This window comes from Stenotrophomonas sp. 05L413 (assembly GCF_056397945.1).
Map to the genome: position 1 here is coordinate 60172 of NZ_JBFTOL010000004.1, position 113113 is coordinate 173284.

Annotated in this window: 108 protein-coding genes (2 of these 108 running past the window's edge); 81 read left to right on the plus strand and 27 right to left on the minus strand. The window is 67.9% G+C overall.

The genetic code is table 11. From position 1 onward, the window contains the following. Positions 1-611, plus strand: the 3' portion of a protein-coding gene (gene xth / locus AC1DIQ_RS09525) for an exodeoxyribonuclease III (RefSeq protein ID WP_282262233.1). Its footprint begins 157 nt before the window's first position; the window shows 611 of its 768 coding nt (coding positions 158-768); its start codon lies off the left edge, out of view; it ends in the stop codon at positions 609-611. 63 nt (positions 612-674) lie between these two features. On the opposite strand, the gene AC1DIQ_RS09530 is transcribed toward xth, so the two are convergent. Further along, positions 675-926, minus strand: coding sequence for a GlsB/YeaQ/YmgE family stress response membrane protein (locus AC1DIQ_RS09530; RefSeq protein WP_121040962.1), 252 nt, complete (start codon positions 924-926; stop codon positions 675-677). 90 nt (positions 927-1016) lie between these two features. Here AC1DIQ_RS09530 and AC1DIQ_RS09535 point away from each other — a divergent pair, with 90 nt between their 5' ends. The 13 genes from AC1DIQ_RS09535 to AC1DIQ_RS09595 all read left to right on the plus strand — a co-directional run bounded on the left by AC1DIQ_RS09535 (position 1017) and on the right by AC1DIQ_RS09595 (position 14664). Beyond that, positions 1017-1616, plus strand: coding sequence for a 4'-phosphopantetheinyl transferase family protein (locus tag AC1DIQ_RS09535; RefSeq protein ID WP_152152065.1), 600 nt, complete (start codon positions 1017-1019; stop codon positions 1614-1616). Between the two features lie 50 nt (positions 1617-1666). Continuing rightward, entirely contained in the window at positions 1667-2305 is a 639-nt protein-coding gene (gene rsmG, locus AC1DIQ_RS09540; RefSeq protein ID WP_121040958.1) for a 16S rRNA (guanine(527)-N(7))-methyltransferase RsmG, read from the plus strand. A 200-nt stretch (positions 2306-2505) separates the two neighbouring features. Then, the gene (locus AC1DIQ_RS09545; RefSeq protein WP_019185613.1) at positions 2506-3303 is read left to right on the plus strand and encodes a ParA family protein; all 798 of its coding nucleotides are present in this window, start codon (positions 2506-2508) and stop codon (positions 3301-3303) included. Continuing rightward, positions 3303-4226 (plus strand): ParB/RepB/Spo0J family partition protein, encoded by a 924-nt coding sequence (locus tag AC1DIQ_RS09550; protein ID WP_121040956.1) that lies wholly within the window; start codon positions 3303-3305, stop codon positions 4224-4226. The genes AC1DIQ_RS09545 and AC1DIQ_RS09550 overlap by 1 nt, the downstream gene beginning before the upstream one ends. Positions 4227-4261: 35 nt before the next feature. Next, entirely contained in the window at positions 4262-4570 is a 309-nt protein-coding gene (locus AC1DIQ_RS09555; RefSeq protein WP_019185615.1) for a helix-hairpin-helix domain-containing protein, read from the plus strand. An 86-nt stretch (positions 4571-4656) separates the two neighbouring features. Next, the gene (locus tag AC1DIQ_RS09560; RefSeq protein ID WP_282262225.1) at positions 4657-5622 is read left to right on the plus strand and encodes an SDR family NAD(P)-dependent oxidoreductase; all 966 of its coding nucleotides are present in this window, start codon (positions 4657-4659) and stop codon (positions 5620-5622) included. Positions 5623-5709: 87 nt separating this feature from the next. After that, the gene (locus AC1DIQ_RS09565; protein WP_152152068.1) at positions 5710-6432 is read left to right on the plus strand and encodes a glycosyltransferase family 2 protein; all 723 of its coding nucleotides are present in this window, start codon (positions 5710-5712) and stop codon (positions 6430-6432) included. Continuing rightward, positions 6432-6773 (plus strand): lipid-A-disaccharide synthase N-terminal domain-containing protein, encoded by a 342-nt coding sequence (locus AC1DIQ_RS09570; protein WP_121040949.1) that lies wholly within the window; start codon positions 6432-6434, stop codon positions 6771-6773. Before AC1DIQ_RS09565 ends, AC1DIQ_RS09570 begins: the two co-directional genes overlap by 1 nt. An 84-nt stretch (positions 6774-6857) precedes the next feature. Then, a complete protein-coding gene (locus AC1DIQ_RS09575; protein WP_282262220.1) occupies positions 6858-8645 on the plus strand; it encodes a DUF885 domain-containing protein in 1788 nt (595 codons plus the stop codon). A 99-nt stretch (positions 8646-8744) separates the two neighbouring features. Next, positions 8745-9125 (plus strand): DUF2946 family protein, encoded by a 381-nt coding sequence (locus AC1DIQ_RS09580; protein WP_282262218.1) that lies wholly within the window; start codon positions 8745-8747, stop codon positions 9123-9125. 54 nt (positions 9126-9179) lie between these two features. Then, on the plus strand, positions 9180-10460 hold the full coding sequence (locus tag AC1DIQ_RS09585; RefSeq protein WP_478049927.1) for a TolC family protein: 1281 nt from the start codon (positions 9180-9182) through the stop codon (positions 10458-10460). Continuing rightward, entirely contained in the window at positions 10457-11446 is a 990-nt protein-coding gene (locus tag AC1DIQ_RS09590) for an efflux RND transporter periplasmic adaptor subunit (protein ID WP_478049928.1), read from the plus strand. The genes AC1DIQ_RS09585 and AC1DIQ_RS09590 overlap by 4 nt, the downstream gene beginning before the upstream one ends. Before the next feature lie 35 nt (positions 11447-11481). After that, complete coding sequence (locus AC1DIQ_RS09595) at positions 11482-14664, plus strand: efflux RND transporter permease subunit (RefSeq protein WP_478049929.1); 3183 nt, start codon at positions 11482-11484, stop codon at positions 14662-14664. 84 nt (positions 14665-14748) lie between these two features. Here AC1DIQ_RS09595 and AC1DIQ_RS09600 read toward each other — a convergent pair whose 3' ends face one another. Further along, complete coding sequence (locus AC1DIQ_RS09600) at positions 14749-15963, minus strand: glycosyltransferase (RefSeq protein ID WP_478049930.1); 1215 nt, start codon at positions 15961-15963, stop codon at positions 14749-14751. 197 nt (positions 15964-16160) lie between these two features. Between AC1DIQ_RS09600 and AC1DIQ_RS09605 the strand changes: the two genes are divergently transcribed. The 11 genes from AC1DIQ_RS09605 to AC1DIQ_RS09655 all read left to right on the plus strand — a co-directional run bounded on the left by AC1DIQ_RS09605 (position 16161) and on the right by AC1DIQ_RS09655 (position 27300). Continuing rightward, positions 16161-16646, plus strand: a complete 486-nt coding sequence (locus AC1DIQ_RS09605; protein ID WP_121040937.1) for a hypothetical protein — start codon at positions 16161-16163, stop codon at positions 16644-16646. Further along, entirely contained in the window at positions 16643-18370 is a 1728-nt protein-coding gene (locus tag AC1DIQ_RS09610; RefSeq protein ID WP_478049931.1) for a hypothetical protein, read from the plus strand. Before AC1DIQ_RS09605 ends, AC1DIQ_RS09610 begins: the two co-directional genes overlap by 4 nt. Further along, the gene (locus AC1DIQ_RS09615) at positions 18367-18570 is read left to right on the plus strand and encodes a hypothetical protein (RefSeq protein WP_121040933.1); all 204 of its coding nucleotides are present in this window, start codon (positions 18367-18369) and stop codon (positions 18568-18570) included. The genes AC1DIQ_RS09610 and AC1DIQ_RS09615 overlap by 4 nt, the downstream gene beginning before the upstream one ends. Further along, entirely contained in the window at positions 18567-19115 is a 549-nt protein-coding gene (locus AC1DIQ_RS09620; protein ID WP_121040931.1) for a hypothetical protein, read from the plus strand. Before AC1DIQ_RS09615 ends, AC1DIQ_RS09620 begins: the two co-directional genes overlap by 4 nt. 4 nt (positions 19116-19119) lie before the next feature. After that, the gene (locus AC1DIQ_RS09625; RefSeq protein WP_121040929.1) at positions 19120-20676 is read left to right on the plus strand and encodes an AAA family ATPase; all 1557 of its coding nucleotides are present in this window, start codon (positions 19120-19122) and stop codon (positions 20674-20676) included. 227 nt (positions 20677-20903) lie between these two features. Next, positions 20904-21140 carry a 50S ribosomal protein L28 gene (gene rpmB / locus AC1DIQ_RS09630; RefSeq protein ID WP_019185625.1) on the plus strand — a complete coding sequence of 79 codons (237 nt, stop codon included), beginning with the start codon at positions 20904-20906 and terminating at the stop codon, positions 21138-21140. A gap of 10 nt (positions 21141-21150) precedes the next feature. Next, the gene (rpmG, locus tag AC1DIQ_RS09635) at positions 21151-21318 is read left to right on the plus strand and encodes a 50S ribosomal protein L33 (protein WP_172407465.1); all 168 of its coding nucleotides are present in this window, start codon (positions 21151-21153) and stop codon (positions 21316-21318) included. A gap of 161 nt (positions 21319-21479) precedes the next feature. Then, the gene (cls, locus tag AC1DIQ_RS09640; RefSeq protein ID WP_121040927.1) at positions 21480-22898 is read left to right on the plus strand and encodes a cardiolipin synthase; all 1419 of its coding nucleotides are present in this window, start codon (positions 21480-21482) and stop codon (positions 22896-22898) included. A 36-nt stretch (positions 22899-22934) separates the two neighbouring features. Continuing rightward, on the plus strand, positions 22935-24326 hold the full coding sequence (locus tag AC1DIQ_RS09645; RefSeq protein ID WP_121041341.1) for an FAD/NAD(P)-binding protein: 1392 nt from the start codon (positions 22935-22937) through the stop codon (positions 24324-24326). A gap of 63 nt (positions 24327-24389) precedes the next feature. Beyond that, positions 24390-26579 carry a DNA helicase II gene (gene uvrD / locus AC1DIQ_RS09650; RefSeq protein WP_152152082.1) on the plus strand — a complete coding sequence of 730 codons (2190 nt, stop codon included), beginning with the start codon at positions 24390-24392 and terminating at the stop codon, positions 26577-26579. A 166-nt stretch (positions 26580-26745) separates the two neighbouring features. Then, positions 26746-27300 (plus strand): hypothetical protein, encoded by a 555-nt coding sequence (locus AC1DIQ_RS09655; protein ID WP_478049932.1) that lies wholly within the window; start codon positions 26746-26748, stop codon positions 27298-27300. On the opposite strand, the gene AC1DIQ_RS09660 is transcribed toward AC1DIQ_RS09655, so the two are convergent. Continuing rightward, complete coding sequence (locus AC1DIQ_RS09660) at positions 27301-27432, minus strand: hypothetical protein (RefSeq protein WP_282264095.1); 132 nt, start codon at positions 27430-27432, stop codon at positions 27301-27303. A 198-nt stretch (positions 27433-27630) separates the two neighbouring features. Between AC1DIQ_RS09660 and AC1DIQ_RS09665 the strand changes: the two genes are divergently transcribed. The 3 genes from AC1DIQ_RS09665 (at position 27631) to AC1DIQ_RS09675 (ending at position 29028) form a co-directional block, all read left to right on the plus strand. Then, on the plus strand, positions 27631-27888 hold the full coding sequence (locus AC1DIQ_RS09665; RefSeq protein WP_259261949.1) for a hypothetical protein: 258 nt from the start codon (positions 27631-27633) through the stop codon (positions 27886-27888). A gap of 49 nt (positions 27889-27937) precedes the next feature. After that, complete coding sequence (locus AC1DIQ_RS09670; RefSeq protein ID WP_478049933.1) at positions 27938-28507, plus strand: sugar O-acetyltransferase; 570 nt, start codon at positions 27938-27940, stop codon at positions 28505-28507. 74 nt (positions 28508-28581) lie between these two features. Then, on the plus strand, positions 28582-29028 hold the full coding sequence (locus AC1DIQ_RS09675) for a universal stress protein (protein WP_152152090.1): 447 nt from the start codon (positions 28582-28584) through the stop codon (positions 29026-29028). Positions 29029-29068: 40 nt separating this feature from the next. On the opposite strand, the gene AC1DIQ_RS09680 is transcribed toward AC1DIQ_RS09675, so the two are convergent. After that, a complete protein-coding gene (locus tag AC1DIQ_RS09680) occupies positions 29069-29308 on the minus strand; it encodes a hypothetical protein (protein ID WP_121040913.1) in 240 nt (79 codons plus the stop codon). An 83-nt stretch (positions 29309-29391) separates the two neighbouring features. Then, positions 29392-29673 (minus strand): DUF2782 domain-containing protein, encoded by a 282-nt coding sequence (locus AC1DIQ_RS09685; protein WP_070470027.1) that lies wholly within the window; start codon positions 29671-29673, stop codon positions 29392-29394. A 97-nt stretch (positions 29674-29770) separates the two neighbouring features. On the opposite strand from AC1DIQ_RS09685, the gene polA reads away from it, so the two are divergent. Both polA and AC1DIQ_RS09695 read left to right on the plus strand, forming a co-directional pair. Continuing rightward, a complete protein-coding gene (gene polA, locus AC1DIQ_RS09690) occupies positions 29771-32542 on the plus strand; it encodes a DNA polymerase I (protein WP_478049934.1) in 2772 nt (923 codons plus the stop codon). A 358-nt stretch (positions 32543-32900) separates the two neighbouring features. Continuing rightward, entirely contained in the window at positions 32901-33374 is a 474-nt protein-coding gene (locus tag AC1DIQ_RS09695) for a DUF421 domain-containing protein (protein WP_176987812.1), read from the plus strand. Positions 33375-33422: 48 nt separating this feature from the next. Here AC1DIQ_RS09695 and hemF read toward each other — a convergent pair whose 3' ends face one another. The 5 genes from hemF to AC1DIQ_RS09720 are packed head-to-tail and all read right to left on the minus strand — an operon-like array spanning position 33423 to position 39505. Next, positions 33423-34319 (minus strand): oxygen-dependent coproporphyrinogen oxidase, encoded by an 897-nt coding sequence (hemF, locus tag AC1DIQ_RS09700; protein WP_121040905.1) that lies wholly within the window; start codon positions 34317-34319, stop codon positions 33423-33425. 52 nt (positions 34320-34371) lie between these two features. Continuing rightward, positions 34372-36009 (minus strand): hypothetical protein, encoded by a 1638-nt coding sequence (locus tag AC1DIQ_RS09705; RefSeq protein WP_478049935.1) that lies wholly within the window; start codon positions 36007-36009, stop codon positions 34372-34374. A gap of 51 nt (positions 36010-36060) precedes the next feature. Next, positions 36061-36660, minus strand: coding sequence for a hypothetical protein (locus AC1DIQ_RS09710; protein WP_478049936.1), 600 nt, complete (start codon positions 36658-36660; stop codon positions 36061-36063). A gap of 30 nt (positions 36661-36690) precedes the next feature. After that, positions 36691-37110: an NUDIX hydrolase gene (locus AC1DIQ_RS09715; protein WP_478050105.1), complete on the minus strand. Its 420-nt coding sequence runs from the start codon at positions 37108-37110 to the stop codon at positions 36691-36693. Between the two features lie 28 nt (positions 37111-37138). Beyond that, on the minus strand, positions 37139-39505 hold the full coding sequence (locus AC1DIQ_RS09720) for a S9 family peptidase (RefSeq protein WP_478049937.1): 2367 nt from the start codon (positions 39503-39505) through the stop codon (positions 37139-37141). 438 nt (positions 39506-39943) lie between these two features. Between AC1DIQ_RS09720 and AC1DIQ_RS09725 the strand changes: the two genes are divergently transcribed. Both AC1DIQ_RS09725 and cydB read left to right on the plus strand, forming a co-directional pair. Continuing rightward, positions 39944-41341, plus strand: coding sequence for a cytochrome ubiquinol oxidase subunit I (locus AC1DIQ_RS09725; protein WP_478049938.1), 1398 nt, complete (start codon positions 39944-39946; stop codon positions 41339-41341). A gap of 1 nt (position 41342) precedes the next feature. After that, the gene (gene cydB, locus AC1DIQ_RS09730) at positions 41343-42356 is read left to right on the plus strand and encodes a cytochrome d ubiquinol oxidase subunit II (RefSeq protein WP_176987818.1); all 1014 of its coding nucleotides are present in this window, start codon (positions 41343-41345) and stop codon (positions 42354-42356) included. 265 nt (positions 42357-42621) lie between these two features. Here cydB and AC1DIQ_RS09735 read toward each other — a convergent pair whose 3' ends face one another. Then, positions 42622-43635, minus strand: a complete 1014-nt coding sequence (locus AC1DIQ_RS09735; RefSeq protein WP_478050106.1) for a chorismate transformation FkbO/Hyg5 family protein — start codon at positions 43633-43635, stop codon at positions 42622-42624. Positions 43636-43770: 135 nt separating this feature from the next. Here AC1DIQ_RS09735 and AC1DIQ_RS09740 point away from each other — a divergent pair, with 135 nt between their 5' ends. From AC1DIQ_RS09740 to AC1DIQ_RS09840, 21 genes are all read left to right on the plus strand, one after another. Next, positions 43771-44505 carry a beta-ketoacyl synthase chain length factor gene (locus AC1DIQ_RS09740; RefSeq protein ID WP_478049939.1) on the plus strand — a complete coding sequence of 245 codons (735 nt, stop codon included), beginning with the start codon at positions 43771-43773 and terminating at the stop codon, positions 44503-44505. Then, positions 44498-45301, plus strand: coding sequence for a lysophospholipid acyltransferase family protein (locus tag AC1DIQ_RS09745; protein ID WP_461769687.1), 804 nt, complete (start codon positions 44498-44500; stop codon positions 45299-45301). Before AC1DIQ_RS09740 ends, AC1DIQ_RS09745 begins: the two co-directional genes overlap by 8 nt. Continuing rightward, positions 45288-45548, plus strand: a complete 261-nt coding sequence (locus AC1DIQ_RS09750; protein WP_478049940.1) for a phosphopantetheine-binding protein — start codon at positions 45288-45290, stop codon at positions 45546-45548. Before AC1DIQ_RS09745 ends, AC1DIQ_RS09750 begins: the two co-directional genes overlap by 14 nt. A 20-nt stretch (positions 45549-45568) precedes the next feature. Further along, positions 45569-45826 (plus strand): acyl carrier protein, encoded by a 258-nt coding sequence (locus AC1DIQ_RS09755; RefSeq protein ID WP_019185496.1) that lies wholly within the window; start codon positions 45569-45571, stop codon positions 45824-45826. A gap of 22 nt (positions 45827-45848) precedes the next feature. After that, complete coding sequence (locus AC1DIQ_RS09760) at positions 45849-46400, plus strand: COG4648 family protein (protein WP_152152108.1); 552 nt, start codon at positions 45849-45851, stop codon at positions 46398-46400. Then, a complete protein-coding gene (locus AC1DIQ_RS09765; RefSeq protein ID WP_478049941.1) occupies positions 46393-48078 on the plus strand; it encodes an ApeI family dehydratase in 1686 nt (561 codons plus the stop codon). Before AC1DIQ_RS09760 ends, AC1DIQ_RS09765 begins: the two co-directional genes overlap by 8 nt. After that, a complete protein-coding gene (locus AC1DIQ_RS09770; RefSeq protein ID WP_152152110.1) occupies positions 48071-48856 on the plus strand; it encodes a glycosyltransferase family 2 protein in 786 nt (261 codons plus the stop codon). Before AC1DIQ_RS09765 ends, AC1DIQ_RS09770 begins: the two co-directional genes overlap by 8 nt. Further along, on the plus strand, positions 48853-49800 hold the full coding sequence (locus tag AC1DIQ_RS09775) for an LpxL/LpxP family acyltransferase (RefSeq protein ID WP_121040883.1): 948 nt from the start codon (positions 48853-48855) through the stop codon (positions 49798-49800). The genes AC1DIQ_RS09770 and AC1DIQ_RS09775 overlap by 4 nt, the downstream gene beginning before the upstream one ends. Continuing rightward, positions 49790-51346, plus strand: a complete 1557-nt coding sequence (locus AC1DIQ_RS09780; protein WP_478049942.1) for an HAL/PAL/TAL family ammonia-lyase — start codon at positions 49790-49792, stop codon at positions 51344-51346. The genes AC1DIQ_RS09775 and AC1DIQ_RS09780 overlap by 11 nt, the downstream gene beginning before the upstream one ends. Beyond that, positions 51333-51755 carry an acyl-CoA thioesterase gene (locus tag AC1DIQ_RS09785; protein ID WP_282262260.1) on the plus strand — a complete coding sequence of 141 codons (423 nt, stop codon included), beginning with the start codon at positions 51333-51335 and terminating at the stop codon, positions 51753-51755. Before AC1DIQ_RS09780 ends, AC1DIQ_RS09785 begins: the two co-directional genes overlap by 14 nt. Continuing rightward, positions 51752-52372 carry a LolA family protein gene (locus tag AC1DIQ_RS09790; RefSeq protein ID WP_121040877.1) on the plus strand — a complete coding sequence of 207 codons (621 nt, stop codon included), beginning with the start codon at positions 51752-51754 and terminating at the stop codon, positions 52370-52372. Before AC1DIQ_RS09785 ends, AC1DIQ_RS09790 begins: the two co-directional genes overlap by 4 nt. Beyond that, positions 52365-54710, plus strand: coding sequence for an MMPL family transporter (locus tag AC1DIQ_RS09795; RefSeq protein WP_478049943.1), 2346 nt, complete (start codon positions 52365-52367; stop codon positions 54708-54710). Before AC1DIQ_RS09790 ends, AC1DIQ_RS09795 begins: the two co-directional genes overlap by 8 nt. 42 nt (positions 54711-54752) lie before the next feature. Then, on the plus strand, positions 54753-55994 hold the full coding sequence (locus AC1DIQ_RS09800; protein ID WP_478049944.1) for an NAD(P)/FAD-dependent oxidoreductase: 1242 nt from the start codon (positions 54753-54755) through the stop codon (positions 55992-55994). After that, entirely contained in the window at positions 55982-56533 is a 552-nt protein-coding gene (locus AC1DIQ_RS09805) for a DUF3261 domain-containing protein (RefSeq protein ID WP_121040871.1), read from the plus strand. Before AC1DIQ_RS09800 ends, AC1DIQ_RS09805 begins: the two co-directional genes overlap by 13 nt. Further along, positions 56530-57717, plus strand: coding sequence for a beta-ketoacyl-ACP synthase (locus AC1DIQ_RS09810; protein WP_478049945.1), 1188 nt, complete (start codon positions 56530-56532; stop codon positions 57715-57717). The genes AC1DIQ_RS09805 and AC1DIQ_RS09810 overlap by 4 nt, the downstream gene beginning before the upstream one ends. Before the next feature lie 2 nt (positions 57718-57719). Continuing rightward, complete coding sequence (locus tag AC1DIQ_RS09815) at positions 57720-58175, plus strand: hotdog family protein (RefSeq protein ID WP_226956608.1); 456 nt, start codon at positions 57720-57722, stop codon at positions 58173-58175. Continuing rightward, positions 58172-58903 (plus strand): 3-ketoacyl-ACP reductase FabG2, encoded by a 732-nt coding sequence (locus AC1DIQ_RS09820; protein WP_121040865.1) that lies wholly within the window; start codon positions 58172-58174, stop codon positions 58901-58903. Before AC1DIQ_RS09815 ends, AC1DIQ_RS09820 begins: the two co-directional genes overlap by 4 nt. Beyond that, positions 58903-60144, plus strand: a complete 1242-nt coding sequence (locus tag AC1DIQ_RS09825; RefSeq protein ID WP_121040863.1) for a beta-ketoacyl-ACP synthase — start codon at positions 58903-58905, stop codon at positions 60142-60144. Before AC1DIQ_RS09820 ends, AC1DIQ_RS09825 begins: the two co-directional genes overlap by 1 nt. 74 nt (positions 60145-60218) lie before the next feature. Beyond that, complete coding sequence (locus AC1DIQ_RS09830) at positions 60219-60656, plus strand: excinuclease ATPase subunit (protein WP_121040861.1); 438 nt, start codon at positions 60219-60221, stop codon at positions 60654-60656. A gap of 260 nt (positions 60657-60916) precedes the next feature. Continuing rightward, a complete protein-coding gene (locus AC1DIQ_RS09835) occupies positions 60917-61183 on the plus strand; it encodes a YcgL domain-containing protein (protein ID WP_121040858.1) in 267 nt (88 codons plus the stop codon). After that, complete coding sequence (locus AC1DIQ_RS09840; RefSeq protein ID WP_478049946.1) at positions 61176-64511, plus strand: ankyrin repeat domain-containing protein; 3336 nt, start codon at positions 61176-61178, stop codon at positions 64509-64511. Before AC1DIQ_RS09835 ends, AC1DIQ_RS09840 begins: the two co-directional genes overlap by 8 nt. A 72-nt stretch (positions 64512-64583) precedes the next feature. Here the strand turns inward: AC1DIQ_RS09840 and AC1DIQ_RS09845 are convergent, their stop codons facing one another. Beyond that, a complete protein-coding gene (locus AC1DIQ_RS09845) occupies positions 64584-66389 on the minus strand; it encodes a monovalent cation:proton antiporter-2 (CPA2) family protein (protein WP_121040854.1) in 1806 nt (601 codons plus the stop codon). 345 nt (positions 66390-66734) lie between these two features. On the opposite strand from AC1DIQ_RS09845, the gene mgtE reads away from it, so the two are divergent. The 3 genes from mgtE (at position 66735) to AC1DIQ_RS09860 (ending at position 71655) form a co-directional block, all read left to right on the plus strand. Next, entirely contained in the window at positions 66735-68105 is a 1371-nt protein-coding gene (gene mgtE, locus AC1DIQ_RS09850) for a magnesium transporter (protein ID WP_478049947.1), read from the plus strand. 74 nt (positions 68106-68179) lie between these two features. Continuing rightward, on the plus strand, positions 68180-70909 hold the full coding sequence (locus AC1DIQ_RS09855; RefSeq protein ID WP_461769679.1) for a bifunctional acetate--CoA ligase family protein/GNAT family N-acetyltransferase: 2730 nt from the start codon (positions 68180-68182) through the stop codon (positions 70907-70909). Between the two features lie 47 nt (positions 70910-70956). After that, complete coding sequence (locus AC1DIQ_RS09860; protein WP_478049948.1) at positions 70957-71655, plus strand: alpha/beta fold hydrolase; 699 nt, start codon at positions 70957-70959, stop codon at positions 71653-71655. A 60-nt stretch (positions 71656-71715) separates the two neighbouring features. Here AC1DIQ_RS09860 and dkgB read toward each other — a convergent pair whose 3' ends face one another. Further along, positions 71716-72519, minus strand: coding sequence for a 2,5-didehydrogluconate reductase DkgB (gene dkgB, locus AC1DIQ_RS09865; protein WP_478049949.1), 804 nt, complete (start codon positions 72517-72519; stop codon positions 71716-71718). A 150-nt stretch (positions 72520-72669) separates the two neighbouring features. Further along, positions 72670-73884 carry an MFS transporter gene (locus AC1DIQ_RS09870; RefSeq protein ID WP_478049950.1) on the minus strand — a complete coding sequence of 405 codons (1215 nt, stop codon included), beginning with the start codon at positions 73882-73884 and terminating at the stop codon, positions 72670-72672. Positions 73885-74010: 126 nt separating this feature from the next. On the opposite strand from AC1DIQ_RS09870, the gene AC1DIQ_RS09875 reads away from it, so the two are divergent. Then, positions 74011-74913, plus strand: a complete 903-nt coding sequence (locus AC1DIQ_RS09875) for a LysR family transcriptional regulator (RefSeq protein WP_121041334.1) — start codon at positions 74011-74013, stop codon at positions 74911-74913. A gap of 30 nt (positions 74914-74943) precedes the next feature. Here AC1DIQ_RS09875 and AC1DIQ_RS09880 read toward each other — a convergent pair whose 3' ends face one another. After that, a complete protein-coding gene (locus tag AC1DIQ_RS09880; RefSeq protein WP_478049951.1) occupies positions 74944-77076 on the minus strand; it encodes a methyl-accepting chemotaxis protein in 2133 nt (710 codons plus the stop codon). Between the two features lie 181 nt (positions 77077-77257). Between AC1DIQ_RS09880 and AC1DIQ_RS09885 the strand changes: the two genes are divergently transcribed. Together AC1DIQ_RS09885 and AC1DIQ_RS09890 are read left to right on the plus strand one after the other, a co-directional pair. After that, positions 77258-77710, plus strand: a complete 453-nt coding sequence (locus AC1DIQ_RS09885) for an Rrf2 family transcriptional regulator (RefSeq protein WP_282258044.1) — start codon at positions 77258-77260, stop codon at positions 77708-77710. After that, positions 77700-78608: an NAD(P)/FAD-dependent oxidoreductase gene (locus AC1DIQ_RS09890; protein ID WP_282258042.1), complete on the plus strand. Its 909-nt coding sequence runs from the start codon at positions 77700-77702 to the stop codon at positions 78606-78608. Before AC1DIQ_RS09885 ends, AC1DIQ_RS09890 begins: the two co-directional genes overlap by 11 nt. Before the next feature lie 95 nt (positions 78609-78703). Here AC1DIQ_RS09890 and AC1DIQ_RS09895 read toward each other — a convergent pair whose 3' ends face one another. Then, positions 78704-79663 carry an aldo/keto reductase gene (locus tag AC1DIQ_RS09895; RefSeq protein ID WP_282258041.1) on the minus strand — a complete coding sequence of 320 codons (960 nt, stop codon included), beginning with the start codon at positions 79661-79663 and terminating at the stop codon, positions 78704-78706. Between the two features lie 173 nt (positions 79664-79836). Between AC1DIQ_RS09895 and AC1DIQ_RS09900 the strand changes: the two genes are divergently transcribed. Both AC1DIQ_RS09900 and AC1DIQ_RS09905 read left to right on the plus strand, forming a co-directional pair. Beyond that, the gene (locus AC1DIQ_RS09900) at positions 79837-80697 is read left to right on the plus strand and encodes a class I SAM-dependent methyltransferase (RefSeq protein ID WP_478049952.1); all 861 of its coding nucleotides are present in this window, start codon (positions 79837-79839) and stop codon (positions 80695-80697) included. Between the two features lie 126 nt (positions 80698-80823). Further along, positions 80824-81366, plus strand: coding sequence for a pseudouridine synthase (locus AC1DIQ_RS09905; protein ID WP_121041332.1), 543 nt, complete (start codon positions 80824-80826; stop codon positions 81364-81366). A gap of 56 nt (positions 81367-81422) precedes the next feature. Here the strand turns inward: AC1DIQ_RS09905 and AC1DIQ_RS09910 are convergent, their stop codons facing one another. Together AC1DIQ_RS09910 and hrpB are read right to left on the minus strand one after the other, a co-directional pair. Next, positions 81423-81812 carry a hypothetical protein gene (locus AC1DIQ_RS09910; RefSeq protein ID WP_121040832.1) on the minus strand — a complete coding sequence of 130 codons (390 nt, stop codon included), beginning with the start codon at positions 81810-81812 and terminating at the stop codon, positions 81423-81425. A gap of 183 nt (positions 81813-81995) precedes the next feature. Continuing rightward, entirely contained in the window at positions 81996-84500 is a 2505-nt protein-coding gene (hrpB, locus tag AC1DIQ_RS09915) for an ATP-dependent helicase HrpB (RefSeq protein ID WP_478049953.1), read from the minus strand. Positions 84501-84592: 92 nt separating this feature from the next. On the opposite strand from hrpB, the gene AC1DIQ_RS09920 reads away from it, so the two are divergent. Continuing rightward, positions 84593-85633, plus strand: coding sequence for a hypothetical protein (locus AC1DIQ_RS09920; RefSeq protein ID WP_478049954.1), 1041 nt, complete (start codon positions 84593-84595; stop codon positions 85631-85633). Between the two features lie 51 nt (positions 85634-85684). Then, on the plus strand, positions 85685-86482 hold the full coding sequence (locus tag AC1DIQ_RS09925; protein ID WP_121040826.1) for a TatD family hydrolase: 798 nt from the start codon (positions 85685-85687) through the stop codon (positions 86480-86482). A 22-nt stretch (positions 86483-86504) separates the two neighbouring features. Here AC1DIQ_RS09925 and AC1DIQ_RS09930 read toward each other — a convergent pair whose 3' ends face one another. From AC1DIQ_RS09930 to AC1DIQ_RS09945, 4 genes are read right to left on the minus strand one after another with little or no spacing between them, the layout of a single operon-like run. Next, entirely contained in the window at positions 86505-87401 is an 897-nt protein-coding gene (locus tag AC1DIQ_RS09930; RefSeq protein ID WP_282258025.1) for a Rossmann-fold NAD(P)-binding domain-containing protein, read from the minus strand. 5 nt (positions 87402-87406) lie between these two features. Beyond that, positions 87407-88345: a 2-dehydropantoate 2-reductase gene (gene panE / locus AC1DIQ_RS09935; protein WP_282258023.1), complete on the minus strand. Its 939-nt coding sequence runs from the start codon at positions 88343-88345 to the stop codon at positions 87407-87409. After that, entirely contained in the window at positions 88345-89145 is an 801-nt protein-coding gene (locus AC1DIQ_RS09940) for an ABC transporter permease (protein WP_123729863.1), read from the minus strand. The genes panE and AC1DIQ_RS09940 overlap by 1 nt, the downstream gene beginning before the upstream one ends. Further along, positions 89142-90101 carry an ABC transporter ATP-binding protein gene (locus tag AC1DIQ_RS09945; RefSeq protein ID WP_121040818.1) on the minus strand — a complete coding sequence of 320 codons (960 nt, stop codon included), beginning with the start codon at positions 90099-90101 and terminating at the stop codon, positions 89142-89144. The genes AC1DIQ_RS09940 and AC1DIQ_RS09945 overlap by 4 nt, the downstream gene beginning before the upstream one ends. A gap of 104 nt (positions 90102-90205) precedes the next feature. On the opposite strand from AC1DIQ_RS09945, the gene AC1DIQ_RS09950 reads away from it, so the two are divergent. The 5 genes from AC1DIQ_RS09950 (at position 90206) to AC1DIQ_RS09970 (ending at position 95823) form a co-directional block, all read left to right on the plus strand. After that, a complete protein-coding gene (locus AC1DIQ_RS09950; protein ID WP_121040816.1) occupies positions 90206-90955 on the plus strand; it encodes a ferredoxin--NADP reductase in 750 nt (249 codons plus the stop codon). A 96-nt stretch (positions 90956-91051) separates the two neighbouring features. Next, positions 91052-92221, plus strand: a complete 1170-nt coding sequence (locus AC1DIQ_RS09955; protein WP_121040814.1) for a GGDEF domain-containing protein — start codon at positions 91052-91054, stop codon at positions 92219-92221. A 131-nt stretch (positions 92222-92352) separates the two neighbouring features. Further along, complete coding sequence (locus tag AC1DIQ_RS09960) at positions 92353-93861, plus strand: alpha/beta hydrolase (RefSeq protein ID WP_121040812.1); 1509 nt, start codon at positions 92353-92355, stop codon at positions 93859-93861. A 34-nt stretch (positions 93862-93895) separates the two neighbouring features. Continuing rightward, on the plus strand, positions 93896-94642 hold the full coding sequence (locus tag AC1DIQ_RS09965; RefSeq protein ID WP_121040810.1) for an ABC transporter ATP-binding protein: 747 nt from the start codon (positions 93896-93898) through the stop codon (positions 94640-94642). Continuing rightward, positions 94639-95823 carry an ABC transporter permease gene (locus tag AC1DIQ_RS09970; protein WP_121040808.1) on the plus strand — a complete coding sequence of 395 codons (1185 nt, stop codon included), beginning with the start codon at positions 94639-94641 and terminating at the stop codon, positions 95821-95823. The genes AC1DIQ_RS09965 and AC1DIQ_RS09970 overlap by 4 nt, the downstream gene beginning before the upstream one ends. 120 nt (positions 95824-95943) lie before the next feature. Here AC1DIQ_RS09970 and AC1DIQ_RS09975 read toward each other — a convergent pair whose 3' ends face one another. From AC1DIQ_RS09975 to AC1DIQ_RS09985, 3 genes are all read right to left on the minus strand, one after another. Further along, positions 95944-96639, minus strand: coding sequence for a transposase (locus tag AC1DIQ_RS09975; RefSeq protein WP_478049955.1), 696 nt, complete (start codon positions 96637-96639; stop codon positions 95944-95946). A gap of 190 nt (positions 96640-96829) precedes the next feature. Next, complete coding sequence (locus AC1DIQ_RS09980; protein WP_121040804.1) at positions 96830-97825, minus strand: energy transducer TonB; 996 nt, start codon at positions 97823-97825, stop codon at positions 96830-96832. Positions 97826-98012: 187 nt separating this feature from the next. Then, complete coding sequence (locus AC1DIQ_RS09985; protein WP_121040802.1) at positions 98013-98624, minus strand: TIGR00645 family protein; 612 nt, start codon at positions 98622-98624, stop codon at positions 98013-98015. A gap of 106 nt (positions 98625-98730) precedes the next feature. On the opposite strand from AC1DIQ_RS09985, the gene AC1DIQ_RS09990 reads away from it, so the two are divergent. The 6 genes from AC1DIQ_RS09990 to AC1DIQ_RS10015 all read left to right on the plus strand — a co-directional run bounded on the left by AC1DIQ_RS09990 (position 98731) and on the right by AC1DIQ_RS10015 (position 106381). Beyond that, positions 98731-99420 carry a glutathione binding-like protein gene (locus AC1DIQ_RS09990; RefSeq protein ID WP_121040800.1) on the plus strand — a complete coding sequence of 230 codons (690 nt, stop codon included), beginning with the start codon at positions 98731-98733 and terminating at the stop codon, positions 99418-99420. Between the two features lie 170 nt (positions 99421-99590). After that, on the plus strand, positions 99591-101819 hold the full coding sequence (locus AC1DIQ_RS09995; protein ID WP_478049956.1) for a S9 family peptidase: 2229 nt from the start codon (positions 99591-99593) through the stop codon (positions 101817-101819). 39 nt (positions 101820-101858) lie between these two features. After that, positions 101859-102359 carry a cytochrome c oxidase assembly factor Coa1 family protein gene (locus tag AC1DIQ_RS10000; protein ID WP_121040796.1) on the plus strand — a complete coding sequence of 167 codons (501 nt, stop codon included), beginning with the start codon at positions 101859-101861 and terminating at the stop codon, positions 102357-102359. 147 nt (positions 102360-102506) lie between these two features. Then, positions 102507-103781 carry a M12 family metallo-peptidase gene (locus tag AC1DIQ_RS10005; protein WP_152152152.1) on the plus strand — a complete coding sequence of 425 codons (1275 nt, stop codon included), beginning with the start codon at positions 102507-102509 and terminating at the stop codon, positions 103779-103781. A gap of 133 nt (positions 103782-103914) precedes the next feature. After that, positions 103915-104538, plus strand: coding sequence for a hypothetical protein (locus AC1DIQ_RS10010; protein ID WP_478049957.1), 624 nt, complete (start codon positions 103915-103917; stop codon positions 104536-104538). Positions 104539-104569: 31 nt separating this feature from the next. Beyond that, on the plus strand, positions 104570-106381 hold the full coding sequence (locus tag AC1DIQ_RS10015) for a DUF885 domain-containing protein (RefSeq protein ID WP_193222774.1): 1812 nt from the start codon (positions 104570-104572) through the stop codon (positions 106379-106381). 83 nt (positions 106382-106464) lie between these two features. On the opposite strand, the gene AC1DIQ_RS10020 is transcribed toward AC1DIQ_RS10015, so the two are convergent. After that, entirely contained in the window at positions 106465-106923 is a 459-nt protein-coding gene (locus AC1DIQ_RS10020; protein ID WP_019185443.1) for a hypothetical protein, read from the minus strand. 181 nt (positions 106924-107104) lie between these two features. On the opposite strand from AC1DIQ_RS10020, the gene AC1DIQ_RS10025 reads away from it, so the two are divergent. The 4 genes from AC1DIQ_RS10025 to AC1DIQ_RS10040 all read left to right on the plus strand — a co-directional run bounded on the left by AC1DIQ_RS10025 (position 107105) and on the right by AC1DIQ_RS10040 (position 109715). Beyond that, positions 107105-107353 carry a hypothetical protein gene (locus tag AC1DIQ_RS10025; RefSeq protein ID WP_019185442.1) on the plus strand — a complete coding sequence of 83 codons (249 nt, stop codon included), beginning with the start codon at positions 107105-107107 and terminating at the stop codon, positions 107351-107353. A 123-nt stretch (positions 107354-107476) separates the two neighbouring features. Continuing rightward, the gene (locus AC1DIQ_RS10030) at positions 107477-108394 is read left to right on the plus strand and encodes a bestrophin family protein (RefSeq protein ID WP_478049958.1); all 918 of its coding nucleotides are present in this window, start codon (positions 107477-107479) and stop codon (positions 108392-108394) included. A 27-nt stretch (positions 108395-108421) separates the two neighbouring features. Continuing rightward, positions 108422-109411, plus strand: a complete 990-nt coding sequence (gene hemB, locus AC1DIQ_RS10035; protein WP_478049959.1) for a porphobilinogen synthase — start codon at positions 108422-108424, stop codon at positions 109409-109411. Between the two features lie 31 nt (positions 109412-109442). After that, positions 109443-109715 carry an SHOCT domain-containing protein gene (locus AC1DIQ_RS10040; RefSeq protein WP_121040784.1) on the plus strand — a complete coding sequence of 91 codons (273 nt, stop codon included), beginning with the start codon at positions 109443-109445 and terminating at the stop codon, positions 109713-109715. 65 nt (positions 109716-109780) lie between these two features. Here the strand turns inward: AC1DIQ_RS10040 and AC1DIQ_RS10045 are convergent, their stop codons facing one another. After that, complete coding sequence (locus AC1DIQ_RS10045; RefSeq protein ID WP_478049960.1) at positions 109781-110653, minus strand: TolB family protein; 873 nt, start codon at positions 110651-110653, stop codon at positions 109781-109783. A gap of 52 nt (positions 110654-110705) precedes the next feature. Between AC1DIQ_RS10045 and aroE the strand changes: the two genes are divergently transcribed. The 3 genes from aroE to dinG all read left to right on the plus strand — a co-directional run. Beyond that, complete coding sequence (aroE, locus tag AC1DIQ_RS10050) at positions 110706-111551, plus strand: shikimate dehydrogenase (RefSeq protein WP_121040782.1); 846 nt, start codon at positions 110706-110708, stop codon at positions 111549-111551. Between the two features lie 10 nt (positions 111552-111561). Beyond that, positions 111562-111924, plus strand: coding sequence for a hypothetical protein (locus AC1DIQ_RS10055; RefSeq protein ID WP_121040780.1), 363 nt, complete (start codon positions 111562-111564; stop codon positions 111922-111924). 141 nt (positions 111925-112065) lie between these two features. Beyond that, positions 112066-113113, plus strand: the start of a protein-coding gene (gene dinG, locus AC1DIQ_RS10060) for an ATP-dependent DNA helicase DinG (protein WP_152152166.1). 1055 nt of this gene lie beyond the right edge of the window; the window shows 1048 of its 2103 coding nt (coding positions 1-1048); its start codon is at positions 112066-112068; its stop codon lies off the right edge, out of view.

The window sequence follows — 113113 nt, forward strand, 5'->3', positions numbered from 1 at the left end:
GCAGCGTGTTTGCCGGGCAGAAGACCTACAACGGCGTCGCGCTGCTCTCCCGCGAGCCGGCGCAGGACGTGCAGATCGGCATTCCCGGTTTCGAGGATGAGCAGAAGCGTGCCATCGCCGGCACCGTCAACGGCGTGCGCATCATCAACCTGTACGTGGTCAACGGCCAGGACGTGGGCACCGACAAGTACGCCTACAAGCTGCGCTGGCTTGAGGCCGTGCATGCCTGGGTCGAGGCCGAGTTGGCCAGGTACCCGGAGCTGGTGGTGATGGGTGACTTCAACATCGCGCCCGATGCCCGCGACGTGCACGACCCGCTGGTCTGGAACGAGAACCACATCCTGACCTCCACCGCCGAGCGCGGCGCCCTGAACAAGCTCCTCCAGCTGGGCCTGCACGATGCCTTCCGCCTGCACAGCGAGGAAGAGGGCGTGTTCAGCTGGTGGGACTACCGGGCGGCCGGCTTCCGTCGCAACCTCGGCCTGCGCATCGACCTGACCCTGGTCTCCGACGCGCTCAAGGCGCGCGCGCTGGGCTCGGGCATCGACCGTGAGCCGCGTACCTGGGAGCGCCCCAGCGACCACGCCCCGGCCTGGGTGCAGCTGGGCTGACGGCGGAAACAACAAGGCCCGGCAGTGCCGGGCCTTGTCGATCACACGTTGTACGTGCGTTCGTTACCGGACGCTTCGACGCGTAAACAGATTCACGATCGCGAGCAGGATCACGGCGCCGATCAACGAGTACAGGAAGGTGCGGATGGTGATCGCTTCATTGATGCCACCGCCGAAAAAGTAGCCGGCAATCAGCGCGCCGACGATGCCGACCACGATGTTCAGGATGATGCCCTGCTGTGCATCGCGCCGCATGATGATGCTCGCAAGCCAGCCCACGATACCGCCGACGATCAACCAGATGATGATGCCCATGACGTTGACTCCCAATAAGTGGATGGCACCGGGCCAGTTGACGGTACGTGCCGTGAAGTCACCGTGCAGTGCTCTTTTCGGGGTGTTCGCATGACCCTGCCGGCCACCCTGGACGGCCCGTGGCGCTTCGGCCCGGTCACGGTCTGGCGCCTGCCGCATGTGCCGGGCACCCGGGGCGAGCCTCAGGCCCGGGTGCTGCTGGCCGAGCAGCTGGGCGGGGCGCCGGAGGACCTGCCGCTGCAGCGCGACCCGCGCGGCCGGCCAGCGCTGCATGGCCCGTTGGCGCATGTCGGCACCGGCTGGAGCCACAGCCACGGGCAGCTGCTGGTCGCTCTCGGTGAAGGCGTCCGCCTCGGCGTTGACCTGGAACCCCTGCGCCCGCGCCCACGGATGCTGGACATCGTGCAGCGCTTCTTCCACCCGGCCGAGATCGCCTGGCTGGAATCGCTGGACGAGAACGCCCGCAACCATTGGTTCTTCCGCGTGTGGTGCGCCAAGGAAGCGCTGTTGAAGGCGCAGGGGCAGGGCATCTCCTTCGGTCTGCACCGGCTGCAGCTCGCGCCCGGCATCGACGGTGGCCTGCACCTGGCCTGGTGTGATCCGGAACTGGGCCCGGCCGAGCGCTGGCACCTGCACGAGTGGCAGGCGGCCGATGATTTCCGCGCCGCGCTGGCCTGGCATGCGATGTGAGATGGGCAGCCGACCAACGGTCGGCTCTACCGACCTGCGATAATGGTGCCATGACAGAACACACCCTCCCCGCTGGCGTGGCCGATGCGCTTGAGCGCGGCCTGGCCGCCATGCAGCTGGACGCCGCGCTGGCACCACCGCTGCTGACCTACCTGACCCTGCTCGACCGCTGGAACCGCACCTACAACCTGACCGCCATCCGCGATCCGCTGGAGATGGTGACCCGCCATCTGCTCGATTCGCTGGCGATGCAGCCGTACCTGGAGACCGGCACCTTGGCCGATCTGGGCACCGGCCCCGGGCTGCCGGGCATCCCGCTGGCGATCGCGCGCCCGCAGTTGCAGGTGACCCTGGTCGAGAGCAACGGCAAGAAAGCCCGCTTCATGCGCGAGGCCGTGCGCCAGCTGGGCCTGGGCAACGCCCGCGTGGCCGAGTCGCGTGCCGAGTCGCTGGCCGAACCGGCCGCCTACGACCACCTGACCGCCCGCGCGATGGATACCCTGGCCGGGATCATCCGGGTCGGTGGGCATCTGCTGCGCCCGGGCGGCCGCCTGCTGGCCATGAAAGGCGTGTACCCGCACGACGAGATCGCGCAGCTGCCGGCCGGCTGGTCGGTCGAGCAGGTGCTGCCCTTGAGCGTCCCTGGATTGACCGGCGAACGTCATCTGGTGGTGGTCATCGGCCCGTGAGCCGGTGACTTCGCTGCCCGCAGCGCCCGCCCCACGGTCGTCCCGCCCCTTCCCGCGATGGCCCCATGCGGCGTCGTCGGCGTGCCCGTGGGCGTCGCTGCGGCATTGCGGCGCGTGCCTGCCACGCATCTCACAGTGCATGACACGCCCCATATACGCATAATGACCAGTCCCACTCCCTGCCGATGAGGCTCACCCGCATGGCCCGCATCATCGCCATCGCCAACCAGAAAGGTGGCGTCGGCAAGACCACGACCGCCGTCAATCTGGCCGCCTCCCTGGCTGCTGCACCCAAGCGCGTGCTTCTTGTCGACCTCGATTCCCAAGGCAATGCGACCATGGGCAGCGGCGTGGACAAGCGCGAAGTCGCCGCCTCCACCTGTGACCTGCTGCTGGGCGAAAGCACCGCGGCCGAGGTCCGGGTCAAGACGCCGGAAGGTTTCGACCTGCTCCCGGGCAACATCGACCTGACCGCCGCCGAGATCCAGCTGATGGACCAGAGCGAGCGCGAGCAGCGCCTCAAGCGCGCGCTGGCCCCGATCCGTGACGAATACGACTACATCCTGATCGACTGCCCGCCGGCGCTGTCGCTGCTGACGCTCAACGCGCTGGCCGCCGCCGATTCGGTGATCGTGCCGATGCAGTGCGAGTACTACGCGCTGGAAGGCCTGAGCGCGCTGGTGGAAACCATCGAAGCGCTGCGTGCCAACCTCAATCCCGCGCTGGAGATCGAGGGGGTGCTGCGGACCATGTTCGATGTGCGCAACAACCTGGCCAACGCCGTGTCGGCCGAGCTGACCGAGCACTTCGGCGAGCAGGTGTTCCGCACCATCGTGCCGCGCAACGTGCGCCTGGCCGAGGCGCCCAGCCATGGCCAGAGCATCGTCGGGTACGACCGTGCCTCGCGCGGTGGCGTTGCCTATCTCGGCCTGGCCGGCGAGATCATCCGTCGCAACAACCAACGCAAGAAGGCCGACAAGGCCATGGAGACCGCCTGATGAGCACCAAGCCTGCCCTCGGCAAGAAACGCGGCCTCGGCCGTGGCCTCGACGCGCTGTTGGGGCCCAAGGGGGCGGTGACACAGGTGCAGGCGGCGGCCGTGGTCGAACCGCTGCCGGGTGAACGCCTGCGCAAGCTGCCGGTCGGTCATCTGCAGCCGGGCAAATACCAGCCGCGCCGCGACATGGACGAGACCAAGCTTGCCGAGCTGGCCGAGTCGATCAAGGCGCAGGGCGTGATCCAGCCGATCCTGGTCCGCCAGCTGGGCGCGGACAGCTTCGAGATCGTGGCCGGCGAACGCCGCTGGCGCGCGTCGCAGCTGGCCGGTCTGGATGAAGTACCGGTGGTGGTGCGCGAGCTGGAAGACCGCACCGTCATCGCGATGGCGCTGATCGAGAACATCCAGCGCGAAGACCTCAATCCGCTCGAAGAAGCCGAAGCGCTGCAGCGGCTGATCAGCGAGTTCGCCCTCACCCATGCCGAAGCCGCCCAGGCCGTCGGCCGCTCGCGCGCGGCGGTGTCCAACCTGCTGCGCCTGCTGGAGCTGCCGATCGCGATCCGCCTGCTGCTGGAAACCCGCCGGCTGGAAATGGGCCATGCCCGCGCGCTGCTCACCTTGGCACCGGAACTGGCCAGCAAGCTGGCCCAGGAAGCGGCCGACCAGGGCTGGTCGGTGCGCGAAGTGGAACACCGCGCGCAGCAGTTCGCTGCTGGCAAAGTGCCCGGCGCGCTGCGCAAGAAGCCCACCGCCGCCGCGCCGCAGGCCGATATCGCTTCGCTGGAAACCGAGTTGTCCGAGTCGCTGGGCGCCCGCGTGGCGATCGCCCATGGCCGTGGCGGCAAGGGCAAGCTGATCATCCATTACACCGACCTGGACACGCTGGATGGCGTGCTCGACCGACTTCGCGCACAGAAGGGCTGAGTCCCCCGCAGGCGTCAGAGGATTTCCCCCAACCAATGAACCCCACCAAGGTCGACCGCAACCATCTGTTGCGTCTGACCGACCTGCCGAATGTCGGGCCGGCCTGTGAGAAAGATCTCCGTCTGATCGGCATCCGCGTGCCAGCGCATCTGCGCGGTCGCGATGCCTACGACATGTACGCGCAGCTGTGTCTGCGCACCGGGGTGATGCACGACCCCTGTGTGATCGATGTATTTCTGTCGGTGCTGCGTTTCATGCAGGGCGAGGCGCCGCGGCCGTGGTGGGATTTCAGCAAGGAACGCAAGGCCACCCTGGCCAAGGAAGCGCCGCTCAGCCTCTGGTGAGGCGGGCCACCGGGATGCGCGGATCGCCACGCGTGCGTCCCGGCAAAACACTGTATTGATACGTGGCTGCATGACGGACAGACCCCATGACGATTCTCGTGACCGGCGCCGCCGGTTTCATCGGCGCCAACACCTGCAAGGCCCTGCTTGAGCGCGGTGAGCGCGTCGTCGGCCTGGACAACTACAACGATTACTACGATCCGCAGATCAAGCGCGATCGCGTGGCTGCGCTGTGCCCGGAGGCGGACATCCGCGTGCTCGACCTGACCGACCGCGACGGCCTGGCCGCGCTGTTCGACGAGGTCCAGCCGACCCGCGTCATCCACCTGGCCGCACAGGCCGGCGTGCGCTATTCGCTGGAAAACCCGCATGCCTACGTCGACAGCAACCTGACCGGCTTCGTCAACATGCTGGAACTGTGCCGCCATCGCGGCGTGACCCATCTGGTGTACGCCTCGAGCAGCTCGGTGTACGGCGATTCGGCGACCCCGCCGTTTTCCGAAGACCAGCGCATCGACAAGCCGCGCTCGCTGTACGCCGCGACCAAGGCCGCCAACGAGCTGATGGCCTACACCTATGCCCAGCTGTATGGCCTGCACGCCACCGGCCTGCGCTTCTTCACCGTGTACGGCCCGTGGGGCCGCCCGGACATGGCACCGCTGCTGTTCTCGCGCGCGGTCCTGGCCGGGCGGCCGATCGACGTGTTCAACGACGGAAAAATGCAGCGCGACTTCACACATGTCTCCGACATCGTGGATGGCATCCTCGGCGCGCTGGCGCATCCGTCCAGCGAAACGGTGCCGCACCGGGTGTTCAACCTCGGCAACCACACGCCGATCGAGCTGGAGCACTTCATCGGCGTCATCGAGGCGGCGGCCGGACGCCCGGCGCAGAAGGTCTACAAGCCGATGCAGCCCGGCGACATGGTCCGCACCATGGCCGATACCACGCGTGCGCATGACGCTTTCGGCTATGAACCGGCGATGCCGATCGAGCGCGGTCTGCCGCCGGTGGTGGCCTGGTGCCGCGAGTATTTCGGCGATCACGCCTGACACACACGCGCCGATTCATCTTCGGATAACCTCGGGTGCGGAAAATGCGCGCTCTTTTTCGATCCTGGCCATTCGCAGAGCCCGACCATGAGCCAACCCCAGTTGTCGGTCGTCGTCCCGGTCTTCAATGAACGCGACAACGTCACGCCCCTGATCCACGAGATCACCACCGCACTGCGCGGGCAGGTCGATTTTGAAATCGTCTATATCGACGACCACTCGCGCGACGACACCCTGGCGGTGCTGCAGGCCCTGAAGGCCACCACGCCGGAGCTGCGGGTGCTGCACCACGTCACCCAGAGCGGGCAGAGCACCGCGGTACGCAACGGCGTCAAGCACGCGCGCGCGCCGTGGATCGCCACCCTGGATGGTGACGGCCAGAACGACCCGGCCGACATCCCCAAGCTGCTTGCGGCCCGTGCCGCGGCCGCCACCGAGGTCAAACTGTTCGCCGGGTGGCGGGTGAATCGCCAGGATTCGGGCAGCAAGCGCTGGGCCAGCAAGTGGGCCAACGCGATCCGCGCGCGCATGCTGCGCGACGATACCCCCGATACCGGCTGCGGCATCAAGCTGTTCGAGCGCGCTGCGTTCCTGGAGTTGCCGTACTTCGACCACATGCACCGCTACCTGCCGGCGCTGATGCAGCGGGCCGGCTGGAAGACCACCAGCGTGCCGGTCAATCACCGGCACCGCACCGCCGGGGTCTCCAAGTACAACAACCTCGGCCGTGCCCTGGTCGGCATCCGTGATCTGCGCGGGGTGGCCTGGCTGATCACGCGCAGCAAGCGCACCGTCGTGGAAGAACGCTGATGGAACTGCACTGGCTCGATCAGCCGCTCACCTGGCTGTACTGGACCGGCCTGCATGTGACCGGCTGGAAGCTGATCGGCTACACCGGCGCGCTGATGTTCGGCGGCCGCTGGCTGGTCCAGTTCGTGGCCTCGCGCCGCGCCGGCAAGCCGGTGATCCCGCGCCTGTTCTGGTACATGAGCGTGGTCGGCAGCCTGATGACGCTGAGCTACTTCCTGTTCTCGGCCAAGCAGGACTCGGTGGGCGTGCTGCAGAATCTGTTCCCGGCCTTCACCGCGTTGTACAGCCTGAAGCTGGATATCGCGCACCGTGGGTGGAAGCGGGACAAGGCGACGCACTAGGGTCGGGCAGGACCTTTGATCCATGCACCGCCCGCCGGCTTGGTGCCATGATCGGGGTTTGCCGTCCCTCGGGAACCCTTGACCGTGAAATCACCGCTCGTTGCTGCGCTGCTGCTCGCCCTGGCCCTTCCCGCCGGCGCTGCCCTGGCTGCTCCTCCGGCTGCCCCGGCTGCCGCCCCGGCCAGCCTGGCCACTGAAAGCCCTGCCGATGCGCAGTTCCGCGCGATCTACGAGAAGGAATGGGCCTGGCGCGAAGCCGGCGGCGGTGAAGCCAGCGAAGACGGTGACGGCCCGGCCAATGCCACCCGCATGCCCGATGTCGGCGCCGCCGCGCAGCAGGGCCGGTTGAAGGTCTGGGACGACGTCCTGGCCCAGCTGGACAAGCTCGACACCCAGGCGCTCTCGGCCGAGAACCGCATCAACTACGCGATCTACCGCGACCAGGTGTTCAACCTGGCTGCCGAGGTGCGCCTGCGCGCCTACGAAATGCCGTTCAACGCGGACTCCTCGTTCTGGTCCAACCTGTCCTTCATGGCCCGGCGCGAGATGAAGACCGCGCAGGACTACCGCAACTACATCGCACGCCTGAACGATGTGCCGCGCTACTTCGAGCAGCAGACCGAGAACATGCGTGCCGGCCTCAAGCGCGGTTTCAGCGTGCCGCGTGCGGTGCTCGATGGCCGCGAGGTGTCCATCGCCACCGTGTCCGAACTGAAGGACCCGACCCAGTCGCCGCTGTACGCCCCGTTCAAGAAGCTGCCGGCCAGCATCCCGGCCGCCGAGCAGGCACAGCTGCAGGAACAGGCCCGCCAGGCCATCGGCGGCAGCGTGGTGCCGGCGTTCGCCAAGCTGCGCACCTTCTTCGTCAGCGAGTACGTGCCGCAGGCGCGCACCACCCTGGCCGCCGAGGCGATGCCGGGCGGCAAGGCGTACTACAAGCAGCAGATTCACGAATACACCACGCTGGACCTGACCCCGCAGCAGATCCACGAGATCGGGCTGAAGGAAGTCGCACGCATCCAGGCCGAGATGAACGGCATCATCCAGCAGGTCGAGTTCAAGGGCAGCTTCGCCGAGTTCCTGACCTTCCTGCGTACCGATCCGCAGTTCTACGCCAAGACCCCGGACGAGCTGTTGCACCGGGCGGCATGGATCTCCAAGCGCGTGGATGGCGTGATCGGCAAGTACATGACGCTGCCGCGTGCGCGCTTCACCATCGTGCCGGTGCCGCCGGACATCGCCCCGTTCTGGACCGCCGGCCGCGGTGGCATGGGCACCTACTGGCTCAACACCTACAACCTGCCGGCGCGGCCGCTGTACAACCTTCCCGCGCTGACCCTGCATGAGTCCGATCCGGGCCATGCCCTGCAGGGCGCGCTGGCGGCAGAGCAGGGCGAGCAGCCCGCGTTCCGCCGCAACAACTACATCTCCGCCTATGGCGAAGGCTGGGGCCTGTACTGCGAGAAGCTCGGCGTGGAGATGGGCATCTACGAAACGCCGTACGAGGATTTCGGCCGCCTCACCTACGAGATGTGGCGCGCCGCGCGCCTGGTGATCGATACCGGCGTGCACCACAAGGGCTGGACCCGCGAGCAGGCGCTGTCCTACCTGCGCGACCACACCGCGCTGAGCGAGCACGAAGTGACCACCGAAGTGGATCGCTACATTTCCTGGCCGGGTCAGGCGCTGAGCTACAAGCTCGGTGAGATCGCGATCGTGCGCCTGCGCGCGCAGGCCGAGCAGGAGCTGGGCGACCGCTTCGACGTCAAGGCCTTCCACGACGCCGTGCTCAGCCAGGGCTCGGTGCCGTTGCCGGTGCTGGAGGCGCAGATCCAGGCCTTCATCGCCCAGCGCAAGGCCGCCGCCAGCTGAGGTGCGCGGAGCCGGCCATCGCGCCGGCCCCGGCCAACGTGAACCAAGCGGCCGGGCTGCGATTGTGTAACGGCTTCACGCCCGGCTACCCTGCGGGCCATGTTCCGTCGTGCCCGCCCGCGTCCGTCCCTGCTGCTCCGCCTGCTGATGCTGGTGGTGGTCGGTGTGGGCGTGTTCGGCAGCTCGCTGGCCTCGGCCCTGGCCGATATCCACCTGACCGTGCACGCAGACAGCAGCGAGCTGCACGGCACGGCCGATGACACGGCCGGCGCTGCATCCAGCGACGACGACGGCAACGAAGACTGGCTGCATGCCCTGGTGCATTGCGGCCACTGCCATGGCCATGGCGGCGTGCTGCCGATGGCCGCGATGGCCTGGAGTCTGCCGGCGCCCCCCAGCCATGGGGTCCCTGCCGGGTTGATCGCGCAACTGCGCACCCAACCGCCCGAGAACCTGCTGCGTCCTCCGATAGCGATCTGATGCCCTGCGGCCGCGTGCCGCCGTTTGCCCTCTGATCGCTTTCTGGAGACTCCCATGTGGATGCGTCTGGCAGCCTTGGCTGCCATTGCGTTCGTGCCGTGCGTGTACGCACAGGGCACGACACCTGCTGCACCGTTGACCCTCGACGACGCCATCGCGCGCGTCGCCCAGTACCACCCCGATCTGCGCCTGGCGCAGGCCCAGCGCCCGGTGTGGGAAGCCCGCCGTGACGCGGCCGGCCTGTCGCCCCCTTTGACCGTGGGCGTGGAGCTGGAGAACGCACTCGGCAGCGGTGACACCCGCGGCTTCGATGCCGCCGAAGTCACCGTCACCCTGGCCGGCGTGCTGGAACGCGGTGGCAAGCGGGATGCCCGCCGCGCCGTGGCCCAGGCCAACCTGGACAGCCTGGCCCCGCAGCGCGAAACCGCGCGCCTGGACCTGATGGCCGAGGTCGCCCGCCGCTACCTGGCAGTGACCGACGCGCGCCAGCAGCTGCGCATTGCCGAGACCGATATCGAGCAGCGCAGGCGCGCTGTCGCCGCCGCGCGGCTGCGCCTGCAGGCCGGCGCCTCGCCCGAATCGGTGCTGCTGACCGCGCAGGCGATGTTGGCCCAGGCCGAACTGGACCGCGATCGCGCCCGGCAGATGGATCAGTCCGCACGTGCGTCGCTGTCGGCGTTGTGGCGCCAGCGCGAGCCCGGTTTCGACGTGGTCACCGGCGATCCGATGCAGCTGCCCGCGCTGCAGGACTTCGCCGTGCTCGCCGAGGAACTGCAGCGCACTCCGGAACTGGCGGTGCTGGCCGGTGAGCGCCGCATCCGCGAAGCGCAGGTGCAGCTGGCCCGCACCCAGGCACGGCCCGATGTCAGCTGGCAGGTGGGCGTGCGCAACAGCCGCGATACCCGCGACACCTCCCTGGTGGCCGGTTTCAGCCTGCCGCTGGGCAGCGTGCGCCGTGCCGACCCGGAGATCCGCGCGGCCGAGGCCGAACTGGCACTCAACAGCGTCGAGCGCGACGCGCGCGCGCTGCAGCTGTACGCCACCCTCGCTGAAGCGCACGGCCGCTACCTGACCTCGCGGCTGGAAGTCACCCGCATGGCGCGCGACGTGCTGCCGCAGCTGCAGCGTGCCGAGAACGCTGCCGAGAAGGCCTGGCGTGCCGGCGCGATCAGTTACATGGAATGGGCGCAGCTGCAGGCGATGCGGATCGACGCACGCCAGCGCCAGCGTGAGGCGGCCATCGCCGCACAGACCGCCCTGATCGAACTCCAGCGCCTGACCGGCCAGAGCATGGTCGCCGCAACCGACACCGTGTCCACGGAGGACCGCCGATGACCCTTTTCCAGATCCGTACCGCGCTGGCCGCCAGCCTGTTGATCGCGCTGATGGCGCTCACCGGCTGCGGCAGCAGTGACCCCGCTGCGGCGCCGGCCGAGGCGGCCGCGACGGACGCCGGCCATGGCGAGGCCGGGCATGACGATGATCATGACGATCACGAGGCACCGGAAAGCACCACCATCACCGCGGCCATGGCCGAGCAGGCGGGCATCCGCGTGGCACCTGTCGTCGCCGGCACCATTGCCGACGAGCACGACGTGCAGGGCCTGTTGACCCCGGTCGATGGCCGCGTCGCGCAGGTGATGGCGCGCTTCCCCGGCCCGATCCGTTCGCTGCGCGCCAATGTCGGCGACCGCGTGCGCGCCGGCCAGGTGCTGGCCAGCATCGAGAGCAACCTGAGCCTGACCACCTACACCGTGACCGCACCGATCGGTGGCGTGGTGCTCGCGCGTCAGGCGCAGGTGGGTGGGGTGGCGGGCGAGGGCACGCCGTTGTTCGAGATCGGCGATCTGTCCACGCTGTGGGTCGACCTGCATATCTTCGGCAACGACACCCAGCACATCACCGCCGGCGTGCCGGTCACTGTGTCACGCATGACCGACGGCGTGAGCCAGGCCACCACGCTGGAACGCGTGCTGCCCGGCACCGCCACCGCCAGCCAGAGCACGGTCGCCCGCGCCACGCTGCGCAACGATGACGGCCAATGGCGGCCCGGCGCCGCGGTCAAGGCGCGCATCGTGGTGGCCACCACGCCGGCCGCACAGGTGGTGCCGCTGAGCGCGTTGCAGACGATGGATGGCAAGGACGTGGTGTTCGTGCGCGAAGGAGATACCTACACCGCGCGTGCGGTGACCCTGGGGGCGCGCGATGCGGGCAGGGTCGAAGTACTCAGCGGCCTGACCGTCGGCGAAGACGTCGTGGTCGAGCAGAGCTACGTGGTCAAGGCCGACATCGGCAAGGCGGGGGCATCGCATGAACATTGACGTGCTGCCGCGCCCCGCATCCGGAGGGCGCCACCATGCTTGAGCGCATCATCCGCGCCGCCATCGCCCATCGCTGGTTGATGATGGCCCTGACGTTGGTGCTGATCGTCATCGGCAGCTGGAGTTTCACCCAGCTCCCAATCGACGCCACCCCGGACATCACCAACGTCCAGGTGCAGATCAATACCGCGGCCCCCGGCTACTCGCCGCTGGAAACCGAACAGCGCATCACCTACCCGGTGGAGACGGTGATGGCCGGCCTGCCGGCGATGGAGCAGGCACGCTCGCTGTCGCGCTACGGGCTCTCTCAGGTGACCGTGGTCTTCAAGGACGGCACCGACATCTACTTCGCCCGCCAGCAGGTCGCCGAACGCCTGCAGCAGGTCAAATCGCAGATTCCCGACGGCCTGGATCCGCAGCTGGGACCGATCTCGACCGGTCTCGGCGAGATCTTCATGTACACCATCGATGCCGATCCCAAGGCACGCAAGGCCGATGGCACGGCGTACACCGCCACCGACCTGCGCACCCTGCAGGACTGGGTGATCCGGCCGCAGCTGCGCAACGTGCCCGGCGTGACCGAGGTCAACACCATCGGTGGCTTCCAGCGTCAGGTGCACATCACCCCGGATCCGGCGCGGCTGCGCGCGCTGGGCTTCACGTTGGAGGACGTGGCGCAGGCGGTGGAGACCAACAACCAGAACGTCGGCGCCGGCTACATCGAACGCAACGGCCAGCAGTTCCTGGTGCGCATTCCCGGCCAGGTCGCCAACCTGGAGGAGATCGGCAACATCGTGCTGGCCCGCCGCGAAGGCGTGCCGATCCACGTGCACGACGTCGCCCAGGTGCAGGACGGACCGGAGCTGCGCAGTGGTGCGGCCACCCAGAACGGCCATGAAGTGGTGATGGGCACCGTGGTGATGCTGATCGGGGCCAACAGCCGCGACGTCGCCCAGGCCGCGGCGGCGCGTCTGCAGCAGGCGCAGGCCAGCCTGCCGGAGGGCGTCACCGTCACCGCCAGCTACGACCGCACCGCGCTGGTCGACCGCACCATCGCAACGGTCGCCAAGAACCTGATCGAAGGCGCCTTGCTGGTGATCGTGGTGCTGTTCCTGCTGCTCGGCAATTTCCGCGCGGCGTTGATCACGGCCGCGGTGATTCCGCTGGCGATGCTGTTCACGCTGACCGGCATGGCCCGTGGCGGCGTCTCGGCCAACCTGATGAGCCTGGGTGCGCTGGATTTCGGTCTGATCGTCGATGGGGCGGTGATCATCATCGAGAACTGCCTGCGCCGCTTCGGCGAACGCCAGCACGCGCTCGGCCGCGACATGACCCGCGATGAACGTTTCGCCGAAACCGCCAGCGCCACCGCCGAGGTGATCCGCCCGAGCCTGTTCGGGCTGGGCATCATCACCGCGGTGTACCTGCCGATCTTCGCGCTCACCGGCGTGGAAGGAAAAATGTTCCACCCGATGGCGATCACCGTGGTGCTGGCCCTGACCGGTGCGATGGTGCTGGCACTGACCTTCGTACCCGCCGCGATCGCGCTGTTCCTCGGCGGCCGCGTGCAGGAGAAGGAAAACCGCCTGATGGCCTGGGTGCGCCGGCGCTATGAACCGATGCTGGCCTTTGCCCTGCGGCGCGGCCGCTGGATGGTCGCCGGTGCGCTGGTGCTGGTGATCGGTTGTGGACTGCTGGCCACGCGGCTGGGCAGTGAGTTCGTGCCGAACCTGGACGAAGGCGATGTCGCCATGCACGCCATGCGCATCCCCGGGACCAGCCTGACCCAGTCCATCGAGATGCAGAAGCAGATCGAGAACCGGCTGGTGCAGTTCGCCGAGGTGGACAAGGTGTTCTCCAAGATCGGCACGCCGGAGGTCGCCTCCGACCCGATGCCGCCATCGGTCGCTGATACCTTCATCATGATGAAACCGCGCAAGGCCTGGCCGGATCCACGCAAATCGCGTGCGGCACTGCTGGCCGAGCTGGAGGAGGCGGTCGAGCAGCTCCCCGGCAACAACTACGAGTTCACCCAGCCGATCCAGATGCGCACCAACGAGTTGATCTCCGGCGTGCGTGCCGACGTGGCGGTGATGCTGTTCGGCGACGATCTGGACACGCTGCTGTCGGTCGGCAAGCGGATCGCGGCGGTGGCCGGCACGGTGCCGGGCGCGGCCGACGTGCGGGTGGAGGAAACCAGCGGCCTGCCGCTGCTGACCGTCACGCCGAATCGCACCGCGTTGGCCGGTTATGGGTTGAATCCAGGGCAGGTGCAGTCCACCGTGGCCACCGCGGTGGGCGGCCAGGTGGCAGGGCAGTTGTTCGAAGGCGACCGTCGTTTCGACATCGTGGTGCGCCTGCCTGAAGCACTGCGCCAGGATCCGGCCGCACTGGCGGACCTGCCGGTGTCGCTGGAACCCGCGCTTGCGGATGCGGCCGATGAATCCAGCAGAGCAGGCAGCTGGACCAGTGGCAGTGCACGCACGGTGCCGTTGCGTGAGCTGGCGACCTTGAGCAACAGCGAAGGGCCGAACCAGATCAACCGTGAGAACGGCAAGCGCCGGATCGTGGTCACCGCCAACGTGCGCGACCGCGACCTCGGCGGGTTCGTCGGCGAGCTGCAGCAGACGATCGGGCGCGATGTGCAGGTGCCCAACGGCTACTGGATCGAGTACGGCGGCAGCTTCGAGCAGCTGATCTCGGCCAGCCAGCGCCTGTCGATCGTGGTGCCGGTGACGCTGGCGATCATTTTCGCACTGCTGTTCTGGGCGTTCGGCTCGGTCAAGGATGCGGCCATCGTGTTCAGTGGCGTGCCGCTGGCGCTCACCGGCGGCGTACTCGCGCTGGCCCTGCGGGGCATTCCGCTGTCGATCTCGGCCGGCGTGGGCTTCATCGCGCTGTCCGGTGTGGCGGTGCTCAACGGTCTGGTGATGATCAGCTTCGTGCGCAGCCTGCGCGAGCACGGCATGCCGTTGCCGCAGGCGGTGCGCGACGGTGCCCTGGGCCGGCTGCGCCCGGTGCTGATGACCGCGCTGGTGGCCTCGCTCGGCTTCGTGCCGATGGCCTTCAACGTCGGCGCCGGCTCGGAGGTGCAGCGTCCGCTGGCCACCGTGGTGATCGGCGGCATCGTCTCGTCGACGTTGCTGACCCTGCTGGTGCTGCCGGTGCTGTACCGGTGGCTGCACCGGAAGGACGCCGCCGCACCGGTCGCTGGGTAGCACCGGGTCGTCGGGCGCTGCCCGACCGTTGGTCGGGTGAACCCGCAGGCGGCACGCCATCCGCCGTGCACGCCATGGTCGCGGTCATCGAGGTGACAGATACGCCTCGATCGCCGCGACGCCAACGGCCACGCCGTCTTCGACCGTCATCGCCCGGCCAAGCGCGACGGCACGCGAGCGCGTGTCGGCCCGCTCGGCAACGGCAATGGCACTGGCCAGCCGGGTGGCGTCCAACCGCTTCGGCGACAGTGCTGCCGGTGCCACGCCCAGCACGTGCAGCCGATCTGCCCAGAAGAACTGGTCGGCGGCGAACGGCATCACCAGCGACGGCACACCGGCACGGCAGGCCGAATGCGTGGTGCCGCTGCCGCCGTGATGGATGATCAGCGCGCAGCGCGGGAACAACGCCTCGTGCGGGGTCGGCCCGATCACGAACACGTTGGGCGGCAGGGGAGCACTGGGCAGCCCGGCCCAGCCGGGGAACAGCAGCATCCGCCGCGGCGCCAAGGCCGCCAGCAGCGCGGGTAGCACCTGGTCGCGATCAAAGCCGGTCATGCTGCCGAAGCCGAGGTAGACCGGGGCGGGGCCGGCCTCCAGGAAGGCCTGCAGATCCGGCGGCGGCTTCCAGCCACGCTCGGGTGCGCGCCACTGGCCGCAGATCTGGTGGTTGTCCGGCCAGTCCGGCGGCGGTGGCAGCAGCCTGGGCGAGATGCCGTACAGCATCGGCAGATCCCGCCAGGGGGAGGCGCGCCTCGGCATCCCCAGTGCCTTGCGGGCCGCGTTGATCGGGCGGCGGAAGGTACGCCACACCGCGTGGTTGACCAGGGTGTAGCTGAGCCGGTTGAGCCCCCCCGGCAAGCGCAGCCGGGGCAGGAACGGGGAGGGGAAGCTGGCCGTTGGGGTCAGCGGGATCATCCCGGTGCCGATCACCGGCAGCCCGTGGTGCTCGGCCACGGTCAGGCCGACGAAAGCGGCCAGCCCGCCGGTCAGCACGGCATCGCATCCGGCGGCAGCGGCATCGGCCTGACGCATCCAGCCGGGCACGTGCCGTTGCGCCATCCGCGCCAGACCCCGCGAGGCGGCGAGACGGGCGTTACCGCGCGAGACCAGCGCCACCACCTCGTCATGGATGTCGCCTTCCAGCGCGGCATGCGGGACGCCCAGCTCGCGCGCGCTGCCCAGCGTGCCGCGCTCGGCCAGCAGCAGCACCTCATGGCCCGCGGCGATCAATCCATGGCAGAGCATCACCAGCGGGCGGGTGTCGCCTTCGGTGCCGTAGGTCAGGGCGAGCAGCTTCATGGGCGGTACTTCGGGAAGACGGCACGCCAGGTCATTGCGGGGATCTTCATGCGGGCTGTCCTTCTCAGGTGCCCAGCCTAGCGCAGGCACCGGTGACGACCGCATCGTTCACGCGCGCATCGCATTGGAACGGCACGGCATCTCTGCTACTTTCCGCCTCGGAACGACCGCGCTCGCGGTGTCGCAGGAAGCAGGGAATGGCTCGCAATCTGTTGTTTGGCAAGGAGGCCGCTACCGCGGGCCTGTCTGTCGCCACGCGCTCTCAGGCACGCACCACCACGCTGGGTGCGGCCTCGCTCGACAGCCGCCTCCGGCAGAAGCGATCGCCCGCGTACGTGCAGGCCATGACCAGGGTCGATGTCGGCGGTCACGTGCACGATCGCGACGCATTGGCGGCGCTGAAGCAGCTGGTCGCCGCGGAGCTCGGCGAGATCGCCCTGGAGGATCGCCTGCTCGGCATCGTCAGCCGTTGCATGCTGGGTCATCCCTATGAGGTCCATACACTGGACATGACCGGGCAGATCATCGAGCACTTCAAGATCGGCCACACCCTGCCGCTAACGCTCGAACGGGCACGCGCGCTGGCCCTGCATCCGTCCTACGCCTTCATCGAGGTGTACGCGAACCGGATGGTCACCGTCAGCGACTCCGGCCAGACCGCCGTCATCGAAGGAACGACATGAGCACACAACGCATCATCCATATGGCGGACCTGTCCGCCATCAACAGCAGCCTGCGCTCGCTGGGGCAGGATCTGGACGCTTTGCATACCCAGGCCCACGCGATCCAGAGCGATGTGGGTGCCACCCGCAGCGAACTGGCGCGCCTGGAAAAAGCGTTCATGGATTTCGTCGCGGCGGACCTGAAAGCCAAGGAACTGTCGCTGGCCGAAACCCGGCAGGTGAAGATCCGCCAGGAGCTGGAAAACCGGTTCGGCCACTACGCCGAGGTCCGCCGCCAGACCACCGGCATCCTGCAGGCGGCCGACATCAGCCTGGTCCGGCAGGACACCATCCGTGCCGCCAGTGAGAACCTCATGCTGGCGGCGCCCGGCTACTGGCTGGCCCCGGCACTGGTGGCGCTGGCCGCGTGGCTCAATGACCAGCAGGATCTGGCGCAGCGTGCGCTGGCCGAGGCCATCCGTCGCGATGACGAGAAAACCAGCCTGCTGTTCTCTCTCGTCAGCCGCCGCGCGGGTCGCCTGTCGGCCGCCCAGCAGTGGATGGACCGTTATCTGGGCATGCAGAACCCGGTGGAACTGGACCGCCAGACCGTGGTGCTGATCGACGCGATCGCCGGCGGTGTGTTCGGGGTGGAGACCGCCCGCATCTGTGTGGCCCGCACCAATGAATGGATCGAAGAACTGGCCCAGCGGGCCGGCTTCGTGGAGGCCCAGCGCAGCCAGTGGATCGACGCGCTGCGCTCCAAGACCCCCAATGGCGACGACAGCGCCCGCTACCCGCACCTGCAGCGCTTCAGCCCGACCTGGCCGGCCCTGCAGGACTCGCTCAATGCCACGGCGACCCACGCGGCCGTCACCCGGCATTTCCAGAGTGTGTTCAGCGGCGATGTACGTGCCACGGCCGGGCTGGCGGCGGATGTGGATGCGCTGCTGACCAAGCTGGTCTCGCACTTCGATGCCGAAGAGCTGCCGCTGCGGCGCGATGAAGCCCTGTGCAAGCTGATCATCGATGAGAACGGTGACCGCCCCGCGGCCGACCGTCGCTTCCAGCTGCAGGACCCGGCACTCGAGCACCGCATCAGCTTCACCCAGTTGCTCACCAACGCCGCGATGCACCCGGAAACCTCGCAGGCTTCGCGCGCCACCCAGCGCTTTGCCACCGCCCAGTCGCGCAGCTGGATTCTGGAAGCGCACCACGATCTCACTGCCAGCATCCGCCAGGCGATCCCGACCGAGGTGGAGGTCACGCTGGATGCCTGGCAGGGCAGCACCCGCGATGGCAGCAACCAGGTTGAATTGGAGACCTCGCTCAATGCGCACGTTGACACCGGGCTGGCCCAGGCGCTGGCCGGCGTGAAGCTGCGCTTCCAGCACTGGGCTGTCCTGGTGCTGGGTGTCCTGCTGCTGGTGATGACCATTGGCAACGTCATCGGCATGGTGATCGCCGCGCTGATGCTGCTCTGGGTCGGCATGGCCTACAAGAATCTGGAAAAGACCCGTGAAACGGTCCGTGCCGACTTCGCGCGCCAGCGTGAGCAACTGCAGAACGCGCTCAAGGCCTGCATGGCCGAAGTCGTGGAAGTGCGGCGTGATCTCGCCGCGCGCGATGCCCAGTCTGCCGAGTTGACCGCGTTGCTGGAGTCGATCACGCCCGAGCAGTTCACCCTTGGCGGTCATGACACTACCCGCCGCATTCTTGCCGCCACCGCTGAGGCCCGACCATGACCCGTTCCCTGCTCGATGCTTCCGCCGTGCCGCCGCCGCTGCCCGCCCAGGACGCCCTTCCACCGCCGCTGAACAACGCCGCGGTGGCCGCGCCGCCAATCACCGTTGCCGCCCCGGATGCGCTTGCCGGTGCCCTGCCTGGCTGGGACCTGCTGCCGAAGACCGGTTTCGTACGCCGCAAACGCGCCTCGCACGGATGACACTGCCGGTTCCGCGCACCTATGCCGAATGGAGCCAGGTCCTGGATGCGTTCAGCGAAGGGGGTCGCGAAGCCGAGGCGCTCGCGGCCATGGCAGCCGGGCGGCTGGACTGGACCCCCGGCGTGGCGCAGTTGTTCACCGACCGGGTGACCACGCTGCTCGACCTGCGGCTGAAGCAATGCAGCGCTCGTCTGCAGCGCGATCTGGGGGATCGGGCCGATGAAGTGACCCTGGTGCGCGCGCTGCTGGACGCGCGTCGGCATTTCAGCGTGCTGCATCAGCTGGCCTCGCTGGCGACGCTGCCTGAATCGCTGCGCGCGTTCCTGCGCGATGAACTGGTCCGCATCACCGCCAGGATGCAGGCCGACCTGGAAGCCAACGCACGCACGCTGCGCTGCGACCGCACCCTGCGCGCGGTGCGCTACAACAGCCTGTGCCACTACCGGCCGGCCGCGCTGGATGCTGCCGCGCCGCCGCCACTCCCGTCTGCTTCACCTGCCGATGGCCCCGCTGTAGCGGGCCGCCGGCGAACCTTGATGATCTGAATCCATGAGCGATACCCGCGAGTTCCATGCCACGCTGACCCGCTACCTGAAAGCGCGCGTGCCCTTCATCTCCATCCGCAGCACCGAACGCGCGCGGGTGCTGGATATCCTGCGTGACGTCGCCGGTGCGCTGAGTGCGCCGTTCTATGTACACACGCTCTCGCAGGGAACGCGCGAGCTGGCGACAGGGCGGATCGTCAACGAAGACCGCTCGGTCATCGGCGCGGTCGACTTCGCCAGCCAGCAGATGGCGCAGCGGCAGAACCTCAGTTTCGTGTTGACCGAAGTGTCCGACCTGGAGGACGACACGCCCTCGGCGCGGCAACTGATCGATGTGGCGATGCTGGCGGCCGACCACGGCGGCTCGCTGGTCGTGGTCACCAGCAAACCGGTGTTCGGCCAGCTGCAGCGCCTGGGGATGTCGCTGGTGCTGTCGCCGCCCACCGAAGACGAGATGGCGGCGATCATTCACGAACAGATCGATCCGTACCGCAGCCAGTTCCAGATCGAGTGGGACGACGCCGACATCCGCCAGGCGGCGGCCATCCTGGCCGGCATCTCGCGGTTGGAGGCGGAGAACATCATCGCCACGCTGCTGGTCAACGGGCGTATCGACAAGAATGATCTGGTCGAGTTGATGCACGCCAAGGACCGCATCTTCGCCGACATTTCCGGCATCGAGCGCGTGCCGGTGCGCGGGGGCGATCTGAGTGTGGGTGGCCTGGGTGGCCTCAAGAGCTGGCTGGCACGCGAACGGCCGTTGCTGACCGCTGATCTGCGCGAGCGCGGCATCCGTCCGCCGCGAGGCGTGCTGCTGGTCGGCGTACCGGGCTGCGGCAAATCGCTGTCGGCCAAGGCCATTGCCCAGGACTGGCAGTTGCCGCTGTACCGCCTGGACCTGTCCACCATCCACGGCCAGTACCTGGGCCAGAGCGAAGGCCGCCTCAAGGAAGCGCTTGCCACGGCGGATCACGTGGCGCCCTGCGTGCTGTGGATCGACGAGATCGAAAAGGGCCTGGCCGGTGCCACCGGGGGCGGCGACGGCGGCACCTCGACCCGTCTGGTCGGCCAGTTCCTGTACTGGCTGCAGGAAGCCCGTACCCGCGTGTTCGTGGTGGCAACCGCCAACGATGTGTCCAAGCTGCCCCCGGAGCTGCTGCGCCGGGGCCGGTTCGACGAGCTCTTCTTCGTCGACCTGCCGACCGCGCCGGAACGCCGCGACATCATCGGCATCTACGCCCGCCGGGGCCTGCAGCAGCGCGAACTGGCGCCGGCGCTGCTCGACGAGCTGGTCGAACTGTCCGAGGGCTTTGCCGGCTCGGACCTGGAATCGGCGGTGCGTGAGGTGGTGAAAGAGGCCTACCTGAAGGGCGATGCCGTGGTCACCGATGCGCTGTTCCGGCGCAGTTTCCAGAACGTGGTGCCGTTGTCGCGGACCGCACCGGAGCAGATCGAGAACATCCGCGCCTGGGGCCGTGAACGGGCGGTGCCGGCCTCGGGCGAGCCGATCGCGGCCAGCACCCCGGCCGCCGGGCGGCCGCGCCGCGCCGTTCTGGCATGAGCGACCGGGCCGGCAGGCCCTGCCGGCCTCGGTTGCGCCATCAGGGCCAAGCGGGCATAATGCGCGGCTCGCTGTGTCCAAAAACCTTTGGATCGGCGGCCGGGAACACGTCATCCGGCCCGCCCTCGACAGCGTAACCCTTTGATTCTCATGACGTGTGGCGGGAAACCGCCGAGGCCGCCGTCGCCCGGGCTATGGGCTGACAACTACTTTTATCGAGGTGCGCAATGTCCCGCGTATGCCAAGTTTCCGGCAAGCGAGTGCAGACGGGTAACAACGTCTCGCACGCCAACAACAAGACCCGTCGTCGTTTCCTGCCCAACCTGCACGAGCGCCGCTTCTGGGTTGCCAGCGAAAACCGCTGGGTCAAGCTTCGTGTTTCCGCGCATGCCCTGCGCACCATCGACAAGAACGGTATCGACTCCGTTCTGGCTGAGCTGCGTTCGCGCGGCGAAAAGGTCTGAGGAGTAAACGATCATGGCAGGCAAGCGCGATAAGATCCGTCTGATTTCGACGGCCAACACTGGCCACTTCTACACGACGGACAAGAACAAGAAGAACACCCCCGGGAAGATGGAATTCCTGAAGTACGATCCGGTCGTGCGCAAGCACGTCCTGTACAAGGAAGGCAAGATCAAGTAATCCGCAAGGGTTCTTGAGCTTCCCGACGAAAAACCCGCCCTCGTGGCGGGTTTTTTGTTGCCCCGGCGACGCACGGTGCCGGGCCGCAGCGGCTGCACCGGTCACCCCGGCGGCACAGCCGCCCATGGCAGAATGCGGTTCCCCTCCCGACGGGCGACGCGATGCTGTTCGAGTGGCTGCTGGGTTCGTGGTTGTTGATGCTGGATTGGCTGATCCGGCTGGCCGCGCTGTTGTGGATTCCCAGCCGCACCACGCCCGGTGCCGCGCGCAGCTGGTTGCTGCTGGTCGGCTTCGTGCCGCTGCTCGGGTTGCCGCTGTATCTGCTGTTCGGCCACCCGTGGCTGTCGCGCCAGCGCGTGCAGCGCCAGGCCGAGGCCTCCCAGGTGATCCGCGAGGAGCAGGCCCTGCAGCCGCCGCTGCGCTGGACGCCCCCACCGGAGACGGCCACCGCCGAAATCGTGCCGCTGATCGAGCGCCAAGGCGATTTCATGCCCATCCACGGCAACGCGGTGGATCTGCTCAATGATTACGACGCCTCGCTGCAGGCCCTGATCGAAGACATCGACCAGGCACGCGAGCGTGTGCACCTGCTGTACTACCTGATGTTCGACGATGCCGTCGGCGAGGCCATCGTGCAGGCGCTGCAGCGGGCCGCCGCACGCGGGGTGCACTGCCGCGTGCTGCTGGATGCAGTCGGCGCCAAGCGTGGGCTGCGCCACTACCGCCACCGTCTCCAGGCCCTCGGCGTAGATGTGCGCGCGATGCTGCCCGGTGGGCTGCGCTGGCGCCGCAGTGGCCGCATGGACCTGCGCAACCACCGCAAGATCGCGGTGATCGACAACCGCGTCGGCTACATCGGCTCACAGAACCTGGCGCGCGCGCAGTTTGTCGCCGGGTTCCCGAACAAGGAGCTGGTCGCGCGCGTGCGCGGGCCGGTGGTGGCGCACCTGGAAGCGGTGTTCGCCAGCGACTGGTACATGGAAACCGGGCAGCGCCTGGATGTGCTCACCGCGGTGCCGGTGTGCTCGGCCGATGTGCCGACCCAACTGCTGCCCAGTGGCCCGGCGTATCCCTTCAGCAACGCGCGCGATGCGGTGAACGCGCTGATCCATCTGGCGCGCCGGCGCATCGTGCTGGTCACGCCGTACTTCGTGCCGGATGAGGCGACCCTGAGTGCGCTGCGCATCGCCGCCTTGTCCGGCGTGCAGGTGCAGCTGATCCTCTCGGCCAGTACCAACCAGCGGTTGACCTCCTGGGCGCAGGAGGCCTACTACGATGAGCTGCTGCGCAGCGGCGTGCGCATCGCGCTGTACGAACCGCATTTCCTGCATGCCAAGCACCTGACCGTCGATGAAGACATCGCCCTGGTCGGCTCGATCAACCTGGACATCCGCTCGTTCGCGCTCAATGCCGAGATCGGCATGCTCTGTTACGACGCCGGCATGGTGCGCCAGCTGGCGCAGATCGAAGCGGACTATCTGGAACAGTCCCGTCCGCTCGATCTGGCGACGTGGCGCCAGCGGCCGGCGTGGAAGCGCAGCCGAGAAGGCATCGCACGGCTGGCCGATGCGTTGATGTAGCCCGCTGTGACGCACGTGGACGGCCGGTCCACGCGCATCGCCTACAATCGATGCATGACTGCGTCCGATACCCACCGCCAGTGTGATCTGGCCATCGTCGGCGGCGGCGCTGCCGGCGTCCTCGTCGCGCTGCAGGCCCTGCGCCATGCTGCGCGACCGTCACGCATCGTGCTGTTCGAGCCGGCTTCGGCGCTGGCCGAAGGCATCGCCTACGCCACGCCTTGGCCTGAGCACCTGCTCAACGTGCCGGCCGGCAAGATGAGCGGGCTGCCCGATCAGCCTGCGGATTTCCTGGATTACCTGATCGACAGCCAGGCGATTGCCGAGGTACCGCGCGAGGTGCTGGCGGACCAGTTCGTGCCGCGCCGCCATTTCGCCGCTTACCTGCGTGAGCGCCTGGAACAGGCGTGCGAGCGCAGCGTGGCGGTGCTGGAGGTGGTCGAGCAGCCGGTGTTCGCGCTGGAGCGGACCGGCCACGGCGTACAGCTGCGGCTCGACGATGACGTGACGTGGCGCGCGCAGCGCGTGGTGTTGGCCTGTGGTAACAGCATGCGTCCGCTGCCGGTACCCGGTGCCGACGCACTGCCGCCCGCGCAGGCGGTGGAGGCCTGGGACTACGACGGCGTGCGTGTGCTGGCCGGCGACGACGACCTGGCCATCGTCGGCTCGGGCCTGAGCATGGCCGACAGTGTGGTCGCCCTGGCCGCCGCCGGTCACCGCGGGCGCATCTACGTGCTGTCGCGCCATGCGCTGCTGCCGTTGCCACACGCCCACGGCGCGGCGGTCACCTTCGATCCGCAGCCGCTGCTGCCGATGTCGCTGCGCCAGCGCGTGCGGGAGCTGCGCGCGCAGGCCGATGCCGCCGTGGCACAGGGCATCCCCTGGCAGAGCGTGATGGACCGCATCCGGCCGATGGGCCAGGCGTTGTGGCTGAGCCTGGGCGAGGCCGACCAGCGCCGTTTCCTGCGTCACGTGGTGCGCTATTGGGACGTGCACCGCCATCGCATCGCCGGATCGGTGCATGCCCAGGTCGCCGAACTGGAGCGCAGCGGCCAGCTGCAGCGCCACCGGGCCCGGCTGGATACGCTGCTGGTGCAGGAACGTGGGTTGCAGCTGCACGGCCGCAGCCCGGACGGTGGCCTGCCGCCCCTGACCGTGGGCGCGGTGATCAACGCCACCGGGGTGGAGACCCGCGCGCTGTCCATGCGCAATCCGCTGATCCAGCAGCTGCTGGCGGACGGGCATGCCCGCCCGGGCCCGCACGGCCTTGGGCTGGAGACCACCGTGGACGACGGTGCCCTGATCGATGGCCATGGCCAGCCGCAGCCTGCGATCCGGGTGGTCGGCAGCCTGCGCATCGGCACCCTGTGGGAGAGTCTGGCGATCCCGGAACTGCGCGTGCAGGCCGAACAGGCCGCGCGCGGCTGAACCCGTTCGATCCGGGTGCCGGGTAACGGCCCGGAGCGCCCCGCCCGAGGGTAAAATGGGGACATGGATGTTTCCCACTTGCTCGACGGGTTGAACCCCGCCCAGCGCGAAGCTGTGTCCGCCCCGCCCGGCCACCATCTGGTGCTTGCCGGTGCCGGTTCCGGCAAGACCCGCGTGCTTATCCACCGCATCGCCTGGCTCAATGAAGTCTGCGGCGTGCCGACCCATGGCATTTTTGCGGTGACCTTCACCAACAAGGCCGCCGGCGAGATGCGTCACCGCATCGACCTGCAGCTGTCGCAGGGCAGCCGCGGTGCCTGGATCGGCACCTTCCACGGCCTGGCCCATCGCCTGCTGCGCCTGCATTTCCAGGACGCCAAGCTGCCCGACAGCTTCCAGGTGATGGATTCGGACGACCAGCTGCGGCTGGTCAAGCGCGTGGTCCAGCAGCTGGAGATCGATGACGGCAAGTTCCCGCCGAAGCAGATCGCCTGGTGGATCAACGAGCAGAAGGACGAGGGCCGCCGCCCGCAGCATATCCAGCCCGAGCCGCATGACGCGTGGCTGGAAACCATGCGCCAGGCGTATATCGCCTATCAGGAGCGCTGCGACCGCGCCGGTCTGGTCGATTTCGCCGAGCTGCTGCTGCGCGCGCATGAACTGCTGCGCGACAACCCGGCGCTGCTGGCGCACTACCGCTCGCGCTTCCGCGAGATCCTGGTGGACGAGTTCCAGGACACCAACGCCATCCAGTACGCCTTCGTGCGCGTGCTGGCCGGCGATACCGGCCACGTGTTCGTGGTCGGCGATGACGACCAGGCCATCTATGGCTGGCGCGGCGCCAAGGTCGAGAACGTCCAGCGCTTCCTGAAGGATTTCCCGGGTGCGCAGACCGTCCGCCTGGAGCAGAACTACCGTTCCACCGCCAACATCCTCGGTGCGGCCAATGCGGTGATCGCGCACAACCCGGACCGTATCGGCAAGGAGTTGTGGACCGACAGCGGCGACGGTGATCCGATCGATCTGTACGCGGCCTACAACGAGATGGACGAGGCGCGTTACGTGGTCGAGCGCGCGCGCCAGTGGGTGCGCGATGGTGGCAGCTACGGCGACGTCGCCGTGCTCTACCGCAGCAATGCACAGTCGCGTGCCTTCGAAGAAGCGCTGCTCTCCGAGCAGGTGCCGTACCGCGTGTACGGCGGCATGCGCTTCTTCGAGCGCGCCGAAATCAAGGACGCGCTGGCGTACCTGCGGTTGATGACCAACCGCAACGATGACGCTGCCTTCGAGCGCGCGGTCAACACGCCGACGCGTGGCATCGGCGACCGCACCCTGGATGAAGTGCGCCGCTTGGCCCGTACCCACGCGATCTCGCTGTGGGAGGCCACCATGCTGACCACCCAGGGTAATACGCTCGCTGCACGTGCACGCAACGCGCTGGCCGGCTTCCTGGTGCTGGTCAACCAGCTCCAGGCCGAAGCCGACACGATGACCCTGGCCGAACGCATCGACCACGTGCTGATGCGCTCGGGCCTGCGTGAGCACTGGTCCAAGGAAAGCCGCAACGCGCTGGATTCGGAATCGCGCGCCGACAACCTGGACGAACTGGTCTCGGTGGCCTCGCGCTTCGTGCGTCGCGAAGATGACGTCGAAGAAACCCAGGACATGAGCGAGCTGGTCGCCTTCCTCGCCTACGCCTCGCTGGAGGCCGGCGAAGGCCAGGCCCAGGCCGGCGAAGAAGGCGTGCAGCTGATGACGCTGCATGCCGCCAAAGGCCTGGAGTTCCCGCTGGTGTTTCTGGCCGGCATGGAAGACGGCCTGTTCCCGAGCGCGCGCTCGCTCGAAGAAAGCGGCCGGCTGGAAGAAGAACGTCGCCTGGCGTACGTGGGCATCACCCGCGCGCGCCAGAAGCTGGTGCTCTGCTACGCCGAATCGCGCCGTATCCATGGCCAGGACAACTACAACGTGCCCTCGCGCTTCCTGCGCGAGATCCCGCGTGAGCTGGTGAACGAAGTGCGCCCCAAGGTGCAGGTCTCGCGCGGCACCTCGCTGGGCGCCAACCGGGTGATGGGCCACGCCGCGCTGGAAGCACCGCCACTCAAGCTCGGTGCGATGGTCAACCATCCCAAGTTCGGCGAAGGCATGGTCACCGACTACGAAGGCAGCGGCCAGCACGCCCGCGTGCAGGTCGAATTCATCGAGGCCGGCAGCAAGTGGCTGGTGATGGCGTATGCCAATCTGACGGTGCTCTGAGTGACGGCCGTCATCCAGTAGTGCCGGCCGCTGGCCGGCAGCTGCCTGCCGCGGCGTTGTCGGGAGCCGGCCAGCGGCCGGCACTACAATGGGCGGCATTCCTTGTCGGGAGCTGGCCCGCGGCCGGCACTACAATGGCGCCATCCTCTTCGAGCAGGCCCCCGCCATGACCGATTCGCCGCTGCACCTCACCGTCAAGTTGAACGCCAAGCTCCAGCCCGAGCATCGCCATGAGCTGTTCGAAGATCCGCTGGATGCGCTGCTGGGCAGTGCCGAGCTGGGCGAGATCACCGGCGGTGGCACCGCGCTGACCGAAGACGGTGAAGTGGACTACGGCGATATCGAGGTCGCGTTGAACGATCCGGCCTCGCTGCCTGGCGTGATCGAGCTGCTGGAGCAGCTGGGAGCGCCGAAGGGCTCGCTGATCCAGCGCGGCGGCGCCCCCGATCAGCCGTTCGGCGTCACGGAAGGCCTGGCGTTGTATCTCAACGGCACCGATCTGCCCGATGAGGTCTACGAACAGTGTGATTCGAACTATGTGTTCGAACAGATCGTCGAGCGCATCGACGGCCACGGCGAGATCTGCAGCTGGTGGCAGGGCCCGACCGAGACGGCGCTGTATCTGTATGGCGCCTCGTTCGACACCCTGTATGCGTGCATCGCCGATCTGCTGGCGAGCTACCCGCTGTGCCAGGGCGCACGCGTGGTGCGTACCGCCTGATCAGCAGTCCGGCGCGTGGCCTGCTGCATAGCGCAGGCCACGGCGCAGCTGCGCCCGCACATTCAAGTCGGCAGACACCGTCGCATCGTGGGCCAGCCCGGTGCACCAGCTGCGGCCGCCATCGACTGGCATGGGCGGTGTCCTTCTCCGTCGTGCGCTGCAGCACAGGCCGCGTATGCCTGCGCTATCCGCGTTGTGGTGGGCCAGGGCGCCTCGCTTCATCCCCGATCGCCCCCGGCTCATCCCGGATTTCACACAGTTCGTCGCGTGCCGCTTGTCGCTCCCCCGGCCGGCGCCCAGAGTCTGCCCCTGTCCGCTGGGAGCGCACTCGTGAACAAGGGAATTCCGTATCTGCTTGCTGCACTGGTTCTGCTGACATGGTCGGCAGGCTGGGCCGAGCCGGTGCTGGCCCTGTTCCAGCACGCGCAGACCTGCCTGGCCGACGGTGGCGACTTCGATCTGCTGCGCCTGCGCTGCCAGCCGCAGCCCAGTGGGGTGTGCATCGGCCAGGCAACACTGTGGTTCTGGCTGAGCGGCATCGTCTTCGCGGTAGTCGCGCTGCTGGGCACGCGTCGCCGCACGCGCTGACAGTCGAACACGCAACCGGCATCATCGGCCTCTGTCTGATGGAGGCCATATGAGTCCGAGTGAAAAGGAAAAGATGCTGTCCGGGCTGCCATACCGCCCCGGGGATCCCGAGTTGCAGGCCGACATGGCCGCGGCCAAGGTGTGGATGGTCCGTTACAACGCCGCCCTGGCCGAAACCCCGGCCGTGCGCCGCGCGCTGTTGCGCGAGCAGCTCGGTGCAGTCGGCGAGGGTGCGGTGATCCGGCCGCCATTCCACTGCGATTACGGCTACAACATCCGCCTGGGGCAGGGCGTGTTCCTCAACTACAACTGCGTGATCCTGGACGTGGCCGAGGTCAGCATCGGCGATGGCACCCAGATCGGTCCGGCAGTGCAGCTGTATGCCGCCGACCATCCGCGTGATCCGCAGGCACGGGCGGAAGGCCTGGAGTCGGCCAAGCCGGTCCGGATCGGGCGCAATGTCTGGATCGGGGGCGGCGCGATCGTGCTGCCCGGCGTCACCATCGGCGATGACGCGGTGGTGGGCGCGGGCAGTGTGGTCACCCGCGATGTGCCCGCAGGCGCGACCGTGGTGGGCAATCCGGCGCGGGGGGTGCCTGCGCGCGCGCGCGGCGATTGATCCAGCTCAAGGCATCGCGTCCACATCGGGTGTGCAATGGTGATGTTCCCATTGCCACCCCAAGGAGCTCTGCCATGTACAAGCGCATCCTGATTGCCACCGATGGTTCGGAGCTGGCCGAGAAAGGCCTGGCCAAGGGCCTGGAGCTGGCCAAGGACCTCGATGCCGAGGTCGATATCGTGACCGTCTCCGAGCCATGGGCGGTCGGCATGTACGACGCGATGGGCTGGAGCGTGGGCTACATGAACACGCCCGAATACAAAGCCGACCGCGAAGAGACCGCGCAGAAGGTGCTGCAGCCGGCCAAGGCCGCCGCGCAAGCGCAGGGCCTGCGTACGGCGACCGTGCACGTGTTGGACCGCTATGCCGCTGACGGCATCATCGATACCGCCACCGAACGCGGCAGCGACCTGATCGTGATGACCTCGCATGGCCGCCGTGGCGTCACCCGCGTGCTGCTCGGCAGCCAGACCGCCGAAGTGCTGGCACGCAGCACGGTACCGGTGCTGGTCATCCGATAACGGGAAAGCGGTAGTGCCGGCCGCTGGCCGGCAATGCCCCTCAATCGCGCAGTTTCAACGTCTGCGATTCATCCAGCGTGCCGTCGGGCTGCAGCACCACATAACGCTCGCCGCTGCGGTCGAACAGCACCGGGATCGGGTCGCGGAACAGCGGGCGGCGCACGAAGCGCAGCTGCCAGCCGAAATGCTCCAGCGTCTCCACTGCCTGGCGCTGCTCTGCAGTGAGGCCGGCGCGCAGTTCAGCCGGATTCGGATCGTGGCGGCGTTCGGGTGTCGTCATCGAGCGTGGGCAAGCGGGGACGGGGGGCAGCGCCTTGCCGGCCCCGTGCGGTCACGGGGCAGCAGTGCGGTCGACGCCCGGGATCACCAGCTGTAGAGCTTCCAGTACACCGGCGAGACGCCGTCCTTGTCGCTGTCCATGCGGCCATCGCCGTTCTGGTCGTACATGTAGAACGGGGCACCGCGCGACGGGGTCACCTTGACCATCCGCAACTGGCCGCCCACCCGGTATTCCTCGATGGTGTCGCCGTTGTCCTGCACCGTCTTGACCACATCGGCGCCAGTGACATCGACCGGGGGCCTGCCGCCGCCGCCGGTGGCACAGCCAGCCAGCGCGAGCACGCCTGCGAGCAACAGAATCTTCATGGGCCGGGAGTCCTTGGGCGAAGAGGGCCTGATTATGCCCGATGGATCGTGAGGCCGGTGCCGACGACGGTCAGGGCCGGGCGCGTAGAATCGTCATATGAGCCGATTAGTCCTGATTGACGGGTCCAGTTACCTGTATCGCGCGTTCCACGCGCTTCCGCCGCTGACCAACGCACACGGTGAACCCACCGGCGCGCTGTTCGGTGTGGTCAACATGCTGCGCGCCACGCTGAAGGAGCGCCCCGAGTACGTCGCCTTCGTGGTCGATGCGCCCGGCAAGACCTTCCGTGACGACCTGTATGCCGGCTACAAGGCCAACCGCCCGCCGATGCCCGACGACCTGCGCCCGCAGATCGAGCCGATGTGCCGCATCGTCGAGGCGCTGGGCCTGAGCATCCTGCGCATCCCCGGCGTGGAAGCCGATGATGTGATCGGCACGCTGGCCCTGCAGGGTCACCGCGATGGCCTGCAGGTGACCATTTCCACCGGCGACAAGGACTTCGCCCAGCTGGTCCGCCCGGGTATCGAGCTGGTCAACACCATGACCGGCAGCCGCATGGATTCGGACGCGGCGGTGATGGAGAAGTTCGGCGTGCGCGCCGACCAGATCGTCGACCTGCTGGCACTGATGGGCGACGCTGTGGACAACGTGCCCGGCGTGGAAAAGTGCGGCCCCAAGACCGCCGCCAAGTGGTTGGCCGAATACCAGCACCTGGATGGCGTGATCGCCGCGGCCCCGACCATGAAGGGCAAGATCGGCGAGAACCTGCGCGCGGCGCTGGAGCGCCTGCCGCTCAACCGCGAGCTGGTCACGATCCGCACCGACGTACCGCTGGAGGTGTCGGCGCAGACGCTGCCGCTGCGCGAGCCGGACGTGCCGTCGCTGAGCGAGCTGTACCTGCGTTACGGCTTCACCCAGGCGCTCAAGGAGCTGGGCGGCCCCGTGCCGGCCCCGGCCGCTGCCAGCGATGCCCCGGTCAGCCTGCGTGGCACCGCGGCCGGCTACGCGCGTGCTACGCCGGATGAGGCGGTGGTGCCGGTCGACCCGGCGCTCTCCGCCCCCGGCGAGTACGAGATGGTGCTGACCAGCGAGCAGCTCGACGCCTGGGTGCAGCGCCTGGCCGATGCCGAGCTGATCTCCTTCGATACCGAGACCGACGCGCTGGACGCCATGCGCGCCAACCTGGTCGGCATCAGCCTGGCGGTCGAGCCGGGCCGGGCCGCCTATATCCCGGTCGGCCACGATTACCCCGGCGCGCCGGCCCAGCTGCCGCCTGAGCAGGTACTGGCGGCGTTGCGCCCGGCGCTGGAAGACCCCTCCAAGAAGAAGCTTGGCCAGCACGGCAAGTACGACCTGCACGTGCTGCGCCGCCACGGCGTGAACGTGCAGGGGTACCACGACGACACCATGCTGGAGAGCTTCGTGCTCAATTCCACCGCCACGCGCCATGACATGGACTCGCTGGCGATGCGCTACCTGGGCTACACCACGATCAAGTTCGAGGAGGTGGCCGGCAAGGGCGCCAAACAGATCTCGTTCTCGCAGGTGGGCCTGGACGAAGCCTGCCGCTACGCCGCCGAAGATGCCGACGTGACCCTGCGCCTGCACCACGCGCTGCAGCCACAGCTGCAGGCCACGCCCTCGCTGGACAGCGTCTACCGTGACATCGAGATGCCGCTGGTGCCGGTGCTGACCCGCATCGAAGCCAATGGCGTGCACATCGACATGGCCGAGTTGCGCCGGCAGAGCCAGGACCTGGGCTCACGCATGCTGGCCGCCCAGCAGAAAGCCACCGAGCTGGCCGGGCGCACCTTCAACCTGGATTCGCCCAAGCAGCTGCAGGCCGTGCTGTTCGACGAGCTGCAGCTGCCGGCGCTGGTGAAGACCCCCAAGGGCCAGCCCAGCACCAACGAAGAGGCACTGGAGGCGATCGCCGAGCAGCACGAGCTGCCGCGGGTGATCCTGGAGTACCGCGGGCTGGCCAAGCTGCGCAGCACCTACACCGACAAGCTGCCGGAGATGATCAACCAGGACACCGGGCGGGTACACACCAGCTACCACCAGTCCGGCGCCGCCACCGGCCGGCTGTCCTCCTCGGACCCGAACCTGCAGAACATCCCGATCCGCACCGAGGATGGCCGTCGCATCCGCCGCGCCTTCGTGGCCCCGCCGGGCCGCAAGATCCTGGCCTGCGACTACTCGCAGATCGAGCTGCGGATCATGGCCCACCTCTCCGAGGACCCCGGCCTGGTGCGGGCCTTCGAGCAGGGCGTGGACGTGCACCGGGCGACGGCGGCGGAAGTCTTCAGCCGCTCCCTGGAGGAGGTGACCTCCAACGAGCGCCGGGCCGCCAAGGCGATCAACTTCGGCCTGATGTACGGCATGAGCGCGTTCGGGCTGGCCCGCAACCTGGGCATCGACCGCGGCCAGGCCCAGGATTACGTGGCGCTGTACTTCAGCCGCTACCCGGGCGTGCGCGATTTCATGGAGCGGATGCGCCAGCAGGCCCGCGAACAGGGCTATGTGGAAACCCTGTTCGGCCGCCGCCTGTACCTGAACGACATCAACGCCCGCAACCAGGGCCTGCGGGCCGGTGCTGAACGGGCCGCGATCAACGCCCCGATGCAGGGCACCGCGGCGGACATCATCAAGCGCGCCATGGTGAAGGTGGACAGCTGGCTGGCGGATCACAGCGACCAGGCCAAGATGATTCTGCAGGTGCACGATGAACTCGTCTTTGAAACCGAAAGTGGTTTCCTCGATACCTTGCGTTTGAAAGTCGTGGAACTGATGTCCTCGGCCGCCGAACTGCGTGTGCCGCTGGTGGTGGATGCGGGCGTGGGCGACAACTGGGATGAGGCACATTGAGGCCTGAATCACAGTCAAAAGGCTGAATTGGTTCAGTGCGCCACGATAATCTGACTGTTGGATGAATGTTTCTGGGAAGAGGTCCGGATTAATTGGGCCCCTTCACGAACTATCAATGTTCGGAGTGCTTTTATAGACCTCGACAGGCGCAATGCCTGTTGTGGATCTCTCCCATCCCCTGGAGCAGATCTCGGAACGGGGGCTCCTCCCCAAGCGCCCGTTCCCCGGCCCCGCTAACCTCCCCCTGGTTGGCGGGGCTTTTTATTTGTGGCGCCGGAAAACGGCCATCCACGCCATCAGGCCATTGCCTCACGCCGGGTGCCGGCCCATGCTGGCCGGACCAGTCCGGGGAGAGGCAATGAGCGACCTGTTTGCATTGGCCATGCCGTGGTGGGAATTCATCCTGCGCGCGGTGGTGGTGTACGCGGTGGTACTGGGGATGGTGCGGCTCTCCGGCAAGCGTGCGCTGGGCCAGATCACCCCGTTCGATGTGTTGCTGATCGTGCTGCTGGGCAACGCGGTGCAGAACGCGCTGCTCGGCGAAGACACCTCCCTGGGCGGCGGGCTGCTGCTGGCGGCGACCCTGATTTCGATCAACTACGGCGTGGGTTGGCTCAGCACGCGCAGCCGGCGCGTGGAAACCCTGGTCGAAGGCGAGCCGATCCTGATCGCCCGCGATGGCAAGGTGCTCGATTCCGTGCTCAAGCGCGAGCTCGTCACCCCGGCCGATCTGGACGCAGCGATGCGTCAGCAGGGCTGCCTGTCCATCGACGATGTCGCCCTGGCGGTGCTGGAGATCAACGGGCACATCACGATCGTGCCGAAGAAATAACGGGGACGGAGGTAGTTAAGCGCGTGCGCTTAACTACCTCCGTCCCCGTTAGAGCCAGTCGCGCGGGACGAGGTAATCCGCCAAACGCGCCTCATCGCTGCCGGCCTCCGGCTGGAAGCCATACTCCCAGCGCACGCGCGGGGGCAGGCTCATCAGGATGCTTTCGCTGCGCCCACCGCTCTGCAGCCCGAACAGGGTGCCGCGGTCGTAGACCAGGTTGAACTCGACATAGCGGCCGCGCCGGTACAGCTGGAACTCGCGTTCGCGCTCGCCGTACGGCGTGTCCTTGCGGCGCTCGACCAGCGGCAGATAGGCATCCAGGAAACCATCGCCGACCGCACGCAGATACGCGAAATCACGCTCGAAATCGCCGTGCAGATCGTCGAAGAACAACCCGCCCACGCCACGCGTCTCATTGCGGTGGCGCAGGAAGAAATACTCATCGCACCAGCGCTTGTGCGCCGCATAGCGCTCTTCGCCGAAGGGCGCGCACAGATCGTGCGCCACCTGATGCCAGTGCCGCACGTCGTCGTCGATCGGGTAGAACGGGGTGAGGTCGAAGCCACCGCCGAACCAGGACGCCACCGCCACGCCATCGCGCTCGGCGCGGAAGTAACGCACGTTGGCATGGGTGGTCGGGAGGTAGGGATTGGCCGGATGGAACACCAGCGAGACGCCGGTCGCGCGCCATGATGCACCGGCCAACTCCGGCCGGTTCGCCGAGGCCGATGGCGGCAGGCGCGTGCCGGCCACATCGGAGAACCCGATCCCGGCCTGCTCGAACACGGCGCCATCGCGCAGGATGCGGGTCCGGCCACCGCCGCCCTCCGCGCGCTGCCAGAGATCTTCGGTGAAGCGGGCCTGGCCGTCGGCGGTTTCAATCGCCGCACAGATGCGGTCCTGCAGGTCGGTCAGATACGCGCGGACGCGGTCGAAGTCGTTCATGGGCGCTACTTTACCGCAGGCCGGTGCACGGCCTGCGTGTGCTCACTGGCGCTCAGTGGCCGCTTTTGCGGGTGCTGCTCTTGCTGTTCTTCGCCGGGACGGGCGCCTCGGCCGGTGCTTCGTCGCCTGCCTCGGCATCGGGCTCGGCTGCCATGCGTTCGGCGATCTGTTCCAGGCCGGCACTGACCTGCATCAGCCCCCAGTTGCGGGTCGCGTGCACATCGCAGGCCACGTGGGTGCCTTTGCCATCCTTGGCACAGATCGAGGCCATCTGCGCGGGCAGCTGCTCGTCACCGGTGTGCTCGTAGACGGTGGCCAGGTTCTCGCAGCCTTCGCGTACGCCGGCGGTGCACAGCGTCCTGTAGAACGGCGCCGCCTCGGCCCAGCGATTGCGCAGCGCCAGCTGATGACCGGCGGCATTGCAGCCCTGCAGCTTGCCCGCCGCACAGCACGCCTGGGCACCGCCCTCGCGGCCCAGCGTCGGGCAATCCTGCGGCAGCGGGGTTTCGACGAAAACCACCGGTGCACTGCACTGCTGGGCTTCGCCGGTGCGCTCGTAGTAGCTGAAGCGGTTCCAGCTGTCCATGCCGATCAGGTTGCCGTTGGCCAGGCGCTTGAACACGAAGTCGTCGCCCTGGTCATGGCGCACACGGATGTCGCCATCGACCAGCCGCGCGCGCAGCTTGCCGCCGAAGCCGCTGTCGATCATGCCGCCATCGCCGAACGGCAGATGGTCCATCAGGCCCTGGCTGGCGACATAGCTGCCGCAGGGCAGGGCGGTGGCTGCCATCGGGGTCAGTGCCCTGGCATCCAGCGTGGTCAGCGGCGCTGCACGCTCACAGGCGCGCGGGTCCTTGCCCACGGTGCACGCACGCTGCAGTGCATCGCGGGCCGGGATCAGGCGGCCGGCGTCCCACAACGCCTCGGCAGCGTTGGCGCAGAACGTGCCGCCGGTCTGTGCCCGGCACAGGGTGGTGATCTCATCGAGCTGCGCGGCCGGCAGCGGTGACGCCTTGGCTGCGCTGAGCCCGCCAAGCAGCGCCTTGGCCAAGGCTTGCCCCATGGCATCGCGCGCGGCCTCCAGACAGGCGGCCTGGTCGTACGCCGCGGACGCGGGTTTGCAGACCTCCGGCTCAGGCAGCTCCGGAGCATCGTCCTGGGTCGCCGCCAGCGTCCTGGCCTCGCGCGCCTCGGATTGGAAATTGGCCAGCAGACGCTTGCAGGCGGCCGGCACATCCTCACGGCACCACTGCCGCAGGCGGTCGTTGCTGGCGAAGAGCGTGTCGTTCAGGCAGGTACCGATCTCGGCCCGGCACGATCCGGGCGGGAACATCGCGGCGGGGCGACAGCTGGCCGCCTTCTGCAGGCGGTACGTATTGAAGCGATCGCTGAGCCGCCGACCGCTGTCTTCCAGGGTCAGCGAGCCGACGCCGCCGTTGTCCAGGTCGGCCAGCTTCAGCTCGTCGCCGAGGCGGCTGAGCACGTACGGCTCCGGTGCCCGCCCGGGAATCTGCCGCACGCCCTCGTTCGCGCTGTGCAGGGTCAGCGTGGTGCCGGTGTCCTCGGACACGAACATGCCGCACACCATCGTCTGCGTTGCCGCGGCCGCCGGCAGGCTGACCGCCGTGAGCAGGGTGAACAGGGTCGTGCGCCAGCCGTGGCGGCGCAGAAGGGGGAGGGAAACAGTCACACGATCATCCTTGCAGGTCGTGCAGCGCACCGTGGCGCTGCGGGAAACATCTCAGCGGCGGAACAGTGCACGCACATCGGGCGCGCACAGGCGCACGATCAGCCAGCCATGCAGCACGGCGAACGCTGCAGCGGTCAGGCCCATCAGTACGCCCCAGATCACGCGCAGTACCCGCAGGTCTCTGCGCAGTTGCAGTATCTCCAGCGAATAGGTCTCCGCCGGAAGCTGCGCCAGCAGGTGGCGGAAGGCATCGTCGACGCCCCAGACCACCACCCCATTGAGCACGGCCGTGATGGCGAGCAGCGCCACGAACGATCCCCACGCCCAGCGCCAGCGCCGCAGCATGCCCCAGCACGCCAGGACGCCCACCAGGCTCGATACGCACAGCAGCACGTTGGCGAGCACCGGGTGGGTGAGCAGCCAATCCACCCAGCCGGGCAGCCAGTGGAGGTTTTCATCGGTCAGCAGCGCCTGCAGCGCCTCCGAGCCCGACAGGGGTATCGCAATCAGTGCCAGCACCGCCCACAGCGCGGCCGTGACCAGGCAGACCAGCAGCACGGACTTGAGCAGGGGGGCGAGAAATCCAGGCGCACCCTCCCCGCTGGGGTGTGGCGTGCAGGAAGGCAATGGCGGGGGAAGCGTCGCTGACATCCGGTGTCCTGGTTGGGCAGGCCGCGACATCTAGGTCGCAGCCACCGCGGTCGCGGCCGCGGGCAGGATATGGTCTGCGCTCAACGGTGCCAAGCGCAGGCCATGCGGCGGGCGCAGCGGCACCCACGCAAGTTCGGCGATTTCCGCCTGCGCGCGCGGCGAACCGGTGACCGTCACCAGGTAAGCATTGGCCCGCACGCGGTGCCCGGTTTCGTGCACCGCCCAGGCCTCGAACCGGCCCAGCGGCACGGCAGTGGCCGGGTCCAACGTGACCCCGAGTTCCTCCTTGAGCTCGCGCGCCAAGGCAACCAACGGTGCTTCACCGGGCTCGGGCTTGCCGCCGGGTTGGATGAAGGTCTCCGAGCCCTGTTTGCGCACCACCAGCACGCGGCCGCCGGCATCGAAAACGACCGCGGCGACGATATCGATCGTCGCCGCGGCGTGCTGCACGTCAGTGGGGACCGACGTCATCGCTGGATTACTTCAGGTTCTCTTCGAACAGCTTGAGGATGCGCTTGTACTGGTCCAGCCAGGAATCGGCACGCACATAGCCGTGGCGTTCCAGCGGGTACGGCGCGATCGTCCAGTTGTCCTTGTGCAGCTCGATCAGCTTCTGGGTGAGGTTGACCGAGTCCTGGAAGAACACGTTGTCGTCCATCATCCCGTGCGCGATCAGCAGGTGATCCTGCAGGCCGTCGGCGTATTCGATCGGCGACGACTTGCGGTACGCCTCCGGGTCGATGTCCGGGGTGTTGAGGATGTTGGCGGTGTAGCCGTGGTTGTACTGGTGCCAGTCGACCACCGGGCGCAGCGCGGCGCCGGCCTTGAACGTGCCCGGCGAGCGGAACAGCGCCATGAAGGTCATGAAGCCGCCGTAGGAACCGCCGTAGATGCCGGCGTGGTCACGGTCGCCCTGCTTGGTGGCGACCAGCCAGTCCAGGCCGTCCTTGTAATCTTCCAGTTCCGGGTGGCCCATGTTGCGGTAGATCGCCGTGCGCCAGTCACGGCCGTAGCCGGCGCTGCCGCGGTAATCCATGTCCAGCACCACGTAGCCCTTCTGCGCCAGCAGGTTGTGGAACATCTGCTCGCGGAAGTAGGCCGGGTACTGCTGGTGCACGTTCTGCAGATAGCCGGCGCCGTGCACGAACATGGCGATCGGGTACTGCTTGCCCGGCTCGAAGGTCTCCGGGCCGTAGTACTTGGCCCAGACCACGCCGGCGCCGTGCTTGGACGGTACCTGCACCAGCTTGGGCTGGATCCACTCGCGCGCCTTGAACTCGGCGGTGCGGGTGTCGGTCAGCACCTTGGCCTGGCCACCGGCGGCGGGCACCACGGCCAGCTGGGTCGGCAGGTAGGCGCCGGAGTAACGCACCAGCAGCTGCTGGCCGTCCGGGGACAGCGAGAAGTCTTCCACGCCGTTGAGCGCGGTCAGCTCACGCACCTGCTTGCTGGCGGTGTCCACCGCGCACACTTCGTAATCGCCCGGCGATTGCTGGTTGCACAGGAAGTAGAAGCCGCGGCCGTCGGCGCTGGGCACCGGCATCGAGGTTTCCCACTTGCCACCGGTCAGTGCCTGCGGCTTGGCCGTGCCCTGCTGGGTGTACAGGTGCGAATAGCCGGATTCTTCGGACAGCAGCCACAGCGTACGGTTGTCGTTGGACCAGCCGAAATCGTTGAAGCTCCAGTTGATCCAGGCGCTGTCGGTCAGGCGATGACGCGTCTCCAGCTTGGCGCTGGACGGGGTCACGCTGGCGATCCAGCGGTCCTTGTTGTCGTTGGCGCGCAGCATGATCGCGGCCTGCTGGCCATCGGCGCTCCAGCGGATGCCGGGCGCGCCAGGGCCACCGAGTACTTCCACCGGGCGGTTGCCCTTCAGGGCGTCCTTGCCGGCGGCCTTGCGCAGCGCGGCCAGCGGGTCGGTGCCGATGCCCGGCAGGCCGTCCAGCGACAGCGGCCTGACCGTGCCGGCCACGGCATCGACCAGCCACAGCGCGTTCGGTTCCGGGTCGTTGCGGCCCACGCGGGTGCGGGTGTCCTCGAACTCTTCGTAACCCGATTCGGTCACGTACTTGGGCATCTTGCCGCCGCGGCCTTCATCGAAGCTCTTCGGCTTGGTGACCACGATCAAGGTGCGCGCATCGGGTGAGAGCACGCTGTCGACGATCTCCACATCCGCGCCCAGATACACCGGGCCCGGCGCGCGGGTGCCATCGGCGCGACGCCAGCTGGCTTCCTGCGCCTTGAGTGCCTCGCGCTGGGCGCGGTCGTTGCGCAGCGTGGCCAGGGTGCGCAGCTGCTGCTCGCGCAGGGTATCGGCCTTGGGCGCGTCGTCCGGATTCTTCTCGGCCTTCAGGCTGGCGACCTGCTGCACGCCGGCGGCGGCGGTCCAATGGAACCAGTTCTGGCCGGTGCGCCAGATCACGCCGCCGTCGCGGGCGAAATTGACCGCGCCGGACTTCTCGGTGCTGCGGGTCAGCTGGCTCAGCGCGCCGCTGCGCAGGTCGCGCACGAACACATCGCCATTGCGCACGAAGGCCGAGCGCTGGCGTGCGCTGTCGTAGACCGGGCTGTCCACATCCAGGGTGCCGCGCTGGTCATCGCCAACCTGTGCGGCCACACCGCCGGCGACCGGCTGGCGGAAGGTATCGCGCACCGGGCTGCCGTTGCGCTTGAGCTGGTACTCCACCTGCTGGCTGTTCCAGGACCACCACGCGCTCTCGACCGGCGGACCGATCCAGTCCGGGTCGGCCATGGCCTGCTCGATGGTGATCGGCGTCGGCGCCGCATGGGCAGCACCGCCGAGGGCGGCGAGCAGCAACAGGGACAACGGCAGCGTTCTGGGCATTGCGGGCGGCACCAATGAGGAAAACCCGGCAAGCGTAGCAGCCGCAAGGGTCGCGGGAAGGGGCCACAGGTCATGGCACCGGCCCATGGCCGGGATCGGCAAAGTCGTCCCGCCAGTGATGCTTCCACGCGCGGCGAAGGGCGATCCCGACCTGCGCCCGGACGGCGCAGGCCTTGCGCTGCCTTGCCCCGCCCCCCGCAGGGCAGCAGCGCGTCGACAGCCCGGAACCGGCTCTACGGTGGCCATGAACCCCGGGGTTCACGGGAGACATCCCTTTCAAGGAGCGATTCGATGTTCAAGACGATCACGCGCGTGACCGTGCTGGCCGGTGCCGCCGCGCCTGCGACAAAGTGAAGCAGCGCGTCACCGGGTCGCATGTGCCTTTCACGGATACAGGCCCAGACTGGTGCGGATTTCAGAGCCAGTCGGAGGCGTCTCTTGGACGCGTTGTTGTTGTCCCGGATCCAGTTCGGGTTCGTCATCAGTTTCCATGTGCTGTTCCCGGCCTTCACGATCGGTACCGCCAGCTGGCTGGCCTTTGTCGAATCGCGCTGGCTGCGCACCGGCAATCCGGTCTGGCGCGAACTGTATTTCTTCTGGCAGAAGATCTTCGCGGTCTCCTTCGGCATGGGCGTGGTCAGCGGCATCGTCATGGCCTTCCAGTTCGGCACCAACTGGCCACGGCTGAGCGAGGTCGCCGGCACGGTGATCGGCCCGCTGCTGACCTATGAAGTGCTCACCGCGTTCTTCCTGGAAGCCAGCTTCCTGGGCGTGATGATGTTCGGCTGGGGCAAGGTCTCGCCGCGCCTGCATTTCTTCTCCACCTGCATGGTGGCGCTGGGCACGCTGGTCTCCACATTCTGGATCCTGTCCTCCAACAGCTGGCTGCAGACGCCGGCCGGTTACGCGATGGTCGATGGCATCGTGCACCCGCAGAACTGGTGGCAGATCGTCTTCAACCCGTCCTTCCCGTACCGCTTGGCGCACATGGCCCTGGGCTCGTTCATCACCACCTGCTTCGTGATTGGCGGTGTGGGCGCGTGGTACCTGCGCAAGGACGTGCACCGCGAAGCCGGGCGCAAGATGCTGCTGGCGGCGGTGGGCTTCGCCGCGCTGACGGTGCCGGTACAGATCTTCGTCGGCGACATGCATGGCCTGAACACCCTCAAGCACCAGCCGATGAAGATCGCGGCGATGGAAGCGCACTGGCATTCCGAAGGCGAGGGCAAGGGCGTGCCGCTGGTGGTGTTCGCGGTGCCCAATGAAAAGGCCGAGCGCAACGACTATGAAATCGCGATCCCGCGCCTGGGCAGCCTGATCCTCACCCATTCGCTGGACGGCACCTTCGATCCGCTCACCTCGGTGCCTGCCAGCGACCGGCCGCCGGTGGTGCCGGTGTTCTTCGCGTTCCGGGTGATGGTCGGGCTGGGCACGCTGATGCTGCTGCTGGCCTGGGTCTCGGCGTTCCAGTGGTGGCGCGGCAAGCTGCTGCAGTCGCGCTGGCTGATCCGGGGCTGGAACTGGATGCTGCCCAGCGGCTTCATCGCGCTGATCTCCGGCTGGTTCGTGACCGAGATGGGGCGGCAACCGTGGGTGGTCTATGGCGTGCTGCGCACGGCCGATGCCGTGGGTCCGCAGAACGCGTGGATGACCGCGCTGTCGCTGGGCGTGTACATCGTCGGCTATGCGTTCGTGTTCGGCTGGGGCGTCTGGTACCTGGTGAAGATCATCCGCACCGGTCCCAAGCCGCATGACCCGGCCCCGGCGCTGGATGCCGGCAGCCACACCCCGGCGCGGCCGCTGTCCGGTGCCGATGAACCGCTGGAGGAGCGCTGAGATGGAGATGACGACCTGGCTGCCGGTGGCATGGTTCGCGGTGATCGGCTTTGGTGTGTTGATGTACGTGGTGCTCGATGGTTTCGTGCTCGGCATCGGGATCCTCGCGCCGATGGCCGAGGATGAGGAGCAGCTCGACATCATGATGAATACCGCCGCGCCCATCTGGGACGGCAACGAAACCTGGCTGGTGCTGGGCGGGGCCGGGCTGATGGCCGCCTTCCCGAAGGCCTACGCCGCGCTCCTGTCGGCGTTGTACCTGCCGGTCCTGTTGCTGGTGGTCGCGCTGGTGTTCCGCGGCGTGGCTTTCGAGTTCCGCTTCAAGGCGCACCGCTCGCGCAAGCTGTGGAGCGTGGCCTTCGGCCTGGGTTCGCTGTTGGCCGCCTTCGCGCAGGGCGTGATCCTCGGCGCACTCGTGCAGGGCCTGCAGGTCGTGGATGGCCGTTATGTGGGCGGCGCCTTCAGCTGGTTCAGCCCGTTCTCGATGTTGACCGGCGCAGCCGTGGTATTCGGCTACGCGCTGCTCGGCAGTACCTGGTTGATCCTCAAGACCGAGGGCCGCGAGCAGACCTTCGCGCGCACCTTGACCCGCCCGCTGGTGGTGGCGGTGATCGTGTTCATGGGCCTGGTGAGCGCATGGTTGCCGTTCCTGGATTCGCGCTTGATGGCGCGCTGGTTCAGCGATGGCAACTTCTGGTGGCTCTCGCCGGTGCCCTTGCTGACGTTGGCGGTCGCCACCGCGCTGTGGCGCAGCGCGATGCACCCCAAGCGCGATCTGCCGCCGTTCCTGTTGACGCTGGCCCTGTTCGTGCTCGGCTTCATCGGCCTGGTGCTGGGCATGTGGCCGTACCTGCTGCCGCCGAGCATGACGTTGTGGCAGGCCGCTGCGCCGGCCTCGTCGCTGAGCTTCAGCCTGGTCGGGCTGGTGATCCTGCTGCCGGTGATCCTGGGCTATACGGCGTGGTCGTACCGGGTGTTCCGCGGAAAGGTGCGGGCGGATGTGGGGTATCACTGAGGAAAGCGCGGTGGCTATTCCCGGTTCCGTGTGGGCGAGGGCGGTCAGACCCTGCCCGGACGCGCCGTAAACCCATCCATGGGGGCTCGTGAGCGGCATCCATGCCGCTCCAACGGTCCCGGCAGGGTCTGGCCGCCCTCGCCCGGCAGAGTCTGCGTCGTCGGTTGGAAAAAGCCAACCGTAAAAGAAGGGTCAAAGGCAGCCGACCAGCGGTCGGCACTACAGGGGCCTGCAGCCGGCGAAGGGAACGACAGCCGCCGCGAACTCAGCCGTGCAGCCCCTCGATCTCCACCAGCAGCTCCGCACGGCACACTTCGGCGTGCAACACCACGAACGGCGGCGCCGTCGGCAGCGCCGCCATCTGCGCCGTCACCGCCGCCATATCCTCCGCGCGCCGCACATACACCTTCAGCACCGAGGTCGAACCCAACGCCGGCGACAGCGACGGCCGCTGACCGCGCGCCGTATCCACCAGACTCTGCAGATTCCTCAGCGTCTCCCGCAACTGCTCATCCACCGCCCCCGTGTGCTGCGACACATGCCCCACGATCGCCGCCGTCCCCGACTGCAGCAACGGCAGGCCTGTGGCCAACGGCGGCAGCAACGCCCGCGAAAAACTCGGCGACTGCGGCCCGTACTGGCGTGGATAACGGAACGCGCTCACCTGGCGCGGATTCTCCAGCGGCAGGCCCGGCTCGCGCGCCGCCAGCCAATACACCTGCAGCCGGCGCTCACCGTCGAAACGACCAATGCAGGTCGCCGCCGGCAGTCCGGCTTCATCCAGTTCACGCAGGCCCCGCACGCGGCCCACGCAGAAACGTCGGTAGCGTTCATCGTCGCCATCGCCCTCGGTCACCGCGTCCAGATAGTTCCAGGTGCGCAGCAGATGCGGATAGCCGCAGCGCGACAGGAACGCGCTCATCCGCGCGTAGGCCTCGGCCGCAGCCGACTCGATATCGCTGTCGACCTCGTCGATCTCCAGCACCCCGAACAGCAGGCCGTCGGTGTGCGACCAGCGCACCCCATCGGTGGTGCCGTGCGCGACCGGCGTGCCGCCACGCCAGACCTCGATCTGCGCCGGGCCCTGCTCGGCCAGCGGTACCTGCAGCCAGCGCGGGTCATCCAGCGCGGCGTGGCGCAGGCCGAAGCCGAACACGGCCAGCGTCTGCGGGTCGGCCAGCGCGGCATCGCGCTGCGCGGCCGGGACGTAGGCCACATGGAACAACGCAGGTCCGGAGGAGGGAATAGCGACTGCCGGAGCTGTTGCGTTGTCGATCATGTTGCTCATTTCAGGATGTGAATGCTGCCAGTGCCGAGAGTGTCATGATAGCGTGCGCTCCTTTCTCGGTACCGCCACCGGTGCCAGGCGATGTCGACGGCCTTCTCTTGGTACCCATCCATCACGTTGGCGGGAATGATTGAGTTTTCTGTAATTGATTGGGCGGCGTGGGCGCCGGGCATCACCACCCGCGAGCAGTGGCAGGCGTGGGCGAAGGCCCCCTGGCTGCCAACCGGTGAGGACACCCCGGCACTGTCCGAAGTGCCGGCCATGCAGCGTCGCCGCATCGAGCGGCTGGGCCGCATGGCGATCCAGACCGCCTGCTGGTGCGAGCAGCCTGACGACGGTGGCCAGGTGCCACTGGTGTTCGCCTCGCGGCATGGCGACGTGGCCCGCTCGATGGAACTGCTCAATACCCTGAGCGCGGACCAGCCGATGTCGCCGACCGGCTTTGGTCTTTCGGTGCACAACGCGATCGGCGCCCTGTATTCGATCGCCCGTGGGCATCGGGGAAACTATCTGGCCCTCGCCGCCGGCCGCGCCACCGTCGAGACCGCCTGCATCGAGGCCTTCGGGCTGCTGGCCGATGGCGCGCCGGAGGTGCGTCTGGTGGTCTATGAATCCGCCTTGCCGCCGGTCTACGCGGGTTTCGCCGACGAACCCGACCCGTTCTTCGCGTGGTGCTGGCGGCTGGGGCCGGCCGACGGTCCGGGCACCCGGCTGTCGCTGGGCTGGGGCGACGGTGGTGAAGACCGCCCCTCCGAGGCGCTGCCACATGGCCTGGACGTGCTGCGCTTCCTGCTGGCCGGTGAACCGGCGCTGGCGCTGGACGCCGATGGCCAACGCTGGGCCTGGCAACGCCATGGCTGAGCGCTGGCCGGCCCGGATCAACCATGCCTGGCGGGTGCTGGGGACAGGGCTGAGCTTTGCCGCCTTCGGGATCGGGGGGCTGGTGCTGGGCGGTCTGTTGTTCCTGTCGTTGCTGCTGATCCGCGAGCCGGTGCGCCGGCGCGTGTTGGCACGCCGCCTGGTCCAAGGCAGCTTCGCCACCCACGTCGGCCTGATGCACCGGCTGGGGCTGATGACCTATGAGATCCGCGGGGGCGAACGCCTGCAGCGCAACGGCCTGCTGATCCTGGCCAACCACCCGACCCTGATCGACGTGGTGCTGCTGATCGCCCAGCTTCCCAATGCCGATTGCGTGGTCAAGCAGGCCGTGGCGCGCAATCCGTTCATGCGCGGCCCGGTCCGGGCCGCCGGCTACGTCTCCAATGATGACGGGGCGGGGCTGGTGGATGACTGCATCGCCGCGGTCCAGGCCGGCGGCAACCTGGTGATCTTCCCGGAGGGCACGCGCACCGTGCCGGGCCAGCCGCTGCGCCTGCAGCGCGGGGCGGCCAACATCGCGGTGCGGGGCCGGCTGGACATCACGCCGGTCCGGATCACCTGCACCCCGCCGACCCTGACCAAGGGCCAGAAATGGTATCGTGTGCCATCACGGCGATTTCACGTTCAGCTGGAAGTCGGGGAGGATCTCCCGATTGCCCCGTTTCTGAACGAGATCGGCGATGCGCCCAGGGGGGATGCCTTGGCCGCCCGGCGTGTGACCGATCATCTTGTCCATTACTTCGACTTCGCTGGAGACCCGACCCGTGCAAGCACTTGAGCACGAGATCAAGGAATTGATCATTTCATCGCTTTCACTGGAAGACATCACTCCCGAAGACATCGATGCCGCCGCGCCCCTGTTCGTTGAAGGGCTGGGCCTGGATTCCATCGACGCGCTGGAACTTGGATTGGCCCTGCAGAAAAAGTACGGTGTCAGCCTGTCAGCCGATTCGGAAGAGACCCGTCGCCATTTCTCCAGCGTGCGTGCCCTGAGCGAGTTTGTCGCCGCACGCCAGCCGTCCTAACGGCGCGTCAGGATTTACCCATGACCAAGAACGAACTTTTCGAGCGCATCGTCAAGATCCTCAAGGACAGCTTTGAGATCGAGCCGAGCCGTATCACGCCCGCGGCGCGGCTGTATGACGACCTGGACATCGACAGCATCGACGCGGTCGACCTGATCGTGCAGCTCAAGCCGCTGCTCGGCCGCAATCTGCAGCCGGAAGCGTTCAAACAGGTGCGCACCGTGCAGGACATCGTGGATGTGGTGCACGGGCTGTTGCCCGGTCAAGCGGCCGCCTGACGGCCATCGCTGAAGACTGACCATGGTCCGGGTACGCGTCGCGGCGTTTGCGTTGCTGTCGCTGGCATACCCGCTGGTGGTCTACCTGTCGCTGGGCCGGTTCGAGCCGCGCTGGTTGTCGCTGCTGCTGTTCACCCTGGCCGCGCTGCGCGCGCTGACCACCCGCCAGGCGGTGTGGTGGGTGGCCGCACTCGGCACCGGTGTACTCGCCCTGGTCGCCACGGCCTTCAACGAGGCGCTGCCGCTGAAGCTGTACCCGGCGCTGGTGAACGCGGTGATGCTGGTGATCTTCGCCACCAGCCTGCGCTTCGGGCCGAGTGCCGTGGAGCGCCTGGCGCGGCTGAGCGAGCCGGATCTGCCGCCGTTCGCCGTGATCTACACCCGCCGCGTGACCTGGATCTGGTGCGGGTTCTTTGTTCTCAACGGAAGTCTGGCCCTGGCCACGGCGCTGTGGGCGTCCAACCAAGTGTGGGCGTTCTACAACGGAGTGTTGGCGTACGTGATGATGGGTGCTCTGTTTGGCGGGGAATGGCTGGTCCGGCGACGGGTCAAGGCGGCGCATGCCCATGGCTGAGTGGATCGCACTGGACCGGCTGGCGCTGGCCCCGCGGCCGGGCCGCATCGTCGGGATCGCCGGCGACACCGTGGTGGAGCACCCGCAGTTCCGCGCGCAGGTGCTCGGCTGGCAGCAGGCGTTCGCGCGTGCGCCCGGCACCGACTGGGCCCTGTATTTCGATGACACGCTGAGCTTCGCCGCCGCCCTGCTGGGTGCCTGGCATGCCGGCAAGCGGGTGTTCCTGGGCGGGGACAACCTGCCGGCCACGTTGGAAGGGCTGAGCCCGTGCGTGGCCGGGTTCGCCGGCGACGTGCCGGCCCGGTATGCGCCGCTGCAGCCCGATGCGGCGGCCGATCCGGATCAGGTGCTGCAGCCGTTGGACGAAGCGGTGCTGGAGCTGGTGGTGTTCACCTCCGGCAGCACCGGCGCGCCGAGCGCCATCGTCAAACGCATGCGCCAGCTGACCCGCGAGGTGGATGCGCTGCAGGCCGCCTTCGGCGAGCAGCTCGACGGTGCGCAGGTGCAGGGCACGGTCTCCCACCAGCACATCTACGGGCTGCTGTTCCGGGTGCTGTGGCCGCTGGTGGCCGGGCGCGCGATCCAGCCGCGCCGGTTCTTCCACGAAGACCTGATCAGCGCGCTGGGCGGCCAGCCATCAGTTCTGGTGGCCACCCCGGCCCATCTCAAACGCCTGCCCGAGCAGCTGGACTGGTCCTCGCTGGACGGTCAGCTGCGCGCGGTGTTCTCCTCTGGGGGGCCGTTGCCGACCGAGGCGGCGCTGCAGGTGCGCACCTTGATGGGCGTGGCCCCGACTGAAGTCTTCGGCAGCAGCGAGACCGGTGGCGTTGCGTGGCGGCGCTGGAGTGCAGCGCGGCCGCAGTGGCATCCGTTGCCCGGCGTCGCCTGGCGGATCGACGAGGGCTGCCTGGCGGTCCGCTCGCCGCACCTGGCGAGCGAGGACTGGTGGCTGACCCAGGACCGTGCCGTGGCCGACGATGGCCACAGCTTCCGCCTGCTCGGGCGCGCCGATCGCATCGTCAAGATCGAAGAGCGCCGCGTCTCGCTGGATGCCCTGGAGCAGCAGCTGCGTGCGCACCCGGCGGTGCAGGACGTGCGGGTGCTGGTGCTGCCGGGCGCGCGCGAGCAGCTGGCCGCCGTGGTGGTGCCGCAGGCGACCGGGGTCGCGCAGTGGGACGACGCCGAGCGCCGCCGCCAGGCGCAGCAGCTCAGCGCGCATCTGGCCCGCAGCCATGACGCCGTGACCCGGCCGCGCCGCTGGCGCTTCATCGACGACCTCCCCGTCAACGCGCAGGGCAAGGTCACCGCCGCGGCACTGGCGGCGCTGTTCCGCCCGTTGATGCCGACGGCCGAGTGGCAGCAGCGCGATGACACCATCGCGTCGCTGCAGTTTGTTCTGGATCCTGACCTGGTGGCGTTCGACGGGCATTTCCCGCAGGCGAAGATCCTGCCCGGCGTGGTTCAGCTGGACTGGGCGATCCACTACGGCCGCAGCGCCTTCACGATGCCGCCGCGGTTCGTACGGATGGACGCGGTGAAGTTCCAGCATGTGGCGCGCCCTGGCGACTGCCTGCAGTTGAGCCTGGGCTGGGATGCGGCGAAATCGGCAATGAGCTTCCGCTATGTCTCCGACCATGGCGTGCATGCCAGCGGCCGGGTGGTGTTCGGCGATGCGTGATGACACGGGCAGTGGCATGAGCAGGCCTGCCTTCGCCCCGTTGGTGGTGATCCCGGTCTACGACCACGCGCACGCGATCGGCGCGGTGGTGCAGGGCGTGCTGGCCAGTGGCCTGCCATGCCTGCTGGTGGACGATGGTTCGCATCTGGACTGCGCGCAGGTGCTCGATGCCCTGGCGCGCGCGCACGCACCGCAGGTGACGCTGCTGCGGCTGGCGGTCAACCAGGGCAAGGGCGGCGCGATGCTGGCCGGGTTCGCCGAGGCCGCGCGTCTGGACTACAGCCATGTGCTGCAGATCGATGCCGATGGCCAGCACGACACCGGCGATATCCCGCGCTTCGTCGCGCTGTCGCAGGCGCAGCCGGAGGCGGTGATCTGTGGCACGCCCGCCTACGATGCCAGCGTGCCCAAGGCGCGCCTGTACGGCCGCTATGCCACGCACATCTGGGTCTGGATCAACACGCTGTCGCTGCAGATCCGCGATTCGATGTGCGGCTTCCGCCTGTATCCGCTGGCACCGGTGACGCGCCTGATCGGTGAGGAAACCATCGGCCGGCGCATGGATTTCGACAGTGAGATCCTGGTGCGGCTGTTCTGGCGTGGGGTGAAGGTGATCAATGTGCCGACCGCGGTGACCTATCCCAGCGATGGCGTCTCGCACTTCGATGTGTGGCGCGACAACGTGCGCATCAGCCGCATGCACGCGCGCCTGTTCTTCGGGATGCTGTGGCGCGCGCCGCGGCTGCTGTGGCAGCGCATCGCAGGTCCTCGCGCATGACCACGCCTGCACCTGAGAGCGCGCCGCACTGGGCCGACATCGGCGAGTCGACCTCGGCCGCCGGCGTGCTGTTTCTGTGCTGGGTGCACCGCTGGTTCGGGCGCTGGCCGTTCCGCCTGTGCGTCTACCCGGTGGTGCTCTGCCACTGGTTGACCAACCGGGTTGCACGCCAATCCTCGCTGCAGTACCTGCAGCGTCTACAGGCGCATACCGGCGTGTTTTCCGCACCGCCGGGCCGCTGGCAGAGCCTGAAGCACTTCGCGCTGTTTGCCGACACCATGCTCGACAAGCTGCTGGGCCTGGGCGGTCGCTACCCACCCGAGCGCATCTATCTGCAGCGCGACCTGGTGCTGGACAAGATCGCGCGCCGTGAAGGCGGCCTGATCCTCACCGCGCACATCGGGTGCCTGGAGTTGTGCCAGGTGCTGGCTGAGCAGGTGCCCGGCTTCCACATCACCGTGCTGGTGCACACCGCGCACGCGCAGCGTTTCAACCGGCTGATGCAGCGGCTCGATCCGCTGGCCTCGGTGGAACTGCTGCAGGTCACGGACATGGGCCCGGCCACCGCGGTCGAGCTGCAGCGCCGGGTCGAGGCGGGTGGCTTCGTGGCCATCGTCGGCGATCGCGTGCCGCTGCGCGGCGGTCGCACGGTACCGGCTTCGTTCCTCGGCCACACCGCGCAGTTCCCGATCGGCGCCTACGTGCTGGCTGCGGCGCTGGCGTGCCCGGTCTACACCATGGCCTGCCTGCACCACGGCGCAGGCTACCGCGTGCGTTTTGAGCACTTCACCGAGCGCATCGTATTGCCGCGCGGTTCGCGTGACGCCGCGCTGACTGCGCAGGCTGAAGATTTCGCCCGGTGGCTGGAAGTTCAGGTCACCCAGGCACCCTTGGACTGGTTCAATTTCTTCCCCTTCTGGGATCAGGCATCGCATGGCAAGTAAGGCCGATCAGACACCCTCCGTCCGCTTCGGCGATGCGCCGCTGACCATCGAAGACGTGGTCGCGCTCTCGCAGCGGCAGGCACAGGCCGTCGTCACCGACGATGCGGCATTCACCTCGCACATCCAGCGCGGCGCGGATTTCCTTGATCGCCTGCTGCGCGAAGATGGTGTCATCTACGGGGTGACCACCGGCTACGGCGATTCGTGCACGGTGAACATTCCGCCGGCGCTGGTGGCCGAGCTGCCGCATCACCTGTTCACCTACCACGGTTGTGGCCTGGGCCGTTTCCTGGATCCGCAGGAGACCCGCGCGGTGATCGCTGCACGCCTGGCCTCGCTGGTGCGTGGCATGTCCGGCGTCAGCCACCCGCTGCTGCAGGGCCTGGCCACCCTGCTGCGCCACGACGTGCTGCCGCTGATTCCGGCCGAGGGTTCGGTCGGTGCCAGTGGCGATCTGACCCCACTGTCCTACGTGGCCGCGGTGCTGTGCGGCGAGCGCGAGGTGATGTACCAGGGGGCGCGCCGCCCGGCCGCCGAGGTGCTGGCCGAGGTTGGCATGGCCCCGCTGCGGCTGCGCCCCAAGGAAGGCCTGGCGATCATGAACGGCACCGCCGTGATGACGGCGCTGGCCTGCCTGGCGTATGACCGCGCCGACTACCTGACCAGGCTCGCCACGCGCCTGACCGCGTTCAACGTGCTGGCCAGCGACGGCAACGCACATCACTTCGATGAGATGCTGTTTGCCGCCAAGCCGCACCCGGGCCAGATGCAGATCGCCGCGCGCCTGCGCCAGGACCTGCACAGCGACCGCCCGCCGCGCAACGAACAGCGCCTGCAGGACCGTTACTCGCTGCGCTGCGCGCCGCATGTGATCGGCGTGGTGCAGGACGCGTTGCCGTTCTTCCGCCAGCTGATCGAAACCGAACTCAACAGCGCCAACGACAACCCGCTGATCGACGTCGAGGGCGAGCGCATCCTGCATGGCGGGCACTTCTATGGCGGCCACATCGCCTTTGCGATGGATGCGCTGAAGAACACCATTGCCAACCTGGCCGATCTGCTCGACCGGCAGATGGCGCTGGTGGTGGACGCGCGCTTCAACCACGGCCTGCCGGCCAATCTGTCGGCCGCCACCGGTGAGCGTGCAGCGATCAATCATGGCCTGAAGGCGCTGCAGATCAGCGTGTCGGCCTGGACCGCCGAAGCGCTCAAGCAGACCATGCCGGCCTCGGTGTTCTCGCGGTCCACCGAATGCCACAACCAGGACAAGGTCAGCATGGGCACCATCGCCGCGCGCGATTGCCTGCGCGTGATCGAACTGACCGAACAGGTCGTCGCCGCGCTGCTGATCACTGCCCGCCAGGGCGTGGCGCTGCGCGAGCGCGTCGGCATGAAGGCGACGTTGCACGGCGATCTGGCTGCGATGTACCAGGACCTGTCCGAGCGCATTGCCCTGATCGAGGAAGACCGCGCGCTGGATGGCGAGCTGCGCGCCCTGCTGGATGACATCCGCGCACAGCGCTGGGAGTTGTATGTCGACGCCTGATCTGAGCTGCGAGGTAACGCTGTCGCCGGCCTTCCATGACTGCGACGCCATGGAAGTGGTCTGGCACGGCAATTACTTCAAGTATTTCGAGATCGCGCGCTGCGCACTGCTGCAGCGCCACGATTATGACTATCCGCAGATGCGTGATTCCGGCTACCTGTGGCCGGTGGTCGATGCGCGGGTGAAGTACATCCGGCCGCTGCTGTACGGCCAGGCGCTGCGCGTGCGCGCCACGATCACCGAGTGGGAAAACCGCCTGAAGATCGCCTACGACATCCTGGATGCGGACAGCGGTACCACGCTGACCCGCGCCCACACCATCCAGGTCGCGGTCGACGCGGCCACCAATGAAATGCTCTACCTGTGCCCGCCGGTGCTGTGGGAGCGTCTGGGAGTGCAACCGCAATGAACCGTTTCCTGCGCACGCTGTGCGTGCTGGTGATGCTGGCCATGGTCGCCCCGGCGCTTGCCGCCACCGATGTGGAGGCCGTCAAACAACGCGTAGCCAAGGTCGACGTGCTGCGTGGCGAGTTCTCCCAGGAGAAGCAGGTCGCCGGCTTCAAGAACCCGCTTCGCTCGCAGGGCCGCTTCGTGCTGGCCCAGGATCACGGCGTGATCTGGACCACGCTCAAGCCGTTCCCGTCCGAGGTGGTGGTCACCCGGGACCGCATCCTCAGCCGGCAAAGCGATGGCAGCAGCCGGGTCGAACTGGATGGCCGTCAGCAACCGGCGATGCGCTCGGTCAACGCGATCATGTTCGCGCTGATGAGTGGCGATGCGCAGGCGCTCTCGGCGCAGTTCACGGTCAAGGTCGAGGTGCTGCCCGGCAACGCCTGGAAAATGCAGCTGACCCCGCGCTCGGCGATGCTCGGCAAGGTGTTCGCGCAGCTCACCCTGAGCGGCGACCGTTACGTGCGCGAGGTCCAGATCAACGAGGCCAACCAGGATGTCACCCGCATCCAGTTTGCCGGCATGAGCGATACGCCGGCCACGCTCAGCACCGACGAGGGTCGCAGGTTTGAATGACGTGCTGACCTCGAACGGCCGACTGCAGCGCATCTGGCGCTGGCTGGCCATCGCCTGGTTGCTGGTGCTGGTCGGCCTGGGCGTGCAGCAGTGGCAGCTGTGGAAGAGCGAATCGCGGATCGACACCGACATCCTCGCGCTGTTGCCGCAGGACGCGCATGACCGTCTGTTGTCCGATGTCACCCGGCGCATCGCCGATGCCAATGCGCGCCAGATCGTGGTGCTGCTGGGCAGCACCGATGCCGCGCAGACCAAGGCGGCCGAGGCGACCTTCCGCGCCACCCTGCGCGACAGCGCCGACGGCAAGGCCCTGCTCCAGGAGAGCGGCTCGATCGAGGGCTGGTTCGATCAGGCCCGTGCGTTTTACGCACCGTATCGCGATCGCCTGCTGACCAGCGCACAGCGCGAGCGGCTGCAGAACGAACCCACCCAAGGCCTGGCCGAGTCGGCGCTGGCGGCGCTGTACGGCCCGATGGGCGCACCGCGCCTGACCGAGTGGCGCCAGGATCCGCTGTCGCTGTGGCCGCAGTGGTGGCAGGAACGCGCGCTGGGCTCGGGCCTGCAGATGGGCGACGACGGCCTGCTGGAGGCCGATGGCAAGCACTGGTCGATCGTGCAGTACGACACAGTCGGCTCGGCGTTCCAGCTCGATGGCGAGCGCCATATCGATCTGCTGCTGGATACCGCCGCCGAGGCCGCCGCCAGGCAGGCGCCGGGGCTGGAGGTGCTGCGTGCCGGTGTGCCGCTGCATGCCGAGGCCGCTGCGGTGCAGGCCAACTGGGAAATCAACACGATCGGCTGGGGCTCGCTGGCCGCGGTGCTGCTGCTGGTGTGGCTGGCATTCCGCTCGCTGCGCCCGATCCTGCTGGTGGCCGCCTCGCTGCTGATCGGCTGCGGTGTCGCGCTGGCGGTGACGGTGCTGGTGTTCGGCAAGGTGCACGTGCTCACGTTGGTGTTTGGTGCGTCACTGGTCGGTGTTGCCGAGGACTACGGCATCCACTGGTTCGCCTCGCGCCAGGCCGAGCCGGCCGACCGTCGCTGGAAACTGCTGCGGCATCTGCTGCCGGGCCTGTGGCTGGCGTTGCTGACCAGCGCGCTGGCGTATCTCGCGCTGGGCCTGGCCCCGTTCCCGGGGCTGCGCCAGATGGCGCTGTTCTCGGTGGTGGGCCTGGCGGCCGCGTTCCTGACCGTGATCTTCTGGTTCCCGTGGCTGGATGGCGGCGAAATCCGTCGCACCGGCTTTGCCCGCTGGCTCGGCGCCACGCTGGAGCGCTGGCCGCGCCTGCATGGGCGCAAGGCGGCGATGTTCCTGGGCGTGGTGACGTTGCTGTCGGCGATCGGCATCGCGCGCCTGCAGACCAACGACGACCTGCGCAGCCTGCAGTCCTCGCCACCGGAGCTGATCGCCCAGCAGATCCGCATCAGCCAGATGCTGGGCATGCCCAGCCCGGCGCAGTTCTATCTGGTCCAGGGTGACACCGCCGAGCAGGTGCTCGAGCGCGAAGAAGCGCTGATCGACCGCCTGCGCGTGCTGGAAGCAGACAAGCAGATCGGCGGCTACCGTGCGATCAGCGATTGGCTGCCTTCGCAGAAGCGCCAGCAGGCCGATGCCGCGCTGACGGCCAAGGTCGAGCCGCAGGTGCTGGCCCAGGTCGGTGAGGCCGTGGGTGAGCCGCTGCTGCGCCCCGCCTATGCCGCGCAGGATCTGCAGGCCGAAGCCTTCCTCGCATCGCCGGCGGCGATGCCGTTCCGCCACCTGTGGCTGGGCACGGTCGGGCAGGGCGTGGCGTCGGTGGTGATGGTCGATGACCTCTCCCGCGCCGATGCACTGGCCCTGCTGGAAGCACAGGCCAAGGGCATCGATGGTGTGCGCTGGGTCGACCGTACCGCCGATTTCTCGCAGTTGCTCAAGCACTACCGCAAGCTGATGAGCGGCCTGCTGCTGATCGGTATCGCGCTGGTGTTCGCGGTGCTGTACTGGCGCTACCGCGGGCAGGCCTGGCGCGTGCTCGCCCCGACCCTGGTTGCCGGTGCGCTGACGCTGGCCCTGCTGGGCCTGTTCGGGCAACCGCTGCAGCTGTTCAACGTGCTCGCGCTCATGCTGCTGCTTGGCATGGGCATCGACTACGGGATCTTCCTGATCGAGCACCGCGGCGATGCCAGTGCCTGGTTGGCCGTGTGCGTTGGCGCGGCCAGCACCTGGCTGTCGTTCGGCCTGCTCGGGCTGTCGGCCACGCCGGCGCTGCGCGCGTTCGGCTTGACCCTGCTGTTCGGCATCGGCCTGGTCTGGCTGATTTCGCCGCTGTTCCGCCCCCCGCCGCACGACGCCCCACACTGAGCGACCGCGTTTTCCTCACCTGATCTGATCAAGGATGTACCGATGAATCCGCACGTGGAACGTACTGAAATCCTGGTCATCGGCGCCGGTCCGGCCGGTTCCGTGGCCGCTGCGATGCTGCGCCAGCAGGGCCGCCAGGTGCTGATCCTGGAGCGCCAGCAGTTCCCGCGGTTCTCGATCGGCGAGAGCCTGCTGCCGCAGAGCATGGAGTACATCGAGGCCGCCGGGCTGCTGCAGGACGTGGTGCAGGCCGGGTTCCAGTACAAGAACGGTGCCGCGTTCGTGCGCGGCCAAGCGACCACCGAGTTCGATTTCCGCGACAAGTTCTCGCCGGGCTGGGGCACCACCTACCAGGTGCAGCGCGCCGACTTCGATGATGTGCTGGCGCGCGGTGCCGAGCGCATGGGCGCCACGCTGCGCTTCGGCGATGAAGTGCTCTCGGTACAGCCTGGCCGCCCGGCACAGGTGCAGGTGCGCCGCCCGGATGGCAGCGAATACACCATCGAGGCCGGTTTCATCCTCGACGCCAGTGGTTTCGCCCGGCTGCTGCCGCGCCTGCTGAAGCTGGAGTCGCCGTCGAACTTCCCGGTGCGCGGCGCGATCTTCTGCCACGTGCGCGACCACATTCCGGCCGGCGCGGGGTTTGACCGCAACAAGATCCTGATCACCACCCATCCTGAGCACGTGGACGTGTGGTACTGGACGATTCCGTTCTCCAACGGCTGCTGCTCGCTGGGCGTGGTCGCCGAGCCGAGCTTCTTCGAGCGCTACGCCGGTACCGATCTGGAGAAGCTGCAGGCCATCGTCGGCGAAGACCCGAACCTGACCCGCCTGCTCAGGAACGCCGAATGGGCGGTGCTGCCGGTGCGCACCATCACCGGGTATTCGGCCAACGTCTCCTCCTTGTGGGGTGAGGGCTATGCGCTGCTGGGCAATGCCGGCGAGTTCCTGGACCCGGTGTTCTCCTCGGGCGTGACCATTGCCTTCAAGTCGGCGCAGCTGGCCAGCGCGTGCCTGGCGCGCGAGCATGCTGGTGAGACGGTGGATTGGGAGCAGGCGTTCTCGGTGCCGCTGCGTGCCGGGGTGAAGACCTTCCGTCGTTTTGTCGAAGCCTGGTACGCCGGTGGCTTCCAGAAGATCATCTACCATCCCGATCCGCAGCCGGAGGTGCGGCGCATGATCTCCTCGATCCTGGCCGGCTACGCCTGGGATACGCAGAACCCGTATGTCGCCGATGCCACGGGCCGGCGCCTGCGCGTGCTGGAGGAACTGTGCAGCGCCTGATCCTGACCCTGTTGCTGAGCCTGCTGCTGGCCGCGTGTGCCAGCACCCGCATGCCCACACCGCTGGTGCAGCTGCCCACGCTGCAGCTGGCGCCATCGGCATTGCCGCAACCGGTGCAGCTGCAGCAGCGCCTGCAGTTCCGCTTCGGCAGCCACGCGCGCGAGCTGGATGCGCTGCTGGAAGTGGACGCCGAGCAGGTGCGGCTGGCCGTGCAGGCGATGGGCCAGACCGGCGTGCGCATGGTCTGGGACGGGCAGCACCTGGAGCAGACCCGCGCCCCATGGCTGCCGCCGCAGGTGCGCGGCGAGCGCGTGCTGGACGACCTGCAGTTCGCGTTGTGGCCGGCGGCGGCGATCCGCGCCGCGCTGCCCGCCGGCTGGACCCTGCAGGAGACCGATGGCGTGCGCAGCCTGGTGCAGGGCGGCACGCCTTGGCTGGTGCGCGACACGCTGCCCGATGGCCGCGTGCGCCTGCGCAACCTGGCCGAGGGCTATGAACTGGTGATCGAATCAATGGACATGGGGCAGGGCCAAGAGTGAGCAGCAGCGCGGTCTATCTGAACGAGCTGGGCGTGATCTGCGCGCTGGGTGCCGACCGCGCCCAGGTGCGCGACGGCCTGTTCGCGGCGCAGCCCGGTGGCCTGCGCGACAACGCTGCGATCCTCCCCGGGCGCACGCTGGCGCTGGGCGAAGTGCATGCGCCGCTGTCGGACCTGTCCGCCCTGCCGGTGGCCCTGCGTGGCCGCAACAACGGCCTGCTGGACGCGGCGCTGGAGCAGATCCGCGCGGGCGTGGCTGCTGCCGTGGCGCGCTTTGGTGCCGCGCGTGTGGCGGTGATCATCGGCACCAGCACCTCGGGCATCGGCGAATCGGAGAACGCACTGCGTACGCATCACCGCGACGGCGTGTGGCCGGCCGATTTCCATTACGCCCAGCAGGAAATGGGCACCGCCGCGCGCTTCGTGCGCGAGCGGATCGGCAGCACCGGCCCGGCGTGGACGATCTCCACCGCCTGTTCGTCCAGCGCCAAGGCGCTGATGTCGGCCGCGCGCCTGCTGCAGGCCGGCGCGGTCGATGCCGTAGTGGCCGGTGGCGCCGATTCGATGTGCCGGTTCACCGTGGCGGGTTTCAGCGCATTGGAGTCGGTCTCGGCGGCGCGCTGCAATCCGTTCTCCGTCAACCGCAACGGCATCAACATCGGCGAAGGCGCGGCGCTGTTCCTGATGACCCGTGAGCCGGGCCCGGTGCGGCTCTCCGGCTGGGGGGAATCCTCCGATGCGCACCACATGTCCGCGCCGGATCCGCAGGCACGCGGGGCGATCGATGCGATGCAGCAGGCGCTGGAACGGGCCGGCCTGACGGCCGCGCAGATCGACTACGTGAACCTGCACGGCACCGCCACCGGCCACAACGATGCGATGGAAAGCCAGGCGGTCGCCGCTGTGCTCGGCACGCAGGTGCCGGCCAGCTCGACCAAGCCGCTGACCGGGCACACGCTGGGTGCGTCCGGCGCGATCGAAGCGGCCCTGTGCTGGATGACACTGGCCGACAACCCTGACCAGCAGTTGCCCACCCACTGGTGGGATGGGCAGGCCGATGGCGCGTTGCCGGCACTGGCGCTGGTGGCACCGGGGACGCGTGCCGCGCAGCCGCTGCAGCACGTGCTCAGTCACTCATTCGCCTTCGGCGGCAGCAATGCCGTGCTGGCACTGGCCAAGGGATGAGCATGCCGCTGCCCCCCGACATCAACGCCGTGCTTCCGCACCGCGACAGCATGCGCCTGATCCACCGCGTCGTGGCCTGGCAGGACGAGTCCATCGCGGTCGAGGTGGACGTCCCGACGCAGGGCCTGTTCTGCACCCCCGACGGCGTGCCCGCCTGGGTCGGGGTCGAATACATGGCCCAGGCGATCGCCGCCTGGGCTGGGTGCCGTGCCTGGCAGACCGGTGCGGAACCCTCGATCGGCTTCCTGCTCGGCAGCCGTCGTTACACCGCCCACCAGCCGTACTTTGCCGCCGGCAGCTGCCTGCGGGTGGAGGCGAACTGCGAGCTGTTGGGCGAGAATGGCCTGGGCATGTTCGCCTGCCGGATCCTGGCGGGCGATATCGAAGTGGCAGTTGCCAACGTTTCCGTGTTCCAACCTACGGATGCAGCGGCTTATCTGGAGAGTGGAGAGGCATGACAGGGAATTTGACCGTGCTGGTGACCGGCGCCAGCCGTGGCATCGGCCGTGCCGTGGCGCTGCGTTGCGCGCGCGACGGCTTCGACGTGGTGGTGCATTGCCGCAGCCGCATCGAAGACGCGCAGGCTGTGGTGACCGAGATCCAGGCGCTGGGCCGGCAGGCCCGGGTGCTGATGTTCGACGTGAGCGACCGCGATGCCGCGCGCACTGCGCTGGAAGCGGACATCGCCGAGCACGGTACGTATTACGGGGTGGTCTGCAACGCCGGCATCGCCCGCGACGGCGCCTTCCCGGCGATGCCGGCCGAGGATTGGGATGCGGTCATCCACACCAACCTGGACAGCTTCTACAACGTGCTGCACCCCCTGGTGATGCCGCTGGTGCGCCGGCGCAAACCGGGCCGCATCGTGACCTTGTCCTCGGTGTCCGGCCTGGTCGGCAACCGCGGCCAGACCAACTACAGTGCGGCCAAGGCCGGCATCATCGGTGCCACCAAGGCGCTGGCGCTGGAGCTGGCCAGCCGCGCGATCACCGTCAACTGCGTGGCCCCCGGGCTGATCGAGACCGAGATGGTCAATGAAGAAGTGGTCGAGCACGCGCTCAAGCTGATTCCCGCCAATCGCCTGGGCCAGCCAGAAGAGGTCGCTGCGGCGGTGTCCTTCCTGCTCTCCGAATCGGCCGGCTACATCACCCGCCAGGTGATTTCGGTCAACGGAGGCATGGTCTGATGGCCCGCCCCGATCGTCGTGTCGTGGTCACCGGCGCCGCTGCCATCAGCCCGCTCGGGCAGGATTGGGCGAGCATCCGCGCGCGCCTGCAGGCGCGGACCAATGCGGTGCGCTACATCCCCGAGTGGGAGGTCTTCGATGGCCTCAACACGCGCCTGGCTGCACCGGCTGAAGATTTCGAACTGCCCGCCAACTACAACCGCAAGACCACCCGCAGCATGGGCAAGGTGGCGGTGATGTCGGTGCGTGCCACCGAGCTGGCGCTGGAGGCGGCCGGTCTGCTCGGCCATCCGGTGCTGCGCAGTGGCATGGCCGGCGTGGCCTACGGCTCGTCCTCGGGCAGCCACGAGGCCACCGCCGAGTTCGGCCGCATGCTCCATGAGCACACCACCGAAGGCATCAGCGCCACCACCTACCTGAAGATGATGAGCCACACCTCGCCGGTGAACATCGGCGTGTTCTTCGGCTTGTCCGGCCGCGTCTACACCACCTCCAGCGCCTGCACATCGGGCAGCCAGGGCGTGGGTTCGGGCTATGAAGCGATCCGCAGCGGCAAGCAGACGGTGATGGTCACCGGCGGTGCCGAGCAGCTCGACGCCACCGCCGCGGCGGTGTTCGACACCCTGTTCGCCACCAGCGTGCGCAATGATGCGCCGCAGACCACGCCCAGCCCGTTCGATGCGCACCGCGATGGCCTGGTGCTGGGCGAGGGCGCCTGCACGCTGATCCTGGAAGAGCTGGAGCATGCACAGGCACGCGGTGCCACGATCCTGGCCGAAGTGGTCGGCTATGGCACCAACAGCGACGGCCAGCACGTCACCCAGCCCAGCGCCGGCACCATGGCCCAGGCGATGCGGCTGGCGCTGGAAGATGCTGACCTGGCTGCCGATCGGATCGGCTACGTCAACGCGCACGGCACCGCCACCGAGCACGGCGACATCGCTGAAACCCAGGCCACCCACCAGGTGTTCGGCCCGGGCATGCCGATCAGCTCGCTCAAGAGCTACGTCGGGCACATGCTCGGGGCCTGCGGCGCCTTCGAGGCCTGGCTCAGCATCGAGATGATGCGCGACGGCTGGTTCGCCCCGACCCTGAACCTGCACGAGGTCGATCCGCGCTGCGGCGCGCTGGACTACATCGACGGCGAAGGGCGTGCATTGCAGACCGACCACGTCATGAGCAACAACTTCGCCTTCGGTGGCATCAACACCTCGTTGATCTTCCGCCGCTGGCAGGACTGACCGCTGTTTCCGGCCTGCCGTGCGGGCCGGCCGTTTCCGTAAACCCCTCGCGTCCCCAACAAGGAGAAAGTTGAATGCGTCGTTTTACCCTGATGGCCGCCACCGCCCTGCTGGCTGTCGCCAGCACCGCCCAGGCCCGCGATACCCGCGTGGAGCAGTCGCTGCATGAGCTGGTCAATTCCGCCGAAGCCCGCAATGTGGGCATCGACGGCAGCGTGAAGTTCTATCTGGCCGGCGAGAACGTCAGTGTGCTGCAGCGCCTGGGCGAGGATGTCACCAACAAGAAGACCAACGCGGCCAACAAGAGCGACGCCGAAGCCTGCCGCTGGGTGGCCCTGTCGGCGCTGCGCGCGCTGCAGGACGGCGCCAAGTCGCGCGGCGCCAACGCCGTGGTCGACATCGTCAGCTACTACAAGAAGAACGAGTTCAAGAGCACCACCAACTACGAATGCTATGCGGGCACGATCCTGGCCGGCGTGGCGCTGAAGGGCACCTACGCCAAGGTGAAGTAAGCCGAAAGACCACCGCCTTGTGGGCGGTGGTCTGCGGAATGGGACGACCGTGGGCACCGACAGACCCGCCGCGGCCACGCATTCATCACGGCGGTATGGGCAGACTGCAGCGGCGCCCAGCTGAACGACATCGCGACATTGATGAACCTGATGCTGTCGCGCGACGGAAAACCGACAGGGGACAGTGCACGCAGCTTTCACCTGTGCCAGCTTTCCTCCACAATCAATGTCATTCACTACCCTGGGCAAAGCCCTGCGGCATGCAAGCCTACGTCTATAAAAGCCAACGCAAGCAGGACAGCTTCGTCTATCTCGCCGTTCGTGATGACTTCTCGGTCATCCCTGACGCGGTGAAGGCCTCGCTGGCGCCGTTCCAGTTCGTTCTCGAAGTGGCCCTGACTCCCGACCGTCGCCTCGCCCAGGCCGATGCCGCACAAGTGCGCCAGAACCTGACCGAGCGTGGATTCCACCTGCAGTTGCCGCCGCCCCCGTTGGCGCCGGTCCGGTTCGCGCGACGCAATGACTGAATCCCAACGCCCCCGCGCTGTTGCCTCTGCGGCCGCGCTTGGTGTGCTGCTGGCCCTGGCCGCGGCCGTCGGTGGCGTGCCCGGTGCGGTGTGCGCCGCGCTGGCCCAGCCGGCGTTCGCGCTGGCGGTATCGTGGTGGCGCCGGACGCGCCCGCTGCAGCCATTGCCCCAGGTGGTCCGCCATGACGCGCCCGCGCTGCTGGCGCTGTGGTCGCTTGGCCCGCTGCTGCTGACCCTGCTGGTGGCCTGGCCGCTGAGCGCACTGCACGACAGCGGCAGCCTGGCCGCCGTGCTTGGCCTGAGCGTGGCGGTCAGTGCCGCGCTGCTCGGGGTCTGGCGGACCTGGCCGTTGTGGAATGACGTGGAACGCAGCGAAGGTAGCCTGGCCCGCCATTGGCAGACCCTGGCCGGGCGCGACCTGACCGCCTGGCGCGGGTTGGCCGTGGCCGCACTGGTGGTGCTGGTGTGCGCGCTGGTAGTGCTGCCGGCGTGGCCGGGCCTGGTGTCGGACGCGCTGCATTGGCCGATCGCCGCCGCGGTCGTGCTGCTGTCGCCCTTGGCGCACCTGCTGCTCCAGGCGATCGCACCGGCGACGACCCTGGGCGCGCCGATGCCGGCCGAGACGCGCGGTGACCGCGACGAGCCCTTTGCCGAGCCCTACGCCGAGCCCAAGCCGCTCGAATCGATCGGCCTGCATGAACAACAGCCGGCGCTGTATGACGCCGCGCGCAGCGGCCGGGTCGATCGCGCCCTGCAGCTGCTGCAGGCCGGCGCCGATCCGCACGGGCTGCCCGATCCGGCCTGGCGCGACCAGCGCAGCCTTGCCGTGCTCGCCGCGGTGCTGCCCGACCTGCGTCTGCTGCGTGAACTGATCGCCCGCGGCGTCGGCGTCAACGCCCCGCACCGCGGTATGACCCCGCTGCTGGCCGCCACCCGCGACAGCTGGCACGGCCGCCCCGAGGCGGTGATGACCCTGCTCGCCAACGGCGCCGACCCGCGTGCGGTGGACAGCGAAGGCAACACCCCCCTGCATCACGCCGCGCGCAGTTCCGATCCCGGCGTCGCCGCATTGCTGCGCGATGCCGCCGCCGAAGTGGATGCGCTGAACGACGATGGCTGGTCACCGTTGGCCGTGGCCTGCCAGGTCGGCAACTGGCGCCTGGCCAAGTTCCTGCTGGAACGCGGGGCCAAGACCGAGCCGGCCGAGGGCACGCCCGTGTTGCTTGCCGCTGCGGGCACCGAAGAAGACGATCCGGCCGGTGTGCAGCTGCTGCTCAAGCACAAGGCCCGCGCCGATGCGCGCGACCGCCAGCGCCGCAGCGCGCTGCACGAAGCCGCGCTGGCCGGCCATGTCGACATCATCGACGTGCTGCTTGCTGCCGGTGCCAACCTGGAAGCCCGCGACGCACTGGCGCGTACCCCGTGGCTGGAAGCCGCGCGGGGTGGCCGTGCCGGCGTGGTCGAACACCTGCTGCCGCACCACCCCGATCTCAATGCGGTCGATGGCGAAGGCCGCAACGCGGTGCTGCTGGCCTGCATGGCCGAGAACGTCTCGCCGCTGCTGATCCGTCGCCTGCGTGACCTGGGCATCGCCGTCGATGTGGCCGATCCGCAGGGCCGTCGTGCGGTGGATATCGCTGCTGGCGCCGGGCGCTGGGCGATCGTCTCGCTGCTGGATCCCGCCTATCCGCTGCCTTCCGCGGTCAGCGACGGGCTGGTGATGTCCGGCGACAGCGATGCGGCCTCGCCCTCGCTGCCGGATCGCCCACCGCTGGAGCTCCTGCGCGAAGCGCTGAGCTTCGGCAACGTGGAGGGCATGGCCGCGCTGGCCCGCCTGTGTGCGCCGGAGGAACTGGGTGCGCTGCTGCACGACGCCGAACTGGCGCTGGATCCGCAGGCGCTGGACTGGCTGCTCGCGCACGGCGCGGCGCCGGAAGTCCTGGATGCCTGCGGTGATACCCCGATGTTCGCGCTGCTGGCGCGGGGCATCGACGCGGTGCCGGCGCTGCAGGTGCTGCTGCGCCGTGGCCTGTCCCCGGCCGGTCGCGGTGGCCTGGCACGCCTGCTGAGCGCCTGCGCCCAGCACGACCACGCCTCGCGCGGGCTGGAACAGCTTGCGCTTGAACTGCTCGAGCGCGGCGCGGATCCGTTCGCGCCATCGCCGGCCGGCGATCCGCCGCTGTCGCTGGCCGTGCGGCTGGGCTGGCTGCGGCTGCAGCAGGCCCTGCTCACTCAAGGCGTGGACCGTGAAGCACGCGACAGCCATGGCATGACCGCCCTGCATCTGGCCACCGCGCTCGCGCGCGAAGGCTCGATCAAGCTGCTGGTGCAGCAGGGCGCCTCACCCGAAGCCCGCGCCGCCGACGGCCAGACCCCGCTGGGCGTGGCGCTGTCGATCGGCCGCCGCGATCTGGCCGACTGGCTGGACTGGCGGGTGTGGCCGCTGCCGCGCCGCGCGCTGCGCGACGGCGACCTGCCGGCGGCCGCGATGGCCGGTGACGCCGATGCCGTACGTCGCCTGATCGATCTCGGTTTCGCCGTTGATGTGGTCGACGCCCAAGGCTGCACCGCGCTGCTGCGTGCCGCCGGGGGCGGGCACCTGGCCGTGGTCGACCTGCTGCTCACCCGTGGCGCGAATCCGCAGCACGCCGCGGCCAGCGGTGCGACGCCCCTGTCGGCGGCGGTCAGCATGCGCCAGATCGATATCGTCTCGGCCCTGCTCGATGCCGGTGCCGAACTGGAATACCGCCTGCCGGGCGGCGTCACCGTGCTGATGCTTGCCTCGGCGCTGGGCCTGCCCGACATCGTCTCGCGCCTGCTCACCGCCGGTGCCAACGTGCACGCGGGCGATGCCCAGCAGCTTGGCCCGTTGCACTGCGCTGCGCTGTACGGTTTCAGTGCGCGCGACCGCGCGCGACTGCTGGCCCTGCTCGACACCCTGCTGCTGGCCGGTGCCGAACCGGACCTGGCCGCCGCCGGCTCGGTCACGCCGCTGCTGCTGCTGCTTGGCGCACGCGCCGAACCGGGTACCGCCTGCGATGAGCAGATCGTGCTCGCCGCGGTGGAACGCCTGCTCGACGAAGACGTTTCGCTGGAGGTGCGCGATCCGCGCGGTTTCGGTCCGCTGCATCTGGCGGCGCTGCACGGCCTGCCGCTGCTGGTACAGCGCCTGCTGCGTGCCGGCGCCGACCCGGACGTGCGCGATGCGCTCAACCGCAGCCCGCGCGAGATCGCGGTGATGCGCGGCTTCATCGACGTCGCCGGGGAGTTCGAACCGCTGGTGCCGGGCGTGTCTTCGATGGCCCGGTTCCTGCGCGATAACGGCTGAGCCCCGCCTGGTAGTGCCGGCCGCTGGCCGGCAGCGCTCAATGAGGCACGGGCAGGTGCACCTGCAGGTTCATCAACGCGGTGGGTTGCCGTCCACACCCTTCCCCTCACTCTCCGCATCCGCCTCGAACAGATGCATCAGGTCCGCGCGCGCATCGCGCGAGGTCTGGATCACCGCCGCCTCGTCGTCGTAGACCAGGTACTGATCGCGCAGCAGCTTCTCGTCGTGCTCGCGGAAGCGCTGCACATGGCTGCGTGCGGTTTCCACCGACATGCCCAGCGCGATCAGCATCCGTTCGCTCAGTTCCAGGCTCGTCCCGAACACCTCGCGGAACGGCTCGGCGGACATGTCCATCAGGCGCCACGCATGCTGGCGGTTACGCGCGCGCACCAGCACCACCGCATCGGGATACATGCGCCGGATCAGCCGCGTGGCCCGCATGTTGGCGTCTGGATCATCCAGCGTGACCACGTAGACGCGGATGTGCTCGCCGCCGGCGGCGCGCAGCATTTCCGGCCGGGTCGGGTCGCCGTAATAGAGCTTGTTGCCGAAGCGGCGCAGGTCCGAGACCGTATCCGGATTGGATTCCAGCGCCACGAACGGGATCTTCTGCGCGGTCAGCAGGCGCGCGACCACCTGGCCGAAGCGGCCCATGCCGGCGATCATCACCTGTGGCTGCACATCGGTGATGTCGACCTTGTCGGCGGGCTGGGCAGGCGTCTTGGGGCCCTCGTCGCGGCCCAGCAGGCGGATCAGGCCGATCATCAGCAGCGGCGTGATCGCCATCGACAGGCCGACAATCGCCACCAGCCGATCATGGTTGGCGTTGCCAAGCAGGTGCGCGCGCTGGGCCTCGTTGAACACCACGAACGCGAACTCGCCGCCCAGCCACAGCACGCTGCCCAGCAGCACCGCGTGGCGGGTCCGCAGCTTGGCCAGCTTGCCGATGCCGAACAGCAGGCCGAACTTGACCACCAGCAGGATCGCCACGCCTGCCGCGATCATCATCGGCTCGGCGACGATGCGATCCAGGTCGATGCCCATGCCCACGGCGATGAAGAACAGGCCGAGCAGCAGGCCCTTGAACGGCTCGATCTGCGATTCCAGTTCGTGGCGGAATTCCGAATCGGACAACAGCACACCGGCCAGGAACGCACCCAGGCTCGGGCTCAGTCCGGCCTCCTGCATGAACCATGCGGTGCCCAGCACCACCAGCAGCGCAGTGGCGGTGAACACCTCCGGGCTGCGGGTGCGCGCAATGATGTTGAACAGCCGGCGCAGCACCGGGCGGCCGCACAGGATCACCACCGCCAGTGCGCCGATGGCGATGGCCACGTCGTTCCACTGCAGGGTGTCGTTGCGCGCACCGCCGAGCAGTGGAATCGCGGCCAGCAACGGGATCGCGATCAGGTCCTGGAACAACAGGATGGCAAAACCCAGGCGCCCGTAATCGCTGTTGATCGCTTTATGCTCGGACAGCAACTGCAGCCCGACCGCGGTGGAGGACAGTGCCAGCGCGATGCCGACGATCAACGCGCTCTTCCACTGGAAGTGATCCAGCATCAACAGGCTGCCCAGCACCAGCGCGCTCAGCGCGACCTGCAGCGCGCCAGCGCCGAACACCGAGCGGCGCATCACCTTCAGGCGGGCGGGCGACAGCTCCAGGCCGATCACGAACAGCAGCATCACCACGCCGATCTCGGCGGCGCTGAGGATGCGGTCGGCATCCTGCACGAAACCCAGGCCATCCGGGCCGAGCACCACGCCGGCCGCCAGATACCCCAGCACGGCGCCCAGGCCGAGCTTCTTGAACACCGGTACCGCGATCACTGCAGCCAGCAGCAGCACCAGGGCCAGCTCGAGCGCGCCGCTATGCATGGGGGAACCTGCTCATGGGGGTGTGTGCCGTGCGGGTGGAAAGCCTCCCCGGGGCGGCCGGGGCCTGTGGCCAGGGCCACGCAGTATTATGCGGCCGCCATGGGCGCCCAAGGCGACTGCCACCGGAACGGCATCCCGGACAAGGGTTGACCTGCGTCACACCCGGGTCCAGACTGCCCGCCGCTGCTGGCGTCCGCCGTCGGCAGTAAACCCTTCCGGAGTCCCCAACCCATGTCCAGCGACAGTAGAAGTCGACCTTGCTCGACGCCAGCGATGGCCACCGCCTGACACGGGTCGGTTCGCCAGCGTTGGCGTCGCGCAATGCGATACCCACAGGCGAATACGATGAACCAGAAAGACCTGCTGCGCCCGGTGGCCGATGCCGCCTCGTTGAGCGCACCCCTCGATAATTTCAACACCGCCGACGCGGTGGAATTCCTCAACACGCTGAGCCTGTCGCGCGCCGCCGACACGCTGGCCGCGTTGCCGTTGCCGCGCGCGGTGAAGATGCTCGAGCAGCCCGAACTCAACCGCGGCGGCGATCTGATAGCGGCCATGCCGGTGGCCCGGGCGGCCGCCCTTCTCGGGCTGATGGCCGATGACCGCGCCACCGATATCGTCCACGAGCTGGACGAGGACGAGCGCGCACGCCTGATCCCGCTGCTCAGCCCGGAGGCGCGCAAGGCGATCCAGCAGCTGCTGAGCTACCCGGCGCACACCGCCGGCGCGCTGATGACCACCGAGTTCGTCAGCGTGCCCTCGGACTGGACGGTTGGCCGCACCCTGCAGCACATCCGCGAAGTGGAGCGCACCCGCGAGACCGTCTACGCAATCTATGTGCTGGACCCGCACACCCGCGCGCTGGTGCAGGTGGTCACCATGCGCCGGCTGATCACCGGGCTGCCCGAGGAGCCCATCCTCGACGTCGCCCAGGTCAACCCGCCGGTGACGGTGGATGTGCAGCTGGATCAGGAAGAGGTGGCGCAGCTGATCCGCCGCCACGACCTGCTCGCGATCCCGGTGGTGGACGCGCAGCACCATGTGCTGGGCATCGTCACGGTGGATGACATCCTGGATGCGCTGATCGAAGAATCCACCGAGGACGTGCACAAGTTCGGCGGCATGGAGGCGCTGGAAAAGCCGTACATGCAGATCGGCTTCTTCGAGATGCTGCGCAAGCGGGCCGGCTGGCTGAGCGTGCTGTTCCTCGGCGAAATGCTGACCGCCAGCGCGATGCAGCATTACGAAGACGAGCTGGCGCGCGCGGTGGTGCTGACGCTGTTCATCCCGCTGATCATGAGTTCGGGCGGCAACTCCGGCTCGCAGGCGACCTCGCTGCTGATCCGCAGCCTGGCCCTGCGTGAGCTGCGCCTGCGCGACTGGTGGAAGGTGGCGCTGCGCGAGGTGCCGACCGGCATCACCCTGGGGGCGATCCTGGGCGTGCTGGCGATCATCCGTATCGTGTCCTGGCAGCTGCTGGGCCTGCACGACTACGGCGAGCACTGGCAGCTGCTGGCACTGACCATCGGCGCGGCACTGGTCGGCATCGTCACGTTCGGCTCGCTGTCCGGCTCGATGCTGCCCTTCATCCTCAAGCGCCTGGGCTTCGACCCGGCCAGCGCCTCGGCCCCGTTCGTGGCCACGCTGGTGGACGTCACCGGTCTGGTCATCTACTTCAGCATCGCCGCGATGATCCTGCGCGGGACCCTGCTTTAACAGGGACGGAGGTAGTTAATAACAGGGACGGGGGTGATTATTAATCACCCCCGTCCCTGTTACTGTCTGGTCGCATGAGCACCTACCACCTGCAAGCCGTCTTCCGCCCGCAGTCGGTCGCCGTGATCGGCGGCAGCCCGCGTGAACGCTCCGCAGGCCGCGCGGTAATGCGCAATCTGCGCGACACCGGCTTCCCCGGCAAAGTGGCCTGGATCAATCCGCGTTACAGCGAGATCGATGGCATCCGCACCGTGAAGCGGCTCAAGGATCTGGACTGGGTGCCGGAGCTGGTGGTCATCACCGCCCCGGCCAGCATCGTGCCGCAGGTGGTGGCCACCGCCGCCGAGCGCGGTGTCAGCGCGGCGATCATCCTCACTGCCAACCTGGGCGAAGGCCCGGGCTCGCTGGCCGCGCAGGTGGAGGCGGCGGCACGGCCCAAGGGTCTGCGCATTCTGGGCCCGCACTGCCTGGGCGTGATCGCCCCGCATGCGCGCTTGAACGCCAGCATCGCCGCGCACTTCCCGCAGGCCGGTGACCTGGCCTTGATCTCCGAATCCAGCGCGATTGCCGCGGCCCTGGTGGAGTGGGGCGTGGCGCGCTCGGTCGGTTTCTCCGCCGTGGTTTCGCTCGGCGACACCCTGGATGTCGACTTCGGCGACCTGCTGGATTACTTCGCCACCGATTACCGCACCCGCGCGATCCTGCTGTACGTCGAGCACATCCGCGATGCGCGCAAGTTCATGTCGGCCGCGCGTGCCGCTGCGCGCGCCAAGCCGGTGGTGGTGGTCAAATCCGGCCGCCACATCCGCATCAATCCCGATGCCGATACCCACGTGCAGGCGCTGGCCAGCGCCGATGCGGTCTACGGGGCGGCATTCAACCGCGCGGGCCTGCTGCGCGTCAGCGCGCTGGATGAGCTGTTCACCGCGGCCGAAACACTGGGCCGGCTCGGCACCTTCCCCGGGCGTCGCCTGGCGATCCTGAGCAACGGCGGCGGGGTGGGGCGGCTGGCGGTGGACCAGCTGCTGGCCCTGCGCGGCAGCCTGGCCGAGCTGTCGCCGGCCACCGTCGCACAACTCGATGCGGTGCTGCCGCAGGGCTGGTCGCGCAGCAATCCGGTCGACATCGTGGTCGATGCCGACGGCGACCGTTACGCCGCGGCGATCGAAGCGCTGATGTCCGATACCGAGAACGACGCGGTATTGGTGGTCAACGTGCCGACCGCGTTCACCTCCTCGGCCGATGCCGCGCAGGCGCTGACCCGCACGCTCGGCCTGCGCCCGCGCCACCATCGCGACAAGCCGGTGTTCGCGGTGTGGCTGGGCAACGACGATCGTGCCACGGCCACGCTCAATGCCGCGCGCGTGCCGACCTACCCGACCGAAGCCGAGGCGGTCCGCGGCTTCCAGCATCTGGTGCGCTACCGCGACGCGCAGGCCGCGTTGATGGAAACCCCGCCCAGCCTGCCCGAGGATTTCGTGGTCGATACCGCCGGTGCCCGCGCGCTGGTGGAGGCCGCACTTGCCGCCGGCCAGCAGTGGCTGGACCCGATCGCCACCCACCAGCTGCTCAGCGCCTACGGCATTCCGTCCGCGCCGGTGATGCAGGCCCGTGATGCCCACGAGGCGATGGACCTGGCCCAGCCGCTGCTGGAGCAGGGCGCCACCGTCGCGATCAAAGTGTTCTCGGCCGATATCCCGCACAAGTCCGATGTGGATGGCGTGCGCTTGAACCTCAGTACCCTGCAATCCGTGCATGCGGCGGCCACCTCGATCATCGCGCGCGCGCATGAAAAGCGACCCGACGCGCGCATCGATGGCGTACTGGTGCAGCCGACCATCGTGCGGCCCAAGGCGCGCGAGCTGATCGCGGGTATCGCCGATGACCCGACCTTCGGCCCGGTGATCGTGTTCGGCCGTGGCGGCACCGCGGTCGAAGTCATCGACGACAAGGCGATTGCCCTGCCACCGCTGGACCTGCGCCTGTCGCACGAACTGATCGGGCGCACGCGCGTGTCGCGCATCCTGAAGGCCTACCGCGATGTCCCGGCCGCCGACGAACGCGCGGTCGCGCTGATCCTGGTCAAGCTCGCCCAGCTTGCCGCCGACATTCCCGAGATCCGCACGCTCGACATCAATCCGCTGCTGGCTGACCGCGACGGCGTGATCGCACTCGATGCGCGCGTGGCGATCGAACCGTCCCGCAAACTGCACAAGGGCCGCGGCCACCCACGCTTCGCGGTATTTCCGTACCCGAAGGAGTGGGAGCGCACCATCACCCTGTCCGACGGCGCCCCCGCCTTTGTACGCCCGGTCCGCCCCGAAGACGACGCGCTGTTCCGCGCCTTCTTCGCGCGCGTCACCGATGACGACCTGCGCCTGCGCTTCTTCCAGTCGGTGAAGCATTTCAGCCACGAGTTCATCGCGCGCCTGACCCAGCTCGACTACGCCCGCTCCATCGCATTGGTGGCGATCGATCCGCGCAGTGGCGACATGCTCGGTGCCGTGCGCCTGCACGCTGATGCGGACTACGACCGTGGCGAGTACGGCATCCTGATCCGCTCCGACCTCAAGGGCCATGGCATCGGCTGGCGGCTGATGGCGATCATGATCGAGTACGCGCAGTGGCTCGGCCTGAACATCATCGAAGGCCAGGTGCTGCGCGAGAACAGCACCATGCTGGCGATGTGCCAGAGCCTGGGCTTCAAGACCCGGCTCGACCCGGACGATTCGACGGTGATGGTGGTGACCCTGCCGGTGCAGGATGTGCAGGTGCCGCAGGCGCCCGATCCTGCAACGCACTGAGCCGATCGCGGTACGGCGCGGGCACGTGGGCGGGGCGACAATACGGCATGACTGATCGTATCCCCCTGCTGCTGCTCCCCGGCCTGCTCAACGACGCTGAACTCTGGCGCGCGCAGATCGCCGACCTGTCCGATATCGCCGCGTGCATCGTCGGCGACCAGACCCGCGGCGAGACGATGCAGGCGGTGGTCGAGGACGTGCTGGCGCAGGCACCGGCGCGTTTCGCCCTGGCTGGTTTTTCACTGGGCGGCTTCGTGGCGCAGGCGATCCTGCGCACCGCGCCGGAGCGGGTGCTGCGGCTGGCCCTGGTCGATACCTCGATCCATGCCGACTCGCCCGAGCGCGCCAAGCAACGCCAGACCCAGCGGGCCAGCGTACGCCTGCCCGGGAAATTCCACGGCTTCGGCGACACCCTGATGCGCAGCTACATCGATGCCTCGCGGCTGGATGATGACGTGCTGGTGCAGCGCGTGCGCGACATGACCGCGCGGCTGGGTGCGGACGTATTCCTGCGCCAGAGCGCATTGGACCGGGTGGATGGCCATGACATGCTGGCCGGGTACCGCGATCCGCTGTTGATCGTATGCGGTGCGAACGATCGCATCACCCCGCTGGCGATCAGCGAGGCGATGCACGCGCTGGTGCCGGATTCAACCCTGGTGGTGCTGCCCGATTGCGGCCATCTGGCCCCGATGGAGAAGCCCGACGAAGTCAGCGCGGCAATGCGGGACTGGTTGCTCCGGTAGGTGCCGGCCGGCGGCCGGCACGCACCATCCCGCGCCCGACCAGCGGTCGGGCGCTGTCCATCAATCCCAAGCCGGCGCGATCTCCTCCGGATTGGCCAGGCGATGGCCCCGATCCAGCGCCGCGATCTGCGCCATGTCCGCCTCGCTCAAGCGCAACTCGGCGGCCAGCAGATTGCCGGCGAGGTTGTCGCGCTTGGTCGAGGACGGAATCACCGCAAAGCCCTGCTGCAACGCCCACGCCAGCGCGACCTGGGCCGGGGTGGCCTGGTGGCGCGCGGCGATGGCCTGGATGACCGGGTCCTTGAGCACTTCGCCGTAGGCCAGACTCATGTAGGCGGTGACATGGATGCCCTGTTCCTTCAGGAACGCGATCAACGCGCGGTTCTGCAGGTAAGGGTGGACTTCGATCTGGTTGGTGGCGATCGCATCGGCACCGAGGATCTCGATCGCCTGGCGGGTCTGGGCGATGGTGAAGTTGGAGATGCCGATCTGGCGGGTCAGGCCCTGCGACTTGGCCTCGGCCAGTGCACCGAGATACTCGGCCATCGGCACCGCGTCCTTCGGCGACGGCCAGTGGATCAGGGTCAGCTCGACATGGTCGGTGCGCAGCTTGCGCAGGCTCTCGCGCAGGCTCTCCAGCAGCGCGTCGTGGTGGAAGTTGGCGATCCAGATCTTGGTGGTGAGGAACAGATCATCGCGCGCCACGCCGGACTCGGCGATGGCCTGACCGACCTCGGCTTCGTTCTCGTAGATCTGCGCGGTATCGATGGCGCGGTAGCCGACGTCCAGTGCGTTGCGCACCGAGTCGATCACGGTCTGGCCCTTCAGGCGGAAGGTGCCGAGGCCGAAGGCGGGAATGCTCATGGAAACTCCTTCATGGGGGTGAGGTGCAGGCTACGCCGTGCACCGTAAAGCGACGTAGAGCCGACCGTTTGTCGGCTGCGGTTGCGTGAAACGAATCGTGGGTCGGCTGTTGTCGCGTACTGCCGACCGTCGGTCCGCTGCCGGGAGCGATCAATGCGCACTCACGGCGATGCCTTCGGCGCGGTCGGCAACCCCATCGCGGCGGTCCAGGCGGCCACTCCATGCGGTCAGGCCGAAGGCGCCCATCACCACCAGAGCGCCCAGCCACGGGGTGTGCATCAGGCCGAAGTGATCGACCACCAGGCCACCCAGCGAAGCACCGAGCGCGATGCCGACGTTGAACGCGGCGATGTTCAGGCCCGAGGCCACATCGGCGGCCTGCGGGGCGAACCGCTGTGCCTGCTTGACCACGTATACCTGCAGCCCGGGCACGTTGCCGAACGCCACCGCGCCCAGCGCCAGCACGGTCAGCAGCACCAGCCAGGCGTTGTAAGCGGTGAAGGTGAGCGCGAACAGCACCGCGGCCAGCAACGCGAAGATCAGCTTCAGCGCCGGGATCGGGCCGCGGCGGTCGGCCAGGCGGCCGCCCCACAGGTTGCCGATCGCCACCGACACGCCATAGACCAGCAGCACGCCACTGACCGCATTGGCCGAGAAACCGGTCACGTCCTGCAGGATCGAGGCCAGGTAGGTGAAGGACAGGAAGGTGCCGCCGTAGCCGAGCGCGGTGATCGCATACACCAGCAGCAGGCGCGGCTGTGCGAGCACGGCGAGCTGCTGGCCAAAGGTGGCCGGTGCGCTGCGCTGCAGGTTGCGCGGGACGAACAGCAGACTACCGATCAGCGCGATCACACCGAGCCCGGCTACGGCCAGGAAGGTGGCGCGCCAGCCCAGGTGCTGGCCGATGAAGGTACCCAGCGGCACGCCGGTGACCAGCGCCACGGTGAGGCCGGTGAACATGATCGCGATCGCGCTGGCGGCTTTTTCCTTGGGCACCACCGAGGTGGCGATGATCGAGCCGATCGAGAAGAACACACCATGCGCCAGGCCGGTCAGCACGCGCGCCACGATCAGCGAGCCATAGCCCGGGGCCATCCAGGCGATCACGTTGCCCAGGGTGAACAGCAGCATCAGCGCGACCAGCAGGGTCTTGCGCGGCACGCGCCCGGTCAGCGCGGTAAGCACCGGTGCACCGACCGCCACGCCCAGCGCATACAGCGATACCAGCAGCCCGGCCGAGGGCAGGGTGACGCCGAGGTCGGCGGCGATGGTCGGGATCAGCCCGACGATGACGAATTCAGTCGTGCCGATGGCGTACGCACCCAGCGTCAACGCCAGCAAGGCCAAGGGGATACCACGGGACATGGACGGATACCGGTGGGGAGCAAGGCTGCGCAGTCTGCGCGCCGTACTCTTGCGGAAAAAGCGGCCTTCACGCCAATCACTGTTGCCCCATGGTCAATAATGGGCCCCTTCCGCCCGGCCGCCGCCATGAAAACCACCCTCGATGAGATGCAGGCCTTCATCGCGGTGATCGACAGCGGGTCGATCACCGCCGCCGCCGAACAGCTTGGCCAGACCACGTCCGGTGTCAGCCGGGCACTGGGCCGGCTGGAGGAGAAACTCGGCACCACGCTGTTGACCCGCACCACCCGTCGCCTGCAGCTGACCGAGGAAGGCGACGCCTTCCTGGCCCAGGCCCGCGCAATCGTGGCCTCGGTGGAAGCGGCCGAGGAGCAGATCGCCGCCCGGCGTCAACGCCCGGCCGGGCGCCTGCGTGTGGATGCGGCGATGCCGTTCGTGCTGCACGTGATCGCCCCGCTGGTGGCGAGCTACCGCGCGCGCTATCCCGAGGTGGCGCTGGAGCTCAACAGCAGCGAGCGCTACATCGATCTGCTGGAGCGGCGCACCGATGTGGCCATCCGGATCGGGCCACTGGCCGATTCCACCCTGCATGCACGGCCGCTGGCGCACAGCCGCCTGCGCGTGATGGCCAGCCCAGCCTACCTGCAGCAGCACGGCACCCCGCGCGATGTCGCGGCACTGGGCACGCACACCCTGCTGGGTTTCAACGAGCCCGATTCACTCAATCACTGGCCGCTGCCCGGCGCGACCGACGCGCTGCTGCACGTGCGCCCGGCGGTGGCGGTCTCCAGCGGCGAAACGCTGCGCCGGCTCGCGCTGGAAGGGGTGGGCATCGTCTGCCTGTCCGACTTCATGACCCACCGCGACCGCGAAGCCGGCACCCTGGTGCAGCTGTTGCCGGACCTCACCGTGGAGGTACGCCAGCCGATCCACGCCGTGTACTACCGCAACACGGCGGTCTCGGCGCGGATCAGCTCGTTCCTGGATCACCTGGCGCAGGCCATGGTGGGCACCCCCTACGCCCGGTAGTGCCGGCCGCTGGCCGGCACTACGGCTGCATCACGCCGCGCGCGCCAATCCGCTCACCGCCCCGCGCCCGGCATCCAGCACGAACACATCCACCGCGGCATTCAAGGCCACGGCCTGCTCTTCCATGCTGCGTGCCGCCGCGGAGGCTTCCTCCACCAGGGCCGCGTTCTGCTGCGTGGTTTCGTCCATCTGCACCACGGTCTGGTTGACCTGTTCGATGCCGGCCGACTGCTCCTGCGACGCGGCGGCGATGTCGGCCATGATGTCGGTGACGCGCTGCACGCTGCCGACGATCTCGCCCATGGTCTGCCCGGCCTGCCGTACCAGTGCTGCGCCACTGTYGACATCGGCGACGGACTGATCGATCAGCGCCTTGATCTCCTTGGCCGCACCGGCCGAACGCTGCGCCAGCGTACGCACTTCGCTGGCGACCACCGCAAAGCCGCGGCCCTGTTCACCGGCACGTGCCGCTTCGACGGCTGCGTTCAACGCGAGGATGTTGGTCTGGAAGGCGATGCCGTCGATGACGCTGATGATCTCGGCGATCTGCCGCGACGAGGACTGGATCGCGCCCATCGTGGTGACCACCCGGCCGACCACCTCGCCGCCCTGCGAGGCGACGGAGGCGGCACTGATCGAGAGCTGGTTGGCCTGGCGTGCGTGTTCGGCGTTCTGGCGCACCGTGGAGGTCAGCTCTTCCATCGAGGCGGCGGTCTCCTCCAGATTCGCTGCCTGCTGCTCGGTACGGCGCGACAGGTCGCTGTTGCCTGCAGCGATCTCGCCCGCGGCGGTCTGGATCGACTGCGCGGCCTGCTTGATGTCGCCGACGATGGTGGTCAGCTGACCGGTGGTACGCGCCATGTCATCGCGCATGCGGGCGAACACGCCGTGGAAATCGCCCCGCATGCGCGCGCTGAGATCACCGCCGGCGATCGCCTGCAGCACGCGTGAGACCTCGCCCAGATCCTGCTCGGTGGTCTGCATCAGGCGGTTGAGGCCGCCCACCATCTCGCCGAAGTCGTGCTGGTAGCGCGCTTCATCGCCGCGCTGGCTGAAATCGCCTACGGCAGCCGCTGCGGCCAACCGCTTGATCTCGGCATTGATCGCACCGAGGTTGGCCTTGGCCGTATCCAGCGCCTGGGTGATCACCGCCTTTTCGCCGGGCAGGCGCTCCATGTCCACCGACAGATCACCGACCGCGTAATGGCCCATGATCTCGATCGCGCGCAGCTTCACCTGGATATGGTTGGCGACCAGCGTGTTGGTGTCGCGCACCATCTGGCCGTAGCCGCCGGGGAACACGCTCGCGTCCATGCGGTAGCTGATCTCACCGGCATCGTGGCGCTGCGCCATCGTCGCCTGTGCGGCCAGCACGTCCTTCAGGGTCTGGGTGACCTCGCGCATCGCGGTGCCAAGGCGACCGATCTCGTCGCCGCTGCGCACCACCACGGCATGCTCCAGATCACCGCGTGCCACCGCGCGCGCGGCCGCCTCCACCGCAACCACGGGCGCGATCACCGCGCGGCGCAGCCACAGGGTGAGCACCGCCAACAGCATCAGCGCCGCCAGCGCCGTGACCATGGCCGAGGCGACCAGCGCGGCGCGTGCGCGTTCGGAGGTGGCGTTGGTTTCGTACTCGGCACGTTCGCTGGCACGCGCGGCCAGCGCATCCAGCGTAGTGCCCACGGCCCGGTCGGCGCCGAGCACCAGTGCATCGCCGGCCTGGGTGTCATAACCGCTGGCCGCGAACGCCTCGAGCGCGCCGCGGTAGCGAGCGTCCAGTGCGCGGTGCTCGGCCAGGAACTGGTTGGCCAGCGTGCGGGTCTGTTCGTCGCGGCTGGTGGCGAGCGTACCGGCCAACGCTTCGATGCGGCGTCCTTCCGCATCAAAGGCTGCCAGGTGGCGTTCGCGTTGTGCGTCGTCCGCACCGCGGATCAACACGTTCTTCCACTCCTGCACCTGCAGGCGGAACTCGCGCTGCAACAGCTCGGCCTGTGCCTTGCGAGCCACCTCGACCGGCACCTCGGCCGAGAGGTTGCGCCAGGCCGAACCCAGGCCGGCCAAGGCGGCCAGCACGATGATGACCAAGCCGAGCGACAGCGCGCCCAGCAGTTTGAATTGAAGACTCAGGGCGCGTGGACGCGCCGGTGCGGAGGACGTCATGAGAGATCAAAAGTGAGGAAGGGCGATGCGGTATCGGTCTGTCAGGAACAGGCTGAAGTGCGACGCCAATCACGGTTACCGTTCCATTAAATGTTGTGATGATGGCGTGTAGATGAAATATGGTCATGCATGGAACAAAACAGGACTGGACAGGCAACTGATATGTAACTATCGTTGTTACATGAAAGCCAGCAACCAGTTCTCCGACGCGCTGCACGTGATGGCCCATCTGGTCGGCCAGGACGGCCCGCGCACCTCCGAGCAGCTCGCCACCTGCCTGCCCACCCATCCGGTGGTGATCCGGCGCCTGCTGTCCGCCCTGCACAAGGGTGGGCTGGTCACCAGCGTGCGTGGCCATGGCGGCGGCAGCCAGCTGGCCCGGGAACCGGCGCAGATCACGCTGTATGACGTGTACGTGGCCATCGGTGCGCCTGCCCTGCTGCACACCGGCGCCCGCGAGACCGGCCGCGGCTGCCCGGTGCAGCGCGTGGTCAACGACGCGCTCGATGACAGTTACCGCCAGGCTCAGGCCCTGCTCGAGGCCCGCCTGCGCGACACCACCCTGGCCACCCTGGGCGAGGCCTTCGCCCGCCACCTGGCCCACCACGCTGCAGGAGTTCCCCATGACCTTTGATGCGATTGTCGTCGGCGGCAGTTTCGCCGGCCTGTCCGCCGCCCTGATCCTGGCGCGGGCCCGCCGTGAGGTGCTGGTGATCGACGGCGGCCTGCCGCGCAACCGCTTCGCCGCGCATTCGCACGGCGTGCTCGGCCAGGACGGCATCGCCGGCGCCGAGCTGCTGCGCAACGCCAAGACCCAGCTGCTGGACTACCCCACGGTGCGGTGGATCAGTGACACGGTCACCACCGCCCAACCGACCGTGGATGGCTTCGTGGTCGGCACCGAGAACGGTGACACCTGGGCCACGCGCAAGCTGCTGCTGGCGACCGGCATCCGCGACGAACTGCCCGAGCTGCCGGGACTGGCCGAGCGCTGGGGGCACAGCGTGGTGCACTGCCCGTACTGCCATGGCTACGAAATCGGCGGCGGCGCGATCGGGCTGCTGGGCGGGCATGAGAAATCCGCCACGATGGCCGCGCTTCTCGCCGACTGGGGCGACGTCACCCTGTTCGCACACGGCATGACGCTGGAGACCGACGACCTGGCCGCGCTGCAGCGCCGCGGGGTCAGCATCGAGCATGCGGCGGTGGTTGGCCTGGAAGGCGAGGCACCGGCGCTGAGCGCCGCCGTGCTCGCCGATGGCCGCCGGGTTGAACTGCGCGCGCTGTTCGTCACCGCGCGGCAGCACATGGCGACACCGCTGGTGGAACAACTGGGCTGCGTGCTGGAGGACAGCCCGATCGGCGTGCTGGTCCAGGTCGACGCGGGCAAGCAGACCAGCGTGCCCGGCATCTATGCCGCGGGTGATGCCACGCTGGTCGGCAACATCAGCCTGGCCAGTGCCGAAGGCGTACGCGCCGGGGTGAGCCTGCACCATGCGCTGGTCGCCGAAGACAGCCGGGCCAGCCGATAAGACCCGGGGCCCGGCCGGTCCGGGAGCGGAATGCCCAGCCCAAACGGACACAGCCGCCCTGCGGCGGCTGTCCTCCGTCAGACCTGCCGGTGGGCTCAGGCCTGTTCGGCGCTCGCCGCATCCAGCTGCTGCACATCCTGCGCCGACAGCGCGACCTTCGCGGCCGCCAGCACATCCTTCAACTGCTCGACACTGGTGGCGCTGACGATCGGCGCGGTGATGCCCGGGCGCGCGATCAACCACGCGATCGCCACCTGCGAGGGGCTCACGCCATGCGCGCTGGCTACATCGTCCAGCGCGGTGAGGATGCGCAGCCCGCGCGGATTGACGTACTTGTCGACCACGCTCTGGCCGCGCGCGCTGCTCTTGCCCGCATCGGCCGCACTGCGGTACTTGCCGCTGAGGAAGCCACTGGCCAGCGAGTAGTAGCTGATCACGCCCAACTGCGCTTCGCGCACCACCGCTTCCAGCCCGGATTCGTAGCCGGCACGGTCGTACAGGTTGTACTCCGGCTGCAGCGTTTCATAGCGCGGCAGTTTGTAGTCGGCCGATACCCTCAAGGCATCGCGCAGACGCTCGGCGCTGTAATTGGAGGCACCGATCGCGCGCACCTTGCCCTGTTCGATCAGGCGACCGAAGGCGGCCAGCGTGGACTCCAGCGGCGTGGATTCATCATCTTCGTGCGCCTGGTACAGATCGATCACGTCGGTCTGCAGGCGGCGCAGCGAATCCTCCACCGCAGCGGTGATGTTGTCGGCCGACAGGCCGGGGTGTTCGGACCACTTGGCCACCTTGGTCGCCAGCACCACCTTGTCGCGCTTGCCGCTGTGCTGGAACCAGCGGCCCAGGATGGTTTCCGATTCGCCGCCCTGGTTGCCGGGCACCCAGGCGGAATAGACGTCGGCGGTATCGACCAGGTTGAAGCCGGCATCGACGAAGGCATCGAGCAGGGCGAAGGAGGTCTTCTCGTCCGCACTCCAGCCGAAGACATTGCCGCCGAAGGCGATGGGGGCGACATGGAGGCCGGAACGACCGAGTTCGCGCGTAGCAGTCATGGGTGATGTTCTCCCTGGGAATCCTTTCCACAGCATACGGCCGGGGTGGTGACAGCGTTGCGGCAGCAGGCACAAAACAGTGTTCCGGAATGCTGCGTCGCACTAACGTTTTGTGAACACCTGTACACGCTTCGCTGCTAGGCTCGCGGCATCCCGTTACCGGAAGCTCGCCGATGAAAGCCCGTTCGTTGACCTGTGCCTGCCTGTTCACTGTTTCCACCCTGATGCTTGCCGCCCCCGCGATGGCGATCAAGCCCGCCGGTCCGAACGCGCAGGTCGCGATCACCCCGGCCGTGCAGAAGGCCGTGCAGGACAGCCGCCGCGATCCGGCCAACGTCAAGCGCGATGCTTACCGCCATCCGGCGCAGACGTTGTCGTTCTTCGGTGTCGCGCCGGGCCAGACGGTCATCGAGATCACCCCGGGCAACGGCTGGTATTCGGAGATCCTCGCGCCGCTGCTGCACGAAAAGGGCCAGTACGTCGCCGCCGTGGTCGATCCGATGGCCGTGGCGGAGGGACGTGGCCGCGACTACCAGCAGCGCAGCCGCGACGGGCTGGACAAGAAATTTGCCGGCGACGCCGCGGTGTTCGGCAAGAGCCGTGTGGTCGCCTATGACCCGAAGGCCCCGGTGTTCGGCCCGGCCAACTCGGCCGATGTAGTGCTGACCTTCCGCAACGTGCACAACTGGCGCAGCAGCGGCCAGGCCGAAGGCATGTTCAAGGGCTTCTTCTCGGTGCTCAAGCCGGGCGGCGTGCTCGGCGTGGTGGAGCATCGTGCCAAGGCCGATGTGCCGGCAGACGACAAGACCGGTTACGTGGGCCAGCCGCAGGTGATCGCGATGGCCAAGGCCGCCGGCTTCGAATTGGCCGGCAGCAGCGAGATCAACACCAATCCGCGCGACACCAAGGATTACCCGAACGGTGTGTGGACGCTGCCACCGACCAACCAGCATGACGCGGCCGATGAGGCCAAGTACCAGGCGATCGGCGAAAGCGACCGCATGACGCTGCGCTTCGTGAAGCCGGGCAAGTAAGCGACCCGCACAGGCCATGGCCCGCGCGTCCTGCTCAAAATGAACGTCATCGGCTGACGTTCGCGCGGATCGCGGCGGCGGCACGGGGATGGGACAATGGGCCATCCCACCGCCGCTGTTGCCCCGATGCTGATCGCCTTCAACAAACCGTTCAACGTGCTGTGCCAGTTCACCGACCGCAGCCAGCCGCCACGCGCGACCCTGGCCGGTTTCGGGCTGCCACCGGCGGTGTACGCGGCTGGCCGGCTGGATTACGACAGCGAAGGCCTGCTGCTGCTCACTGATGACGGCGGCCTGGCACACCAGTTGACCGATCCGCGGCACAAGGCCGACAAAACCTATTGGGTGCAGGTCGAAGGCACGGTGACCGATGAGCAGGTCCAGGCGCTGCGCCGTGGCGTGCTGCTCAACGATGGGCCAACGCTGCCGGCCGGTGTCGAACGGCTGGAACCGTCGCCTGAGCTGTGGCCGCGCACGCCGCCGGTGCGTTTCCGCAAGACGGTGCCCGATGCGTGGCTGGCGATCACGCTGCGCGAAGGCCGCAACCGCCAGGTGCGACGCATGACCGCGGCGGTCGGACTGCCCACGTTGCGCCTGGTGCGTGTCTCGATGGGCGCACATGCGATCGGCGATCTTCAACCCGGCCAATGGCGCGAGATCGGAAAATAAAAAACCGCCGGTAGCGACCGGCGGTTTCGATGCGCGTGCGGTAACGCGTCAGCGGATCAGGCGTCGCTGCCGATATCGCTGGTTTCGTCCACCACGGTCTCGTTGCGGCGGTTGCGTGCGCTGATGCGCTGCGCCTGGCCGTTCACCACGCCGCCATTGGCAAGCTTCTTCTTCTGCTGCTTGCGGTACAGCGCGTAGCCCAGCAGCCCCACGCCGACAGCGGCAGCGGCGATGGTCACGGCCGGATTGCGGCGCACCACCTTGGCGGCGACCTTGCTGCCGGTCTTGACCGCACCGAGTGCGGCGCCAGTCTTGATCCAGTCGGTCGCCTGCGGCCCGAAGTGACGCAGGTTGCTGCCGGCATGCTTGAGGCCGTCACCGGCGGTGCTGGCGATGTCCAGGGCACGCTCGAGGGCGCGGTCGGTAATCACAGTCAATCTGCTCATGGGGGGTCCTTGCCTAAAGGTTCTGATCCAGTGTCGCGCGGTGGCCGTGTAGGGCGTGTTATCCATTTGCCACGGCCGGATCACGACTGTAGCCGGTTCCCCGCGCTGCGCGAGCCACGTGCCGGGCGATGGTCAGGTGACAGCCATGAATGCGCGCATCGGGTGAGGAAGGGGGCGGCGTGCTCACGTGCCGCGCGGCTTGGCGCGGTGTGTCGCGTTCGCCGTCCACGGATCGTCCGGCCACGGATGCCGGGGATACCGCCCCTTCATTTCCTTCTTCACCTCGGCGTAGGTGTTCGCCCAGAAGTTGCGCAGGTCCTGGGTCACCTGCAGCGGGCGGCCGCCGGGGGACAGCAGGTGCAGCGTCAATGGAATGCGGCCATCGGCGATGCGCGGGGTATCGCTCAAGCCGAACAGCTCCTGCAGCTTGACCGCCAGCACCGGCGCCTGCGGGCTGATGCCGTCGGCATCCACTGTGTAATGGATCGGGCGCTCCATGCCGGAGGGCACGGTGATGCGGACCGGGGCGTGGCGATCGATCAGCTGGCGTTGCGCCCACGGCAGCGGTGACTTCAGCGCTTCGCCGAGGCTGGATTCGTCGAGGGCATCCAGGCGTGTCTTGCCGTTGAACGCGGGCGTCAGCCAGGTCGGCAGCGTCGCCATCAGCGCTGCATCGGAGACGTCCGGCAACGCCAGTTCCGGCATCCACGCGCGCACCGCCAGCGCACGCGCCTGCCATTGGCGCAGGCCCTCCGTCCACGGCAAGGCATCCAGGCCGAGTTCGGCGACGGCCTCGGTCAGGGCTTTCGCGGCGTGGGCGGGGTCCACGCGGCCGGCCGAGCGGCTGTCCAGTACGATGCGATCGAAGCGGGTCTCACGGCGGGCGACCAGTGCGCGCTTTTCGCCGTCCCAACGCACCACGTCGTCCTGCGTGAAGCGCGCCGGGAAGTCACGGCGCAGGCGGTTCTCGTCCACCGGCGCGGCGCGCAGCAGCAACGCGTCGCGTGCCTCATAGCGCAGTTCAACGGCAACCAGCCACGGCTCACCACGCAGGTCGCTGGGATCGAACAGGCGCGCGCTGCGGCCGTTGGCCAGCAGGTAGCGCAGCGGATCGGTGGGATGGCGGGCGGCGATCCGGTCCGGGAACGCATGTGCGAGCAGGTCGCCGAGCTGATGCGCTTCGACTGACGAAGGGGGCGCGGCATCACAGCGCAGGCGTCGCCGCCACTGTTTGCTGGCGGCATCGATCGTGGCCAGGCCGCCGCGGTTGGCGTCGTGGGGTGCCCGCCCGTGGCGGAACGCCGCCAGCGCCCGCCAGCGCGCGGCGAGTGCATCACCGCCCTGGCGCAGCGGATCGCGCGCTTCCACCAGCGCGGCCAGATCGCAGGCCAGGGCCAGCTCGACACCACTGCCTGCCGCCATCAGCATCGCCGCAAGGCGCGGATGCGTGCCGAGGGTCAGCATGCGCCGGCCCAGCGGGGTCAGCGTGCCGCTGTCGCTGAGCGCGCCCAGGCGCTGCAGCAGTTCACGCGCGGCGGCCAGTGCACCGGCCGGCGGTGTATCGACGAAGCGCAGGTCGTCACTGCCCCAGGCAGCCAGTTCCAGTGCCAGCGAGGCCAGTTCCACCTGCGCGATCTCGGGCCGACGCTGTGCCTCCAGCCGCTGCGACTGCGGCCACAAGCGCCACGCCCAGCCCTCGGCGACACGGCCGGCACGGCCGGCACGCTGATCGGCCGAGGCCTGCGCGATGTTCACCACGTCCAGGCGCGCGAAACCGCTGTTGGGGTCGTAACGCGGCTCGCGTGCCAGACCCGCGTCGATCACCACCCGCACGCCGGGCAGGGTCACCGATGACTCGGCCACGTTGGTGGCCAGCACCACGCGGCGCCGACCGCCGGGATCGGGCTGCAGCACCTGCGACTGCTGGTCCACCGGCAGTTCGCCGTGCAGCGGCAGCACCTGTACGGCCGGGTCGAGCACAGACTGCAGCGCCGTCTGCACACGCGCGATCTCGCGCTGGCCGGGCAGGAACACCAGTACATCGCCAGGATGCTCGGCCAAGGCCTGCTCCACCGCGCGCCGTGCCTGCGGTTCCAGTGCCTCGTCGCGGCGGGCGGGGAAGTGCGCGATCGTGACCGGGAAGCTGCGGCCCTCACTGCTCAGGCGCGGCGCATCGAGAAACTGCGCCAGTCGCTCGCCATCCAGCGTGGCCGACATCACCACGATGCGCAGGTCCTCGCGCAGCTGGGACTGCACGTCCAGCGCCAGGGCCAGGCCCAGATCAGCGGCCAGATGCCGTTCGTGGAATTCGTCGAACAGCAGCGCGCCCACGCCCTCCAGCAGCGGGTCGTCCTGCAGCATCCGGGTCAGGATGCCCTCGGTCACCACCTCGATGCGGGTCCGCGCGGAGATCTTGTTCTCGAAGCGGATGCGGTAGCCGACGGTCTCACCGACGTTCTCGCCCAGCTGCCGCGCCATGAACTGCGCGGCGCTGCGGGCGGCCACGCGGCGCGGCTCCAGCATGATGATCTTCCGGCCTTCCAGCCATGGCGCATCCAGCAAAGCCAGCGGCACCTGGGTGGTCTTGCCGGCGCCCGGTGACGCTTCCAGCACCAGGCACGTGTGGCCAACCAGGTGGTCGAGAATCTGTGGCAGCAGCGGGGAGATCGGAAAAATCGGCGCATTCATGGCGCAAGGATACGGTGTCTGCAGGGCGCGCTGATTGCCAGCCACGGGCAGGCATGCTTCCCTGTGCCGCCCCGCTGTACCCGGACGTGTAGATGTCGCGCTTGGCTCCCCTGTTGTTGTCGCTCCTTCTCATCTTTCCGTTGGCGACGGTCGGCGCTGCCAGCCCTACCGCGGTACCTGCCGAAGACCTGGGCGAGGGATTGCACATGCCCTACGACGGCCACCCGCTGGCGATGCTGCTGCGCCCTACGCTGGATGCCCGCTACCTGCCTGCCGGGTTGGACAGCGAGGCGGCGATCCGGCGCGCAGTGGCCGATGGCACGTTGCGCGAGCCGCTCTACCCCAGCCTGCAGCTGGCCAACGATCGCGCCTTTGTCTGGCTCTCGCAGTTCGGCCGCAGCACATTGGGCATGCACAGCAACACGCTGGTGCGCTGCGCCGGCACCACGGGCTTTCGCCTGCTGCTCGGCAGCGAAGACTGTGCCGACGCCCAAGCGCCCAGCCTGCACTTCGAGGGCCCGACCGACACCGAGCTGGTATGCCGCGAATGCGCGGGCGTGGGGATTCCCGAGCGCTGGCAGCGCCAGGCACCTGGCGCGCAATGCGCGCTGCCACACTGGAACCTGGACGCGGCGCGCCTGCAGTACCGCGCGTGGCTGAAGCGTTTCGACCACGACCTGCAGCCGTTCCTGCACGGCGCCAGCGAGGCGCTCTGGAAGGGGCAAGGCCTGTCGCTTCGGACAAGCGTGGTGCCGCGCTCGCGTGCCACCGCGACCTTGTTCGCCATGAGCACCGCCCCCGAGGCCGTCAGCGCATCGATCGGCATGGAGGACGCTGAGCTCCATGGCGACCTGCTGCCGCGTCTGCTGGCCCTGTTGAAGACCGCCGAGGTGGCGGGCCGGGGCGGTACCTACCCGGAACCGCTGCCGGCGTATTCTGCGTTGTGCGCGGAAGTCTGGTATCTGCGCAATCCCACAGGTGGCATGGTCGATGCCAGCCTGGTACCAGGCGACATCCTCGAACGCGATGGGTACCCGTTCATCACCGTGATGCGCGACGGCGACCGGATCGTGCTGACTGGTCTGTCGCGTGAACTGGTGCAACGGCTGCTCACCGGGCCTGATCCGGAGTGAGCCTGGACGGGGGCAGCTACAATGTGCGGGTTACCTGCCTCGTAGCTCCCCATGCAACTGATCGATATCGGCGCCAACCTCACCCACGATTCCTTTGATCGCGACCGCGACGCCGTGCTGGCGCGTGCGCGCGAGGCGGGGGTGGTGCAGATGGTGATCACCGGCGCCAGCCGCGAGCATTCGCCGATGGCGCTGGATCTGGCCCGCCAGCATCCGGGGTTCCTGTACGCGACCGCGGGCGTGCACCCACACCATGCGGTGGAATACACCGACGAATGCGACGCGGAAATGCGCGCGCTGCACGCCCATGCCGAGGTGGTGGCGGTAGGTGAGTGCGGGCTGGATTACTTCCGAGATTTCTCGCCGCGCCCGGCGCAGCACCGTGCCTTCGAGCGCCAACTGCAGCTCGCCGCCGAGAACGGCAAGCCGCTGTTCCTGCACCAGCGCGACGCCCATGCCGATTTCATGGCGCAGATGAAGAATTTCGACGGCAAGCTCGGCCCGGCGGTGGTGCATTGCTTCACCGGCGAGCGCCAGGAACTGTTCGATTATCTGGACCAGGACTGGTACATCGGCATCACCGGCTGGTTGTGCGATGAACGCCGCGGCGCGCACCTGCGCGAGCTGGTCAAGCACATCCCGGCCAACCGGCTGATGATCGAGACCGACGCACCGTACCTGCTGCCGCGCACGCTCAAGCCGCTGCCAAAGGACCGTCGCAACGAGCCGATGTTCCTGTCGCACATCGTTGAAGAGCTGGCCCGCGATCGTGGGGAAGACGTGGCGACAACGGCCGCCAATGCGACGGCGGCTACGCGCGCGTTCTTCCGCTTGCCTGGCGCGGCCTGAGAAGGTAGGTACCGGTCGTGGGCTACCGCAGCGCAGGGCGTCCGTCGCCGTGGGCCCACGCGTCGTCCAGCCCTTCGCGGTAGGTCGTGAAGCGTGGCTGCCACTGCAATGCGGCGCGCGTGACGCGGCCATCGATGCGCTTGTTGCTGGTGTAGAAGCGGCGCAGTGAGGCGGCCACCTCGGGTGCGTCCCACGCCTGCACGACGGGCAGCGGCAGCCCACTCAGCGCCGCCGCGTAGGCCACCACGTCCTGCGGCGGCGCCGGTTCGTCATCGCTGAGCAGATGGAGCGCATGGCCTTCGGCCTGCTGCATTGCCGCCAGCACCGCGCTGGTCAGATCCTCCACATGCAGCCGGTTGAATACCAGCCCCGGCCGCACGACATGCCTCGCCTTGCCCTGCGCCAGCTGGACCAGTGCATTGCGCCCGCGCCCGTACAGGCCCGGCAGCCGGAACACCGCCGAGGCGATGCCACGGGCCTGCGCGACGGCCTGCCACTGCTGTTCCGCGTGCAGGCGTTTCAAGGCGGTCTCATCGGTCGCATCGGCGGTGGATGTCTCGTTGACCCAGCCGCCAGCGCGGTCGGCATACACCGCAGTCGAGGAGAGATAGCCGACCCAGCGCAGGGCAGGGCTGTCACTCAGCGCATCAGTGAGCAGGCGCAAGGCCGGGTCGCCCTCCGCATCGGGTGGCACGGCGCAGACGATGGCCTCGGCCGTGCGGATTGCCTCGCACAGGCCCGCGCTGATCGGTTCGCCTGCCACCAGACGGTGGCGGAGCAGCCCATCCTCCGGCGCACTCGCCGGATCACGCACCGTGCCACTGCAGGCCACGCCATGCGCGTGCAGCAGCGCGGCCAGATGCCGGCCGCTGTAGCCCAGGCCCAGCACCAGCACGCGGGCGGGCAGCGCGGTAGGCATCGTGCTCAGGCGCTGCGCAGCTGCTGGTAGGCCTGCAGGTGCGCATAGGCCACCGCCAGCAGCGGCGCGGCCTGCCCGGCTGCGCGTGCACGCACCAGCATGTCGCCGACGATGTGCTCAGCCTCCACCTGCTGGCCGGCCTCCAGATCGCGCAGCATCGAGGCCTTCAAGGCAGAGTCGGCCTGGGTGGTCGCGGTCAGCGCGATCTCGCGTGCCTTGGCCGGGATCGGCTCGCCAGCCGCCTCGGCAACGGCCACGCATTCGTCGTAAAGGCCGCGCACGATCGCCGCACCGTCATCGGTGGCGACGATCGTGCCGACATCGGCGCGCATCAGGCACGTCGCCGCCGCCAGCGTGGTCAGGAAGGTGTACTTGATCCACTGCTCCTGCCCGATGGCATCGCTGGCGACGTGGTCCACGCCCGCCTGTACGCAGGCCGCCGCCAGCGCCAGCACGCGCGCGCTGCTGCCGGTGCCGTCGCGCTCGCCAAAGGTCAGCTTGGCCGCCGGTGCCAGATGCACCACCGCGCCATCGGCGGCCTTGGTCGCGCTGATGAAGCACAGCCCACCGAGCACCGCATCGCGGCCGAAGCGGGCGTCGAGATCGGCGTAATGGCGCAGCCCGTTGAGGATCGGCAGCACCGTGGTGCGCGGCCCGACCGCCGGGGCGATCGCATCGATCGAACTGGCCAGGTCGTAGGCCTTGCAGCTCAGGATCACCAGGTCGAACGGTTCAGCGCTCGCCAACGCGGGCAGCGCCTCGGCGGTGACGTGCTGGACCGGGAACGCCGCATCGCCCAGCGGGCTGCGCAGCACCAGCCCTGCCGCGTCCAGCTGCGCCGCCCGGGCCGGGCGCACCAGGAAGGTCACGTCCACGCCGGCCTGGGCCAGGCGACCACCGAAGTAACCACCGGTCCCACCGGCGCCGAGAATCAGGATGCGCATCAGCTGCGCATCCCCACACCACGCTTCAGCAGCCACAGCGCCAGCGCGGTCAATGCGACCACGAAGCCGATCATCAGCGCGTAGGCCACCCACAGCGGCACGTCGCTGGTGCCCAGCAGGCCGTAGCGGAATGCGTTGACCATGTAGAAGATCGGGTTGGCATGCGTGGCCGCCTCGGCCCACGTCGGCAGCAGCTTGACCGAATAGAACACGCCGCCCAGGTAGGTCAGCGGGGTCAGGATGAAGGTCGGCACGATCGCCACGTCATCGAACTTCTTGGCGTACACCGCGTTGATGAACCCGGCCAGCGAGAAGATCGTCGCGCCCAGCAGCACCGTGGTCAGCGTCACCAGCGGATGCGGGATGCGCACCGGGGTGAAGAACATGGCGATGATCAGCACGATCACGCCGACCATCATGCCGCGCAGCACAGCACCGGACACATAACCCCACAGGATCACCCAGTTCGGCATCGGGCTGACCAGCAGCTCTTCCACGTGGCGGCCGAACTTGGCGCCGAAGAACGAGGAGCTGATGTTGCCGTAGCTGTTCTGGATCACGCTCATCATCACCAGGCCCGGCACGATGAACTGCATGTAGCTGTAGCCGCCCATCTCGCCCACGCGCGAGCCGATCAGCCCGCCGAAGATCAGGAAGTACAGGGTCATGGTGATCGCCGGCGGCACCAGGGTCTGGCCCCAGATGCGCAGGATGCGCGCCACTTCACGGCGCACGATGGTCATCAGGGCGATGCGGTTGCGCTGGCCGTCGGTCAGGACCGGGGTCGGGGTGCTGCTCATGCCACGTTCTCCTGGTTGCCGGTGAGGCGCACGAACAGCTCCTCCAGGCGGTTGCTCTTGGTCCGCATCGAACGCACCCGGATGCCGGCGGCGTTCAAGGCGTCAAACACCCGGTTGAGGTCCATCGCGCGCGGCATGTCCACATCCAGCGTGTGGCTGTCGGTGGCGATCAGGATCGCGCCGTCGATCTCCGGCAGCTGGGCTGGCAGGCTGCCGTCGATGTCGAACAGGAAGCCTTCCACGTCCAGCTTGGCCAGCAGTTCGCGCATCGGGCCCTGGGTGACGATCTGGCCATGGTTGATGATGGCCAGGTTCCGGCACAGGTGCTCGGCTTCTTCCAGGTAGTGCGTGGTGAGGATGATCGTGGTGCCGGCGGCATTGATCTCCTTGAGCACGCGCCACATGTCGCGGCGGATCTCGATGTCCACGCCGGCGGTCGGCTCATCCAGGATCAGCAGGCGTGGGCGGGTCATCATCGCGCGGGCGATCATCAGCCGGCGCTTCATGCCGCCGGACAGGGTGCGGCTCATCACCTGCGCCTTCTCCCACAGGTGGGCGCGCTTGAGCTCTTCCTCGGCCATCTTCTCGGCCTCGGCACGCGCCACGCCATAGAAGCCGGCGTAGTTGACCAGGATGTCGAAGGGCTTTTCAAACAGGTTGAAGTTGATCTCCTGGGGGACCAGGCCGATCAGGCGCATGGTGGCGCTGCGGTTGCGCACCAGGTCGCTGCCGAATACCTCGACCTGGCCTTCGCTGAGGTTCACCAGCGAGCTGATGATGCCGATCAGGGTCGACTTGCCGGCGCCGTTGGGGCCCAGCAGGGCGAAGAAGTCGCCCGGGGCCACGTCCAGGGAGACGCCCTTCAGCGCCTGGGTGCCGTTGTCATAGGTTTTGCGGAGGTCACGCACCCGCAGGGCGGGCGCGGCGGTGGGCGCGGGAGTGTTCTGGGAAGCCAAGCTCTTGCCTTCGCGCCTAAGGGCTGGCGCTGGATAGGGGCGGGGAGCGGCTATTATAGAAGACCCCGAGGGCTCGCCCCGGCTACACACTGTCCCGAAACGTCGTGCCTGCCCAATTCCCCCTCAAACTGGTCGACCGGCGCATGCTGGCGCCCACCATCGGCCATTACCAGTTCCTGCGTGATGACGGCCAGCCGCTGGATTTCCAGCCCGGCCAGTTCATCCAGGTCCATTTCGAGTACGCCGACGGCACTGCCACCAAGCGCAGTTACTCGCTGGCGACCATTCATGATCATGCGCTCGGCGCGGGCGATGCGGTCGATATCGCGGTCAGTTTCGTCCCCGGCGGCGCCGCCACGGCCCTGTTCGAGGGCCTGGACATCGGGGGTCACGTCAGCGCCAGCGGCCCGTTCGGCCGGTTCTGCCTGCAGCCGGGCGACCACAACGCCCGCTACCTGCTGATCGCCACCGGAACCGGGGTCACCCCGTACCGGTCGATGCTGCCGCTGCTGGCGACCGCCATGGCCGAGCGCGGGGTCGAGGTGGTCCTGCTACAGGGCGCCAGAACGCCGGCCGAACTGCTCTACAGCGAGGACTTCTATGCCTTCGCGGCTGCCCATCCGGGCTTCCGCTACGTGCCGTGCCTGTCCCGCGAGCTGCCGGAGAACCCTCATCCGGACGTGCGCCACGGCTACGTGCAGCAGCATCTGGCCGAATTCGCCCCGAACCCGGCCACCGATATCGCCTATCTGTGCGGCAACCCGGACATGGTCGATGCGACGTTCGAGGTTCTGAAGGCTGCCGGCCTGCCCACGCCGCAGGTGCGGCGCGAGAAGTACGTCAGCAGTAAGTAGTCCCCGGCAGCCGTGCCTCAGGGCAGGGCCGCCAGCGGCATCGGCGCGCGGCGGGCGGTAAGATGCGCCGCGCGCCGCTTCCGCCTGGCTGACCCGATGCCCCTGGATTTCCCCACCATCGCCGTGCTCGGCTTCCTGCTGTGCCTGGGCATCGCCATGGGCTTTTCACTGCTGCTGCTGGTACTGCGGCGGCAACCGGCACTGCGGCTGTGGACGGCCAGCCTGTGGATGCTGTCGGTCAGCCTGACGCTGGTGGCGCTGCGGCCCTATCTGCCGCAGGTTGCGGGCATCCTCGTCGGCAATGTCGCCGTCGCGCTGTCCGGTGTCCTCATGCTGTATGGCGTGGCGCGCCATCTGGGCCGCCGGCTGCCCGGGTGGCAGCCGCTGGCATTGGCCACCACGTATCTCGGCGCCATCGCCTTTTTCCTGGTGGTCCATCCCAGCCTGGTCATCCGGCTGAATGTGTTCAGTGTATTCGCGGTGCTGCTCAACGCCTGGATGGCGTGGTTGCTGCTGCGCCACGCGCCGCCTGCCCAGCGCACCAGCTGCCGGCTGGCAGCGGCGGTGTTCGCCGCGCAGGCCCTGTTGTACCTGGTACGCCTGTTCCTGCCGGTGGCGCCAGATGCGGGCGAGGACATCATGCGCGCCGGTTCGCCGGTATTCGCCACGTATCTGGCCGGCCTGATTCTGGAGCTGGCGCGTTGTTTCGCCCTGGTGCTGCTGCTGGTGGAACGGATGCTGGTCGATCTGCAGCGGCTGGCGCGCACCGACGTATTGACCGGCCTGCTCAACCGCGGTGCCGTGCTCGCTGATGGCGCGAACCTGTTGCAGGTGGTGCGCCGCACGCCGCGACCGCTGGCCCTGCTGCTGCTGGACGTGGACCACTTCAAGCAGATCAACGACCGCTGGGGGCATCTGGCCGGCGATGCGGTGCTACGGCATGTGGCCGACGTGCTGGCCGGCTGCGTGGCCGACCGCGAGCACCTGCTCGGGCGCTATGGCGGTGAGGAGTTTGTTGTGGTGTTGCCCGGAGCCGATGCCGCGCAGGCACTGCAGTGTGCGGATCGGATCCGGCGTTCGCTGCGCGAATCACCGGCCCGCGTGGAGAGCCTGCTGGTGCCGGTCACGGCCAGCATCGGCCTCGCCATCGATGCGGGCCGTGACGACATCGCACGCCTGCTCGGCGACGCCGATACCGCGTTGTACCGTGCCAAAGCCGAGGGCCGCGACCGCACCATCAGCGCAGCGGCGATCCTGGTGGACTGACGCCGCTCGGCGGGTCCACAGGAAGATCTTCGTGCACCGGGCGCAACGGCGGCCTCAACGCGTGTAGTCACATCCGCGCCGCCCGGTCGTCATGGCATGCTGAGACCCTTCACTCCAGGACGAGATCGACCATGCGACTTCCCTGCCGTCCCCTGGCCAGCGCAGCAGTCCTGCTGCTGGCTGCCTGCCAGGCTGCCCCGGAGGCGACGCCCAAGGCGGCGGAGCGCCTCTACGGGACGCTCGCATTCCAGCCCTGCACCCTGACCAGCGCACAGGCCAGCGCGAATGTCGAAGCCCAATGCACCACGCTGCAGGTGCCGGAGAACCCGGCGGCACCGGACGGTCGCAGGATCGGCTTGAACATCGCCTGGCTGGGCGCCGGCAACGATGGCGCGGGCAACGGCGACCCCGTCTTCTTCGTCGCCGGTGGCCCGGGCCAGGCCGCGACGGAGGTTGCCGCACCGGTCAACATGGCACTGCGCGACGTGCGCAAGCAGCGCGACATCTTCCTGATCGATCAGCGCGGTACCGGCAAGTCCAATCCGCTGAGCTGCCTGGACGCACAGGGCAAGGAACTGCCGCTGGACGAGAATGCGGCGCCGAGCAGCACGCTGATCGAGGACTACGCCCGCCAGTGCGCGCAGTCGCTGACCGGCCGCGCCGACACCCGCTTCTACACCACCACCGAGGCCGTTGGTGATCTGGATGCGGTGCGCAAGGCGCTGGGCGTGGACAAGGTCAACCTGGTCGGTGGCTCCTACGGCACCCGCGTGGCACAGCAGTACGCCGCGCGCTACCCGCAGCACACCCGCACGGTGGTGATCGACGGTGTGGTGCCGAACGATCTGGTGGTTGGCGGTGACTTCGCCAACACCTTCGAAGATGCGATCAGCCTGCAGTCGGCGCAGTGCCGCCAGGATCCGATCTGCGCCAAGCGCTTCCCGGTGGATACCCGCACGCAGCTGCGCAACGTCATGGCGACCCTGGCCAAGGCCCCGGTCGAGGTCGAGTACCGCAACCCGGGCACCGGTCAGGCAGAGCATGGCGTACTGACCGCCGACTCGGTCACCGCCCTGGCCTTCATGTTCTCGTACATGCCCGAGCTGTCCTCGCTGCTGCCGGTCATGCTGGATGAAGCTGCCCAAGGACGATATGCACCGCTGATGTCGCTGAGCAAGATGGCCAGCCGCACCCTCGGCGTGCAGATGAACCGAGGCATGCAGTGGTCGGTGCTGTGCGCCGAAGATGCCGATCGCTATCAGGAAGGCGCGCAGGGCGACCGCGTGCTGGGCCCGGAAGTGGCGCGCATGTTCTTCGCCGCGTGCCCGGCCTGGAACGCCGGTTCGCGACCAAAGGATTTCACCGCGCCGTTCGCCTCGACGCTGCCGGTGCTGCTGCTGTCGGGCCAGTTCGATCCGGTCACACCGCCGCGCTACGCCGAGCAGGTGGTCAAGCAGCTGCCCAACGGCCGTCACCTGCTCGCCAAGGGGCAGGGCCACGGCACGATCAACGCCGGCTGCATGCCGCGCATCCTCGGGCAGTTCATCGACACGGCCGACGCCAAATCCCTCGACGCCACCTGCCTGGATACCCTCAGCCCGGTGCCCGCCTTCACCTCGTTCAACGGGTGGGCCCCATGAACCGTACTTCGTACCGCACCTGGGAGGTGCGCGCATGATCGTCGCCGAGAATCTGCATAAAGCGTTCAAGACCAAGACCGGCCTGATCCAGGCCGTCCAGAACGTGGGCTTCCAGGCCGATGATGGCCGCATCACCGGCTTGCTCGGCCCCAATGGTGCCGGCAAGACCACCACCATGCGCATGCTGTACACGTTGATGAAGCCCGATCAGGGGCGCGTGCTGGTGGATGGCATCGACGCAGCGGTGGACCCGGTCGCGGTGCGTCGTCAGTTGGCGGTCCTGCCGGACGCGCGCGGGGTGTACAAGCGCCTGACCGCGCGCGAGAACATCGCCTACTTCGGCCAGCTGCACGGCCTGAGCGCGGCGCGGATCCGTGAGCGCACCAAGGTGTTGGCCACGGCGCTGGAGATGGATGACATCCTCGACCGTCAGACCGAAGGTTTCTCGCAGGGCCAGCGCACCAAGACCGCGATCGCCCGCGCGCTGGTGCACGACCCGCGCAATGTGATCCTGGATGAGCCCACGAACGGGCTGGACGTGATGACCACGCGCGCGCTGCGCGGGTTCCTGCGGGGACTGCGCGACGAAGGCCGCTGCGTGATCTTCTCCAGCCACATCATGCAGGAGGTGGCTGCGCTGTGCGACCACGTGGTGATCATCGCGCAGGGCACGGTGATGGCCGCCGGCAGCGCCGATGAGCTGCGCGCACAGACCGGGGAAAGCAACCTGGAAGATGCCTTCGTCAAGGCGATCGGTACCGAAGAAGGATTGCACGCATGAGTTCGTTCGCCACGCTGTTGACCGTGATGCGCAAGGAACTGCGCGATCTCTCCCGTGACCGTCGCACGCTCGCGCTGACGCTGCTGCTGGGGCCGCTGTTGTACCCGGTACTGATCCTGGGCATGAGCAAACTGGCCGAAAGCCGGGTCAAGACGCAGATCGAGCAGCCGCTGGAAATTCCGATGATCGGCGGCGAGCATGCCCCCAATCTGGTGCGTTTCCTGGCATCGCAGGGTCTGAATGCGACCGAGGCACCGAAAGACCTCACCGAGGCGATCCGCAGCCAGCGCATTGATGTGGCGCTGCGCATCAGCCCGGACTTCGGCAAGGACTGGGCCGACGGCCGCCCGGCGCTGGTGGAGATCATCAAGGACAGTACGCGCCGCGCCGCCGATATTCCCAGCAGTCGCCTGGAGGCGGCACTGGGCGGCTACAGCCAGCAGGTCGGTGCGCTGCGCCTGCTGGCCCGCGGCATCGATGCGCAGGTGGCGCGACCGCTGGACGTTGCCGCACAGGATCTGGCCACCGCCGAAGCCAAGCGCGGGATGATGCTGTCGGTGCTGTTGCCGATCCTGCTGACCATCACCTCGTTCCTGGGCGGCGCCTACCTGGTGATGGATACCACGGCCGGCGAACGTGAGCGGCAATCGCTGGAGCCGCTGCTCGCCACCCCGGCACCGCGCAGTGCGATCGTCAGCGGCAAGATCGCTGCGGCCTGCGCGGTCGGTGTGGCGTCGCTGTTGCTGACCCTGGCGGCCTTCAAGATCAGTGCGCAGCTCTCCTCCGGCGGGGTAGGCCGGCAGCTCAACATGGGCTTCCTGCCGATGCTGCAGATGCTGCTGATCATGCTGCCGATGCTGTTCATCGGCACGTCGCTGCTGACCTTCCTCTCGGCCGCCGCCAAAAGCATGAAAGAAGCCCAGAGCCACATGACCTGGCTGATGCTGCTGCCGATGCTGCCGGGGTATGCGCTGATGGTGTACCCGATCAAGAGTGAGCTGTGGCAGTTCGCGGTGCCGTTCCTGGCGCAGAACCAGATGCTGCTCAAGATCATCCGCCACGAAGCGATCAGCCCGCAGATGTGGGCGGTCTACCTCGGCGCGGGCTTCGGTCTGGCGGCGCTGTTCTGGTATGCCGCAGTGCGTCGCTACCACCAGGAGCGGTTGGCGATTTCGGGTTGATCGACGAAGGGCTCCGAAAGGAGCCCTTCTTCTCAACGGGGACGGAGGTAATTAATAACAGGGACGGAGGTAGTTAATTCGGGGGTGTCAGGTGGTACCAGGACGCTGACCGATAGTCTGCTAGTCGCCCGTCTCCTTGACCGGTCTTCCCGCAGGCCTGCAGACCACGGACCTCTGCAATGCCCGTCCCACCATGTCTTGGAAGCGCGGGCTGCCCAACGCGCGCTCCTGCGCGACGTAGATCACGATCCGCTCTCGTTCGTCTGGTTGAATGCTGGCCCGCAGCCATTCGCTGTATGCATTCGCACGCGCTTCCGGCGTCGGGCCCAGGAGGGTGTAACAGGGATGTGGTGTCAGCATCGGGTTGTGCTCAAGGCCGAGGTACACCCGAACGCTGGACCATCGATATTCCTCTGGAAACGCCACCATCGCGGCCCGTACCGGATTCAGCTCGATGTATCGATGCACCATCAACAGGTAACCATCGGAATCCACCAGACAGGATTTGAACCGGCCCTCCAGCAACGTACCGCTCCGCACATGTCGCTTGTTGAAGTACTGCACATAGTTCTGCCCACACTGCCGCATGGCGGGGGCCAGCCCCTCCACTGTAGACGGTGTGATCAGAAGATGGACGTGATTGCCCATCAGCACGAACGCGTGAATGGCAACCGCCTGCTTGCGGCAGGCATTGCGCAACAGGCGCAGGTAGTGACGCCGGTCTTCATCGTCGATGAACAGTGCAGCGCGATTGACCCCACGTTGTATGACGTGAAGCGGAATGCCGGGGAGAACCAAGCGAGCGGAACGGGGCATGGTCGGCACCGTTGATGGCGAACCGTTACCTTGCAGACCCACGCAGGGAAAAGAGCTAGGCCTGTGGTGCACGCAGCCGTAAGAGAAGCGCGCTTAACTACCTCCGTCCCCGTTATTAACCACCTCCGTCCCCGTTAAAGAAAAGGCCCGGATCGCTCCGGGCCTTTCGTCATCCAACGTGACGCCGCGATCAGCCGCCTTCCGGCGCGAAGGCAAGCGTACGGCGCGTCGTGACTGGTGCACCGACCGGTTCGAACTTCCAGCGCTTGACCGCATTGAGCGCTTCGCGATCGAACACGCGGGCCGGGGTGGCGCGCAGCACGCGAGCGGCGGTCACCGAGCCGTCGGTGCCGACCGTGAGTTCGACCAGTACTTCGCCGGAGATGCCCGAGCGCAGGGCGTCGGCCGGGTAGCGCGGGGCGGGCGTGCTGACTGGGCGCAGGCTGGGTGCGGCGGCGGCCTGGCGGGTCGCCGCCGCCTGCTGGGCGGCCGCCTGCTGCTGGCGCTGTTCGGCCTCGCGACGGGCGGTGGCCTGGCGCTCGGCATCCTGCGTATCACGGCGCGCGGCTTCCTGCTGCGCGGCGATCTGCCGTGCGGCCTCGGCTTCGGTGGTCTGCTGCTGGGCCAGCTTCTGCTGTTCCACCAGCTGCTTGGCGCGGGTCTCGGCGTCCTTCTTGACCTTGTCGGTCTCTTCCTGGGTTCGCTTGAGCGCGGTCTGCATGCTGCCGCTGATGCCCTGCTTCAGGCGCGGCAACGCCGGGGCGGTCGGGTCCACTTTTTCGATCAGCGCGACCAGCCGCTGGGTCTCGGCGAAGTCCTCGCGGCCCAGGTTCTGCTCGGCGGCGATCAGGGTGTAGGGCAGCAGATCGGTCAGCGCGCTCTTGACCGAGGCGTCATCCGGCGTCTTGTCGCGCAGCGCCAGGTAATACTCGATGGCATTGTCGCCGGCCGGGGCGTACATGCGGTTCTCGCGCAGCGCCTTGCTGGCCAGCTCGCGCAGTTCCTCGGTGCCCATCGACTGGACCTTGGCCGACACCGCCGGTGCGGCCGGGGCAGCAGTGGGGGCCACAGGGGCCGCCGGCGTCGCCGGTACGGTCTCGTCCTTGCCCGAGCAGGCGGACAGGGCCACCAGCAGGATCATCGGCGCGAACAGCCGCGCCGGGCCATGAGTCTTGACGTGCGACATCCAACTCCCCTTTGAAGACGACGATACGTAGAGCCTGATGCGGTCAGGCCGACCGAAGGCCATGGACGTTTCCCGACGTCCACGGCGGACCCGCAGGTGTGCAATCTAGCATCACCCCGCCCGGCCCGGGGGCCAGGCGTCCAGGGCAGGGGGCATCCTCACCGATGCCGCCGCTGCCGTGCAAGCCTCAGTGAGACAGTGCCTTGCTTGGCGTGCCGCTCATCAGCTTGTCGGTGTAGGCGATGCCGATCGCCGAGAGGATGAAGGCGCCATGGATGATGGTCTGCCACATCACACCGTCGGAGGTCATCGTGGAGCACTTGATGACATCGCCCACGGCGGCGACGGCCTTCAGGTACGCCTCGCTGTTGCAGGCGGGCAGGGCGCCCAGGTTGCCGGCACCAATGAAGGTCTTGAGCAGGTGGATCGAGGAGATGCCGATGATCGACAGCGCCAGCTTTACCTTCAACACGCTGGCGTTGACGTGGCTCAGCCACTCCGGCTGGTCCGGATGACCTTCCAGGCGCAGACGCGACACGAAGGTTTCATAACCCCCGACGATCACCATCACCAGCAGGTTGGAGATCATCACCACGTCGATCAGGCCCAGCACCAGCAGCATGATTTCCTGCTCGCCCATCTGGTTTGCCTGGTGCAGCAGGTGCCACAGTTCCTTGCCGAACAGGAACACATAGACGCCCTGGGCCAGGATCAGGCCGAGGTACAGGGGCACCTGCAGCCAGCGCGAGGCGAAGATGAGGGTGGACAGGGCGTTCGGGGATTTCGAGGTCGAGCTCATGCTGGAATGCTGCGTTGCGGGGACGGCGCAGCGTAACGGTCCGGCTTGACCCTGCCAAGCCGAGTGACGGACTAGACTCGGGATTCTCTCTTCGCGAGCCCTCGCCATGATCGATCTGTACTACTGGCCTACCCCCAATGGCCACAAAGTCACGCTGATGCTGGAGGAAACCGGGCTGCCGTACCGGATCCAGCCGGTGAACATCGGCGCCGGGGACCAGTTCACGCCTGCCTTCCTGGCGATCTCACCCAACAACAAGATGCCGGCGCTGGTCGACCACCCGCCCACCGACGGCGACGCCCCGCAAAGCGTGTTCGAGTCCGGCGCGATCCTGCTGTACCTGGCCGAGAAGACCGGCCGCTTCCTGCCGGCCGACACCCGCGGCCGCGTGGCGGTACTGGAATGGCTGTTCTGGCAGATGGCCGGGCTCGGCCCGATGAGCGGGCAGATGGGCCATTTCAACGTCTACGCGCCCGAAAAGATTCCCTATGCGATCGAGCGCTACAACAACGAAGTGCGTCGCCTGCACGGGGTGATGGACAAGCGCCTGGCGCAGAGTGCCTACCTCGGCGGCGATGACTACAGCATCGCCGATATGGCCAGCTATCCGTGGATCGGGGCCTACGACACGCTTCCGGTGGACTTTGACGCCTTCCCGAACCTCAAGCGCTGGCATGACGCGATCGCCGCCCGACCGGCCACCCAGCGCGCGTATGCCCTGCGCGAGCAGGTGAACCCGCAGGCCGGCAAGCCGCTCAGCGAGGAAGAGCGCAAGCACCTGTTCGGCCAACGCTGACGCATTGGTCGCCTGCCCGGTCATGCCGGCCGCTGGCCGGCTTTCCGGCACGCTTGGCGCGGCAGGATACCCGCCATCCCCGGCACGATCGGAGCGGTTTTGGTTAGGATGAAGCGTTCCCCGTGCCGTTTTCCTGGCCGGGGACTGCCCAGACGCTCCCGGAACCCTCCATGCGCCACCTGTTTGCTTCGCTCGCCCTGATGCTCGCCTCGACCTCGATCGCCCACGCTGAAAAACTGACCCTGGATGCCATCACCGGCCCGCTGCCGTTGTCCGGCCCGACCCTGATGAAACCCAAGGTGGCCCCGGATGGCTCGCAGGTCAGCTTCCTGCGCGGCAAGGATGCGGACCGCAACCAGCTGGACCTGTGGGCGTACGACATCGCCAGCGGCCAGGCCCATCTGCTGGTCGATTCCAAGGTGGTGCTGCCCGGCACGGAAACCCTGAGCGACGCTGAAAAGGCGCGCCGCGAGCGCCAGCGCATCGCCGCGATGACCGGCATCGTCGATTACCAGTGGTCGCCGGACGCCCGCACCCTGCTGTTCCCGCTCGGCGGCGAGCTGTACCTGTACGACCTGAGCAAGCAGGGCAAGGCCGCGGTGCGCCAGCTCACCCACGGCGAAGGCTTCGCTACCGATGCCAAGCTCTCGCCCAAGGGCGGCTTCGTCAGCTTCGTGCGCGCCCGCAACCTGTGGGTGATCGACCTGGCGAGCGGCCAGCAGCTCCAGCTCACCGGCGATGGCAGCGACACCATCGGCAATGGCGTGGCCGAGTTCGTCGCCGATGAGGAAATGGATCGCCACACCGGCTACTGGTGGGCGCCGGATGACTCGGCCATCGCCTTCGCCCGCATCGATGAGTCCCCGGTGCCGGTGCAGAAGCGCTACGAGATGTATGCCGACCGCACCGAGATGATCGAGCAGCGCTACCCGGCCGCCGGCGACCACAACGTCACCGTCAAACTGGCGGTGATCGCCCCGCGCCGCAACGCCCCGCCGCGCTGGATCGACCTCGGCCGCAACCCCGACATCTATCTGGCCCGCGTCGATTGGCGCGACCCGAAGCACCTGACCTTCCAGCGCCAGTCGCGCGATCAGAAGACGCTCGAACTGGTGCAGACCGAACTGGCCAGCGGCCAGCAGCGCACCCTGGTGACCGAAACGTCGCCGACCTGGGTACCGCTGCACAACAGCCTGCGCTTCCTCAAGCAGGGCGGTTTTGTGTGGTCGTCCGAGCGCAGTGGTTTCGAGCACCTGTACCGCATCTCCGATGACGGCAAGACCGTCACCGCGCTGACCGCCGGCAACTGGCCGGTGGACGAACTGCTGGCCGTGGACGAAGACGCCGGCAAGGTCTACTTCCGCGCCGGCGTGGACAGCCCGCGCGACAGCCAGCTGTACGCCGTGTCGCTGCAGGGTGGCGCGCCGCAGCGCCTGTCGCAGACCCCGGGCATGCATACCGCCAGCTTCGCGCGCAACGCCAGCGTCTACGTGGACAGCTGGTCCAACACCACCACGCCGCCGCAGATCGCGCTGCACCGTGCCAACGGCGAGAAGATCGCCACCCTGGTCGAGAACAATCTTGAAGACCCGGCACATCCCTACGCGCACTATCTCGATGCGCAGCGCCCGGTCGAGTTCGGCACCCTGACCGCCGCCGACGGCAAGACCGAGCTGCACTACAGCCTGATCAAGCCGACCGGTTTCGATCCGGCCAAGCGCTACCCGGTGGTGGTGTATGTCTACGGCGGCCCGGCCTCGCAGACGGTCACCAACAGCTGGCCCGGCCGTGGCGATCACCTGTTCAACCAGTACCTGGCCCAGCAGGGCTACGTGGTGTTCTCGCTGGACAACCGCGGCACCCCGCGTCGCGGCCGTGATTTCGGCGGTGCGCTGTACGGCGTGCAGGGCACGGTGGAAGTGGCCGACCAGCTGCGCGGCGTGGCCTGGCTGAAGCAGCAGGCTTGGGTCGATCCGGCGCGCATCGGCGTGCAGGGCTGGTCCAACGGCGGTTACATGACCCTGATGCTCCTGGCCAAGGCCTCCGACAGCTACGCCTGCGGCGTGGCCGGTGCACCGGTGACCGATTGGGGCCTGTACGACACCCACTACACCGAGCGCTACATGAACCTGCCGGGCAACAATCCCAAGGGCTATGAAGAAGCGCGCGTGCTGGCGCATATCGACGGCCTGCGCTCGCGCCTGCTGCTGATCCACGGCATGGCCGATGACAACGTGCTGTTCACCAACTCCACCGTGTTGATGAGCGCGTTGCAGAAGCGCGGCCAGCCGTTTGAACTGATGACCTATCCCGGTGCCAAGCACGGCCTGTCGGGCAGCAATGCGCTGCACCGCTACCGCCTGGCCGAGGATTTCCTGGGGCGCTGCTTGGCGCCCTGATCCGCCGTTCCTGCCACCGGCCTGACAAGGAGTTTGCCGATGACATTGCCGCCCGCACTTCCTGGTACCACCGTGTCCACCGGCTGGTGGCGACGCCACTGGCGCTGGGCCATGCCAGTGGCGGTGGTGGTCGGCATGGCGGCGGCAGCGGGCGCGGTGTGGTTCGCGCTGTCCCAGTGGGCGTACTGGAGCAAATCCAGCACGCCCTACCAGGAGGCCATGCGCCGCGCGCGCTGCAACGTCGAGCTGGTCGAAGCGCTGGGTGAGCCCCTGCGCGATGGCTACCTGCCGGCCGGCTCGATGCATTCCAATGGCCAGAGCCAGTTCGTGATCGGGGTGAGCGGTCCACAAGGGAAGGGCCGCCTGTTCCTCAATGCCAAGCGCAGTGGCGTGCACTGGGACTACCCGATGCTGTATGTGGTCACCGATGCCAACGACGCCATCGATCTGACCGCGCTGGATGATGCCGAGGCCGCCGAGCGCTGCGCGCTGGCCGAGTGCCGGGCCAAGGGCGAGTGCCCACCGTCGCTCCGTCTTTGAGGGGTGGCTTGGAAGCGTCAGCCTTTCGAATCCGAGATGACGGATGGTTTCGTTGATACCGTGATGCCGCGCGGCGTTCCGCGCACCTGCTGCCGTTAGCCTCGATGCACCTGCCCGGTCGGGCAACGCTGCAGGCGAGGTGGAGACGTGAAACGCATCCTGTGTGGTTGGTTGATCGCGGTGTGTGGCGTGTTGCTGGCGCCGACGACCTGGGCGGCGGTACCGTTCATCGAGGTGCCCGCCGACGGATGGGACCCTGGACCGGAGGCGCGCAAGCGCTACTCCAAGGGCATTTTCGACTGGGCCCGGCGGGTAGAGGTGCACCGTGCTGCGCTGGCGGCTGACCAGCTTCAGGTCGATCTGTTTGACGGCATTCTCGTCGTCAACCGTATGCGCGCTGCCAATAGTGAGACGGACATTACACCGCTCTATCAGGCCATCGGAACGGGACGGGAAGTCCATCGTGAAGCCACGTCGTCGCGGCACCTGTGGGTGGGTGAAGTGGTCGGTGGGCGTGGTGCAGGGGGCATGCCCCAGATTGTCCACGTCATCGAAATGGAAAATGGCGAGTTGATGACGAGCTTCACCCGAGGTCATCTTCGTTACCAACTGTTCGGGAACCTGTTGGTGCGCAGTGATCTGCGGAGGCTGCCGAACGAGGCACCCACGGTGCGCGACCCATATCCAGTGGATCCGCTCATTCTCGACCAAGTCACTCAGTCCGATGAGCGATCCACTATCCGGGTCGCCTTCGGCTATGGGAACAAATCACTGGCGGATGGGAGAGAGCAGATCTTTAGCATGATGCAAAGAGCTGTCGCACATGCAAATGAAGGATTTCGAGAGAGCGGAGTTCTCGTTGACCTGCAGCGGGCGGGAAATGCGCTCCCCGGATATGCCGAATCGACCGTGTTGCAGGCGCTGGACGATCTAGCGTTAGGCATCGAAGGGCCGCTCTGGCTCGTCCATAGAATGCGGCAGATGGAGAAAGCGGATCTCATCTTGATGATCGTCGATACAGACGACGCACCTACTGTTTGCGGCCAGGCACAGCGCTTGCTGGCAACGAAGGAGACGGCGTTTGCGGTGGTGGAGCGGAACTGCCTTGCAGACGAGAAGAACAGCCTTGCTCATGAAATTGGCCACTTGCTTGGCGCCGATCATGACCTGGCGCATGCCTCCGTCCATCCTCCGAAATTCGAATATGGCCACGGCTATCAGGCGCCGCTGAACACGCCTGATCGTTGGCGGACAGTGATGGCTTACGATTGCAGCGACCGCGAATGCGGTCGCATCAATCGATGGTCTTCGCCAAGCGGAAGTCACAATGGACTACCCGCCGGAACGGCGCGGCAACATCACAACGTTCGCGTGCTGAACGAGACGCGTGCCACGATTGCGGCCTTCTATCCAGACCCTTGATCATTGCCTACAGGCGAGAGAACTACGCAATGTGCCTAGCGTTAGCTAGTGAAATTCCATTCATCATGCCAGCGTTGAAACGTGGAAAGCCGGGTCGGGCAATGTCCGGCAATGCTCCAAGCGAGGTGGAGACGTGAAACGCATCCTGTGTGGTTGGTTGATCGCGCTTTGTGGTGTGTTGCTGGCGTCGACGACGTGGGCGGCGGTACCGTTCATCGAGGTGCCCGCCGATGGATGGGGCCCCGGGCCGGAGGCGCGCAAGCGCTACTCCACCGGAATGTACGACTGGGCACGGAGGGTCAAGGTGGACCGGACCGCACTGGCCTCCGATCGGATCCAGGTCGATCTGTTCGACGAGGTGCTCGTTATCGAACGTACGTCCCTCATCGCCACCGAGCCGGAGGATGTTCGTCTGTATGTGGCGGAAGGCAGCACACATGTTGTCCAGCGCTCGTCCACATCGCGGCGACTTTGGACAGGAACGATCATCGGGGTGCGCGGGCCTGGGGGAATACCGAGCACCGTGGACATCACCGAACTGGGCAACGGCGACTTCATGTCCAGTTTTTCACGGGGCCACGTGCTGTATCAGCTATTTGGGGATCTACTGTTGCGCATCGATCTGCGTCGGGTTCCCATGAGGCACCCACGGTGCGCGACCCATATCCTGTCGACCCGTTCATTCTCGACACCGCCGGCCAGCCTCCCGGCGGGGCATGACCTCCGGCCAATTGCCCCCGGCCCGCCAAGTGCGTAGGGTCGCAGGCATCCTGCCCTGGAGTTCCTGCATGAAGCCGCTTGTCTTCGCTGTCGCGTTGGCCCTGACCGTTCCCGCCGCGTTGTCGGCCCCGCCGGCCTTGGCCGCCCCGGCTGCCGCCAAGCCCGCCGCCTCGCCGGCCTGGGTCACCCGCAGCAACACGCTGGCGCAGATCCTGCTCGATGCGCAGGGCCCGTTCCAGCCGGAAGAGACCGGCTTCTTCGGCGTACCCGGCTATGACGACAAGGTGGCCGATTTCGGCCCCGACAACGGTGCTCGCTACCGCGCGGCGATGACCAAGGCCCGCGGTGAACTGCAGGCCAAGCTCGCCACCGAACGCGATCCCAACGTCCGCCAGGACCTGGCGATCATGATCGCCGCTGCCAACCAGAACATCGAAGGCAGCGAACTCAACGAGAAGTACCTGCTGCCGTGGAGCGACACCCCGCAGACGGTGTTCAGCGGCCTCAACCTGCTGCTGTCCGACCAGGTGCCCACCGAGCGCCGGGCCAAGGCGCTGGATCGCCTGAAGGCCTACGCCGGGCTTGCCCCGGGCACGCAGCCGGTGACCACGCTGTCGCGCCAGCGCTATGAAGAGCGCCTGGGCGACAAGACCCTGCTGCAGCCGACTAAGATCGAAGTGGAGCAGTCGCTGGCCAATGTGGACACCTACATCACCGGCATCGAGCAGCTGTTCGGCAAGTACAAGGTGGCCGGCGCCGAGCAGGCGCTGCAGACCATCGCCAGCCAGCTGCGCGAGTACCGCGATTGGACCCGCCGCGAGGTGCTGCCCAAGGCCCGCACCGATGCGCGTCTGCCCGAGCCGCTGTATGCGTACCAGCTCAAGCGCGTGGGCATCGACATCGCCCCGGCGCTGCTGATGCAGCGGGCCCAGCTGGAATTCATGGAAACCCGCTCGGCGATGCGCCAGCTGGCACCGCTGGTAGTGCAGGCCAAGGGCCTGAAGGTCACCGACAGCACCGACCCGGTGGCCGTGGTACGTGCGCTCAAGGGCGACAAGATTCCCGACGATCAGCTCGAGCACCACTACCGCGGCGTGATCGATGCGATCGACCCGATCATCCGCAAGGAAAAGATCGTCGATGTGCCGCAGCGCCCGATGCAGATGCGCCTGGGCTCGGCTGCCGAAAGCGCCGCCTCGCCGGCACCGCATTTCCTGCCGGCGCCGCTGGTCGGCAATACCGGGCAGCAGGGCACCTTCGTGTTGCCGCTGGGCAACCCGGCCGCTGGCGACAAGGCCGCGCAGTACGACGATTTCAACTTCGGCTCGGCCGCCTGGACGCTGAGCGCGCATGAAGGCCGCCCGGGCCACGAACTGCAGTTCACCGCGATGGTCGAGCGCGGCATCTCGCTGGCCCGCACGATGTTCGCCTTCAATTCGGTCAACGTGGAAGGCTGGGCGCTGTATGCCGAAGCGGAGATGGTGCCGTACGAGCCGCTGGACGGTCAGCTGATCGCGCTGCAGTTCCGCCTGCTGCGGGCCGCACGCGCGATGCTGGACCCGATGCTCAACCTGGGTCAGATCGACCGGGCCAACGCCGAGCGCGTGCTGATCGATGAGGTCGGCCTGTCCAAGGCGATGGCCACGCAGGAGCTGGACCGCTACATGGTGCGCATGCCCGGCCAGGCCGGCAGCTACTTCTACGGCTACACCCGGATTCTTGAGCTGCGCATGCAGACCGAGCTGGCGCTGGGCGATCGCTTCGACCGGCTGGCGTTCAACAACTTCCTGCTCGACCAGGGCCTGCTGCCGCCGGACCAGCTGGCCAAGGCCGTCAATGACGTCTTCGTGCCGAAGTACAAAAGCGCGGCCAAGCGCTGACGCGTTTGCGGTAGGCACCGACCGTTGGTCGGTGCGCTATCCCAGCAGCCACGACCAACGGTCGTGGTCTACCGCGGCCTTCGTTACCGCTGCGGCGTGATCGTCTGCGTCGGCAGGCGCGGCGCCGGCGGCGGATTCGGGACCCAGATGGCCACACCGGCCGCGCGCTTCTGCGTGGTCGGGATGCCGATGCCCACACCACCGCCCACGTGCGAGCCGTAGCTGCCCGCACCGACGGACATGCCGACTGGCGAGCCGCTGGAGCCCACGCCCATCAGGATCACGCCGTTGGCACCGAGGGCGGCGGCCTCACGCTTGAGCCGCATGACCGCGGCATCGGTCTGGCCCTGTGTGCCGAAACCGACCGCACTGGCCGATTCGAGCTGGGCGATTTCCTGTGACCCTGCCGGCGGCGTGGAATAAATCTGCACCGTGGCCGGATCGACCGGGGCACGCGCCTGGCCGAGCATGACCTTGGAGGTGCTGGCGCAGCCGGCGCTGAGCAGCGCCAGGCCCAGCAATGCAGCGCATCGGATGTTCATGGCGTTACCCCTGTGTGTCATGGCTGGGATGATCGGTGCTGGCGACTGAATCGGTCCCAACCCCTGCCAATGCACCCTAGCACCGCCCCGGTGAGGCCCCCGCCAACGGCGTCTCGCTGCCGCTTGCGCCTGCGCCGGGAACCGCTATGGTGGGCCACGCATTCACCTCAAGGAGCCGGGCATGGGATTGATCAGTCTGTTGTGGGGCATCGTCGCGCTGCTCTGGATGATTGTGGCCCTGATCCCGCTATTGGGCTGGGGCAACTGGTTCCTGATCCCGTTTGCCGCGGTGGGTGCGGTGATCGCCGCCATCGGCATCCTGTTCACCCACGCCAGCAAGCGCGGCCGGGCCTGGACCGGGCTGGTGCTCAACGGCATCGTGGTGGTGGTGGGGATCGTCCGGCTCGGGCTGGGTGGCGGCATCATCTGAGCCGTGCGGGTGCGACCGACCGTCGCAGCTCACGGCCGCCCGGTACCATCGGCGTAGAATGACCGGCTGCCGCATCCGGCTCTGCCGGCGGTCCACGCCCGTCCGGGCGCTCTCCCTGCACCGATGATCATTCGTCCTCGTCCCCACGGCTGGCAACTGCTCTACATCCTGCGCGGCTCCATCGTTCCGGCGGTGGCTCCGAAGGTCGTGGCGATCCTATTGCTGTCGGTCGCGGTCGCGGCCCTGGCCGAGCTGTGGCACCCGCCGGGCATCGAGCGCGTGTCGGTGGCACCGTTCACCCTGCTGGGCCTGGTGCTGTCGATCTTCCTCAGCTTCCGCAACAACGCCTGCTTCGAGCGCTGGTGGGAAGGCCGCAAGCTATGGGGCCAGCTGATTTATGAATCACGCAGCCTGGCCCGCCTGTGCCAGGCGCTGCTAGTCGACGATACGGCGCTGCGTGATCGCGTGTGCCGGCTGTGCATCGGTTTCGCGCATGCGCTGGCGGCCCGCCTGCGTGGCCGCGACATGGCGCTGGCGGCGCTGCCGTGGGTACCCGAGGCCGATCGCGCGCGGTTCGGCCAGCGCCTCAATGCACCGGATCAACTGTTGGCGATGATCGCTGCCGATCTCGCCCAGGCGCTGCGCGCCGGTCAGCTGGATTCGTACCTCTACACGCAGTTCGAAACACGCCTGCATGCGCTGTCCAGCATCCAGGCCGGTTGCGAGCGCATCCTGACCACGCCGCTGCCGTTCGCCTACACGCTGCTGCTGCACCGGTGCGCGTGGCTGTTCTGCGTGCTGCTGCCCTTCGGCCTGGCCAGTTCGCTGGGTTGGGCAACGCCGGTGGTCTCGGCCGTGCTGGCGTATGCGTTCTTCGGCCTGGACCAGCTCGGCGAGGAGATGGAAGAGCCGTTCGGGCTGGAATCCAACGACCTGCCGCTGGATGCGATGGTGCGCACCGTCGAAATCGATCTGCTCGACAGCCTGGGCGTCCAGCCGCTGCCCGAGCCCCTGCAACCGCGGCAGTACCTGCTGCAGTAATTCCTGCCTTCCGTTCCGGAGCTTCTCATGGCACATCCTGACTATCGCCCCCGCCGCATGCGTCACGACGAGTTCTCGCGTCGTTTGATGCGCGAGAACACGCTGACCACCGACGACCTGATCTATCCGGTGTTCGTGCACGAGCTGGCCGGCCGCGCGCCGGTGGCTTCGATGCCCGGCGTGGAGCGGCTGTCGATCGACGAGCTGTTGAACGTGGCGGAAGAAGCGCTGGAACTGGGCATCCCGGTGATCGACCTGTTCCCGGTGATCGATCCGGCCGGCAAGTCGCTCGATGCCGCCGCGGCGTGGGATGAGAATGGTCTGGCACAGCGCGCCATCCGCGCGTTGAAGTCGCGCTTCCCCGAGCTGGGCGTCATGACCGATGTCGCGCTGGATCCGTACACCACGCATGGTCAGGACGGCATCATTGATGACAAGGGTTACGTGCTCAACGACATCACGGTGGAGGCGCTGGTCAAGCAGTCGCTGTCGCACGCCGAAGCCGGCGTGGACATCATTTCCCCGTCGGACATGATGGATGGCCGCATCGGTGCGATCCGCCGTGCGCTGGATGCCGCCGGCCACGTCAACGTGCGGATCATGGCCTACTCGGCCAAGTACGCCTCGGCGTTCTACGGTCCGTTCCGCGACGCGGTCGGCAGCTCCACCGGCCTCGGCAAGGCGGACAAGAAGACCTACCAGATGGACCCGGCCAACGGCGACGAGGCCATGCGTGAGATCGCGCTGGACCTGGAAGAGGGTGCGGACATGGTGATGGTCAAGCCGGGCATGCCCTACCTGGACCTGGTGCGCCGGGTGAAGCAGCAGTTCGGCGTGCCGACCTTCGCCTATCAGGTCAGTGGCGAGTACGCGATGATGAAGGCCGCCTTCGCCAATGGCTGGCTGGACGAGCGGGCCTGCGTGATGGAATCGTTGATCGGCTTCAAGCGCGCCGGCGCCGATGGCGTGTTGACCTATTTCGCCCCGCAGGTGGCGCGTTGGCTGCGCGAACGCTGACAATACGCGCCCACCCCGATACAGGACGAGGATGATGCAGACGATGGGATGGCTACAGTGGGTGACCTGGACGGCCGGCGTGCTGGCCTTTGCCGTGGTCATCGGGCTGGTGATCCGTGGTGTGCGCCGCGCCGCGCGGCAGGCGCCGGAGCAACCCTCCGCCGCCGCGCGCATTGCCCGTGAGGCGCAGCTGTCGCCCGCCTTGCAGGCACAGCTGGCGGCATTGAACCAGCGCAAGGATCACGGCGAGATCAGCGAAGCGCAGTACGAGCAGCAACGCGCGGCGCTGCTGCAGGCGCACTAGCGCTCGGCCAGCACGATCACGGGTAGCGCCACGCCATGCGTGGCGGCCTTTCGGCGACCGCGGCGTCAACCGCAGCCGGCACCTCGCGGTGCTGACGGCGCCTTGATCCGGTACAGGTCCAGCCCGCCGGCACGCGGTGCGCGTGCCATGCCAGCCAGGACCATCTCCGAAGGCTTGGACGCGTCCACCACCGGCGCGCCGGTCTGGCCGTCGGCGGTATTGAACGACAGCGTCAGCGGCACCGCCGCCTGGCGGTGATCGCAGCTCGCCAGCAGGACCTGCGAATGCCCCCGGCTTGCGCGGGTGAAGGCCAGCGCGCCCGCATTGTCCAGCCAGGCGGCCCCGAGTTCGTCGGCGGCCGTATTGAGCGGGGCCGGCAGGGCCTGCGCCGTGCCAAATCCCTCGCCCTGCACGGGCGCCAGATACAGATCGAAGCCGCCCTGGGTGGCTGTGCCATTGCGCGAGAACAGCAGCGTGCGTCCATCCGGACGCAGCGCAGGGGCACGTTCATCGGTGCGGGTGTTGAGCGCCGGCAGGGCCTGCACGGTCCCGAAGGTGCCATCGGTGGCCACCGGGGCACGGTACAGATCGAACCCGCCCTGGCCGCCGCGGCGGTTGGAGGCGAAGTACAGCCACTGGCCATCGTGGCTGAAGTACGGGTCGCGTTCGTCGTCGGCGCTGTTGAGCGCGAGCGGGGCAGGGTCCTGCCAGCGCCCTTCGCGCAGCACCGCCTGCCACAGGTCCCAGCCGCCGCTGGCCCCGGCGCGGTCGCTGGCCCACACGATGCGCTGGCCGTCCGGCGCGATCGTGGCCTGGGCTTCGTTGGCCTTGGTCGAGACCACGCCCATGCCCTCGATGCCGAATTCGGAAAGCGCCATCGCGGCGGGTGTGCAGAGTAAACTGGCGCTCAGCGCGAGCAGAGACAATGGAATGCGCATCATCGCGTCCGTTGGGGTTTGCGTTCCATTCTAGGCCCGGAGCAGGAAACCCATGACCGACCGTTACGCCGTATTCGGCCAGCCCATCGCGCATTCGCAGTCGCCGCACATCCATGCCACGTTCGGCCGGCAGGAAGGCCTGGCGCTGGACTACCGTGCGATCGAGGCATCGCCGGCCGAGTTCCTGGCAGCGCTGGAGGCCTTCGCTGCCGAGGGTGGCGTGGGCGCCAACATCACCGCGCCGCACAAGGAAGCTGCCTTCGCGCTGTGCACCACGCTGACCTCGCGCGCGCGCCGCGCCGGTGCGGTCAACACGCTGCTGCGCAAGGGCGACCGCTGGCATGGCGATACCACCGATGGCATCGGCCTGGTCCGGGATCTCACCGACCGCCACGGCCTGGACCTGCGTGGCCGCCGCACCCTGCTGATCGGCGCCGGTGGCTCGGCGCGCAGCGTGGCCCCGGCGCTGCTGGATGCCGGCATCCTGGAGCTGGTGGTGGTCAACCGCACCCCGGAGCGCGCCGACGCGCTGATCGATGCGATGGGCGAGCCGGGCCGCGCCATCACCCGCTACTGGGAAGACATCCGCGAACTGGGTGATTTCGAGCTGATCATCAATGCCACCTCGGCCGGCCGCGACCGCGCCGCGGAGTTCAAGCTGCCGCTGTCGCTGGTCAACAGCATGACCACCGCGGTCGATCTCAACTACGGCGAGGCTGCGATTGCCTTCACTGCGTGGGCGCGCTCGGCCAGCTGCCGCAACATCGTTGATGGCCTGGGCATGCTGGTCGAACAGGCGGCGGAGAGCTTCCTGCAGTGGCACGCCGTGCGCCCGCAGACCGATGCCGTCTACACCGAGCTGCGCACCCAGCTGGCCCCGCTGGCCGGCGAGGACTGAACCGGTGGACATGGATCTGCTGATCTCGATGCTGACCATGGTGGGCGTGCGCCTGCCGGTGCTGATTGCGCTGGCAATCGCCGTGGTCTGGGTGGTGGATACCCCGCGCGGCGCGATCCGCAGCGTGGCCCTGGGCGCACTGGGCGTGATGGCGCTGACCACCCTGGCCGGCCTGGTGCTGAACCTGGTGCCGATGTGGATGGTGCAGCAGGGCAACTACGAGAACCTGCAGCTGATGTCCAAGCTGCTCGGTGCCGGCCACTTCGCACTCAATCTGTTCGAGGCGCTTGCGCTGGTGCTGCTGGTCTGGGCGATGACCCGCGCGCTGCGCGGCCACGCCGTTCCGCCCGTTGCGCCGCTGCCGCCGCGCTGAGCAGGTGCAGCAGGCTGTCGCGGCCCACAGCGTTGGCGTGGGCCGCGTCACGGATATGAACCGCCGCGGAAAATGGCGCCGGTCACGGCCCCCGGGTCGTGAGAAAATGGGGACTGTGATCCAGTCAGGCAGTCCCCCGGCGTGACCGAAAAAGTTGAAGCCCCCCGCGCCCTGAACGACGAGCTCAAGGCCGGCATCCGCGATGCTTACGCCAAGCTGCAGGCCAATACGCCCGGCTTCAGCACGCGGCGTTCGCAGAGCCAGATGATCGGCGTGGTGTCGCGTGCGCTCTCGCACAGCGGCGGCGTCGGCGTGGTCGAAGCGCCGACCGGCGTCGGCAAGTCGCTGGGCTACCTGACCGCCGGCGTGCCGATTGCGCTGGCGACCAAGAAGAAGCTGGTGATCAGCACCGGCACCGTGGCGCTGCAGTCGCAGCTGGTCGAGCGCGACATCCCCAATTTCCTCAAGGCCACCGGCATCGAAGCCACCGTGGCGCTGGCCAAGGGCCGCACCCGCTACCTGTGCACCCGCAACGCGGCCGAAGCGCATGGCGACGGCGCGCAGGAAGGCATGTTCGACGACGAACAGCCGTTGTTCGACCGCCCGTTGGCGCCGATCGAGATGGACCTGGCGCAGTCGCTGAGCAAGGCCTTCCTCGAAGGCCGCTGGAACGGTGACCTGGACAACGCGCCGGAAACGATCAGCAACACCCTGCGCTCGCGCATCACCACGCCCGCCTCGGGCTGCGCCGGGCGCAAGTGCGCCTACTCGGCGCAGTGCGCGGTACTGCGCTCGCGCAACACCGTGCGCGAGGCGCAGATCGTGGTGACCAATCACGCGCTGCTGTTGTCGGCGCTGTCGATCGGCGAGAGCGACAACGGCCAGCCGCTGATCGCGCCGCCCTCGGACATGCTGCTGGTGCTTGATGAAGGGCATCACATCGGCAACGTCGCCATCGACCAGGGCGCGGCCAGCCTCGCGCTGGACGAAATGGCCAAGCGCACCGGCCGCCTGCAGGTGCTGATCGCTGCGTCCTACCGCGCGGTGGACAAGGACAAGCTGGGCAACCTGCTGCCCAACGAGGCCATCGAAGCCGCCGCCAAGGTCAGCAAGCAGCTCAAGGCGTTCCGCGATGTGATCGACCGCAGCTGGCGGCCGGACCCGGCCGCCCAGGAGCCGATGTGGCGCG

Coding starts and splice junctions, on each gene's coding strand:
- AC1DIQ_RS09565 (WP_152152068.1), top strand. CDS start 5,710: ATGAGCCAACCCCAGTTGTCGGTCGTCGTCCCGGTCTTCAATGAACGC.
- AC1DIQ_RS09960 (WP_121040812.1), top strand. CDS start 92,353: ATGCGACTTCCCTGCCGTCCCCTGGCCAGCGCAGCAGTCCTGCTGCTG.
- AC1DIQ_RS09685 (WP_070470027.1), bottom strand. CDS start 29,673: ATGAAGATTCTGTTGCTCGCAGGCGTGCTCGCGCTGGCTGGCTGTGCC.
- AC1DIQ_RS09555 (WP_019185615.1), top strand. CDS start 4,262: ATGAACCCCACCAAGGTCGACCGCAACCATCTGTTGCGTCTGACCGAC.
- AC1DIQ_RS09675 (WP_152152090.1), top strand. CDS start 28,582: ATGTACAAGCGCATCCTGATTGCCACCGATGGTTCGGAGCTGGCCGAG.
- AC1DIQ_RS10015 (WP_193222774.1), top strand. CDS start 104,570: ATGAAGCCGCTTGTCTTCGCTGTCGCGTTGGCCCTGACCGTTCCCGCC.
- AC1DIQ_RS09815 (WP_226956608.1), top strand. CDS start 57,720: ATGCCGCTGCCCCCCGACATCAACGCCGTGCTTCCGCACCGCGACAGC.
- AC1DIQ_RS09610 (WP_478049931.1), top strand. CDS start 16,643: ATGAGCACACAACGCATCATCCATATGGCGGACCTGTCCGCCATCAAC.
- AC1DIQ_RS09735 (WP_478050106.1), bottom strand. CDS start 43,635: ATGATCGACAACGCAACAGCTCCGGCAGTCGCTATTCCCTCCTCCGGA.
- AC1DIQ_RS09605 (WP_121040937.1), top strand. CDS start 16,161: ATGGCTCGCAATCTGTTGTTTGGCAAGGAGGCCGCTACCGCGGGCCTG.
- cydB (WP_176987818.1), top strand. CDS start 41,343: ATGGAGATGACGACCTGGCTGCCGGTGGCATGGTTCGCGGTGATCGGC.
- AC1DIQ_RS09990 (WP_121040800.1), top strand. CDS start 98,731: ATGATCGATCTGTACTACTGGCCTACCCCCAATGGCCACAAAGTCACG.
- AC1DIQ_RS09965 (WP_121040810.1), top strand. CDS start 93,896: ATGATCGTCGCCGAGAATCTGCATAAAGCGTTCAAGACCAAGACCGGC.
- AC1DIQ_RS09825 (WP_121040863.1), top strand. CDS start 58,903: ATGGCCCGCCCCGATCGTCGTGTCGTGGTCACCGGCGCCGCTGCCATC.
- AC1DIQ_RS09980 (WP_121040804.1), bottom strand. CDS start 97,825: ATGTCGCACGTCAAGACTCATGGCCCGGCGCGGCTGTTCGCGCCGATG.
- AC1DIQ_RS10025 (WP_019185442.1), top strand. CDS start 107,105: ATGGGATTGATCAGTCTGTTGTGGGGCATCGTCGCGCTGCTCTGGATG.
- AC1DIQ_RS09840 (WP_478049946.1), top strand. CDS start 61,176: ATGACTGAATCCCAACGCCCCCGCGCTGTTGCCTCTGCGGCCGCGCTT.
- AC1DIQ_RS09580 (WP_282262218.1), top strand. CDS start 8,745: ATGTTCCGTCGTGCCCGCCCGCGTCCGTCCCTGCTGCTCCGCCTGCTG.
- AC1DIQ_RS09755 (WP_019185496.1), top strand. CDS start 45,569: ATGACCAAGAACGAACTTTTCGAGCGCATCGTCAAGATCCTCAAGGAC.
- AC1DIQ_RS09760 (WP_152152108.1), top strand. CDS start 45,849: ATGGTCCGGGTACGCGTCGCGGCGTTTGCGTTGCTGTCGCTGGCATAC.
- AC1DIQ_RS09870 (WP_478049950.1), bottom strand. CDS start 73,884: ATGTCCCGTGGTATCCCCTTGGCCTTGCTGGCGTTGACGCTGGGTGCG.
- AC1DIQ_RS09765 (WP_478049941.1), top strand. CDS start 46,393: ATGGCTGAGTGGATCGCACTGGACCGGCTGGCGCTGGCCCCGCGGCCG.
- AC1DIQ_RS10040 (WP_121040784.1), top strand. CDS start 109,443: ATGATGCAGACGATGGGATGGCTACAGTGGGTGACCTGGACGGCCGGC.
- AC1DIQ_RS09975 (WP_478049955.1), bottom strand. CDS start 96,639: ATGCCCCGTTCCGCTCGCTTGGTTCTCCCCGGCATTCCGCTTCACGTC.
- AC1DIQ_RS09560 (WP_282262225.1), top strand. CDS start 4,657: ATGACGATTCTCGTGACCGGCGCCGCCGGTTTCATCGGCGCCAACACC.
- AC1DIQ_RS09710 (WP_478049936.1), bottom strand. CDS start 36,660: ATGTCAGCGACGCTTCCCCCGCCATTGCCTTCCTGCACGCCACACCCC.
- AC1DIQ_RS09920 (WP_478049954.1), top strand. CDS start 84,593: ATGTCGCGCTTGGCTCCCCTGTTGTTGTCGCTCCTTCTCATCTTTCCG.
- AC1DIQ_RS10030 (WP_478049958.1), top strand. CDS start 107,477: ATGATCATTCGTCCTCGTCCCCACGGCTGGCAACTGCTCTACATCCTG.
- AC1DIQ_RS09905 (WP_121041332.1), top strand. CDS start 80,824: ATGCTGATCGCCTTCAACAAACCGTTCAACGTGCTGTGCCAGTTCACC.
- AC1DIQ_RS09570 (WP_121040949.1), top strand. CDS start 6,432: ATGGAACTGCACTGGCTCGATCAGCCGCTCACCTGGCTGTACTGGACC.
- dkgB (WP_478049949.1), bottom strand. CDS start 72,519: ATGAGCATTCCCGCCTTCGGCCTCGGCACCTTCCGCCTGAAGGGCCAG.
- AC1DIQ_RS09875 (WP_121041334.1), top strand. CDS start 74,011: ATGAAAACCACCCTCGATGAGATGCAGGCCTTCATCGCGGTGATCGAC.
- AC1DIQ_RS09550 (WP_121040956.1), top strand. CDS start 3,303: ATGAGCACCAAGCCTGCCCTCGGCAAGAAACGCGGCCTCGGCCGTGGC.
- AC1DIQ_RS09720 (WP_478049937.1), bottom strand. CDS start 39,505: ATGCCCAGAACGCTGCCGTTGTCCCTGTTGCTGCTCGCCGCCCTCGGC.
- AC1DIQ_RS09600 (WP_478049930.1), bottom strand. CDS start 15,963: ATGAAGCTGCTCGCCCTGACCTACGGCACCGAAGGCGACACCCGCCCG.
- uvrD (WP_152152082.1), top strand. CDS start 24,390: ATGGATGTTTCCCACTTGCTCGACGGGTTGAACCCCGCCCAGCGCGAA.
- aroE (WP_121040782.1), top strand. CDS start 110,706: ATGACCGACCGTTACGCCGTATTCGGCCAGCCCATCGCGCATTCGCAG.
- hemB (WP_478049959.1), top strand. CDS start 108,422: ATGGCACATCCTGACTATCGCCCCCGCCGCATGCGTCACGACGAGTTC.
- panE (WP_282258023.1), bottom strand. CDS start 88,345: ATGCGCATCCTGATTCTCGGCGCCGGTGGGACCGGTGGTTACTTCGGT.
- AC1DIQ_RS09745 (WP_461769687.1), top strand. CDS start 44,498: ATGGCTGAGCGCTGGCCGGCCCGGATCAACCATGCCTGGCGGGTGCTG.
- AC1DIQ_RS09970 (WP_121040808.1), top strand. CDS start 94,639: ATGAGTTCGTTCGCCACGCTGTTGACCGTGATGCGCAAGGAACTGCGC.
- AC1DIQ_RS09995 (WP_478049956.1), top strand. CDS start 99,591: ATGCGCCACCTGTTTGCTTCGCTCGCCCTGATGCTCGCCTCGACCTCG.
- AC1DIQ_RS09800 (WP_478049944.1), top strand. CDS start 54,753: ATGAATCCGCACGTGGAACGTACTGAAATCCTGGTCATCGGCGCCGGT.
- AC1DIQ_RS09585 (WP_478049927.1), top strand. CDS start 9,180: ATGTGGATGCGTCTGGCAGCCTTGGCTGCCATTGCGTTCGTGCCGTGC.
- AC1DIQ_RS09615 (WP_121040933.1), top strand. CDS start 18,367: ATGACCCGTTCCCTGCTCGATGCTTCCGCCGTGCCGCCGCCGCTGCCC.
- AC1DIQ_RS09625 (WP_121040929.1), top strand. CDS start 19,120: ATGAGCGATACCCGCGAGTTCCATGCCACGCTGACCCGCTACCTGAAA.
- AC1DIQ_RS09845 (WP_121040854.1), bottom strand. CDS start 66,389: ATGCATAGCGGCGCGCTCGAGCTGGCCCTGGTGCTGCTGCTGGCTGCA.
- AC1DIQ_RS09830 (WP_121040861.1), top strand. CDS start 60,219: ATGCGTCGTTTTACCCTGATGGCCGCCACCGCCCTGCTGGCTGTCGCC.
- AC1DIQ_RS09780 (WP_478049942.1), top strand. CDS start 49,790: ATGGCAAGTAAGGCCGATCAGACACCCTCCGTCCGCTTCGGCGATGCG.
- AC1DIQ_RS09890 (WP_282258042.1), top strand. CDS start 77,700: ATGACCTTTGATGCGATTGTCGTCGGCGGCAGTTTCGCCGGCCTGTCC.
- AC1DIQ_RS09855 (WP_461769679.1), top strand. CDS start 68,180: ATGAGCACCTACCACCTGCAAGCCGTCTTCCGCCCGCAGTCGGTCGCC.
- AC1DIQ_RS10045 (WP_478049960.1), bottom strand. CDS start 110,653: ATGCGCATTCCATTGTCTCTGCTCGCGCTGAGCGCCAGTTTACTCTGC.
- AC1DIQ_RS10020 (WP_019185443.1), bottom strand. CDS start 106,923: ATGAACATCCGATGCGCTGCATTGCTGGGCCTGGCGCTGCTCAGCGCC.
- AC1DIQ_RS09775 (WP_121040883.1), top strand. CDS start 48,853: ATGACCACGCCTGCACCTGAGAGCGCGCCGCACTGGGCCGACATCGGC.
- AC1DIQ_RS09620 (WP_121040931.1), top strand. CDS start 18,567: ATGACACTGCCGGTTCCGCGCACCTATGCCGAATGGAGCCAGGTCCTG.
- AC1DIQ_RS09655 (WP_478049932.1), top strand. CDS start 26,746: ATGACCGATTCGCCGCTGCACCTCACCGTCAAGTTGAACGCCAAGCTC.
- rsmG (WP_121040958.1), top strand. CDS start 1,667: ATGACAGAACACACCCTCCCCGCTGGCGTGGCCGATGCGCTTGAGCGC.
- AC1DIQ_RS09820 (WP_121040865.1), top strand. CDS start 58,172: ATGACAGGGAATTTGACCGTGCTGGTGACCGGCGCCAGCCGTGGCATC.
- AC1DIQ_RS10000 (WP_121040796.1), top strand. CDS start 101,859: ATGACATTGCCGCCCGCACTTCCTGGTACCACCGTGTCCACCGGCTGG.
- AC1DIQ_RS09695 (WP_176987812.1), top strand. CDS start 32,901: ATGAGCGACCTGTTTGCATTGGCCATGCCGTGGTGGGAATTCATCCTG.
- AC1DIQ_RS09740 (WP_478049939.1), top strand. CDS start 43,771: ATGATTGAGTTTTCTGTAATTGATTGGGCGGCGTGGGCGCCGGGCATC.
- AC1DIQ_RS09680 (WP_121040913.1), bottom strand. CDS start 29,308: ATGACGACACCCGAACGCCGCCACGATCCGAATCCGGCTGAACTGCGC.
- AC1DIQ_RS09530 (WP_121040962.1), bottom strand. CDS start 926: ATGGGCATCATCATCTGGTTGATCGTCGGCGGTATCGTGGGCTGGCTT.
- AC1DIQ_RS09590 (WP_478049928.1), top strand. CDS start 10,457: ATGACCCTTTTCCAGATCCGTACCGCGCTGGCCGCCAGCCTGTTGATC.
- mgtE (WP_478049947.1), top strand. CDS start 66,735: ATGAACCAGAAAGACCTGCTGCGCCCGGTGGCCGATGCCGCCTCGTTG.
- AC1DIQ_RS09790 (WP_121040877.1), top strand. CDS start 51,752: ATGAACCGTTTCCTGCGCACGCTGTGCGTGCTGGTGATGCTGGCCATG.
- AC1DIQ_RS10055 (WP_121040780.1), top strand. CDS start 111,562: ATGGATCTGCTGATCTCGATGCTGACCATGGTGGGCGTGCGCCTGCCG.
- AC1DIQ_RS09900 (WP_478049952.1), top strand. CDS start 79,837: ATGAAAGCCCGTTCGTTGACCTGTGCCTGCCTGTTCACTGTTTCCACC.
- AC1DIQ_RS09660 (WP_282264095.1), bottom strand. CDS start 27,432: ATGCCAGTCGATGGCGGCCGCAGCTGGTGCACCGGGCTGGCCCACGAT.
- AC1DIQ_RS09930 (WP_282258025.1), bottom strand. CDS start 87,401: ATGCCTACCGCGCTGCCCGCCCGCGTGCTGGTGCTGGGCCTGGGCTAC.
- cls (WP_121040927.1), top strand. CDS start 21,480: ATGCTGTTCGAGTGGCTGCTGGGTTCGTGGTTGTTGATGCTGGATTGG.
- hemF (WP_121040905.1), bottom strand. CDS start 34,319: ATGAACGACTTCGACCGCGTCCGCGCGTATCTGACCGACCTGCAGGAC.
- AC1DIQ_RS09535 (WP_152152065.1), top strand. CDS start 1,017: ATGACCCTGCCGGCCACCCTGGACGGCCCGTGGCGCTTCGGCCCGGTC.
- AC1DIQ_RS09910 (WP_121040832.1), bottom strand. CDS start 81,812: ATGAGCAGATTGACTGTGATTACCGACCGCGCCCTCGAGCGTGCCCTG.
- hrpB (WP_478049953.1), bottom strand. CDS start 84,500: ATGAATGCGCCGATTTTTCCGATCTCCCCGCTGCTGCCACAGATTCTC.
- AC1DIQ_RS09835 (WP_121040858.1), top strand. CDS start 60,917: ATGCAAGCCTACGTCTATAAAAGCCAACGCAAGCAGGACAGCTTCGTC.
- rpmB (WP_019185625.1), top strand. CDS start 20,904: ATGTCCCGCGTATGCCAAGTTTCCGGCAAGCGAGTGCAGACGGGTAAC.
- AC1DIQ_RS09670 (WP_478049933.1), top strand. CDS start 27,938: ATGAGTCCGAGTGAAAAGGAAAAGATGCTGTCCGGGCTGCCATACCGC.
- AC1DIQ_RS09785 (WP_282262260.1), top strand. CDS start 51,333: ATGTCGACGCCTGATCTGAGCTGCGAGGTAACGCTGTCGCCGGCCTTC.
- AC1DIQ_RS09955 (WP_121040814.1), top strand. CDS start 91,052: ATGCCCCTGGATTTCCCCACCATCGCCGTGCTCGGCTTCCTGCTGTGC.
- polA (WP_478049934.1), top strand. CDS start 29,771: ATGAGCCGATTAGTCCTGATTGACGGGTCCAGTTACCTGTATCGCGCG.
- AC1DIQ_RS09885 (WP_282258044.1), top strand. CDS start 77,258: ATGAAAGCCAGCAACCAGTTCTCCGACGCGCTGCACGTGATGGCCCAT.
- AC1DIQ_RS09860 (WP_478049948.1), top strand. CDS start 70,957: ATGACTGATCGTATCCCCCTGCTGCTGCTCCCCGGCCTGCTCAACGAC.
- AC1DIQ_RS09925 (WP_121040826.1), top strand. CDS start 85,685: ATGCAACTGATCGATATCGGCGCCAACCTCACCCACGATTCCTTTGAT.
- AC1DIQ_RS09595 (WP_478049929.1), top strand. CDS start 11,482: ATGCTTGAGCGCATCATCCGCGCCGCCATCGCCCATCGCTGGTTGATG.
- AC1DIQ_RS09545 (WP_019185613.1), top strand. CDS start 2,506: ATGGCCCGCATCATCGCCATCGCCAACCAGAAAGGTGGCGTCGGCAAG.
- AC1DIQ_RS09895 (WP_282258041.1), bottom strand. CDS start 79,663: ATGACTGCTACGCGCGAACTCGGTCGTTCCGGCCTCCATGTCGCCCCC.
- AC1DIQ_RS09770 (WP_152152110.1), top strand. CDS start 48,071: ATGCGTGATGACACGGGCAGTGGCATGAGCAGGCCTGCCTTCGCCCCG.
- AC1DIQ_RS09985 (WP_121040802.1), bottom strand. CDS start 98,624: ATGAGCTCGACCTCGAAATCCCCGAACGCCCTGTCCACCCTCATCTTC.
- AC1DIQ_RS09940 (WP_123729863.1), bottom strand. CDS start 89,145: ATGAGCAGCACCCCGACCCCGGTCCTGACCGACGGCCAGCGCAACCGC.